Consider the following 115,343-nt stretch of genomic DNA (forward strand, 5'->3'; position numbering starts at 1 on the left):
GAACATAATATATTCTGATTGACAAGCCATAAGCAATTAAAGAATCGGACCATTTATGGAATATCATTTAGGAGAGATGGTAGTAGTATAAAATACATTCAATAGGTGAGGTTATAAATTATTCCATCCGCACCCGTTATTCCACGGGGATATTCTGCTTAAAGGCATTACAGGTAAGTACCAGAATTGATTAATTATTTGTCTTACTCCTTTATGCCGTAGATTCTTAACACTATAACCAACTTAGACAGGAAAGCCTTTTGCTGTGCTGCTTGATTATTTACTATTTTGTATAAAACCAATATAGGTGGTTTACGCAATTAAATGATGATAGGAGTCGTAGACAGGTAGCTTGTTGAAATAGCTGAATCTACTTTTTACAAGTTGTAATAGTTGTTTCGACCAACTCCAGAAGACCAATCGTATACTTTTAAGCGCATATCTTGTTTTGCAAAAGAATAAATTATTTAATCGAGATAAGGTTTGTATTCTATCCGTTGCAGCACATCGTTCTTAAAAGTAAGATATACATAGTCTACTCCTTCGCCAGCCACAATTTCGATTTTGTCGGGTAAATACGTCTGGTTTTTAAGCGACCGGAATATTTGTTTTACCTCTGCCTTGTGTTGCCCGATTTTTAACGGATATTGAAAAATAGGCATCGGATCTGTAATGGCGGCTTCCTTAAAAAAACATTTTGGTTCGGCGCTGACCGCATACAACGTAATGTGCGATTGGTTCTTCCGCAACGTAATTAAGGTATCGGTTTGGTTGGGTACAAAATGGTTGCGCGTGGGTTTTTTTGTTATCTGCACATTTTTACCCATCAGTTTTTGTACTTCTATAAACGAAACAGAGTCGAGCCGGAAAGGAGCATTGGCAAAATCATCTTCTACCCGCAATGTGTCCAGAACAGGTTTCTGAGCGGGTGCAACAGTGCGCTTGGAAACGGGATTTTGGTTGGCTACCGGCTCTTTGCGGGGCTCCGAACAGGCCACATTGGTTAGTATTCCAATACTTATAAGTACCAGATAAACAGATTTTCCGGGTAAAACGCTAGCGAACATACACAATCAGGCTGGTACCAAAACAGGTGAGTTATTATAACCTAGTATACGCAAAAAAGAGGAATATTTTTGTAATATTTTGAATAATTTATTGGAATATATTAATTATAATATAAAGGCCGAATAAGATGGAGCAAGAACATTCATTTTAAACTTACAATTTTTATCTTGGCGTTTACTATTAAATGATTTAGAAATAGGGTTTTTAGAAATCAGAATCCAATTGCCTGATTTAAATTCCTTTAAGGCAGGTTGCTAAAGAATGATCATCTGTTTTAATAAGAGAATTAAAACGATAAGTGATAATAATTTAGTAAATCTCGATCCGGTATTTCTTTATTTCTTTATCCAGGCCAACGGCATTGCCACTGATTTTATCTAGCAGCGCCCAAAACCGAGGACCGTGGTTTTTCTCGACGGTATGCGCCAACTCGTGCAGAATTACATAATCGCGCAGGTGCGCGGGTAACCGCATCAGGTGCAAGTTCAGGTTAATGTTGTTTTGGTAAGAACAACTGCCCCAGCGGGTGCCGGCCTTTTTAATAACCACTTTCTGGTAACTAAACCCAAATTGCCGGGCAAAATAATCTACCCGCGTAGGTAAATAATTTTTGGCTTCCAGCCGGTAAGTTTCGTCCAGCGCTTTCCGGATGAACTGCTGAATGTCATCATCGGTGGGGGCACGGTAGGCTGGGTAAAATACCTGAATTTGGGTTTGGGTTAAGCGCGCTTTTAAAGCTGCTTTGTCGTGGGGCAACAAGCAGAGCTGGTGCGAAAAGGTATGATAGTTTTCGTCGGGCCGGAATACCGTCAGGTGGTTTTCCTGCTTTTCTATTTTGGGCAAGTGGTGTTTAATCCAGTCTAATTTACTTTCCAGAAACCGTTGGGCCTCTTCGAAAGTAGCGCGGGGCGGTACCACTACCCGGATGCCCTTAAGTGGCTGCAGCCGGATGCTAATGCGTTTTGCTTTGAGGCTGCGCTGCAATAAAACCGGGCCAATGCCAGGTAGGTTTAATTGTAAAGACTGAAGTGAATAAGAAGATGCTGGGGACACAAATAAAAAGCTTTCGGGTCCCAAAATTAAGCAATCTTCTAAAATAAAAACGGCCGGATAACAAAAATAATCCGGCCGCCAGTAAATATTAGGTTGTACGTTTTACGTTACACAATTAACGGTAAGCAACTTGTATGCAGGCTGTAGGTATACCGAAATAATTTAGCGGTTATTCACCCCAAAGCTTTCTTCCCAAGTATTGGAAACGTAAAACGTACCACGTAAAACGAATTACGTTATACGTAACTACCGTACATTTCCGCCCGTGCGGCTGTCGTCGGAGTTAGAACTGGGAATACGGGTGCTGTCGGTGGTGGCGGCGCGTACATTGGGCTCACCGGAACCGGACGAAGTAGCCCGGATAGCAGCATCATCGGGCAGTTGTTCCGGCGCTAAGTCGTGGGCTGCAAAACCTTTTACCTCCGTTTTATTGGCCATATCGTTGCGGTTATTATTATCATTCGAAACATCTACCGGGGCATTAGCGGCGCTGGTGCCGGCCGTTGCATTAACCTCCGAAGGATCAGAGTTATTATTGGCCATAGAAGCACTATTGGCGGCTTGGTTCTGGTTGCCTCTTTCCCACACTTCAAATTTCTCCATCTCGTGTTTAATGCCGGTCATAAACCAAGCCAGTAAAGCTACATCGTCCAGTAATCCAATAACCGGGATGAAGTCTGGTACAAAATCAATGGGTGTTAAAAAGTAAAGCAGCACCGCAATGCCACCCACAATGGTACTGGTCGGGATGCCGGTATACTCGCCGGTGACCGCTGCTTTTATTAACCGGGTTAAGGTTTGCAGGCTTTCCCATACTTCGTGGGCCAGGGTACCTAAGTCTTTTTTCTCGCTGGCTTTTTTATAAGTATCATTTAACAGTTCTTTTACCCGCAAAGGTTTTTTGGCATAGTCTTCGGCCTTGCTCAGTATTTTCTTAAAAATGCCGGACTCTGCAACTTTTTGTCCGTTGTTAGCTTGGTTTTCCATAATAATATAATCGTATAAGTAGGTTAGCAGTATTCGGTAACTATCCGCAAAGATATTAAAGTTAATGTAAGATGTACGGTAGTACCCGCGAGCTTGAGGCTTCTTCTACTGCTATACTTTAAAGGCTTAAAATAGTTTTGGCCTAATGTTTAATCTTGCCGGCTAAATATTGGCCTTAACCCCAGGCACATAAAAAAGCCTGCTTTCCTAAGAAAGCAGGCTTCCAATAAGGGTCATGTTTAAGGTTAAATTACCCGGCCGGCGGCGTAAAAATTACGCTGGTAGTAATGTTCTTTTAACGAACTGATGATTACCCCACCATTGGTAGCCGAGTGAATAAATTTATCTTTTTTAAGGTAAATGCCTACGTGGTAAATGGGTTGGCCGGGCCCGCGCCGGAAGAAAACCAAATCGCCCTCTTTTACTTCAGATTTGCTGATGCGCTTTACATCGTGAAACATGGAGCGGGAACTGCGGCTCAGGTCAATGTCGTAAACTTCTTTGTAAATGCGGGTAACAAAACCCGAGCAATCGGTACCTTTTTTAGAAGCAGAACCACTGCGGTAAGGTGTGCCCAGCCAGTCGGTAACTGTTTCAATTAACTCTTTGTTTTCGTTGTATTCTAACTTAACGCCCAGGGTTTGCGAATAATAGTTATAAAAAAGGGAATCTTTATAAGAGGGAATTCTGGCGTCTGGATCGGCCAGTGTTTTGGGCGTATTATTTAAAGGTTCGGGCAGGAGAGAAGCGGTTTGCAGGATTGTTTTGGGTGTTTCTGCTGGTGTGGTGGATTCGATTGGTGCTCTTTCGAAGAAGAAAGATAAAGCTAACGATACGGCGGCTAAACTGCATAAAATACTATTCTTCATATGGTGTCTTTATGGTGCTTAACTTAAATTACCCGTTTATAAGTGCGAAAATTTAAGCAGGACGCGTGTTTGTTAAATAGTTTTTAGGTTCTAAATATTCTTTTTACAAGTTGATTAAAGCATTTATTGACTTTTTCAATGTTCCAAATTAACAACTGCTTTCTAAAGTACCAAATTTTAAAGGTTATAATTTTTAAATATTATTTTTAATATCCTTTAAAAATTATATTATTAGGTAATATTCAAAAGTGCGGTAAATTGGTTTTTAAAATGTAGTTGGCTGATGGTTAAGGCATTAGCTTTTTACAAGGGGATATTGGCTGCCGCAAATAAAGCGGTATAAAAAAAGATTGGTAGCTGAATCTTTTTTCGGTATCTAATGGAAAAATTAACCTAAATGCCTTTGTTTTCTGTGGGCCGGCCTTAACCTATTAGGTCGTAAGCAGTAAATTATAATGTTGGAGAGTACTTAAGCTTACCTGCGAAATGGAACATAAAATAGTGGAAAGATCCGTCTTGGCCCGGGTGGCCCGTCTGGTGTTAAAATCGCCGAATGTGGCCATGGTGGTGGGCCGCACCATTTATTTAAGCGGGGTAAAGAAAGAAGAATTTCTGCAAAATAAGCCCTGGGTAGCGCACGAACTTTGCCATATCCGGCAATTTCAGGAACATGGTTTCTGGCGATTTCTGTGGTTGTATTTGAAAGAATCGTTCCGGCACGGATACTACCACAACAAATACGAAGTAGAAGCCCGGCTGGCTGGCACCAAAGAAGCAATGGCCGCCAAACAGGTGAAGCAAACACCTTCGGCACCGGTATAAACCTTTGTTTAAAGCTACTCAATTTGCGCTACCTTTGCATTATAAAATAAAGGCTGAATATGAAAGACCAGGAATCTGCCGGTGAGCTGGTAAAAGTGCCGGAAAGTAAACTGTTTGTGCGTTTCCAGGACTGTGACCCGCTGGGGCATTTAAATAACGTGCGGTATTTCGATTACTTTCTGAATGCCCGCGAAGAGCACACGTACAAATATTATAACCTGAACCTGATGGAACTGGCCCGCCAGCACCGGGCAAACTGGTTGGTTACCAACCACCATATTGCTTATTTGCGGCCGGCCAATTTAGGCGCTATTATTCATATCCAAACCCGCATTATTCACTTCGATAACACCACCATTGTTATTGAAGGCATGATGCTGAACAAAGATAAAACCAAACTCAAATCGCTGCTCTGGACCACCATGCGCTACGTTAGCCTGGAAACCGGCAGGCCCACCGACCACCCCGATGATATTATGAACATGCTGGAATTGCTGGATGTAGATGAGGTCATGTACGATCCGGATGGCTTTCAGACGCGCATCAAGCAGGTGACCAAAGAATTAAAATCGCTGGAAGATTAAAAGCTTTTTCGGGCTGGAAGAATCGGTAACAGCCTAATATTTCAGAATGTTTGAAAATAAAAAAGGGAAGTATACTTCCCCTTTTTATGGCCATGGGTGGTGTTATTACCGCCCATTCTAAAGCTTCTGCCAAACTGCCTGCCGGCGAAAAATATCGCCAAGGCCTACTTGCCCAGCCAATTTATAAACTTACCTAAAGCCAATACCGACATAAACCTGGAAGGCGCCGTTCTTGATATCCTTGTTTACATTATTGGCAATACTCCGGTAAGTGTCCTGGTAAATTTGGTTCATACCTAAATTGTACCGGGCGCCCAGCCGGAATATTGAAAGCCGCGCTTCCACGCCGCCGGCCAGACCATAATCTACACTATTATAAGAATCTTCTTTGTTTATTTCGCGGTCATCGTCTTTTACGGTCATGAGCAAAGAAACCTGCGGCCCTACATGAAAGCTGACGTTATCGAGCGGATTAAACACCAGCAGCAAGGGTACATCAAAATAATCGAGGCGGCGGGCCACATTAGTAGAATCGTAGCCTTTGCGCGAATACAGTACTTCGGGCTGCAGCGAGAACCAGTCGGTAATGCTGAACTGCGCAAAAGCGCCTACGTGGTAACTGGTTTTGGGATCGAAGTTAATGCTACCATCGGTGTTGCGCACATCCGAATAATTTAAGCCGCCTTTTATACCAAAACCCGTATTTTCCGGTGCAGTAGAACCTTCGAGGTTATGGTTTATCGGGGCGGTAGTAGTAACTCTTTTTTGCGCGTAACCCGTTAAACTTAAAAGTATGGCCACTAAAATAAAAGAAAGCTTTTTCATAGTTAAAGGTGTAATTTGTTTCTCAGAGCAGGTAAAAATATAAATAAACGCAAGCAAGGGGGTAATTCTTTTGTCCCTATATACTACCGGATGCCGTTAAAGTTACAGGTAAATGGCCTTAGATGTTTTCATTAGACCTTGGCAGGCTGATAATTACTGCCAAAAAAGTAATTTTAATATGTTACCAATTTTTTTACCTTTGTAATACCGGGATGTTAGCTCAGCTGGTTTAGAGCGCTACCTTGACAGGGTAGAGGTCACTGGTTCGAACCCAGTACGTCTCACTGCTTAAACAGAACGCCCCAACGGGCGTTTTTTTATATTCCGGATCGCAAGTAAAATTTACCAGCAATTTTCATGGCCAGCACCGATAGCTCGAAGCATCCCAAAGGTTTGTACTACCTGTTTTTCTCGGAAATGTGGGAACGCTTCGGCTATTATCTGATGATTGGCATCTTTTTCCTGTACATGATAGATGCCCAGCGTGGCGGCCTGGCTTTAGATAAAGGGCTGGCTTCGGATATTTTCGGAACGTTTATCGCTTTTGTGTACCTGACTCCGTTTGTGGGTGGTTTGCTGGCCGACCGGGTTTTGGGCTACCGCTTATCTATAACCATTGGCGGTATTTTAATGGGAGTGGGTTATTGTGGATTGGCTTTGCCCGGCGATTTAGCTCTTTATATTTCGCTGGGGCTCATTATTTTGGGTAATGGCTTTTTTAAACCAAATATTTCTACGCTGCTGGGCAATATTTATTCAAAAGAGCCTTACCGACCCCTGAAAGATACCGGCTACAATATTTTTTACATGGGTATAAACGTAGGGGCCTTTATCTGCAATTTTGTGGCTGCCTATATGCGCAATAATTTTGGATGGGGCTATGCTTTTATTACAGCTGGTATTGGCATGTTTCTCGGGGTGGCTATTTTCTGGCTGGGCAACCCTCATTACCGCGAGGCCGATGTCCGGAAACCGATGCAGCCCAACGACATGCCCATTAGCCGTATTCTGGGCATTGTGCTGCTGCCCGCTTTATTGGCCGGTATGGCCGGCTGGCTATTAATTCCCGGCAATGTCTTTGGCTCTGATTCTACCGATGCGTTTATTTTTGGGGCCTTGCCCATTGTGTTGTACTATGTGTCGTTGTGGGTAAAAGCATCGGCTACCGATAAAAAACCAATTGCGGCGCTGCTGGCGATTTTTGCGGTAGTAGTAGTATTTTGGGCTATTTTTAAGCAAAACGGTACGGCCCTGACTACCTGGGCCGAATATTATACTGACCGGCAGTTGCCCGCCGCTGTAGAAAAACCGGCGCAGACCTTGGGCATGGTGCAGCAGGTAGGCACCGAAGAGAAAACCGTACCGGCCTACGACCCCATGTTCCGGACCCAGACCGATGCGGAAGGCAAAGTAATTACCAAACAAGGCGTAGAACCTTACCTGAATAACCTGGATCGCAACCAGTGGCCGGTAACCGGTCAGCAGCTTTCCTTAATTTCCACCGAGATTTTTCAATCTATTAACCCGTTTTTTGTAGTAATTCTAACGCCAGTGGTAGTGTCGTTTTTTGGATTTCTGCGGCGGCGCGGAAAAGAACCGTCTACGCCGGCTAAAATTGGCTGGGGCTTGTTTATTACCGCTTTATCTACGCTGGTAATGGTAGGGGCGGTGTACGCCGGCGATAATGGGGCCGAAAAAAGCTCGGGCTGGTGGCTGGTTGGTACGTACGCAGTGGTAACCGTTGGCGAACTGTTCCTGAGTCCTATGGGGTTATCGCTGGTTTCAAAATTAAGCCCACCCCGGCTGACGGCCCTGATGATGGGCGGCTGGTTTCTGGCTACTTCTATTGGTAACAAATTATCGGGTGTTTTGGCCAGTATGTGGGATACCTACGATCATAAGGCCAATTTCTTTTACGTAAATTGCGGCTTAACCCTGCTGGCGGCTCTGGCCATATTGCTGATGATGCGCTGGCTGCGGGAAATTGTACAGCAATACGCCGAAAAGTAGCAGGGCTGGTGCGCCTGACTTAAAGTTCGGTGGCTGCGGTCTGGTTCAGGATAAGCCATTCGATGGCTTTGGCCTCAGAGTCGAAAACAGCTATATAGATGTGCGGCGAGTAGTGGGCCAGTTTATTTAAATCTATTATTTCCCGAACGTGCAGCAAATGGCTGGGAGTGACCAGATAAGCAAAATACAAGGTAGTTGGGGTAATATTTTCGAGCTGCGGAAAAAAAATCTCCAGAATCCAGTTTTCATCTTCGGCCTGGGCCGGGCCGCGCCGCCGCAGGTCGAATAACCAAAAACGCGCTTCATACTCCTGGGCAATTTTCAAAGCATTTTCGTAACCGCTCCGCAGCAAGGCAGAAGCAGTGGGCTGAATAAACCGGCAAACCAAAATATTCAGGTCCGACCTGAAGGTAACAGACAAGTTGCCGGCTACATCAACCATACATTCTTATTTTGGGTAAATTTACAGATTTTGCCTATCGGTTTAAAAACTGTTACATAATTTAATTCTGCTTTAGAATATTAAAACCGACCAACTAAAAAAGCCACCGTAATCTGGTAGCAACGGCAGGAGGGGTAGCAGTTTACCCGGAAAGATACTTGTATAAAATCAGGTTTTAAGGAGATTAATAACTACCCTAAACGCAAATTCTCTATAAAATCACGGGCTGGTTTTTAGCGCCTAGCCAGGCTAGGGCACTTTGTTCTTCCCGGAAATAATGCAAGCTCAACAAATGACTTAAACTTTCCATGGTGCCGTTCGGCGATTCTTCTTTTAATTCCTGGTAATGCTGTGCACCAAGCAAGTAAGCCAGGTAAATGCCTTCTTTAAACTGTTGCATCAGGCGCGGGGCAAACTCCTGCATCATCCAGGTTTCATCGGCGTCAGTAGCCCGGCCGCGCTGTCTGATATCAATTAAAATGTGCTTTACCTGTAGGTGCTGCATGTGCCGGAACAACTGTTCGTACACCTCCTGAATAATTGCCGACGGTGCTTTCTTCTGCCAGGTTAACCACAAAATATTTGGTTTGGATAAAAGAATTAATGCTGCTGAATCGGATTGATACAGCGGCTGCACGGTTGGTTTTTCAGAAGACATAAATATAATTTAAAGAAGTAACGCTTAAGAATTATTAGTAGTAAATATAAAAGAAAGAAGGGTTGCTAAAGCAAATAAAGGCTGTAAATATTTAATTTATTTTAGTTTTACTACCGGTATCTTTCTTTCATTATTCTGAAAAGCAAATTTTGCAAAAGTTACTAATGAACGAGCGGAGTGGCAATCCTCTCAGAATGGTGCTCCCGAAAGGTTGCAGCCGCTTGGGTAATAATATTAATTTTTATTAAAATGGAAGCTTTACGCCATACACCGGAATTTTAGAGGTAAAATGTTGCTGCAGTTGGCTTAAAGTAGTTGCGTTAGCGCGGTTGATTATCTGGCGGCCGTCTATTTCGTGTACGGGCGTGAGTTCACCCATGGTGCCGGTGGTAAAAACTTCATCGGCATTATAGAACTCCGTCAGCGATAAATTTTTTTCGATGGCGGGTATCCCTAACTCCGCCGCCATTTCCAACACCAGTTTGCGGGTAATGCCGGGCAGGCAAGCATCCGCGTGGGGCGTAAACAACCGGCCGTCTTTAATCATAAACAAATTAGTGGCATTGGTTTCGGCTACAAAACCCAGCAAATCCAGCATTACCGCATCATCGGCGCCGGCTACGTTGGCTTCTATCTTGGCCAGAATATTATTTAACAGGTTGTTGTGGTGAATTTTGGAATCCAGGAACTGCGGATTGTTGCGGCGAATGGCACTGGTAATAAGCCGGATGCCCTGGGCATTATCGTAAACCGGGGGCTTGTGCTCGGCGAGTACAATTAAGGTACAGCCGGCCTGGTTCAGGCGTGGGTCCATGCCCGAGGTAACTTTTTCGCCGCGGGTAAGTGTAAGCCGAATGTGTGCATTATCGTGCATCTGGTTCGCTTCGAGGGTAGCAAAAACAGCCTGTTTAATTTCTTCGCGGCTCGGGATGTTGGCAAAGGCTAAGGCGTGCGCCGAATAATGCATCCGGTCGATGTGCTGCTCTAGCATGAAAGCGTACCCGTTATAAATCCGGATGCCTTCCCAAACCGCATCGCCGCCTTGTACCACACTATCAAAAACCGAAACTTTGGCTTCGTGACGGGCGCACAAACCATTTACCCAAACTTGAATGTCCGCGTTTTGCGGGTTGTATTTTTGCTGCATAATCAGGCGGTAATCGCTTTTTGTTTCAATATTTTATAATACGGCAGGGCGCTTTCGTACACGTCTTGCAAATGAGCCGGAACTTCGGCAGTATTTTCGGTAGGCGCCACAAACCCGGTAGATTGGTGTACATTATTATACCAGTATTTGGCCCAGATGCCATCCTCGGGGCGGGTACCGGCCGGCCACGTAAGCATGGCTTCGGTAAACGGAATCTCCAGCGCCTGGCACAAACGGGATAAAACAGCGGCCGGGTTTTGCCGGATATCGTCGCCGTCTACTACCAATGGCTGGCAGCCTTCCTTTTCCAGCCAGGAGAAGATTTCCTGCTGGTGCTTCAGGCCAATATCAGCGAGCGTCGGCGATTCGCGCACTTTGGCATAAGAAATCAGCATCTGGCCAGGCTCCCGGATTAAAAATATATTGCGGTAGCTTTTAATCAGATCAAAGTTAAACCCTTGCAAGTGGTGCCCCATGTTCTTTACAAATACCTGTTCTTTTTCCTGGCCGGCCTGTGCAATTAGCGCAAATATTTTAGCCGGGTCGGGTTCCAGGGTATTCATTATTTCGTCGCGGCCGGGGTGGTGCAAGCCGGTGTGCTGCAGGTAAAAACCGTAAAAAGGTTCGTCCAGCACCTGGGTGTCGGGTCGTTGGGCAAAGGAGTACATCAAAGCCGTAGAAATATTACGCGGCCCCGATATCAGGTGTATCACCATAAGAGTTTTGCTGGTGGTATTTTATAATAATTACTTAATTAGCGGCGCTAATATAACAGATTAGACTAAACCAGCGCTAAAATTGGCGGGAGGTGAACGCTGAAAAGTCTTAGTCCGATTTCAGTAATATTAGAAATAATATACCTTTATAATGTGCCTTGAATGCCTTTTTGTAATTTTAAACAGCGAGTTAATTGAAGAATGTACAGAAATTGAAACCGCTAATGTAAAGTAAATAGGCTTCTTTTTCCAGCCAGGCTTACAGTTTAGCGGTGGAAATAAACCCAATAAAAAAGGAGTAGCTAGAGAAGCAACTCCTTTTCTTCGATGATGCAGGAGATTAAAATATATTATTATTTTAATGTTATCTTTTGAACACTTGCTTCTGTGATGTTGTAATATTTAGCTACCTCACTATATTTTTTAAGATCTATATCAGGCTTACTGACCCTTCCATTTCTGAGTGTTCCAGGCAGAATTATTATTCTAAATCCTTGCTGATCTGTATAGTCTGCTACATTAGCTAAGGTAGTAAAATCAAAGGTTCCATTCATAAATACCCTTAATACTGTTCTGGTATAATAAAAATTATAGTGTATCAAACCTTCTTTTAAGAAGGTTGTTTCGGGCAATGGCATCCAAACCTCACTATTATCATCTTCATTACCTAAATAATGATAAACTAACATTACATCACCTTCATTTATAGTGATGTTGGTTTTTAAAGCAGTATTTATTGCCGAAATGTCAGCGTATAAGGCATAACCATTAGCAGCATTAAAGGTATAGCCGATTTCAAAAACATTCGCTGTAGCAGAAGCTCCGGCTGGTCCCGCCGGCCCTTGCGCTCCAGGTGTTCCTGGCGTTCCGGCTGGTCCCTGCGGACCGGGTTCACCTTGAGGGCCTTCAGGGCCTTCGCAAGCCAAGCCTAAACCAAGGACTAAAATCATTAAAAAGTGGAAGATTCTAAAATGTAGGATTCTTTTCATAGTGGAAGATGTTATAAAAATATAATGTATATTAAAGAATAAATCTGAAACAAAAAAGCGTTATTCCTAAAGTTTAACGCTTTTGTGCAAAGTTTTAAAGCTATATTAATTTAAGCGCAAGTAAGTGCTAATAAATTATTTAAAATAAGACGAGGCAGCACGAAGGCACAATATCAGAAAAAGCACCATGCTTCCTAAATACAACTGATGTTACGCCGTATTTTTAATCAAAAAGCTTTTAGTTTTAAAATAAGTTGCCCTATTCTCTAATACAGATAGAAATATCCTTCCCCAACCAAAGCACTTTTACCACCTACCTGCACCGAAGTTATTTTTTTGTTTTCCTGCCCGATGGTTATGTACAAAAGGCTGGGACGGCCCATTTCGTAACCTTGCTCACAAATAAGGTGCGACGGAGATTCTGATGGTACCACACCGTAATGTACCAGATAGCAGCCCAATGGGCCACAGGCGCTGCCGGTTGCCGGGTCTTCGGGAATGCCAAAAGCGGGTGCAAACATGCGGCCGTGCACCGCATGGGCCGGATTCTCGGTTTCGGTAGAGAACAGGAAAACACTTTCGGCGCCGAGGTGGCTTAACTGATTTTCCAGTACATCCTGCCGAAGTTTAGCTCTTTTTACGGCAGTTAAGGTTTTTAGCGGAATGTAAAAGAACGGCACGCCGCACGATACTACCTGGGCCGGATAATCCGTATCAATATCGGAAGGGTTTAGAGAAAGTAAATCGGCTAATATTTGGGTATTGGTAAACGTAGCGCCAAACTGGGGCAGCGGTTGCGCCATGGTAATCAAACCTAGCTTATCCGCCTTTTTCTCGAAATTTACGGTAATATCGCCTACGCCTTCTTCAAATATTAGCTGGTTGCCGGTTGGTTTTAAATAGCCTTGCTGCAGCAGCACGAAAGCAGTACCAATGGTTGGGTGGCCGGCCATGGGCAGTTCTTTGCCCGGCGTAAAAATGCGCAGTTTAATGTCGTTGGCCGGGTTGGTTGGGGGCAGCACAAAAGTGGTTTCGGAGAGGTTAAGCTCTTTCGCAATTTTCTGCATCAGGTGCTCCGGTACGTCTTGCCCCTCCGGGAAAACTGCTAATTGATTACCACCAAAAACTTCTTCGGTAAAAACATCGGCCAAGTAATAGTGTAATTTTTTCATAGTTTGGGTTTGGATAGTTTCTGGTTTGAAGAAATTAAATAAACACAAAGCCTGCTTCCCGGCTTCCGACTTAAAAAAAATACGGAAGAAAAGAAGCAGGCTTTGGGTTAGTTGTTTAGGCTGAAGCGGTCAGGGCTTGCTCAATATCCCCAATAATGTCGTTAATATTTTCCAGGCCAACGGAAATCCGGATGAGGCCATCAAATATTCCCACGGCGGCGCGTTCGTTCGGGGTAAGTTTAGAATGGGTCATAGAGGCCGGATGCGTAACCGTAGTACGGGTATCGCCGAGGTTAGCCGTTTTGGAAGCAATTTGCAACGCATCCATAAACTTCTGCGCCCGCTCGTAACCGCCCTTTACTACAAAGGTTACAATACCGCCGCCCTGCGTCATTTGCTTTTTAGCCAGTTCGTGCTGCGGGTGCGAAGGCAGCATCGGGTATAAAACCGATTCCATTTCGAGGTGGGTATCCAGGTGCTGGGCTAAAGCCAGCGCACTGCTGCAGTGGCGGTCCATGCGCACCGGCAGCGTTTCGAGGCTCTTCGATAATATCCAGGCATTAAACGGCGACAAAGCCGGGCCCGTGTGGCGCGAGAAAAACCGGATTTCGGAGATTAAATCTTTGCGGCCCACAATAACGCCCCCTAATACCCGGCCCTGGCCATCGATATATTTGGTGGCCGAATGGATAACCAAATCGGCACCGTACTGGATAGGCGTTTGCAGGTAAGGTGTGGCAAAACAATTATCAACGCTGAAAATAATATTATGCTTACGCGCCAGCTTGCCCAGCCATTCCAGGTCTATAAGCTCCAGTTGCGGGTTAGAAGGCGTTTCGATAAATATCATTTTGGTATTTTCCTGGATCAGGCTTTCCCATTCTTCGGGCCGGGCGGCATCGGCGTAAGTACTGGTAATACCCCACTTAGGCAGCACGCGGGTAAGTAACTGGTGCGAAGAACCAAATACCGACCGGGAAGCCAAAATGTGATCGCCGGCTTGCAACAGCGCGCCAAATCCGGTAAATACTGCTGCCATCCCCGAGGCAAAGGCAAAACCGTCTTCAGCACCTTCCAGCACGCACATTTTTTCGATAAACTCCGAAGTATTAGGATTAGAAAAACGGGAATAAATATTACCTTCCAGTTCGTCGGCAAACAGCGCGCGGCCTTGTTCCGCCGATTCAAAAGTAAAGCTGGAAGTTAAATAAAGCGGTACCGAATGCTCGCGGAATTCGGTACGGGCAGCCTGGGTACGAATGGTTTGGGTTTCTTTATTTTTATTTTTCAATTTTATTCTGGTTTTAAAGTGGCAAAAATAGGAGGAGCCTTCTCGAAATCCTACACTAATAGTTGTATAATTATTTAATAATCAATATTTAACCTTTAAAACTGTTTAAAATACCGAGGTGTAAATATTGCGCAGACTCAGAATGATTACAACCAATCCTACAATTATCATCATGGTTTTAACCGGCAGCCGGCGGGCAATAAGGGCAGCAAACGGCGCGGCTACGGTACCACCCAATACCAACCCCAATACCACCTGCCAGTGCGAAAAGCCAATCAGGGTAATAAACGTAACAGAGCTGGCAAACGACACAAAGAACTCGGTTAGGTTAACCGACCCAATGGTATACATGGGGTGCCGGCCGCTGGCAATGAGCGAAGAAGATACAATCGGGCCCCAGCCACCACCGCCCACCGAATCGAGGAAGCCGCCGGTTACGGCTAGTAAACCCATTTTGCGGATGCGTCTTTTCTTTATCGTTTGCCGGATGGCCTTGCGGATAATTATAAACCCAAGGGCCAGCGTGTAAATAGCTACTACCGGTTTTATAATATAGGCATACTCTTCGGCCGAAGTTAAAACATAAGCCCCCAGGATAGCGCCTAGTACGCCGGGCAGCAACAATGTTTTAAATAATTTGCTGTTTACGTTGCCAAAACGCAGGTGCATTAAGCCCGATACACCGCTGGTAAATATTTCGGAGGCGTGAACGCTGGCACTAACGGCCGCCGGCGGAATACCAAACGAGAGCAGAAAAGTAGTAGCGCTTACCCCATAAGCCATACCCAAGGCGCCATCGATCATTTGGGCAATGAAACCGGCCAGCATAAAGTACAGAATATCCGACTCGATGCTGTTAGCGGCCTGCAAAGCATACCCGCCGATGGTGCTAAGCGGCATGAAACTAAAAAGCAGATGCCCAAAAACCATTAAGGCTATGGCCGACAGTCCGATGAGCAGGCGGTAACGCCAACTATGTCGGATAAATGTTATCTTTTGGGTAGTAACCAGCGTTGGCTGTACCGGCGCCGGGGTTATAACAGATTCGGAAACGGCATCCGGCGCCAGCGAAGCAGTTACAGCGTTTAATTGCTTCACCTTTTCAGCAAAGTCGCCGGTTAAAGTAGTACGGATGCGTTCAATATTCTGGAGCAAACTATCCATTTCGGCCGGAAAGGTTTCGTTTAATACCTCTTTTACCCGTTTGGCCACGGTGGGCGATTTGCCGTTGGTCGAGATCGCAATTTTTAAATTCCCTTTCTGAACAATGGAACTCAGGTAAAAATCACATTCCTGCGGGGTATCGGCTACGTTGGCTAATATTTTGCGGGCTCTGGCCACCTGTTTTACGTAGGTGTTCACGCCTTTATCGTTGGTTGCTGCAATAACCAGGTCTTTCCCGTTTAAATCAGTTTCTTCGAAAGGCTTTTGAATTAATTTAAGTTTTGGGTACTGGTTTGCCAGATCTCTAATCTCAGTTCGGATTTCGGGTGCCACTAAGGTTATGGTGGCCTCCGGGCTGTTGCGTAAAACGGCCGTAAGTTTTTCTTCGCCTACGAAACCGCCGCCAACTATCAGGGTATGTAAATCATGTAATTTCAGAAAAACCGGAAATAAGTGGTTTTCTGCGGCGGAAGTTTTCTGCTCAGTTTCGGTTAACACGTATTTAGTTTTTGTTCCGCCCTTACCCTTCCTGGGTGAAGAAGGGTAGGTTTTAAAAGGGCAGGAAGATGATTTAGGGTAATCTGTATAAATATTATATTGCCTTTGGTATTAAAAGCTAGTGAATTTATTTGCTTGTTACGGTTATACAAGGTTTAACACCGGCGGCTTATCTTTTATCGTTTCCAACAACGACTGAATTAATGTATCAAGTTCCTTCGCTGTAAATTCATCGGGAATATTGCCTTGGCGATTAATTTTACTTCTGGCTCCCGAAATTAAAAGTTTAGCGTGCTCACCAATTCTTGCGCCTAAAGTATTCATAATAAGAATCAAGGCTTCATAAGCTTTTTCTCCTTGCCCCGAAGCAACAATTAAGGCTACCGGTTTACCGGAGAAAATGGTAGTTGATACGGTCCATTCCAATGCGTTTTTCAACACGCCGGGTAAGCTAAACACGTATTCGGGGGTGCAAATAATAATTCCATCCGCGGCTTCTATTGCCTCCCGAAATTCTCTGACACTAACCGGAAGGTTTTCAGTATCTAAGTCGGGGTTGAAGTGGGGTAGCTCGGCAATGCGGTTATAAAGCTGAATGTCCAGGCTTTCCTGGTAATGTTCAGCTAAATAGCTTAGAAGTAATTCGTTTACAGAATTACTTCTAAGACTACCTGAAACTGCTATTATTTTCTTTCGGATTATTGCCATTTAAATTGATTTAACGCTTTCTAAACCGAAATATATAAGGATTTATAAGCTTAAACGTTTACTTTAAGTATTTCGGTTAAGAGTTCGGGGCGTTTTACGGCGGCACCCCGGTAAGCGCTGGCAGCTTCCAGAAAACGGAAAGCATCAGCTAAATAAGAAGCCGCAAAATCAGCCGTCGGCTCATTCTGGTTAATCTGCATTACGTGCGTTCTGAAATCAGGCGCAAACGTAAAAGTGCCGTCCTTTACAAAATTGGCCTCAAAATCGTTAATGATGCCAATCTGGGTGTTGGCACTTACGCCTTTGTCTAAGAGCAGCGCTTTGGCTGTGCCCACAAATACACTGTAGCTGTAATAAATGGCATCCGCGTTAGCGCCTTGGCTTAAAGCTTCGGCAGCCCATTCGGCTTTTTCTTCGGCATCAAATAACAAAGTAGCTACCAAATCAATCATTACGCCGGCGCACTCACCTACGCCAATAGCGGTGGCAAATTGTTCTACGTGGCCCCAGTCTACGTAATCGCCGGGCTGCAGCTTGGTTAAATCGGCCAATGGCTTTAATAACTGGTAAAAATAATTTTTACCCTGCCGGTCGTAATATTCGTTAAAAAGCTCGCCTTCCTGACCATTTTTTTCAAAATCATCAAATAAAACCCGCAGAATATCCGGACCTTTTTTGGTAGGTACTTTTACTACCCGCTCGGCCAAACGGCCTTCGCCGTCGGCAACGGTACCACCGCCCAGCATTACCTGTAGCGCCGGAATAACGTGGGGCCCGTGCTTAATAGAACTGCCGTGGAAACCAATCTGGGCCAAACCATGCTGGCCGCAGGAGTTCATACAGCCGCTGATTTTTATATTGATATCGTTGTTGTAAATTAAATCCGGATACTCATCCAGCATCATTTTTTCCAGGACTTCGGCCAGGTTCATGCTGTTGGTAATACCCAGGTTACAGGTATCGGTACCGGGGCAGGTTGTAATATCGGTAGTGCTGTTAAAACCAGGTAAAGCAAAACCGAGCGTATTTAGCACGTGGAAAACGTAAGGCAAAGCCTCCTGACGGATATATTTAAACAGTAAGCCCTGATTAGGCGTAACGCGCACGTCGTCGGCGGCATATTCTTTTACCAGTTGGGCTAAAATACGGGCCTTGTCGGTTGGAATATCGCCTTTTAGTACCCGCACCCAAACCGCGTAAAAGCCTTTTTGTTTTTGCTCGGTTACGTTGGTTTTCAGCCAGTCGTTGTAGTGCTGCTGGTTCAAAATTTCCACCTTCGGTACTTCTTTTTCCGGGGCCGGTTCGGCCTGCGGTACACTGTTGCGGTCGAATACGTAAGATTTGGTTTTGTTTGCCGTGCGCTCCTGGGCAACCAGTTCCATAAAAGCATCAAACCCGATTTTTTGGATCAGATACTTCATACGCGCCTTGTTGCGGCTTACGCGTTCGCCGTGGCGGTCAAAAACCCGGATAACCGATTCGATAAACGGAATTACTTGGTCTTCGGGCAGAAACTCGTAAGCGGTGTAAGCCAACATCGGCTGAGCACCCAGGCCGCCACCTACTTTAACTTTAAAACCGCGTACTTCTTCGCCATTCTCCAACTGCACTTTGGGGATTAACCCAATATCATGGATATAAGAAAAAGCCGTGTCTTCGTCGCTGGAGGAGAACGCAATTTTAAACTTGCGGCCCATTTCCTGGCAAATAGGATTGCGCACGAAATATTTAAAGGTTTGGTGGGCGTACGATGATACGTCGAACGGTTCGTTTGGATCGATGCCGGCATTAGGCGAAGCGGTTACGTTCCGGACGGTGTTTCCGCAGGCTTCCCGCAAGGTAATATCGTCCTGGGCCAGCTTTTCCCATAGCTCCGGAGTACGATCCAGGCTCACAAAGTGAATCTGAATATCCTGCCGGGTTGTTAAATGCAGGTTTTTAGAAGCATATTCATCCGACACATCGCAGATGCGGTACCACTGCTTTACCGTTAAACGGCCGAATGGCAATTTAATCCGCACCATTTGTACGCCGGGCTGCCGCTGGCCGTAAATACCGCGGGTTAAGCGCAAACTCCGGAATTTTTCTTCGGGCATCTGGCCTCCCCGGAACTGCCGTATTTTTTTATCCAAATCGAGAATCTCTTTCTGAACAATCGGGTTTTCTAACTCGGAACGAAAACTAAGCATTGGTATATTTATTTATAATTTTTCTAGTATAAAACAATAAAGCCTTTCCGCTAAATCAGAAAGGCTTTGATAACAGTTGCTTTTAGAATTTAAAAGCCAAAACAAGCCCTTCTGCCGGATTATGGCAGCAACAACACATTGCCCGCTTGTTTATAATATTTGCCATTTAATTTTATTCAGCCATAAAAAAAGGCCTTCCCTGATTATATGAGGAAAGACCTTTTAAAGTTTTACAGTTTGTAGTATTTATACAACCTTTCCTCACGCAAGCGCCATACAACACATACAACATGCAGGGCAGTTGTAGCTGGGGGCAACGAAAGAAAAAGTGATTATGGTCATTGTTTTATTTAATTTCCTGTAAAGATAAAATGCCTATACGACTTTTCCGCCTGTTTGGCTAAAAAATTTTAATATTTAACGTACTTACTTACATATTATTTAATGTGTATATAAATAGTAAAATGGCTTAGGTAGTTTTCCGGCGGCCCATTCTTAATTTTGCAGCAGCTATTTTACTTCTGTAAAAAAATATCGGATGTGGGACTTTTGCGTTGTTGTTGCGTAAGCCTGAAGAAGCCCAAACGCCGAATTATTTTAATTTATGAATTACCAGCATTTAGAATACCAGAATACCTTAGACTTTGCCAGAGATTTAGATCGCCAGGATGCTTTACACCACTTCCGTGACCAGTTTTATATACCGTCGGTAAACAACAAAGATTCTATTTATTTATGCGGTAATTCGCTGGGGTTACAGCCTAAAACTGCCCGTATTGCCGCCGAGCAGGAGTTTTGGGACTGGCAGAATTTAGGGGTGGAAGGCCACTTTCATGGTACCAATCCGTGGGTGCATTACCACGAATATTTGCAGGAAAAAGAAGCCCGGGTGGTAGGGGCGCAACCCGACGAGGTAGTGGTAATGAATAACCTGACCACTAACCTGCACCTGATGCTGGTATCTTTTTACCGGCCCACGCCCTTTCGATATAAAATTATTACCGAAGCCGGTGCTTTCCCCTCAGACCAGTATGCCCTGGAAACCCAAGTAAGATACCATGGCCTGGATACCGACGAAGCGATTATTGAGCTGGCGCCCCGGCCCGGCGAACATACATTGCACACCGAAGATATTCTGGCGGCCATTCGGGAACACGCCGACGAACTGGCGCTGATTATGATGGGCGGCATTAATTACTATACCGGACAGGTTTTTGATATGGCGGCTATTACGCGCGCAGGCCACGAGGCCGGCGCGCAGGTGGGTTTCGATTTGGCCCATGCGGCCGGCAATATTTTACTAAACCTGCACGACTGGGATGTAGATTTTGCGGTGTGGTGCACTTATAAATATTTAAATTCCGGACCAGGTGGTGTTGGTGGCACCTTTGTGCACGCCAGACACGCCCACGCTTCGGGCATACCGCGGTTTGGTGGCTGGTGGGGACATAACAAAGAAGAACGATTTCAGATGCGGAAAGGCTTTAAACCCATGCCGGGTGCGGCCGGCTGGCAGTTAAGCAATGCTTCTATCTTCCCGATGGCTATTCATAAGGCCTCTTTGGATATTTTTGATGCAGCTACTATGCCGGCTTTACGGGCGAAAAGCGAAAAACTGACCGGTTATTTAGAATATTTGATTAACCACCTCGGCGCTACCCAGGAAATACTCGAAATTATAACGCCCGCCGATCCGGCCTGGCGCGGTTGCCAGTTATCGTTGCTGGTACATCAAAATGGGCGGCAGGTGTTCGAAAAGCTTACCCAGGCCGGGGTAATCCTGGATTGGCGCGAGCCCAACGTTATCCGCGTAGCGCCCACCCCGCTTTACAATACATTTGAAGATGTTTTTTGCTTTGCCGAAATATTGCGGCAGAGCCTGGCGGTAAAAGATTAGATAAAAGTATATTTTGCCTGCTTGTGGAGACAAATATCACCTAAGGAAGAAATATTGCTGCCTTAAACTAATAGTGAGCCAGGCTACCCAAACAAGGTTAACTGGTGGGTGCCGTTTATTTTACGTTCGTGGGCCAGCAGCCATTTCTTGCGCCATAAACCGCCGGCATAGCCTACCATTTGCCCGTCTGCGCCGATAACCCGGTGGCAGGGACGGATGAGTAATAATTTATTTTTGCCGTTGGCGCTGCCTACTGCCCGAATGGCGGCTAAGTTGCCTAATTGTACCGATAAATCGTAGTAAGACAAGGTGGTGCCGAAATCGATTTTTTCGAGTTGGTGCCATACCTGCTCCTGGAAGTTAGTGCCCGATGAAGCCAGGGGTAGCTGGAATGCTTTACGGGCACCGGCAAAATATTCGGCTAGTTGTTGTAAACAGTCGGTGAGGCAGGCTGGCAAATCAGGGGCATTAGGTTCTGCAGTTTCTTCCGTAAAGAGCACCGATACAATGGCCTCTTCCGTAGCGGTTATGGCTACTGTACCAATCGGAGAGGGGTAATAGGCCCGGAATAGTTTATCCATTGGTAAGCTGTTTTAAGGTAAGAAAGCGGCAAGATAGCGATCCAAATGAGAAATAAAAGAGAACCGGCCAGAAATGAAAACCAAATTAGCCTTACCCAATGCGGAAATATATTTTTGGCCGCAGTTTTTTAGCCCCAGACAAAGCAATTATTACCTAACCGAACTTACCCGCACGGTAGCCTGGCGGCAGGATAAAATAAGAATGTTCGGGAAAGAATTTTTGCTACCCCGTTTAACGGCCTGGTACGGCGATGCCGGTAAAAGCTACCAATATTCTGGTATTAGTATGAAGCCTTTGCCCTGGCTACCCGTTTTGCTACCACTGAAAGAAGTGGTGGAAGCGGCCGCAGGTCATAGGTTTAACAGTGTGCTGCTAAATTATTATCGCCACGGGCAAGACAGTATGGGCTGGCACAGCGACGATGAACCCGAATTAGGCCTAAACCCGGTTATTGCTTCCGTTTCGTTTGGGCAAGACAGGCGTTTCGATTTACGGCACCGGCAAGACAAAACGGTTCCGAAGCAATCGGTATGGCTGGAAGATGGTAGTCTGCTGCTCATGCAGGGCGCAACGCAACATTACTGGCAACACCAGCTACCAAAATCCGCCAAAGCCCCCGGTACCCGCCTGAATCTGACTTTTCGTACGATAAAATAAAGCTTTATGCGGCATATCTAAACCTAAGACCCTACTTTCCCGAATAAATGGGTTCTAAAATAAATAACCTGGTACCCAGAGCGGTTGTGCTGCATGAGGAGCAGGCACTGCAACCGATAATAAGCTATCTGTCGTATGTGCAGTTTTAAACAGATAAACCTGAAGTAGAAATATTGCCGTTAAGTTACCTGCTTCATTAGGGGCAGCTAACCCTAAACGGAAAAGAATAATCTGAACAAATATTAAACCTGCAGGAGCTTTAAGATAGCTAAAAAAGCAGCGTAGTACTTACTTAATGCTTTTTATATGAGACAAATCAGTCAATTTATGTTTGCCACCGGCATCGAGAATAGTTATCCGAATATAGTCTTGCCGGATGGTACCGTAAAACGGGTAGATGAAATGGAGAAAGCCAACCACTACGGGCGCTGGCGCGAAGATTTCAACCTGGTAAAGGAAATGGGAATTGAATTCCTGCGTTACGGGCCGCCGTTTTATTCGGTTTTCGAAGGGCCCGGCCGGTACAACTGGGATTTTACCGACGAGACTTTTAATGCCCTGAAGGAAATGAATATTGTGCCGATTGTGGACCTTTGCCACTTCGGTATGCCTGACTGGTTGGGTAACTTCCAGAACCCCGATTTCCCGGCTTACTTTGCTGAATACGCGCTGGCATTTGCCCGCCGTTATCCCTATTTACAATTTTATACGCCTATAAACGAAATATTTATTACGGCTATGTTCTCGGCCCAGTACGGCTGGTGGAACGAGTGCTTAGCCAGCGACCGGGCTTACGTAACGGCTTTAAAACATTTGTGTAAAGCCAATGTGCTGGCCATGGCGGCTATTATGCGGGTACAGCCCGAAGCCATTTTTATTCAGAGCGAATCTTCGGAATATTTCCACGCCGAAGACCCGAGCTGCTCTAAGCTGGCGCATTTCCTCAATCAAAAGCGTTTCCTGTCGCTCGATTTAACGTATGGGTACCCGATTTCGGCCGAAATGTTCCTGTACTTGCAAGATAATGGCATGACCCGGGAAGAGTACCAGTGGTTCCGCGAAAACCAGGTAAAAGCCCACTGTATTATGGGTAACGACTATTATTATACCAACGAGCACATGGTGCACCCCAACGGAACCACCAGTGCCTCCGGCGAAATATTTGGCTATTACGTTATTACCCACCAATATTACCGCCGCTACCGCCTGCCGGTAATGCACACCGAAACCAACATGATTGAGCCGAACTCAGTGGGGTGGTTACGGAAAGAATGGGCCAACGCCAAACGCCTCAAACGCGACGGTATTCCGCTGGTTGGCTTTACCTGGTACAGCCTCATCGACCAGGTTGACTGGGATTCGGCGCTGCGCAACGATGCCGGTAATATTAACGCGCTTGGGCTGTACGACATGGACCGGAATATCCGGGCCGTTGGCAAGGAGTACAAAAAAATAATCCGGCAATGGAAAGGCGTGCTGCAGGAAGAAAGCTACGGTCTGCACTTTAACCATTATTTATAAGATGTAGTTACCTCCTCCAATTCCTTCTAAAGGAGGAGAGCCCGGCTAATAGTTAAGCGCAGCCGGAAGATTATAGAATAGGCTTTGCTTAATATTTATACTACAATTAAATAGAGGATGGCAGCAACTGCGAAGCAGACTACAGCAGTTTGGGCGATGAGGGCCTTCTAAGGTTGTAGTGCTTTAGCATTCCGACATAGGAGGAAAGGAAAGATGAGCAGCCCGAATGACCAAACGGGCCCCCGCGGCCTGGAGCAAACTTAGGCTTGAAATATTAGTTAGCACTTCAGCCTTGAAAGATGAAATCTTTCAAAAGTAGAACGATAAGAAATATTCTTAAAAATACCCGACTCAAGTAAGCCGGGTATTTTTATTTATCCATTTTCATCAGCTTTCAGGTATATTTTAAATTTATACCTTTACCAGTAACAGAACTTACCAGTAACAAAAGCATCGGCTCATACCAAAGGCATGTCAAGAAGAGAACATATTACCGTAATGGGTGGCGGATTGGTTGGCTGCCTCATGAGTTTATACCTGGGGAAAAAAGGCTATAAAGTAGATTTATACGAGCGCAAACCAGACCTCCGGAAAGCCTACAAAGAATACGGCCGTTCTATCAACCTGGCGCTCAGCGACCGCGGCTGGAAAGCCCTGAACGGTATTGGCATTGGCGACGAAATCCGGAAAGTAGCTATTCCCATGTACGGCCGCATGATTCATGATTTGCAGGGTAAGCTAAGTTTTCAGCCTTACGGTAAAGAAGGGCAGGCAATATATTCAGTTTCACGGGGGGGGTTAAATATTGCCTTGCTGGATTTGGTAGAAGCCGAGCATAATATTACCCTGCACTTTAGCAAACAATGTGAACGGGTAGACCTGAAAACCAACGAGGTGCACTTGCGCGATACCGCCACCGGGGAAGAATCGGTTATTCATGCTGACCGCTTGTTTGGCGTAGATGGTGCTTATTCGATGGTGCGCTACTCCATGCAAAAAACCGAGCGGTTTGATTTCTCGCAGTGCTACCTAAATTACGGCTATAAAGAATTAACCATTAAACCAGGGCCCTTTGGGCGGTGGTTGCTGGAGAAAGAAGCCCTGCATATTTGGCCGCGCGGCAATTTTATGATGATTGCCTTGCCCAACCTGAACGGCAGCTTTACCTGTACCTTGTTTTACCCCTACGAAGGCCACGAATCGTTTGCCAACCTGAAAACCGAAAGCGATGTAAAGCGGTTTTTTAAAAAGCAATTTCCAGATGCGATGCCCCTGATGCCGAACCTGGTAGAAGAGTTTTTTAAAAATCCGGTCGGCGATTTGGTTACCATCCGGTGTTTCCCGTGGGCTTTTCAGGATAAGGTATTATTGCTGGGCGATGCCTCGCACGGCATTGTGCCTTTTTACGGGCAGGGCATGAACGCCGGCTTTGAAGATTGTACCGTCTTTAACGATTTGCTAAACGAGCATACCGGCGATTGGCATACTATTTTCGATAAGTTTCAGAAAATACGCAAACCCGATACCGATGCTATGGCCGATTTGGCTATCTACAACTTTATTGAAATGCGCGATAAAGTAGCTGATGCACGGTTTTTATTACAAAAAAAAATAGAAAGTAAAATAAGTAGTTTATATCCGGAACATTGGCTGCCGCTTTACTCCATGGTAACTTTTAGTGATATTTCTTACGCCCAGGCCAAAGCGACCGGCGAGCGGCAGGAGCAAATAATGGCCGAAATAATGCCGCACATTCAATCCGAAGCTGATTTTGACAAGCCGGAAGTTCAAAATTTAATCCGGCAGCAAATATTGGGCAACGATGATTTAGTTAAAAGCAGCACAAAGCCCTGATAGTGGGAAAGAATAATGCCTCCGCGCTACTAAATGCTATCAACAAAATAGCAGCGGTGCTGGTGCTTTTCTGTTCTTTGCTGCTTTTTCTGGATTATTTATTACCGGGTTCCTTGGAGGAAGTAGTTATTCAGGAGTATGATGTTTTTACTACCCGGGTTCGGGGTGGTTCGGCCACTACGTATAATATTATTACCGAAAAATATACCTTTCCTATTTCGGACGAATTTCTTTCTGCTTCGGAGGTGGGCGATACCATTAACGTAGAAGTATCCAGGATGTTGGAAATAATAGACGCGTATGGCCTGAGAAATCAGCGAGCATCCCATGTTTATTACACACGCTACTTAACCGGTATATTTTTCCCGCTAGCGCTTATACTGGTTTCTTTAATAGCTTTAAGATTACGCGAGCCTTCCGAAACAACCTTAAATATGCTGATTGGGTTGGAAGCAATGGCTTTGTTTATCTTCTTTATGACGCTCGTAAATATTTCGAACCTGTTCTGAGGAAACTAACCAATAAGTAACCAGATACCCAAGCCTACCAGAAAGCCCAACAGAAAACCGGTATAAACTTCGGCTGGGGTATGCGCCTGCAGGGCCAGCCTTGCCGACATAACGGCGCCTACAATTAGAACAGCAGCCACTATTACGTAAATTAGAAAATTTTCGGGTAAGTTGGTGTGCAAAAAAAACAGGATAGCCAACGCCCCACCTAAGCCTACACTATGGGCGCTAATTTTCCAGTGAAAAGAAATTAAATAAACCAGAAATACCGAAAGCGTAATCAGAAACATGATGTAAAAAAGCAGCCGGTCGAATATTTGCTCCTGGTAAAAAAGGTAACTGGTTACCGCAAAACAAACCGTGGTAAAGAAAAAAGGTAAATTTCTTTCGGGCCGGTTTTCTACGTGCATGCTGCTGATAAACCCGTTGCGGTACATAAAGTAGGTGCCCAAACCCGGTACCATAAACGTCGTGAAAAATATAATGGCCATAATTACCCAGCGGCTTTCGGCCGGAAAAGTAAGCATGGACTGCGGCAGCCCATAAAGCACCAACCCAAACAAGTAAGTCGGAATAAGCAGCGGGTGAAATACAACAGAAAGCGCCAGCGCCAGGGTGCGGTTCACGGAGAGCGTTATAAGTGAAGAGTTAAAAGTTAAGAGTTAAGAGTTAAAGGTTGTTGAATATGACAATTATATTTAAAACAACGAAAAAGAGTTTATTCTAAGTTTAACTGCCTTCCCATTAAAATTATGTATGATTAACTCATAACTTTTAACTCTTCACTTATTTATAATTCTTTTCGCAATCGGGCAACCGGAATATTGAGTTGCTCGCGGTATTTGGCTACAGTGCGGCGGGCAATATTATAACCTTTCTCGTTCAGCATTTTTTCCAGTTTATCATCCGATAAAGGCTTCTTCTTGTTTTCCTTGTCGATAATATCTTTCAGAATCTGCTTTACCTCGCGGCTACTCGCATCTTCGCCAGAATCGGTGGCAATCCCTTCGGAGAAGAAATATTTAAGCGGATAAACGCCAAACTCGGTTTGTACCCATTTGCTGTTGGCCACCCTCGATACCGTAGAAATATCCATATCAATTTCCTGGGCAATGTCTTTCAGAATCATAGGCCGCAGTTTGGTCTCGTCGCCGTCCAGGAAAAAGTCGTGCTGAAAGCGTACAATAGCATCCATGGTGCGCAGCAACGTATTCTGCCGCTGCTTAATGGCATCGATAAACCATTTAGCCGAATCCAGTTTCTGCTTTACAAAAGTTACGGCTTCTTTCAGCTTTTTGTCTTTCTTAGCGCCTTTGTCATAAGCATCAAACATTTCGGAGTAGGAGCGGCTTACGCGCAATTCCGGAGCGTTGCGGGCATTCAGGGTAATATTTAACTGGCCGTTATCATTGGTAATAATAAAATCCGGTACAATATATTGGGCTTTCGCCAAGCCCGCCGACGTGCCGCCGGGCTTCGGGTTTAGCTTCAGAATTATATTCAGGGCTTCTTTTAATTCATCATCCTCAATATCCAGCCTGGACTGAATTTTAGCATAATGCTTTTTGGTAAACTCATCGAAGCAATCCTGAATAATCTGCTCGGCTATCTCGGTTGTATAGTCTTGTTCGCGGCGCTCCAGTTGTAATAACAAGCATTCCTGTAAGTCGCGCGCAGCTATGCCGGGTGGGTCAAACGTCTGAATTTCGCGCAGCACAGCCTCCACTTCTTCCAAATCTACCTCAACATTCTGCGAAAATGCTAAATCGTTTACAATAGCGCTTAAATCGCGGCGGATGTAGCCATCGTTATCAATGCTGCCGATTAACTGCTCGCCAATGGCATGTTGTTTTTCATCCAGGTTCAGAAAATTAAGCTGATCCAGCAGTGCATCGGTTAGGGTAGAGGTGCCCGCAATAGGCATATCGCGGTCTTCTTCCTCGCCGGGGCCGTCGCCCTGCATCTTATAACCGGCTATTTCATCGTCGTGGATGTAATCGCCTAAATCAATATCGTCGTTGTCCTGCCGGTAGTCGTCTTCCAGGCCAGGACCATCATCGTCGCGGTTGTTATCAAAGTCCTCGTCCAGGCTATCGTCGCTGTCAAAATCATCGCCGCTATCGTTTTCTTCCTCAGAGCGCTCAAATTCATCTTCCGGGCCTTCTTCCAGTGCCGGATTTACCTCCATCTCTTCTTTGATGCGCATATCCAGCTCAGCCGTTGGTATCTGCAACAGCTTAATGAACTGAATCTGCTGGGGAGACAGTTTTTGCGATAAAAGTTGCTTTAAATCTAGTCGCTGCATACGGTTTTCATACCCAAGGCATGTATGAAATTTACATTCAAATTTAGCTTATTTTTACTGGGCTTTAATAAAAAAGGTTAAAATATCGTTACTTTGCGGTGTAAATAGTAGCAAGTACCACAAATCAGGTAGCAGAATTTTGCTTTTACCTGAGATAAGAACAACGACTTTAGCACCTGATATTTTTACTTTAAACCAAACCCAAGTCTTGATACTTGCTACCTGATACCTGATACTAAAAGAACATGAAACGAAGCAAAGTTGCAGCATTGTTAGCGGCTACGGAATTAAACCAGGAAGTACTGGTGAAAGGCTGGGTCCGGACTAAAAGAGGAAATAAATTTGTCAGTTTTATCGCCCTGAATGATGGGTCAACCATAAATAATATTCAGTTGGTGGCCGATGCCGAAAAGTTTAGTGAAGAAAGCTTACGGGAGGTAACAACCGGCGCTTGTATTGCCGCTACCGGTATATTGGTGGCATCACAGGGCAAAGGCCAGACTGTGGAAATCCAGGTTAATACTGTTGAAGTTTTGGGTGCTGCTGATCCCGAGAAATATCCATTGCAGAAAAAAGGCCACTCGCTGGAGTTTCTGCGCGAGATAGCCCACCTGCGCCCGCGCACCAATACCTTTGGGGCGGTATTGCGTATGCGTCACGCCATGGCTTTTGCCGTACATCAGTTCTTTAACGACCACGGCTTCTACTACGTGCATACGCCCATTATTACGGGTTCCGATGCCGAAGGCGCCGGCCAGATGTTCCGGGTTACCACCTTAGACCCGCTTAACCCGCCTAAAACCGAAACCGGTGAGGTAAATTATACCGACGACTTCTTTGGCAAACAAACCAACTTAACTGTATCGGGGCAGTTAGAAGGCGAAGTTACTGCCATGGCCCTGGGCCAGATTTATACCTTTGGACCAACTTTCCGGGCCGAGAATTCCAATACCACGCGCCACCTGGCCGAGTTCTGGATGATTGAACCCGAAATGGCTTTTGCGGACCTGACCGATAACATGGATTTGGCTGAGGAGTTTTTGAAGTTTCTGGTGATGTACGCCCTGAATAACTGCAAAGACGATCTGCAGTTCCTGAACGACATGTACGACAAAGAACTGCTGAACCGGCTAAACTTTGTGGTGCAGAACGATTTCCAGCGCCTGGAGTATACCGAAGCCGTTGAGATATTAAAATCAGCCAAGCAGAAATTTGAATTCCCGGTAGAATGGGGTACCGATTTGCAAAGCGAGCACGAACGCTACCTGGTAGAAAAGCATTTTAAAAAGCCGGTAATCCTGATAAACTACCCGAAGCACATCAAAGCGTTTTACATGAAGCAGAACGAAGATGGCAAAACCGTACGGGCTATGGATGTGCTGTTTCCGGGTATCGGCGAAATAATTGGCGGTTCGCAACGGGAGGAAAGTTACGATAAACTGGCGCAACGCATTCAGGAGATGGGTATTCACGAAGAAGAACTGTGGTGGTACCTGGAACTTCGTAAATACGGCACGGCTCCTCACGCTGGTTTTGGTTTAGGCTTTGAGCGCCTGATGCTGTTTGTAACCGGTATGGGTAATATTCGGGATGTTATTCCATTCCCGCGTTTCCCGAAGAGTGCTGAATTTTAATTTCCTGCGAAAACCTAAAAGAAAAGCCCGTACATTACTGTAGCGGGCTTTTTTTATGAATAAGCCCGCGGAATAATAAAATAATATAGTAGCAATTTTGTATTTTATCCAACGGACGGAACCGTTACCTTGCTTCATGTTGTCACCAGAGAGAATTCTGGCAGGAACCTTAGAATTAGTGGTGATAATACCACCAATGGTACCAAATTCAGTACAAAAAGAAAATACTAAACAGCTTCATCATCAAAGGTGCAAAATATCAGGTATAAAGAAGTTTATTTTTAGAAAAGTTAGGGATAATATTAAAATAGTAAATGATCAAACTTAAATATACCCTTTGTTTTATATTTTTGTTAACCAGTGGTAATTTATATGCTGCTGCGGATTATGGTGATGTAGGACTAGGTCTTATATACATATTCCTTTTGTTTATTTTCTTTATTTTTTTTACATCAATCTTAGTCTTTACCTCGACTCTAAGGTTTATTAAAGTAATAAATTGCAATAAGAAGTCTCCTCAATTTACTTTAATGGGAACCATATTTTATTTATGTGTACTACTTTTAGCAATCTATCCTTGGATTTTTATTTTTTCTAAAAGTGCTAAATTATTTGGAGGTATAGGATTAGCAGTATTTTTAGCAAATTCATTTTTTTACTTTCAATTTAAAAGGCAGAAGGAGCTATAAATCATAATATAGCTAAACCTCAAATGCCTATTGATTCAAGAAAAGTTACCACTCCTAACACCACTTAAAAAGCATTAAAACGCTTCTTAGCCGCGGTCCTGAATACACAGTATCTACCTATTTGCATGCAATGAAGCCTGTCTAAACTTATTCATAAAATTTAATAGCCAAGTCTTATGTACGAACACCTGCTCTACGAAAGTAATAACGGGATTGCCACCATTACTTTAAATCGCCCTGAGTTGTACAACGCCATTAACACCAAACTAACTCTTGAACTACAGGATGCTATTAAACAAGTAACCAAAGATGCGGAGGTACGGGTGGTGGTACTTACAGGGAGCGGAAAAGCGTTCTGCTCCGGTCAGGATTTAAATGAGGCCGCCGAATTGGGCAACCGGTCTTTGTCTGAATCGCTTCATAAGCGTTATAATCCAATCATCAGGGGGATGCGCCAACTGCCGAAGCCTATTATTTGTGCGCTGAATGGCGTGGCCGCCGGGGCCGGCTGTTCGCTGGCACTGGCTTGCGATGTTATCATTGCTTCTGCCGAAGCTAGTCTGACCGAAGCGTTTATTAATATTGGTTTGGTACCCGATTCGGGCTCCTCGTTTTTTTTGCCGCGAATAGTAGGCTCCCTGAAAGCTTTTGAATTAAGCACTTTGGGCACAAAACTAAAAGCCGAAGAGGCTCTGCAACTAGGCATGGTAAACCAGGTGGTGCCCGCCAATGACCTGGCCGAAACCGTGGCGGCTCTGGCTAACCGGTACGCGGTTGCTCCCACCAAAGCCATTGGTTTAATAAAAAAAATGCTGAATAAATCGTTTTCGGCTACTCTCGATCAAATGCTGGATTACGAAGCTTATCTTCAGGAAATAGCAGGTAAGTCAGCGGATTTTCGGGAGGGAGTACAGGCTTTCCGGGAAAAGCGCAAACCAGATTTTAAAGGCCATTAACCCGACAACTGAGCGACTCTGGTAATTCTTAAAATAATTAAACATTGGTTTTAGTGGTGCGTAAATATTTGGTATGAATTTAAAACTAATGAAACTATGAAAAAGCTGTTTATGAATGTTTTAGTAGCTGGTAGTTTACTGTTGGCTTATGGCTGTACTACTAAAACAACCGATAACAATGAAAAAAATACGGAAATACAGGACCCGGACAACCAGGCAACTGCTGAGAACAATGCCCAATCGGGCTACGGCAACGACCCTAATAATAACAGCAGTACTGCCACAACGGCGCAGCAATTTGATACTACCAGTTTTGCCGTAAATGCGGCCAGCGGCGGCCTGATGGAAGTAGCTTTGGGGAATATGGCGCAGCAGAAAGGCGCGAATGCTGACGTGAAAAAGTTTGGCCAGCAAATGGTAACCGACCATAGTAAAGCCAATACTGAACTAAAAACCATTGCCTCTTCTAAAAATATTCAGATTCCGACAACACCTTTGCCCAAACATCAGAAACACATCGATCACCTGAGTGGTTTAAGCGGAGCGGAATTTGATAAACACTATATGACGATGATGGTAGAAGATCATCAGGAGGACATAGGCTTGTTTCAGAAAACCGCAAACGACAATAGCCAGGATGCCGAGTTAAAAGCATTTGCGGAGAAAACTTTACCAGTTTTAAAAAGCCATTTGCAACTAGCCCAGCAAACCCAGTCAAAAGTTAAGTAAGAAGTTAAATTTTCGTCAATATACTCGAAGTGCTACCAGCTTTTAAAGAAGGCCCGAGCCATAGAAAGCACTAAGTTAAATTTGAAATTTACGGAATAAAAGGCTTAGCCTTAAATAAGAAATCCGGCCTGTTATGCAGCCGGATTTTTTATTTAAGAACCATATTATTGCGTTGCTTAATGCAGCAGCACGTTTATATTCCCATTTTCGAGAAAAGGAGTTGCTTCATCTGCGGTAATGAGTCGGTAAGTGGTGTTTAGCAAATGCGTTCTGGTGTTAAAGCGGGTAATCTCCAGTAAATATTCCTCCGAAACTGTTTTGTACAACGAGTAAGTAGGCGGTATAAACAAGGCATTCGGAGTATGTTCCTGGTTGTCAATAATGCCCAAGGCAACCTGATCCAGATAATCAATTACATATTGCTGGCCACACTCGGTTGTAATCAGGTTTAAATTATTTTTATCTGTCATACAAGCTCCATTCGTTCTGCAATCAAATTGCTTTAACGATACAATTTACTACCAGTTAGGTCTAACGCAAATAAATTTAAAACCTTTTAGTAAGCAAGCATAAAAAAAGCCGCTGGTAGCGGCTTTAAAAGATTAAATATTTTTTATTTCAGTAGGTAGAAGTATAATGTTTAACTACTGTTTCCGGAATCAGTTGGTAATTAATGGACGTGTGATTCATTGATGGATTATAGAAACTTTTCTTCTGAATAAACTCCTGTGTAGGCGCTTTGTAAATGGTATACGTATAATTTTCGTTCGAATTCAAACTGCCGTTTCCTATAACTTCCAGATTATTTAGCTCGAATTCCTTCCCACAATCTGTAACTATTCTTGAACTACTTGAATAATTCATTCCCTACAAACCCTCTGTAAATTTTACTAAAAGCTATTTTTAACTTTAGCTATACGTGATAGATAAATTAAGGTTATAATGTTTTTGAATTATTTTTTAACTTAATTTTTACAAGCCAGTTGTTATTTGCCAGCCAAAAACAGCTTTTAAAAAGTTAAAGGGGTGCCTACTGCAGCTTAAGCAGGCACATCCCGGTATTTACTTGTGGCTAACTCCTCCCGTAAAAAACGACTGGTGTAGCCTTTCTCAACCTTAGCAACTTCTTCCGGTGTGCCTTCGGCTACTATGATACCGCCGGCTTCGCCGCCTTCCGGTCCAATATCAATAATATGATCAGCTACCTTTATCATGTCCAGATTGTGTTCAATAATAAGTACGGTATTACCTTTATCCACTAACTTATGTATAACGTCTGAAAGGTGCCTGATATCTTCAAAATGCAGCCCGGTGGTTGGCTCATCCAGAATGTAAAAGGTTTTGCCGGTATCTTTTTTAGAAAGTTCGGTAGCCAGTTTTACCCGTTGGGCTTCGCCGCCCGAGAGTGTTGTTGCCTGCTGGCCCAAGGTTATATAGCCCAGCCCTACTTCGTTTAATATTTTTACCTTACGCAAAATCCGGGGCTGGCTTTCAAAAAAGTCTACTGCTTTCTCTACGGTCATATCCAGCACATCGGTAATAGATTTACCTTTAAACCGCACTTCTAAGGTTTCGCGGTTGTAACGTTTGCCTTTGCAGGTTTCACAGGGAACATTTACGTCCGGCAGGAAATTCATTTCAATTATGCGCATACCGGCACCTTCGCAGGTTTCGCAGCGGCCGCCTTTTACGTTAAACGAGAAACGACCAGCCGAATACCCGCGAATTTTCGCTTCGGGTAATTGGGCAAACAAAGCCCGAATATCGGTAAACATGCCGGTATAAGTTGCCGGATTAGAGCGGGGCGTCCGGCCAATCGGCGATTGGTCTACCTCAATTACTTTATCGATGTGCTCTAACCCTTCAATGCCTTTGTACGGCAGCGGCTCGCGTTTGGCATTAAAAAAGTGCCGGTTCAGAATCGGGAACAGCGTATCGTGGATGAGCGTGGATTTCCCGCTGCCCGAAACACCGGTTACAGCAATTAACTTACCCAACGGAAAGTTTGCCGTAACATTTTTTAAATTATGGCCGGTGGCACCGCGTAACGTTAATATTTTATCGTGACCAGTTCGCTTGGCAGTAGGTACTTCAATGTGCTTCTGGCCGCTTAAATATTGTGAGGTGAGGCTGCCGGACGAGAATATTTCCTGCGGCGAACCGGCGGCTACAATATGGCCTCCGTGGATGCCTGCCCCCGGGCCAATATCCAGCACGTGGTCGGCGTGCATAATCATGTCTTTGTCGTGTTCTACCACAATTACCGAGTTACCGATATCGCGCAGGTTTTTCAGAGCCGCAATTAGCTTTTCGTTGTCGCGCTGGTGCAGTCCAATGCTGGGCTCATCCATAATATACAACACACCTACTAACTGCGTACCTATTTGGGTTGCCAGCCGGATACGCTGCGATTCGCCGCCCGAAAGCGTACGCACGGAGCGGTGCAAATTCAGGTAATCCAACCCAACATCCAGCAAAAAGCCGATCCGCTTTCTAATTTCCTTTAATAATTCGCGGGCAATCAGGTTCTGGCGTTCGTTTAAACGGTCCTCCAGGTTATTAAACCAATCGGCTAGTTGCCCAATATTAAACTGCGACAACTCGCCAATATTTTTACCATCCAGTTTTATGTGCAGCGATTCTTTCTTCAGTCGCAACCCACGGCACTCGGGGCAGTTGCTGGTTTGGGTAAATTCTTTTATCCAGTTGCGGATGGCATCCGAATCTGAATCCATTTGTTTGCGCAAAAAGCTGATAATGCCTTCGAACTCGATGGTGTAGCTATGGCCTTTGGCTTTAACTTCCAGTTCTTCTTTTACGCCGTGCAGCAACTGGTTTAGTACCGGCTCGGGTAAATCCTGAATTGGCGTGGAAATATTTAGTTTATGTATCCGAAGCAACGCTTGTATCTGGTTAAATATCCAGATATCGCGGAATTCACCCAAAGGCGAAATACCGCCGCGACTGATGCTCAAAGTTTTATCCGGAATAATTGATTCTTCGGTAATTTCCTGTATTTCGCCTAAACCGTTACAGATAGGGCAGGCCCCATAAGGTGAGTTAAACGAAAAGGTATTTGGGGCCGGATCGTCGTAGGCAATACCGGTTTCGGGATCCATGAGGTGTTGCGAGAAAAAATGCACTTGGTTGGTATCGGGCTCCAGAATAGAGATGGTGCCTTTACCGTGCGTAAGCGCATTCTGCACCGAACTGGAAATCCGGTAGCGATCCTCGGTATTCACGATTATTTTATCCACCACAATCTCGATGTCGTGAATTTTGTAGCGATCAACCTGCATTTTGGGTACCAGTTCCAGCATTTCGCCGTCTACGCGCACCCGCACAAAACCCATCTTCCGGATTTGCTCGAATAATTCTCGATAATGCCCTTTACGGCCTTTTACCACCGGTGCCAGAATAATTAACTTTTTACCGTTAAAATTCTCCAGAATGTGCTGCACAATTTGCTCGTCGCTTTGCCGGATCATTTTTTTGCCGGTAACGTAGCTGAACGCTTCGCCGGTACGGGCAAAAAGCAAGCGCATAAAGTCGTAAATTTCGGTAATAGTACCTACCGTAGAGCGCGGGTTGCGGCTGGTAGTCTTCTGCTCAATGGAAATTACCGGGCTTAAACCTTCAATCTTATCTACATTAGGCCGTTCCAAGCCACCCAGAAAAGAGCGGGCATACGCCGAAAAGGTTTCCATGTAGCGGCGCTGGCCTTCAGCGTAAATGGTATCGAAAGCCAAAGACGATTTGCCGCTGCCACTAATACCGGTAAAAACCACCAGTTTATTGCGCGGGATGGAAAGGCTAATATTTTTAAGATTATGTTCCCGGGCGCCGTAAACTTCTATCAGTTGGGTTTCGGTAACTAAGTCCGGTTGAGTATTTATAGCAGGAGTTTCTTCTTTTGTCTGAGCCATTGCTGGTCTTAATTAATCTGCAAAGATACGCAAGTTGCCCGTCTTGTGCAGGTTAAGGTGAATCATTTCTTAACAGATTTGCCGGGGCTTTGGTTCTGTTAATATTTTGATAAACCAGTAATAAATATACAGAGGAGAAATTGCAATAGCAGCCGCCGTTCCAGTCGTCGGTGCTAAAGTGCTTTAGAAGAAAAGATTTAATATTTTTGGATGGAGATGCAAAAAATAGACTAACCTGTATCCAGAGAAAATATTCCCCAAAATAAGGCGAGCAATATTTAATCCGGAATATTTTATTTCAATAATAAACAGACGGTAAACTTAGTAGCTAAACTCTAAAGTAAGATGGTGTTACTACTGAATTTTTAATCCAGTAAGGGTACAATGTATTTGTGCTTAATAACCTTTGGGCTTCAAGTTAAAATCTTAAAGCAATTATAAAAGCTAAATGCCATTATACAATCAAAGCCAATAGTCGGGTTAATGAAACAATACTTTTTTCCCTTGCACACGCTTTTTAACCATCCATAAAAAATCCTTTACCAACAGGTAAAATGGCCGGCTATAGGCTAAGTTTTCTTCTACCAGCTGTTTTACTTCCGGAAAATTTAATTTTTGCTGCTGCAAGTAACCTAACATCCATCTTAAAAAACGTTTCCGGACGCGGTGGTAACCTCCGAAAGCATGCGATGATTGCACCAGCGAGCCTGGCCGCTGGCGGTACCGGTTATGGCAAGCTGAAGAAATATAAACTGGTTCGTTCAGAAATATTTTCATCATCAGCACCTGGTCGTCGTACATGCCCTTGAAAGCTTCGTCGAATAAACCATGCTTTTCTACTACCGATTTTTTTACCAGCATCCCGCAAATACAGGGCGAAGCGCCGTAATTTAACGGATATAATTCTAGCGCCAGTCGGGCCGGAAAATATAAACGTTCGGGAACTATACCTATTTGTACCACGGTATTTTCCTTATCTTGTTCCGTCCAATCGTACCAATATTCCGTAGCCTCACAGAGTAAGCTGGCCTGCGGATATTTTTGCTGTAAGCTTATCTGATGCGATAAAAACTGTGGTAAAAAAACATCATCACCGTCCAGGAAAGTTAAAAACTCGCCTTTGGCCAAACGGATAGCCACATTGCGGCTGGCACTGGCCCCTTTATTCTGATGGCCGGGATGATCGTGGTAAAATATTTTTGTTGGGAAATCGGCAGCATATTTTTGAGCAATGGCCGTGCTGTTGTCCGTAGAACCATCATCCACTAAAATTAACTCCCAGTTTAGATAATCCTGCGCCAACACGCTTTGGATCATTTCTGCCAGAAACTTTTCTACATTCAGAAAGCAGGTAATTATTGATACTAAAGGCTGTTGTTTGTAATGCATAAAAATATTAATATCCTTTCAGCCAACGGTTTAAGTGGTTTGTAAATTCGGCTTCCGGCCAATCATATACATGAAATCTGCCCATCTCAAAAGGGTTGGCGGCTTTATTAATCGCACTGTGAAAGGTAGTTACAGCGGTTTTAAAACCTGTTGTTTTTAAAATTTCCTGAGCCGACGGGTTATAGCTGCCATTCGGAAAAGAAAACAAGTCTATTTCACTGCCGGTTATTTCTTCGAGCGTGTTTTTGCTGCCGGTTATTTCCCGCTGCTGAACCTCGGGTGGTTGAAACCCTAAGGCTGTATGTGTTACGGTATGGGCCCCAACCCGAAATAACGGATGGTGCGCTAAATCTAAAAGCTGTTTCTCCGACATGCACTGGTATTCGGGGCGGGCTGCATCCGGCAAACCGGCCCAGGCCCGGAGTTCGGCCATCAACTGGCTTTGCCGCGCGGCCGTTTCCTGAACTATTTCCTGCCACAACAACATATAAACTTTGGTCCGGGTGGTAGGAGGCGGTACCGATTCCTGCCATTGCTGGTGTTGCTGGCAGAGGGCAGGCGTTAATTCGGTTTCGGGTTCCAGGCTAAACTCTTGTTGCTTACCAAGTAGTTGAATAGATAAGCGGGACGGTAGCACCGGCGTTTGCAAAATAATGCGCTCCAGTTCATCCCACCAGAACTCTTTGGCCTGACCTAAACTACCAGTTGGAATAAAAAAAGTAGCCGGCAACTGGTACTTCTCCAGCAAAGGTTTGGCGGCTAAATAATTATCTACATACCCATCGTCGAAGGTAAGCACAATGCTTTTGTGCCGGATAGTGCCCGTCTTTACTTGTTCAAGCAGGTTTGGCAGCGATACCACGTGGCCGGTTTGCTGCATTATTTGCAAATGGCTTTCAAAATTAGCCGGACTTACCGCCAGTCCCCAGGGGTCGCAGGCCGGACTGGCAATGCGGTGATACATGAGCACCACCGCGCGGTTACCCCAGAGGCCTTTTACCTTTTTTAGCCGGTTTTGCCACTTCTGGTTCAAGCAATTGCTGGTTTTGTACCTTTAACGGTAATAATAACCTGGTAATGCGGGTCGGTAAAGTCCATCTGCTCTTTTTTTATTTCGGGCAAGCCCATGCCATATAAAAGAGCAGTAGCTACGAAAACATTGCCAAAGTTCTGCACTTCTACATTGGTACCCGGAAAAATTTCGGTCATGGCTTTCTGCATCGATGGTCTGGTAAACGACCAAAACCAGCTTTCTTCCAGGTCGCCGTATTCTATTTGGCTGATGCCTGGTACGGTTAATAACAAAGTGCCACCCGGTTTTAAAATACGATAGCAGGTTTGCAAAGCGCCTTTAAAATCATAAATAAATTGCAACGTCTGCGTCAGAATAACGCAATCGTAGCTGTTATCGGGTACGTGAGGAGCGTTGCTTAAATCACCAATAACGGTAGCCTTGGGATTATCGGCGTTTACGTGAAAGATATCGCTTTTGCTTACCTTCTTGCCGCCATAACGCAGGGTATATTCGTTGTCACCTATTTCGAGTACGTTGCCTTTAATGCAGTCAGCCTGCTGCTGTAAAAAGTTTTCGATGTAATACCGGTCTACGGCGCCACCCCGATCAAAGCCATACCGGATGCTAAATGGCATCGTACGGTCAAAATCGCCTTTGTTTATGTGACGGGGCGCTTCGTAAAAATCTTTATAGATCCCGGCCTTATGCAACGAGCGCAATAAGAATTGGGGCGAATATTTTTTTATTAAAGTTTTAACCGGCTCTTTAGCCAGGTGTTTTATAAAGTCAACCATTAAACGAGGTGAATATTTTAATAAAAGCCGGATATCATTTTTTTCCAGGCGTTGTGCCGTTTTTACCCGTTGGTTAAAAAGACCTGAAATTATCTGGGGGCCATAGTTTTTCTGGTAATTCAGAATTCCTTTTTTCAGGGCTTCTTTTTCCGTTTCGGTGCGCAGATCTTTGCTGTGTTTTTCCAATACTTTTAAGGTATTGCGCAGCATTACCGGAATGTTAAAAGACATGCTGGTATCGTAGCGCCGGTAAACGGCCAATTTGTGCTGGTGGTGCATAACCGGGTGGTTACGGGCTATCGACAAATACAAATCGTAATCCTCACAAGCTCTTAAAGTAGTATCGTAGCGCCATTTGTTAAAAACCCAGCGCTGAAACATAACAGCCGCGTGCATACAGATGTAATTTCCGCTGAGCAGCCACAGAAAATGATCCTGGGTAACGGGATACGCGCCAATAATATTCCTTTTTTTATTTGCATCTACTTCGTCGAACCCGCCCGAAACAAACCCCAAATCGGGATTTTGTCGCAGGTAGTTTACATTTGTTTCAATCGCATCCAGGTATAGCCAGTCATCGGCATCTAAAAACACCAGGTACGCCCCCCTGCTGTGATCGATACCAGTATTGCGGGCAGCCGAAAGGCCTTGGTTTTGCTTGTAGATGTAGGTAACCTCCGGATACCGCTGGGCTATTTCTCTGGTATTATCTTTCGAACCATCATCTACCACAATTATTTCTATAGCCGGGTAAGTCTGGTTTAAAACGCTCTCAATGGCTTCGGGCAAAAAGTGCGCATGGTTATAACACGGAATAATAACCGAAACCAAGGGCTCGGTGAAGTTAGTACCCCCCTGGTAGTAGGGTGTAGGGCGATGCGTTACGCCAACGGAATTCTTGTAACCCACAATATCTTCGAAAGCACCAGAAAAATGAAACATGATTATTGCAACTAAAAAATTGAATTCCTTGCTTTACCAGCAGCAATGCTACTTTTTATTATTGCTCCTTACCATCTAGCAGCAAGTTGAAATTTATTTATATAAAGATAAATATATAAATCTTAATATATAAATAATTTATTAAAAAAATTTGTTGAAAATTTTAAATCGCTTCTTTTATTAATTCTGAATAGCTTCTTTGGGATATAATTTCTCCGTTTTTTAATTCGAATATTCTATTGCACTCCTTTAAAGAGGTATAGCGATGCGCAATAATTAAAATGGTAATATTGGTATCCGATAGTTTTTTTATGGCTTCGTTTACTTCTTTCTCCGTTGTATTGTCTAGGGCACTAGTAGCTTCGTCAAAAATCAGTACTTCGGTTTTCTTGTACAGGGCCCGCGCAATGCCTATCCGTTGGCGTTGGCCGCCCGATAATTTGGAGCCACGGTCTCCGATAGGGGTTTCTATGCCTTGGGGTAAAGTAGAAACAAACTCCCGCAGCGAAGCTTTTTCCAGGGCATCTTCCAGTCGTTTTTTATCTACCTGTTTATCGAATAGCGTAATATTATCTTTGATAGAGGCATTCATTAAAAAAGCGTCTTGCTTTACATAACCCACCAGCCGCCGCCAGGCTTTTAAATTTTTGTCTGATAATTTCACACCATCTACATAAATGCCACCGCTTCCTTCGGTGTAAAACCGCAGTAACAGGTTCATCAGGGTGGTTTTGCCGGCACCAGAGCTGCCAATAAAACCAACCTTTTCGCCTTTTTTTATTTGCAAAGAAACTTCTCTTAAAACCGGAATATCTTTGCCCGGAAAATTGAAGCCTACTTTATCTAAGGTTATCTGAGATTTAAAAGATAATGGTTCCTGTGGGGTAGGACCCTTCACGTATACATCATACTCATCAAACTCTTTAAGTAAGTCAATGGTGTACTGGTTCTTTTTAAGCTCTACCATGCCTACCATTAGCCGGTTTACCGATGGCATTAACCGGTAAGCAGCAGCCGTAAACAAACCCAGAATGGCCAGTAACTCTTTGGGGTTATCTACAAAAATCAAAGAATAAATAAAGATTGTTACCACGCCCAGAATGGTTACCATTTCAATAATCTTAATCGGAATCAGCGATAATAAATAGCCTTTGGCCTCTAAGGTTTGTAATTCCCGGATATAGCCTGATATAAGCGCTTGAAAGTCTTCTTCTTTTTCGGCCAGCTTAATTTCGACATGGCCCATGAGCGAATCTGCCGTTACGCTGGTAGCGATGGGCCTTATTTCGTTTGCCCGTTGCCCAATTCTGCTGCCCTTTTTTTTGAGCGCGTTATAAGTTAAAATAGTAGTAGGGCCCAGAATAACTAAAAGCAGAATTAACAGGGTGGGCTTAAACAATAGGATACCCGCTACAATAATGGTTAGAATAACAAACTCAGAAAAAATAACAAACAGGCCGCGGAAGATGCCACTTATAAACACAGACGGAATATCAATTATGTAATACATAATATTGATGTATCCCATATTATTAAACAGCCAGAAAGGTAAGCCGGTAAACTTGGTATACTGCCGGTGAATAATGGTATTGGCTACGTTGGCTGAAAATTTTACCTGCCGGTAATTTATCCAGGTAGAAAACAGGTTTTTAAGTAGAAAGAAAAAGAAGATAGCTACGACAAGGAATATCAGGAAAGCGCTTTCGGATGAAAAACCTAGTTTGGTAAACAGGAATGAAAAATATTTATTTTTTTGTATGTACCCCGTTTCGGAAGCGGCAATTATAACCGGCACCAAAGCTGCTAACCCTATTACATCTAATAAAGATGAAAATATGGATAAAAACAACATCGCAATCCCTTCGCGCTTTTGTGAAGAAGTCAAATAGGACTTAATGCAGTTTAATGACTTAAATAAAATTCCTGCATTCATTTAAAAAACAATATTGTACATACAAAATAAAAAACACCTTAAACCAACGACACTAAGCAATACAAAGATATTTATTTATATTTTAATATATATATTATTTTATTAATATTTATTTTTGGTATTATCGCTTTTAAAATGCTTCTGTGATATATTTATTACAAAACTATTCGCCAGAACGGATAGCTTATTTTAAAAAATATTATTCTAAACTTCTGCAGAAGATCTTTTAGAGATTAAAATAACTTAAAAATAACAAGAAAATTTTGTTATATACAAATTTATTTAGACCAAATCTGGTCCGGAAGGCATAGATGTAAACGAAAAAGGGTTTCTTTTACCTTTATTGGGCATTATTTTTTTAAAAAAAATTACTGATTTAATATATAGTCTTAAAATCATCGGAAAAGATATTTGATGAACCTGTTAGCTTAAGAGCCGGTCTATTAGAAGTTGGTAGACTCATTTGCAGGCGTGGGTATACTCATTTAAACCGAAATACGTACAAACGGCTATTTTATGGAATAATTGCTATTTTAAGCTCCTTTTAAAGGGTAGTAAGAATATAATTAAGCAAATTTGTAAGTGGTTTTTCGGCTTATTTACCCGGATGTTTTTGCAATTATCCAAGGGTTTACTTGTCCTGTTGTGATACCGATGCTGTTTGCCGGATATTATTACCCACAGCTTGCTGGTCAGAAGATGCAGCAAGAGCAGCTAGCGGCGTTCTTTGCCTAAGCTCAATTATCTCATCTGAGTTGCCCTGATTAGTGACAGCGGAAAGGGTATCATTTATTCCCGGGCGGTTTTAGCTGGGATTAACAGGGTGTAACGGGTGGTAGTATCGGTTACAGTAAGTTTGTAGGTGCGCAGCCAGGGGTTATGCAGTCGTAAAGTTTTGTAATTGGTACCCTGTTCCAAAGCAAAAGCCGGCAAATCCTCAATGGTGCTGGTTACCGTTAGCGGGCGGGTTGGTGTGGTGGCATAGGCGTCTGCGTCCATCATGCTGAACCCATAGCGTTGCGGATTTTCTAATACTTCTTTTAAAGCCAGAATCCGAAACAAATAGCGCGATGTTTCATCGTTCAGGTACAGGTCGTAGTACGAATCTACTTTCTGGGTCTTAAAAGCAGCTTCCAGGCCACCTACACCCCGATTATAAGAGGCAGCGGCGCTCGTCCAGGAACCAAAGCGCTTATACCCGTATTTAAGATGTTTACAGGCCGCTATCGTTGATTTCTCAAAATGGTACCGTTCGTCCACTTCATCATTTATTCTTAATTTCAGGGCTTTAGCCGTAGCAGGCATTAATTGCCAGATACCCACCGCACCTTTGGGTGAAGTAGCATTGCTCAGTAAGCTTTCGGCGAGCGCCAGATATTTAAAATCGGGATGCATGCCATTTTCGCGGAGCAGCCGATCTAATTCAGGTAAATGACGTTGCAGCCTTTTGAGCGCCAGCAGGGTATTTGAATGAAAGTAGGCCGTAGATTGTAATTCGCGATCCAGCCGTTCCGCCACATCAGGTAAGTCCAGCGGCACGGGTTCATCGGCAAAGGTTAACGTTTGGGGGAGCGGAAACGGACGATAAACGCCATTGTTCGGCATGCTGGGGATTACTTGCTGGCTGCACAAATTCACCACTCCCAGGAGGCAGGCCAGTAAAAACAAATATTTCCAGTAAGGCTGTAATTGCGTCATTAAAATGCACCCGTTGTTTTTTCCGTTTACGATTAAACGATTAATTACGGTTATGATTGTTTTTGTTGCGGAGAAAAGGCCGTTACCAGATTAAAACTTGGGTAGTTTCAAGGTAGAAGGGAAGGGTAAATAGGCGTATCTTCGTAGTTTATTCTACGTAGAGCCGCTTTTCATATTAATTTAATACCTGGGTGCTAAAGAACTAAGCCTGTTATTTAATTAACAAGTGACAATATTGTAACCCAAGCAATAGGAAATATAAACCCGATAGGCCTAATGAAAACCAGAGATGCTTAATTAAGAGTTAGGCGGTAGCATTTTTTTGAGCCTTTGTTTTACCGCGGAGCCATAGTAGCGGAAATAATAATGAACATGCCGGTAAAAAGGAGCCCATCTTAATTTTAATAATGCGGAAGCTGGTGGCCGGTAATAAGCATAAAAAGGCGAGTTCTGGTAGATTTTATCGGTATTAAACCCAACAGCGGCATGTTGGAGGCATTGCCGAAACAAGAACAACCCTAAAGTATAGCCTAAGGCGGCGGGCTGGAAGAAGTTGCTTTTCTGATTTATCTCCAGTAGTTGGGTAAACCAGTTGATGGCCCGGTTAAAAAATAAGGGGTTGGGCTCCCAGGGCTGGTACCAGACACGGTTATGAAAGCTAAACTCCCCCGGCGTAAGCTCGTGCCCCAGCAAGCGGAATACTGCAGACCGGGTTTTGCCGGCATTTGTTATTTGTTGCGAATGATGTTGTTTAGATACCTGTGTCCCGGAGTCACGGTAAAGCAGCAATGGCTCGGCCAGGTTAGCGCCTTTCGTAACCAGCAGCATATCAAACCATAGCTTATAGTCCTCGGCGGCCTTGTATTCCGGGTGGTAGGTTAACTTGTTATCCAACAATACCTGGCGCCGCAGCATTACGGCAGGGTGGGCAAAAGGCGTATCAAAAATTAGAAAACTTTTAATTTGCTCGTGCGCCAGCGGGAACGTTTCGGTGTATATTATTTCCTTGTTTTTGAAATGCTGAATCGCAGAGCCCACCAAACCTACCTCCGGATGAGTCTCCATAAACCTGACCTGTTTTTCCAGTCGGGTATTTTGGCTGATATCGTCGGCATCCATCCGGGCAATGTATTGTCCGGTAGCCAGGGCAAGTCCTATATTTAATTGGGCAATTAAGCCAATATTCTCCGGCGAATGAATAACCCGGATGCGGTGGTCGTGGTAACAGTTAATAATTTCGGTACTGGCATCGGTCGAGCCGTCATTCAGAATCAGAAATTCTAAATGCGGGTAAGTCTGGTTTAAAATGCTTTCTATTGCTTCAGCCAGATATTTTTCAGCATTATAAACCGGCATCAGCACCGATACCAGGGGAGAAATATTCATAAACCAGTCAGGATACGCCAAACGTAAATACCAAGCTATTAAATTTTAACATACCCAGCCAAATATTTTTGAAATCTAATAAACAAGTTGCGGCTTGAGCTGGACTCAGGTTGGATGAAGCCAGTAACAAAATAGTGCTGGAGAATAAATTGAGAATTGGTGTTCAAAGATTAATACTGCAGCGTTTTAAGTAAAGAGTAAGCATATTTTAAGAAAATTAAACGCTAAGCCTATTCTTCTCTGCCCCTGATTATAGCATAATACTTAACCCATTGCTTTGCTCTACATTGCTGGGTAAAAGTGTGTTTGTTTGCACCAGGTTTGATCTTGAAAATGGAAAGCTAAACTGCTGTATATCAGATTAAATATTATCTATATAGTAGGGTTATTTATTAGCAAATATTTAAAAACGGGGAACTATAATTACTAAAAAAGTAAATTTTGGTAATATCCTATTCTGCCATCAATAAATCCAAATTTTTTAGCTAAATTTTACAATCTAATCTAACCTATTCACCCAGAAAACATGTTAAAAAAAATGCAATCTCCGCATAGTTGGCAGATGAAAATTTGCGGACTGGTTTTAGCAGGAGTTTTGACAGCCAATCCGTTAACAGGTACAACGGCTGCTGCAAATGCTAAAACTGCTCCAGTCGTTTCATTTGCCAGAAACTTAAAAGCCGGGAAGTTTATTCTCTGGCCGATTACAGGTAAGGTAACTTCGCCAACCGGCGAACCAATTCCTGGGGTTACGGTGCTGCTGAAGGGAACCAGTACTGGTGCTACCACTAGTCCAGATGGTACTTATAGCTTAAATGTGCCGGAAACAGCGGGAACCTTGGTTTTCTCTTTTATTGGCTTTACTACCCTGGAGAAGAGCTTTTCTGGTCCGGGGACGGTAAATGCGATGCTTTCGGAAGATGCCAAGGCCTTGCAGGAAATTGTAGTAACCGGTTATACCACCCAATCTAAAAAAGATATTACCGGAGCGGTAGCTACTATTGATGCCAAACAATTATTATCTACGCCGGCGACCAACCTGGGGCAGGCCATGCAGGGTAAAGTAGCCGGCGTTACAGTTGGTAACGAAAACAGCCCCGGCGGTGGGGTTATGGTCCGGATCCGGGGTTTTGGTACCATCAACGATAACTCGCCCTTGTACGTGGTAGATGGCGTGCCCACCAAAGGCAACCTGAATACCCTTAACCTGAACGACATTGAGTCGATGCAGATTCTGAAAGATGCCTCGGCAGCTTCCATCTACGGATCGCGGGCAGGTAATGGGGTGGTTATTATTACCACCAAAAAAGGCAAAGCCGGTAAGCCCATGTTTACTTACGATGCTTATTACGGCACCCAGCGGCCCGGCAAGTTTCTCGACTTGCTGAACAGCCAGGAATACGCGCAATTGATTTGGGAATCGCGGAAAAATGCCGGTGCGGTAGGCACCAATGGTAATCCTGCGCATGCCCAGTTTGGTAACGGGCCGGAGCCGGTACTGCCAGATTATATTTTCCCGGCCGGTGCCAAAGAAGGCGACCCGCGTGTAGCCCAGGATGCCAACGGCAATTACACTAACTACAGCAATAATATTGATGCCGCCGATTTTAACCGGACCAAATGGATGATTACCAAGACCAATAAAGCGGGTACCGATTGGCTCGATGAAATTTTTGATCCGGCGCCTATTCAAAACCACCAGATTGGCGTGTCGGGCGGTAACGAAAGCGGCCGGTATGCTATGTCGGTAAATTATTTTAACCAGGAAGGAATCATGATTTATACCGGGTTTAAAAGGTATTCACTGCGGGCCAATACCGAATTTAACGTGAATAAACGCATTCGGGTGGGCGAGAATTTTCAGGCAGCAGTAAGTTCTAGAGTTATGCAGCCGGGTTCCAACGGTTTCGAAAATAACCCCACCTCCTTCGCCTACCGTATTCAGCCTATTATTCCGGTATACGATGTGGCCGGTAATTTTGCCGGTACCCGCGGTACCGACCTCGACAATTCCAACAATCCTTATAGCATGTTGTACCGCAACAAGGATAATGATCAAAGAGAAATACGGTTGTTTGGTAATGCTTATGCCGAAGTAGATATACTCAAAAATTTAACGGCTAAAACCAGCTTTGGCGTTGATTATAACTTGTTTAACTACCGTAATTACACCTTCCGCGATATTGAATCGGCCGAAGCCAGGGGTTCTAACAGTTTGCAGACCACCAATAACTACGAGTGGACCTGGACCTGGTTTAACACTTTAAACTATAATGCCACCTTTGGCGAAAAACACCGGTTAAATTTCCTGATTGGTACTGAGTCTATTAAAGACTATTATGAGTTTTTCGATGCTTCCCGGACCAATTTTGCCTCCGACGATATTGAAAACCGCTATTTAAGTGGGGGTACGGGTGTGCAAACGAATAATGGCGGCGGTTATAACTGGGCCCTGGCTTCGGAATTTGCCAAAGCCAATTATGTATTTGCCGACAAATATTTACTCGAAGGTACGCTGCGCCGCGACCGGTCTTCGCGGTTTGCACCCCAGTTCCGGACCGCTTATTTTCCAGCCGCCAGTGCCGGTTGGGTTATATCCGAAGAAAGCTTTGCCAAAGGTTTAACCACCTGGCTTAATCATGCTAAGCTAAGAGTGGGCTGGGGCCAAACCGGTAACCAGGAAATTGGTAACTACAATTCCATTACGCAATATTCAACCAATCCGGCAACTTCTTTCTATGACCTGGGCGGTACGCGCACCTCGGCCATACCCGGTTACGAGTTAACCCAGTTTGGTAACCCAAATGCCAAGTGGGAAACCACCACGGCTACCAATATTGGGTTAGATGCTACTTTGTTTAACGATCACATTGATGCTTCTTTTGACTGGTATACCCGCCTTACTTCGGATATGTTGTTCCCGGTTCAGGTACCGCTTACCGGCGGCGTGGCCGTTAACCCTTTCCAGAATATTGGGTCTATGCGCAACCGGGGCGTTGATCTGGCTCTTACCTACAATGGCAAGGCTGCTGATAACCAGCTTACTTACAGTATAGGCGGCAATCTTAGCACCTATCGTAATGAGGTAACCCAAACCACCGGCGACCCCAATACCCAATATTTTGGCCTGAACGATGAGCGTATTCAGAACTTTGTGGTAACCCAGCAAGGTTACCCCATATCTTCTTTCTTTGGGTATACCATTGATGGCATTTTCCAGACGGACGATGAAGCAGCCACCGCTCCTAAAAACAACTTGGGCGTTAATCAGAATAAAGCCGGCCGGTTCCGTTTTGTGGATGTGAATGGTGATAATGTTATCGATTCCAAAGATTTATCTATTATAGGCAGCCCACACCCCGATTATACCTATGGCATTAACGTGAGTGTTAATTACAAAAATTTCGGCTTAACTCTTTTTGGCCAGGGCGTACAAGGCAACGAAATCTTTAACATGGTGAAGTATTTCACGGATTTCCCAACCTTTGGCGGTAACCGGAGCAAGCGCATGCTGTACGATTCCTGGCGGCCCGGTAAAACCGATGCTATTTTGCCCCAGTTAACTTCCAGCGACCAGGTAAGTATCCTGCCTTCTACTTATTACCTCGAAAACGGGTCTTATTTCCGGATGCGCAATATTCAGTTAACCTATAATTTGCCGGCCACCTTAATCTCCAGGGCCAGTCTGAGTTCGGTTAGAGTTTATTTGCAAACCCAAAACCTGTTTACCATTACCAAATATTCCGGTATGGATCCCGAGATTAACCTCCGCAATTTTACTGCCGGCAACGACCGTCAGATTGGGGTAGATGGTGGCGCTTACCCGATTGCCAAACAGTTTATTATTGGTTTAAATGTGGGCTTTTAAGCAGGTTTAATTCCGGCCCAAATTATTAATTCTAATTTCTGGACAAATGAAAAAACATATAATATTAGCGGGTAGCTTGTTCCTAAGTATATTAAGTTCTTGCTCCGATTCTTTCCTGGATGTAAATCCAAAAGCAGCACTTACGGGTACCGCTTTACAAAACAATAAGGGGGTAAATTCCTTACTAGTGGCCGCCTATTCTTTGTTGGATGGCTGGGCTACTGCCGAGGGGGCTTATCGTTCTTACCAATCTTCGGCGGATAATTGGGTGTATGGCAGTGTGGCTTCGGATGATGCTTACAAGGGCACCGTTGCCGGCGATCAGCCTCCCATCTCTTTAATCGAGCAGCATAATATATCTTCGGATAATATTTATTTCCGGGGCAAGTGGCGGGGTATGTACGATGGTATTGCCCGGGCCAACGATGTGCTGCTGAATTTAGCGAAGGCTACGGATGTAAATGAGGCCGACCGGCAGCAAATTACCGCCGAAGCTCGTTTTCTGCGGGGGCATTTTCATTTTGAGCTGAAAAAGATGTTTAACAACGTGCCTTATATTGATGAGACCATTTATGATCCCAACAACCTGGAAAGCACAAAGCAGCCGAACACCGCCGATATCTGGCCCAAGATTGTAGAAGACCTGACTTTTGCATATAACACGCTGCCTGCTAAGCAATCCCAACCCGGAAGAGCTACTAAATGGGCAGCCGGTGCTACTTTGGCCAAAGCCTATTTATTTCAGAAAAAATATGCCGAAGCCAAACCTTTGCTGCTGGCAATTGTAAATAGCGGCCAGTTCCGGCTGGTAGACCGCTACCACGATAATTTCCGGGCTGCTACCAACAATAATCCCGAATCTGTTTTTGAAATACAACACTCGGTTAACGACGGCGCCCCTGGCGGGGAAAATGGTAATATTGGCGCTACACTTAATTATCCTTACGGTGGTGGCGGAGTAACTACTTGCTGCGGCTTCTTCCAGCCATCGCAGAATCTGGTAAATGCCTTTAAAACCGATGCCAACGGCTTGCCTTTATTAGATACTTTTAACCAAAACGATGTAAAAAGCGACCAGGGTATAGAAGCTACCCAATCCTTTACACCCGAAGAAGGCACCCTCGATCCACGCCTGGACTGGACAGTTGGTCGCCGGGGTATTCCGTTTCTGGATTGGGGTGTACATCCGGGCAAAACCTACGTGCGTGACCAGGCTTACGGCGGGCCTTACTCCCCTAAAAAGCACGTAATGTATCGTTCCGATGTGGGTACCAATACCTTTGCCAGCAACCCGCGTTTAAACGCCAATAATTACCGCATCATCCGGTATTCGCACGTGCTGCTGTGGTTAGCCGAAATTGAAACCGAACAGGGCAACTTGGAAGCCGCCCGTGGCTACGTAAACCAAATCAGGAGAAGAGCGGCCAATCCCGATGGCTTCGTGAAAAAAGCCGACGGCACGCCAGCCGCTAACTACGTAATTAAGGAATATTCAACCTCCTGGACCGACCAGGTCATGGCCCGGAAAGCGGTGCAATTTGAGCAGCGGCTGGAGTTTGGCATGGAAGGCCATCGCCGGTTTGATTTGGTGCGCTGGGGAATTGCCGACCAGGTTTTAAATGCTTATTACGCCGTTGAAGGCAACAAGCGGCCGTATTTAAAGGGTGTGCAGTTTGTAAAAGGCAAGCACGAATATTTCCCGATTCCAATACAAGAAATACTAAACAGTACCGTAGCGGGTAAGCCTACCTTAATCCAGAACCCCAATTATTAAATAATTAGGATAATATTTTGCCAGAAAGCTCCCGGGTAACCAGGAGCTTTTTCATTTCCGGTTATTTCAATCCCAAAACCTGCCGCGGCTTTTACCTTTTTCCCGCTTCTCATTGTGCTTATCTCTTTTCCATTCCTTCTCCTGCGCTTTCCGCTCTTTCTTTTTAGGTTTAAATACATTAAAAAGCTTGTCCAGAAAAGAAGCCTGTTTAATAACTGGTTCCGGGTGTTCAGCCAGAAAAGAAGGGCAGTCCAGTTGTTGCTGCAGGTCGGGTGGTAATTGCGGAAACTGGCTTTGGCGCCAGTCGCTGAATTCCCGGTCGCGCACCAGGCGGGCCATAAACTCACCCCAAATGGGTAAAGCGGTATTAGAACCCTGGCCCAGGCTTAAGGTCCGGAAGCGGACCGCTGGATTCTCGGCACCGACCCATACGCCGGTAACCAGTTGCGGTGTAATGCCAATAAACCAGCCATCGGCGTGGTCTTGGGAGGTGCCGGTTTTTCCCGCAATGTCCAGGGTTAAATTAAATTCGGAACGCAGGCGGTTGGCCGAGCCTTCTTCTACTACCCCTTTTAGCAGTTCCAGCATAATGGCGGCATGTTCGGGAGCCAGTGCTTTGGCTACACCCGTGCCGGGCCGGTGCTGCCGCAGCACGCTGCCGTTACGGTCGGTTATTTTAGCAATATAAACTGGTTTTACCCGGTAGCCTTTGTTCGCAAGGGTTGTATAAGCTGTTACCAGTTCCAGCAACGATAGGTCGGCGGTGCCCAGGGCCAGCGAGGGTACTTTGGGTAAAGCACTTTGGATGCCTAAGCGCCGGGCTAGCGCTATAGTAGGTTCCAGGCCGGTTTCCGTTAATATCTGCGCCGAAATGGTGTTAACCGAGTGCGCCAGCGCGCCCCGCATCGAATATTCGCCGCCGTATTTATTATCGGCATTGTGGGGTGTCCAGGTATCGTTATTATTAGCGGTATAGGTCTGGAGCTGATTCGGGAAATACGTGCAGGGTGTCAGGCCGCGTTCCAGGGCGGCGGTGTATACTATGGGCTTAAAGGTAGAACCAGCCTGCCGGCGGGAGCGCACATGATCGTATTTAAACGTATGGTGGTCGATGCCGCCCACCCAGGCTCGGACGTAACCGGTGCCGGGTTCTACCGCCAGCAACCCGGTATTTAGAAACCGTTCGTAGTAGCGCAATGAATCGTTGGGTGTCATGGTCCGTTTTAAAGAACCACGCCAGCTAAATAAATTCATTTCTTTGGGTTGCCGGAATCTTTCCTGAATGGCCGCTTCGGTCAAGCCTGCCGCTTTCAGTTTCTGGTAATGTTTAGAGCGCCGCATGGCCGCTCGAATTACTTCGGGATTATTTCCCCACGGGGCCCGGTTTTTCCAATGCGCATCAAACTGACTTTGCAGGCGGGCCATTCGTTTGCGCATTGACCGTTCGGCGTGGGTTTGCATGCCGGCGTGCAGCGTGGTGTAAATTTTCAGGCCGTCGGTGTATAAATTGTAAGGCTTGCCATCTTCTTTTAATTGGGTCGCACACCATTTTACCAGCTCCAGTCGTAACTGTTCCCGAAAATAAGGGGCTAGTCCGTCGTTGTGGGTTTCGTAGCGGTATTGCAGTTTCAGAGGCAGGTTCTTTAGCGAATCGGCTTCTGTTGGAGAAAGGTAGCCGTATTTAGCCATCTGGTTCAGTACCACATTCCGGCGCTGTCGCGATCTTTCCAGGTTCAGCCGTGGGTTATAAGAGGTAGTGGCTTTCAGCATACCAATTAAAACGGCGGCTTCTTCGGTTTTAACGGAATCGGCAGAGGTGTTAAAAAAGCGCCTGGCTGCCCGTTCAATACCAAATAAATCTCCGCCCATGGGCACGGTATTTAAATAAAGCTCCAGAATTTCGGTTTTGGAATAAATACCTTCGAGCCGGCGGGCAATTATCATTTCGCGCAGCTTGTTAATGGGCGTACTCAAAATTAAATATTGCCGGCGGGGGTATAAATTTTTAGCTAATTGCTGACTAATGGTACTGCCGCCACCCGATTTTTCTTCCTGCAGTAACATGGTTTTAAATAATACCCGCAGCAAACTTCTAAAATCTACGCCGCTGTGGTTGTAAAAACGGGCATCTTCGGTGGCAATTAAAGCTTTTACCGCCGCCGGCGAAATATTATCAAAACTAACGTTGGTGCGGTCCTGGATATAGTAGCGGCCCAGTAAAACATTATCCGACGAATAAACTTCCGAAGCGGTGTGGTTCTGGCGGGCTTTAAGAATGGCCCGCGAAGGCACGGGCCCCAGCAAGCCTACGTAAATAACCAGGTACAAGCCAACCCAGAATAGCAGAACCAGCAAAATTAAACGGTATATGCCTTTAAAAACAGGCTTAAAATGCACCGGCTGCAGCCGGCGCCAGCTAAAATTCTGAAACTGATGCTTTTTCTGCTGCCAGTAAAAGGCCTTGAGTTTGGATTGGTGGCGGGCACTAAAAGCAATAATTCCCTGGCGAAGATAGGTTAGAGCCGGCCGGAGCAAATACCGATTGCTAAACGACCCCAATGCCCGTAAGGTAAGCCAAATACGTGTTATGATTTTATGCAACAGTTTACTTTAATTATCTTACTCTTACTTTTCTTAAACCACAAAGGTACGGGCCTTCGATTCAAAATATTAACTTAGATTTAATAAACGGTTTTTTTGTTCTTTTACTGCATCGCTACTGCTTTTGGTATTTAAAATCAGCTGAAACCAGCAGGTTAAACCTGTTTTGGCATAGTAAAGTAAAACTGGGCTCCATTAGCCCTATTGGCATTTTTTATGATATTTATTTAAATATTACAACAAATTCTTGTTTTTTGCTTAGTTTATTGCCAGATTTAACATAATTTAAAGCTGGCTATTAGTAAAATATTTCTAAAGTAGCCAGATTACGAAGCCGACTTTGTTCGTCGGGAAGTAATCTTTGAATCCTGAGCTTTTCGCCTGCATAATTAACCAACTGCTTACTGTTTCCTATTATTTTTTAGCTAAACCATCGAAATAGCCAATTTTCTTTTCTCGGCTATTTAAGCTGATGGTTTTGCATGTGATAAATGGCAGCCTTGGCGGCAAAATATTTCTGCCGGCCTTGTAGAAGAATCATCACGTTACTGCAAAATATTTATTTGAGCCCGGATTGGTAATCAGGTTTAAATCTGAGACCGGTTTGGCCGGCATCTGCAGTTCTTCCGTTTAGCTTGGCTTTTTTCTTTTTTACACTCACTTTCCAGCACCCATGAAACAGTTCTATTCTCTTTCATTATTTCCGGTCCGCTCTTTGGTAGGGCAGGTAATATTTGCGCGTTATTTATTCTGGCTGGTTTTGCTGGTAAGTTATTTTCAGGTGCCCTACCAGGCTTTAGCCCAAAGAACTTTACTTGACGATGTTATCCCAATGGTAGAATGCGTAGAATACCAAACCAATGGGAAGTTTAAAGTATGGTTTGGTTACAACAACAATAACAAGGTTGAAACAGCCGGCCAGAATTATTTAGAAATAGTTAATGGAACGGTAAGTACAGAATACACCGGAATAATACCGGAAAATACGCCTCCCACCTTATTTAAACCAGGCCGGCAAAAGAATGTGTTTTACGTTGAATTTGATATTAGTAGTAAAGTAATATGGAAAATAACTTTATCTAATGGTAAATTCAAAGACGTAACGGCCAGCAGTCTTTCTCCCTTGTGTAATGCTCCTGGCAATATATTCTCTCCGGGCAATATAAATCCGCAGGTTTTGAAAACCGGCGATATTATTGGCCCTGAATTAACTTTCTTAAAAGAAGAATACGACCCGACCAATCCGATAAAGCCTTCAAAAAATATTTTTCAAATACAAGCCGGATACGTTTTAATTGAAGTAACAGCAAAACAAGGGAAATATCAGGAATTATTAAACAAACTTACCGATAAAGATGCCGATCCGGTAGCCTATGGCATGGTAGGCATAATTCCGAACGGACTTAATCCTCTTTTAATATCGGGGTACTTACTTATTACCAATCTCGAAAAACTGAATAACACAACCATATTCGGCACCCTAATTAATAAAGTTCAGCCGGTTTATGCCCCTGTTTTCAATGCCGGTAGCGTAACCAGTGCCGGCGATTTAGCCCAGCGTTCGGGGTTGGCCCGCTCGGCCTTTAAGGTAGCAGGAGAAGGTGTTAAGGTGGGTATATTGTCTGATAGTTATAATGCTAAGGGCGGAGCTGAACAAGATGTAAATACCGGCGACGTGCCGGTTGTAGAAATACTAAAAGATTTGCCGCCTAATACTAATATAGGTACCGACGAAGGAAGAGCCATGGCCCAAACTTTATTCGATAGTGCCCCCAAGGTAGCACTTGCCTTCCGGACCGGATTTTTAAGTGCCGGAGATCTGGCCCAGGGAATTATACAACTAAAAGAGGAAGCTAACTGCAATATTATTGTAGATGATATTAATTATATAACAGAGCCTTTTTTTCAGGATGGCGTAGTTGCCCAGGCAGTAGACAGAGTTGTTAGGCAAGGCGTAACCTACTTTTCGTCGGCGGGTAATTACGGCAGTAAATCTTACGCAACAGCCTTTAATCCGGCTGCTACTGCTAATAGTTTAGGCGTGCCGCATAACTATGGCGGCGGCGATGTGCTGCAGAAAATAACCCTTACCCCAGGTGACTATACTTTAGTTTTACAATGGGATGATCCTTTTTATTCGCTGAGCCAAAGTGCCGGGGCTGCTACCGACTTGGATGTTTATTTGGCCACCGACACCGGAACGCCAATTTTTGGGATGAACCGGTTTAATATTGGCCGGGATCCCGTGGAGATAATGCCTTTTACCGTTAGCGGCGGCAATGCTACTACCAACATAATGGTGGTAAATGCCGGCGGGCCAGCCCCCAAGTTTAAATATATGGTTTTCCAGGGCGAATTAGCTATGCTGGAGTACAACAATACAGGTAATGCTACTATTGTCGGCCAGGCCAATGCGGCCGGTGCTATAGCAGTGGGCGCAGTACTTTACAAAAATACGCCAGCTTTTGGGGTTAATACGCCAACTCCGGCTTCCTTTTCTTCTGTAGGAGGTACTCCCATTTTGCGCAATAGCAGTGGCAATTCTATACCCCAGGTGATAAGGCAAAAACCAGATATAATGGCTCCTAATGGTGGTAATTTAACCACTAACTTACCAATGGGAGGCGAGGATATAGAAAACGACGGTTTACCAAACTTTTTCGGCACTTCCGCCGCCGCCCCGCACGCTGCTGGAGTGGCCGCTTTAATATTGAGCGCCAAGCAAAAATTTTATGGCACCGCCGAAACGCCCGCTACCCTTAGCCCCGCCGAAATAAAAACGCTTTTAACGAGCACGGCAATCGACATGGAAACCTCCGGGTTTGATTATAAAACCGGGTTTGGTTTTATCCGGGCCGATGCCGCCATAAGCACTTTTGCAAACCCGGCGGCAGTTCTTACGGCTTTAGAAGGAGTGCCTACTATTCTAAATCCAACGTCTGGTGCGGCTATTCCTTTTAATATTACCGTTAAGGGAGAATATTTAAAAGGCCCCTTTAAATTAAAGGTAATGCTGAACGATGTTCTTTTAAAAGAGGTAAATATTACATCAGGTACCTTATTAGAAGTGGTGGTGCCGATACCTGCTTATTTGAGCGGTAACCCTTATGTGCAAGTCGAAAAGCCGGCTACAGTGCCAAATGGGAACGATGGTGGTCTTTCAAACAAGTTATACTTCTTCCCTAAACCGGTTATCACCATTACCGCCAATAATAAAGTGAAATATTATGGTCAGGCTTTCCCCGCGTTTACGGCCGAAGTAAAAAAACAGGATGGCACTGTTGTTGGGCCCCTTGAACGGGTTGCCCTTGGCTTAACCGATGCTGCTATTACGTTTACGACTAACACCAATAGTAGTGAAAGCGGTAGAAATGCTGATGTTGGAAAGTACCAGATTATTCCTTCGAAAACCGATTTGCTGCAAACTAATGTTTATGATTATGTTTTTGTAAACGGATTTTTAGACGTTAACCCTGTGCCTATTACCATTACCCCAAACGATTTAACCGGCGACAAGGCAGTTGTGTTCGGAGATAAAATAGACGGCATCACCTTTAATTATACCATAAACGATATAGTAGTAAATGGTAATACAATTCTCCTAAGCAGTAGCGATAAAGATTGGCTGATTAATAAAGCAAAAACTGATCATGAAGCGGCGCTTGCTTATGCCAAAAACCTGCATGCCATTGCAATTGGAGATGGTACGGCTCCTTCATCGGAAATATTAGCTAACCGAAGCTTTATGGTAGATGGTTCGGTATTCGTGGACGGTTCGGTATTCGTAGACGGTTCCGTTTTCGTGGATGGTTCCGTATTCGTAGACGGTTCGGTGTTTGTGGATGGTTCTGTATTTGTGGATGGTTCTGTGTTTGTGGATGGTTCGGTTTTCGTGGATGGCTCTGTGTTTGTGGATGGGTCCATTTTTGTGGATGGGTCTGTGTTTGTAGATACTAGTCCGCAAGTGAATGGCACCGAAATGCTAGTAAACAGCGATGTAATTAATACGGATAATAATGCGAATACCACCATTATATATCACAGCGGCGATAAGCTGGTTTCTGAATTATATTCTATTAATCTGGTATCGGGTATAACTGCTAATGCTGAAAATGAATACCATTATATATTTCCGGGAACGCTGTTGTCTAATAATTTTAAGGTTAAATATGGGCAGGGAAAGCTGAAAATAAACAAAAAGAATATTACTGGAAAAGCCGGTGATTATACTACTACGTATGGCGTTTTAGTACCTGACCCTGGTGTAACGCCAAACCCGTATACGTATAGCCTTAGTGGAATCGCTTATAACACACCGCCCGCAGCAATATATGCCGGTACCGTAAGGTATACCATACCAGGTTATGCTGCCCCGGGCAAAATGGCCGCCGGTAATTATCCTATTATACCCAGTGGCGTAACGCTACTTTCCCCTAATTATAACCTGGTTAATACAGCAGGTAAGTTAACTGTTGGGGCAGCGCCTATCACGGTTAAAGCTAATGATTTGGCAATTGATTATGGTTCTGCTTTACCGCCGCAATCGGCCTTTTCCTCTGATTTAGTAGTGCCAGGTACCGGTAGCTTTGTATATGGCGAAGGAATTGCCAATCTGAGTATAACTTATTCCGTGCCGGCTTATACCCCCACCTCCAGCCCAGGGCCGTATGCGATTAAGCAAGCCTCCGGAAATACCAATTACACCATAACCTTTATTGATGGGGTTTTATATGTAAATCCTTTTGGCACAGGAACCAAAGCCGTTAAACCCATTCTTAACTGTGTAGAAGATTTAGGCGGTACTAATCCGGCTACCCGGTATCGCGCCTGGTTTGGCTACGACAATCCAAATACTGGCGTTGTGGGTATTCCTTTAGGAGAAAATAATAAACTGGTTTATGAAGGAACTCAGCCTATTGCAGTGGCACAGGGTAGCATGCCTGTCCGTTTTGAACCCGGTGTTCATAATCGCGTTTTTGCCGTTTATTTTGGTGGTAGTAAATTAAACTACATACTCATTAGCAATAATGGTACCCGCAAAACCCCAGTAGGTTCAGTCGCCAGTTCAACCTCATCCCGGTGCAAATCAACATCTTTATCGGTTGCTAATACTAATTGGGATAATGACCTACTGGATGCAGTCAGCCAGGTTACCGTATCTCCAAACCCGGTTACCGACAAGTTAACCGTGAATCTGGGCAGTTACCGGAATGCCGAAGTTAAATTAACCATTTACGATATCCTCGGCCGGGTTTGTACGCCCGTTCAAACGGTAAATAAGAAACCTAGTGCCGACATTAACATGAGCGCTTTAAAAGCAGGGGTGTATCTGCTGCGCCTGGAAAATAATGGTACTTACCGGCAATTACGGATAGTAAAAGAATAAAGATTACTTGCCATAATAACCTTTAATAAGTATTACCCAGGCTAAGGTAGTAATTTCGCTGCTTTAGTCTGTGTGCTTTTTAGCCTAACGAAAGTTTGCCTCCGGAATAATTTGCAAAAATTATAGTAGAATTGCTTTTACCCAAAATATTTTGTAAGTTATGGATTATCAAACCATTAGGTGTTGACTGGGATTTGGTGCGGGAGGTAGTACAAAAGCTTTAAACGTATGAAAAAACGAATACTCTTCCTCTTTATATTTCTGATTCATATTAGCGCTCTTGCCCAAAAAACCAAGCTCGATAGCATGGAGGCGCAGTTGACTACGGTAAAAGATACCATAAAAGTTAATTTGCTGCTCGATATAAGCAAAGCTTATGTGGGTAAAGACAAGGCCAAGGTAATCAGCTACGCCTGGCAAGCTAAAAAAATAGCCGATGCGCATAATTTCCCGAAAGGAGCTGCTTATGCCCTGAAGAATATTGGTATGGCCTATTACCCCGAAGGCAACTATAAAGAAGTGCTGAAATATTGGCAACGGTCTTTGTCTATTTTTACGGTCATCGAGGATAAAGTTGGCATGGGCAACCTGGAAGGAAATATAGGCGGCGTATATTTTAACCAGGGGGCAGATGCCAAAGCTATTGAGCATTACCTGAACGCTTTAAAGTTAGCCGAAGAAGTCGGTGATAAATTTCGGCTGGCTACTATACTCAGCAACATTGGGGCGGTGTATGCCAATAATCTTTCCAATGCCCCCAGCCGGCAAAAAGCCTTGGATTATTATTATAAAGCACTGGAAATAAGTGAAGACAATGATTATCAAACCCGCATAGGGCGCATCACGGCTAATATTGGTGAAATATTGTTAGCCAACGGAGATGATGAGAAATCATTGGTATATTTAGAAAGGTCAATCAAAGAATCGGAGAAATCTGATAATAAAGAAATAGTGGCTTTTGCCCTGCACCATATGGGCAATGTGTATACCCGCCGGGGAGAATATGCAAAAGCTTTAGCTTATCAGAATAAATCCTATGCTACGGCGGCGGCCGTTTCTTACAAACTAGAGATGTTGCAGGCACTTAACGGAGCCGGTAAAATTTATAATTTACAAGGCCGGCCAGACCAGGCGTTACAAGCCTATAATCAGGCTAAAGAAATAGCTTTAGAATTAGGGGCTAACAAAGAATTAACAGATGCTTACGAAGGATTAAGCCAGGCCTACGCAGCTGTTCCGGATTATAAGAAGGCATACGACCATCGCTTATTGCTGTCGGCTGTTAAAGATTCGATATTTAATACCGAAACAAATAGAAAAATTGTAAACCTGCAGGCCGATTACGAAAACGAAAAAAATCAGGCCCAGATAAAGTTACTAACCAAAGATAAAGCCTTGCAGCAAATGGCTTTGCAGCGGCAAAAAATTATCCGCAATGCTTTACTGGCCGGGTTGGGATTATTCCTGATTCTGGCCTTTATGTTATATTTTAATTACCGGAACAAAGTAAAAGCCAACTGGCAGCTAACCCGCAAAAATGTAGAAATAAACCAGCAAAAAGAAGAACTTGCTTCCCAGCGCGACCGCCAGGAACATATGTATAATAATTTAATCAGCGCCCAGGCCCAACTGATTCAGGCGGAGAAAATGGCTTCGTTAGGCCAGCTAACAGCCGGCGTAGCCCACGAAATAAACAACCCAATCAATTTTGTTTCGGCCGGTATCGATTCGCTGCGGCATAATTTTGCCGAAATTATGGAGGTGGTAGAAGGTTACCTGGCTTTAAACCCCGAAGCCGATAATCAGCAGCAACTCCGGAAACTGCATCAGCAAAAAAAACAAGCCGACCTGGAAGAACTTATCGAAGAATCGGAGCAACTGTTGCGCAGCATTAAAAACGGAGCCACCCGCACCAAAGAAATAGTAAAAAGTCTCAAAAACTTTACCCGCCTCGACGAAAACAGCCTGAAAAAAGCTGATTTGCACGAAGGGCTGGATTCTACGCTGGTAATCCTGAATAACCAGATAAAGGAAAGAATAAAAATAATCAAGAACTACGGCAACCTGAAACCCATTAATTGCTATCCGGGCCAGTTAAACCAGGTATTTATGAATATTTTGAGTAATGCCATTCAGGCGATAAAAGGAGAAGGAACCATTGCTATTAAAACCTACACCGACGATGATTATGCTGTTATCCGAATTAAGGATTCGGGCAGCGGCATGACCGAAGAAGTGAAGACCCACATTTTTGAACCCTTTTTTACAACCAAAGATGTAGGCGAAGGTACCGGATTGGGTTTATCTATTTCGTACGGCATTATCGAAAAGCACAAAGGCAGAATAGAAGTAGACAGTCAAGTGGGCGTAGGTACCGAATTCATTATCCGGATTCCCCTCATTTTATCGGAGACTTCTAAACCAATGGAAGTAGCAGCGGTTTAGACCAGAATTGTTAGAGTTAGCGCAAATTTTAGTTCTGTTACCTGTTAATGTTACGCGTAAAATGGAAAATTTAACCTTAGAACAACCAGTTTTAACTTCTTTGGATAATTCTGATAAGCCTGAAATTCTGTACATCGATGATGAAGAAGATAATCTGCTGGTTTTTAAATCAGCTTTCCGGCGGCATTATAAGGTGCACACTGCCATATCCGGCGAGGAGGGATTAGCCATTCTGCAAGAAAAAGATGTATCGCTGGTAATAACCGACCAGCGGATGCCCCGCATGACCGGTGTACAATTTTTACAGAACCTACCCGAGGAAAAAGATTTAATCCGGATGATACTGACCGGCTACAGCGATATGGAGTCTATTATAGAGGCCATTAATACCGGCAAGGTTTACCGCTACATTGTTAAGCCCTGGGACAAAGAAGAACTTAAAATTACCATGGACAACGCTATTGAGGCTTTCCGGCTGCGGCGGGCGAATAAACAACTGATTCAGGAGTTAAAAGACGCCAACGAAGACCTGGAGCAGAAAGTAGTAGACCGCACCCTGGAAGTAAACCTGCAGAAAATAGAGGTAGAAAAGTTGTTGCTGAATATTTTGCCCGCTGAAGTCGCCCACGAACTAAAAGAAAAAGGCGTGGCTACACCCCGGTATTACGAGAGCGTTTCGGTGCTTTTTACCGATTTTATAGGCTTTACTAAAATTGCCGAAGGCCTATCGCCCCAGAAACTGGTTGCCGAACTAAACGATTGTTTTATGGCCTTTGATGCCATTATTGAAAAACACAACCTCGAAAAAATTAAAACCATTGGCGATGCGTACATGTGTGCGGGTGGTATTCCGGTGCCCAGCCAATCGCACGCGGTAGATGCTATCCTGGCTGGTCTGGAAATTCAGGCTTACATCCGGGATCTGAACGAAAACCGCTTAGCCAACGGGCAGGCCCCCTGGGATTTACGCATTGGCATTCATACGGGGCCAGTGGTAGCGGGCGTGGTAGGCCGCAAAAAGTTTGCTTACGATATTTGGGGCGATACCGTAAATATTGCCAGCCGCATGGAGTCGAGTGGCGAGAGCGGCCGGGTAAATATTTCGGATGCTACCTTTGCGATGGTAAAGGATTGGTTTCAGTGCCTGTACCGCGGCAAAGTATCGGCCAAAAATAAAGGCGATGTAGATATGTATTTTGTTGATAAAGAGTTTGTTTCCTAAATAATAAATTTATACCTTAGCTAACGCTAGGTAACCAAAAGAAGCCTTAGGCAAAAAAGTCGGTCGTCCCGTAAGACGACCGACTTTTTTGTATCCGACAAAATAAGCTGCCAGCTTAAAAGTTTGGTGATAGTAAATATTTACTGTAAAATTCATCAATTACTTTAACGGCTTCGGTAGGGGTATCCACAATATTCACCAGCTTCAGATCTTCGGGGTTAATATTGCTTTCCTGGGTCAGCATGACGCTTTCTATCCAATCCAGGAGGCCTTGCCAGTAGGCTTTGCCCACCAGAATAATCGGGAAACGGCCAATTTTGCGCGTCTGAATCAGCGTAATGGCTTCGAATAATTCATCCAGCGTACCAAAACCGCCGGGCATTACTACAAAGCCTTGCGCGTATTTAATAAACATCACCTTCCGGACAAAGAAGTAATCGAAATTAATCAGCTTGTCCGAATCGATGTAAATATTATGGAATTGCTCAAACGGCAGCTCAATATTTAAACCCACCGATTTGCCTCCTTCGGAATGAGCGCCTTTATTACCGGCTTCCATGATGCCGGGGCCACCGCCGGTAATAACGCCGTAACCGTGGCGTACCAGTTTAGCGGCTATTTCTTCGGCCATAATGTAATAGGGGTTGTCGGGCTTGGTGCGGGCCGAACCAAAAATAGAAACGCAGGGCCCAATGCGCGATAGCTTTTCGAAGCCATCTACAAATTCGGCCATTACTTTAAATATCTGCCACGAATCGGCAATTTTTATCTCATTCCAGTCTTTATCAACAAAGGCTTTCCGGATTTTCTGGTCTTCTTCAGAAATCTGCAGGTTTTCCTCGCGGGCCATTTGCCGGGCTTTCTTAATTGATTTTACCTTATTGGCGTTGGCTTCGGGCTGAATAATGGTTTTGCCGCTGCCAATGTTGGCGTTTTCTTCTTGAAGTTTGGTTTTACTCGTTTTTCTAAGTTTAGTCATATGCTGATGCGTAAAGATCGGTAAAGCCGGCTAATAAGTTAAAGCTTAACCGCTTGTGTTACCGGCACCCGTTTACTTGTGTTAAAAATAAAAAGTTGCCGGGTGGTAGTTACTGTTCTGTTATCAAATCTTCTCCTTAAATACCCGCCGTGCAGTAATATATAAAACTTAATATATTATTGCTATAATATTATAATTAAAATAAAGCTATTCCGGCCTGAACAGGAATATTAATCAGTGATTACTTTTCTGCACAGAATATTTCTTACCGGCAAACTAAAAAAGAGTTGCAAATATTGTGCATTAAAACAGCGGAGTAGGATAGGAGAAGTTATTAAAGTTAAGTTAGAAGATCCTGGTGCCTGTTTACTTGGAGCGAATGGCAATTACGGGATCTAAGTTAGAGGCTAGTATCGCCGGAATAATACCTGACAATACCCCAATGACTACCGATACGCCCAGTCCCAGGGTAATATTACCCACCGAAAGCAATATTTCCATGGTATCCTGTGGAATGAGCGTGAGCAGGAAAACGAGCAGAATGCCAATGCCACCCCCGATTAAGCTCAGAAACACCGACTCGAACAAAAACTGGAAAAGCACAAAATAATTTTTAGCGCCCAACGATTTCTGAATACCAATAATATTGGTACGTTCTTTTACCGATACAAACATAATATTGGCAATACCAAAGCCACCCACCAAAATAGAAAAGCCGCCAATCACCCAGCCGGCCAGACCAATTACCTGGAACATACTCGAAATCTGGTTGGCTACCAATTCGGGTCGGTTCAGGGCAAAATTATCTTCGTCGCGCGGCTTCAGGCCCCGGATATTGCGCATCACACCTCTTATTTCGTATTCCAGTTCCAGCAGCCCAATATCAGTCTCGCGGCCTTTTATAGCAATTACCGGCTCCAACCCTTGCTGCCCGATTGAGAATAATTTGTTAAAGGCGCCGTAGGGTAAAAAAGCATTTTTATCGTTGGTGGGCATGCCTAAGAAACTATCGCCCTGTTTTTCCATTACCCCAATAACAGTAAACTTTAGTCCTTTTATTTTAATGGTTTTGCCCAAGGGTTCCTGGTCGCGGAAAAGATTATGGGCAATCTGGTAACCTAAAATAATTACATTGCGGCCGGCATCTACATCGGCCACTGTAAAATAGCGGCCCTGCTCTACCGGCACATCCGATACCCGGTTAAACTGATACGACACACCCTGCAGGTTTACGTCCGACATGCTGTTGTTGCGATATTTCAGGGTATTGCCGCCCCGGACCCAGAAAATAGCTACACCCTCGTCGTTTTCCAGTTTGCGGTCGAGCAGCCGGAACTCGCGGATGTTACCACTGGGCCGTTTGAAATATTTCCACCAGGGGTAATCGCCGCCAAACGCCCAGGGAAATTTTTGGATATAAATAACGTTATTTCCTAAGAAGTTAACACTGTTGCGGATATTACGTTCTAGGGAATCGACAATGGTAAAAACCGAGATAATGGCAAATATTCCGATGGTAACGCCCAGCAACGATAAGATGGTGCGCATTAAATTAGCTTTAAGCGCTTGCCAGGCAAACCGGAAACTTTCAAATATCAGCCGGAAGTATATCACAACTTTGTTTTCAAAACTAATTTTTATAAAAATAGGCAAAAATCCCGTAAGAATAACTAAATTTGCGCCTCAATTTCGGAATAGGTTTGATAACAAAGTCTAAACTTCTTTTTATTCACCGGGCCTGCACCACACCCTGAATACCCTGTTCTTCTATTGCTTTTTACACACAAGTTAAATACCGTAATATTTAAAAATGAAACTTTCTGAATTCAGATTTGACCTGCCTGCTAATTTAATGGCCACTCACCCTCCTAAAATCCGCGACGAAGCGCGAATGATGGTGGTGCACCGGAGTACCGGTAAAATAGAACACAAAGTATTTAAGGATATCCTGGAATATTTTGACGACGGTGATGTAATGGTGATTAACGACACCAAAGTGTTTCCGGCCCGCTTGTACGGCAACAAAGAAAAAACCGGTGCTAAAATAGAAGTTTTTCTGCTGCGCGAACTAAACAAAGAAAACCACCTGTGGGATGTGCTGGTTGACCCGGCGCGTAAAATACGGGTAGGCAATAAATTGTATTTCGGCGACAGCGACCTGGTAGCCGAAGTAATTGACAATACTACCTCGCGCGGCCGTACCATTAAATTTCTGTACGATGGCTCCGACGAAGATTTTTATAAAACCATTAATGACCTCGGCGAAACGCCGCTACCTAAATATTTAAAGCGGGCCGCTGAGCCCGAAGACCGGGATCGTTACCAAACCGTTTATGCCAAGCACGTAGGTGCGGTGGCGGCTCCAACCGCCGGTCTGCACTTTACCCGCGAGGTGCTGAAGCGTCTGGAACTGAATGGCGTAGATGTGGTGCCGGTTACGCTGCACGTGGGCTTGGGTACTTTCCGGCCCGTAGACGTAGAAGACCTGACGAAGCACAAGATGGACTCGGAGCACTTTATTATTCCAGAAGAAACCGCGCAGGTGGTAAACCGCGCCCTGGAAAATAAAAAGCGGGTTTGCGCGGTGGGTACTACCACCATGCGGGGTATGGAATCGTCGGTATCGGCCAATGCCCGCCTGAAACCTACCGAAGGCTGGACCGATAAATTTATTTTCCCGCCGCACGATTTTAAAATCCCTAATTCTTTAATTACCAACTTCCACATGCCCGAATCGACGCTGTTGATGATGACCTGTGCATTTGGTGGTTACGACCTGATTATGGATGCTTATAAAGTAGCGGTTAAAGAAAAATATAATTTCTTCAGCTACGGCGATGTGATGCTGATTCTTTAGTTTCTGGACGTTAGTAGCAGGAATTTGGTAGCAGATAAGAATAATTTTTACCTAACTGCTAAGCTTACTGTCCAGAATAATATTTAAACAAAAACCCGTTTGGCAATAATGCCGGGCGGGTTTTGTTTTTACATTTGTAAGCAAATTAACGCGTGCGGTTATTGAATGAGGTGATTTTACACAAATATTAAAAAGGGAGGCAGATTAATCTAACGCTGTCATTCAGGAGGAAACTTGTTAGCAGATCACAAACAAGTTTCCTCCTGAATGACAGCGTTGAGATTCTTAGGCTTATCTCATGTTTACAAGGAAAGATTGGGTAACATCAGTTAAAATAAGTAACGTGACAAGTCAAATTATATGTTTCAACCTATACAGAAAACGTCCTCTAAAAATAGAAGGGCAGTAAATTTATAGGTAAGATGCTGATATAAATATTTTTATCCTTTCATTTATGAGTGTAGCAAACTCTAAAATATGGCAGTAGTTCTTCCGGAGGCAGCAATTATAGTGGCGGGTGGTTCGGGTACGCGCATGCAAAGCCAGGTGCCCAAGCAGTTTATTGCCATTGGCGGCCAACCCATTCTCATGCATACCATCCGGCGCTTTTACGAGTATAATCCGGCCTTGCAGTTAGTAGTAGTGCTGCCCCAAAACCAAATTGCCAAATGGCAGACGCTGTGTTTTACCCACGTGTTCGAGATTAAGCACGCAGTAGTAGCTGGCGGCATTACCCGCTTCGGTTCCGTTAAGAATGGTTTAGCCGCTATTACCGCGCCTGATGGCGTCGTAGCCGTGCACGACGGCGTGCGTCCGTTTGTGCCGGTAGCTGTCATTCGTGAGGCGTTTGCCGTAGCCGCCGAGAAAGGCAACGCAGTGGTAGCCGTGCCCTTAAAAGAATCTATCCGGCAAATATTCAAAACCAAAAATAAAGCTTTAGACCGCAGCCAATACCAGTTGGTGCAAACGCCCCAGTGTTTCCGGTTGCCCTTGCTCCGCCGCGCCTACGCCTTACCCGAAGAACCCACCTTCACCGATGATGCTTCGGTGGTAGAACGCTTTGGTCAGAAAATTAACCTGGTAACCGGTAGTTACGAAAATATTAAAATAACTACCCCCGAAGATTTATTATGGGCCGAAGTTTTCTTAAAAGCAACGAAGACTAAAGATTCCTGACAATGTAGGAAAGTCAATAAGGTCGGCTTTATCTTCGTCTGATACCAAATTGCATAGGGAGGCTTGTGTTGGATAAAAAAAACTGTTTATGCACACACGAACTTTTATTATTGCGCTCCTCCTTTGGTTTGTGAGGACACCAACCAAGGAGCGGGTGGAAATTAACCCTTCCGCCCTCCGGGCACCTTCCCTAAATTAGGGAAGGAGTTTCCAGAGAGCCCAGGCTAATCGAACTTTTCGCTGCTTATTCAAATTAGAATTTAAAGGCTAGCATCCGCTATGGCTTACCTTTCCAGATAAACGCTGGCTACTGGGACTCACCTCCTTGGATAAGGAGGGGTAGGGGTGGTTTGATATTATCACCAGAAAAATAAACTAACCTTAAGAAAGAACGACCGCGACTACAGGCAAACTACATCAGTTTGGGCGATGAGGGCCTTCTGGAAGATGCTCTTCTGGGTTTCCGGTGCGCAGCATTGCGAGGTACGAGCAAAGGGAAGATGGGCAGCCCGAATGACCAAACGGGTCCCACCGGGCAGGAGGCAACTTAGGTAATGGCTAACAATTAGCGCCTGGACATTGAAAGATATAATCCTTCAAAAGGTAAACTAATGATAAACCAGAGAAAAATAATTAAGCCTACTTGCAGGTTATAAGACGCAGTAAGGGCGAACGTAGTAGCGTTTTCGTGTGCTTAACTATAAAAGTACTCGTGGAAAGTCTCCAAAATCAATATAAAACAAAAAAGGGAAGCTGTTAAAGCTTCCCTTTTCTATATCTGATTAAAAACAGAATTACGCTTCAGCTGGAGCCTCAACAGGCAGCACAGATACGTAAGAACGGTTTTTAGCACCTTTTTTAAATTCAACAACGCCATCAGCTAAGGCAAATAAAGTATGGTCTTTTCCTAAACCTACATTTTTGCCAGGGTGGTGTGCGGTACCCCGCTGACGAACAATAATATTACCAGCAATGATGGCCTGGCCACCATAAATTTTTACACCCAGTCGTTTGCTATGCGATTCACGACCGTTGTTCGAACTACCTGCTCCTTTTTTGTGTGCCATCTCTTTATAAAATTAAAACGGTAAAGCGTCAATTAATACTTTGGTAAATTGTTGGCGGTGACCATTTTTCTTTTTGTAACCTTTGCGACGTTTCTTTTTGAAAACGATCACTTTGTCACCTTTTACATGGCCAAGTATTTTACCGGTTACTTTAAAGTTATCAACAAGCGGAGCGCCTACAGTTACCGTTCCGTTGTTGTCGGTTAATAATACATTGGCGAACTCTACGGCGTCACCTTCATTGCCGGAAAGCTTATTGGTATAGACGAATTTACCGCCTTCTACCTTGGTCTGACGACCAGCGATGTCTACGATTGCGTACATGTTGCTTTCTTTTTGTTTTGATAATTAGGGTGCAAAATTAACAGGAATTTCAGAAAGGGCCAAACAACCAGTAGTTTATTTTGTTAGAAACGGAAATATAGCCCAACTTATATGTGCGGTTTGGGGATAACTAAGTGACTGTTACGGATAAACTTGTGGATAAATACTTACTTAATCAACATTAACCGCTGTATAACTTGTGGAGAAATAAACCTTTTTTAGGGCGGTATAAAAAGGGGTTGTTCCGTATATTTGACTCAACGATTCGCTTAAATACCCCCGGTATATCCCGGAATATTTAATACAATACAGAGGTAATTAGAAGTGAATCAAAGGGTTAAATATTAATCTTTCTAAAATTAACTGATAAATTAAAGAGCAAAGCATGGAGCCAATCTTAGAAGAAAACCCGAATAGGTTCGTCCTGTTCCCGATTCAGCACGACAATGTGTGGCAGATGTATAAAAAGGCGGAAGCAAGTTTCTGGACGGCCGAAGAGATTGATCTTTCGCAGGACCAGAAAGACTGGGAACGCCTGAACGACGGTGAGAGACATTTTATCTCGCACGTGTTAGCTTTCTTTGCCGCATCGGATGGTATTGTAAACGAGAACCTGGCCATTAATTTCATGCAGGAGGTTCAGATTCCGGAAGCCCGTTGTTTTTACGGGTTCCAGATTATGATGGAAAATATTCACTCCGAAACCTACTCTTTATTAATAGATACTTATATAAAAGATCCGGTAGAAAAAGACCGCCTCTTTAACGCGCTCGAAACGGTGGATTGCGTGAAGAAAAAAGGCGAGTGGGCGTTGAAGTGGATTAACTCCGAAAACTTTACCGAGCGCCTTATTGCCTTTGCCGCCGTAGAAGGTATTTTCTTTTCCGGTTCTTTCTGCTCTATTTTCTGGCTGAAGAAGCGCGGATTAATGCCTGGCTTAACTTTCTCGAACGAATTGATTTCCAGGGACGAAGGATTGCACTGCGATTTTGCCTGTTTGCTGTACTCGATGCTGCAAAACAAGTTAACAGAAGAGCGCGTACAAACCATTATCCGCGACGCTGTTAGCATTGAGCAGGAATTTGTAACCGATGCGTTGCCCGTTGACCTGATAGGTATGAATGCCAAATTAATGAGCCAATATATCGAGTTTGTAGCGGATCGCCTCCTCGTAGCCTTGGGCTGCTCTAAAATCTACAATGCTACTAATCCATTCGATTTTATGGAAATGATCTCGCTGCAAGGTAAGACCAATTTCTTTGAGAAGCGTGTGGGCGAGTACCAGAAAGCGGGCGTTATGAGTGACCGGACGGATAACATGTTCTCGCTCGACGAGGACTTTTAACCTAACCTTTGAAAGATGAGGAACCTGAAAAAAAGAAATTTAAACCTTCTGCCCCTTTCAGGTTCCCCCGTCTACTTTCATCTACCACAATATTTATCTATCAATGTACTGTTACACCGGTTTTTGCCGGGTGCAGGGAATGTTTTGCTTTGCCTGTTCCACAACCTTTTAATTCCTCTATTTGCCTATGTTAGTTATAAAAAGAGACGGCCGACGCGAATCGGTTAAATTTGATAAAATTACCGCCCGGATAGAAAAGTTGTGCTACGGGCTGCACATGGATTTTGTGAGTCCGATTGAGGTGGCCAAAAAGGTGATTGATGGTATTTACGATGGCGTAACCACCGTAGAACTCGATAACCTGGCTGCGGAAATTGCCGCATCCATGACTACCAAACACCCGGATTACGCCATTCTGGCCGCCCGGATTGCCATTTCTAACCTGCACAAAGTAACGGCTAAGTCGTTTAGCAGCACCATGAAACGGCTGTATACCTACGAAGACCCAAAAACTGGCGAAAACGCCTCTTTGCTGGCCAAAGATGTGTACGAGGTAATACGTAAACACGCCGCTTTGCTCGATTCCAGCATTATTTACGACCGCGACTACAACTACGATTATTTTGGTTATAAAACTTTGGAGCGCTCTTATTTGCTGCGCCTCGATGGTAAAATTGTAGAGCGTCCGCAGCACATGCTCATGCGGGTAGCCATTGGCATTCATAAAAACGACATTGAGCAGGCCATCGAAACCTACAATTTAATGTCGGAGAAATGGTTTACGCACGCTACGCCTACTTTATTTAACGCCGGCTCGCCCAAGCCGCAGTTATCGAGCTGCTTTCTGCTGACCATGAAAGACGACAGCATTGCCGGTATTTACGATACGCTTAAAAACTGTGCGCTTATTTCGCAGAGTGCCGGCGGTATTGGCTTAAGCATCCACGGCGTACGCGCAACGGGTTCTTATATTAAAGGTACCAACGGTACTTCTAACGGTTTGGTGCCGATGCTGAAAGTGTTTAACGACACGGCCCGCTACGTAGACCAGGGCGGCGGTAAACGCAAAGGTGCTTTTGCTATTTATTTAGAGCCGTGGCACGCCGATATTTTCGAATTCCTGGATTTGCGAAAGAACCACGGGAAAGAAGAAATGCGCGCCCGGGATTTATTCTTCGCCCTCTGGACGCCGGATTTGTTTATGAAGCGCGTAGAAGAAAACGGCGACTGGAGCCTTTTCTGCCCGAACGAAGCGCCTGGTTTAGACGAGTGCTGGGGCAAAGAGTTTGAAATGCTCTACGCCAAATACGAACGCGAAGGCCGTGCCCGCAAAACCATAAAAGCGCAGGAACTGTGGTTTGCCATTCTGGAAGCCCAGACCGAAACCGGTACGCCGTACATGCTGTTTAAAGACCACGCCAACAGCAAGTCTAACCAGCAGAATTTAGGTACCATTAAGTCTAGTAACTTGTGTACCGAAATCATGGAGTATACGTCCGCCGACGAAATTGCGGTTTGTAACCTGGCCTCGCTGGCGTTGCCGCGTTACGTAACCGGCGAAGGCGACCACAAGCGTTTCGACCACCAGAAATTGTATGACGTAACCTACCAGGTAACCAAAAACCTGAACAAGGTTATCGATATAAATTATTACCCGGTACCGGAAGCCAAAAAATCAAATATGCGCCACCGGCCAATTGGTTTAGGTATTCAAGGTTTAGCCGATACGTTTATTCACTTGCGCATGCCATTCGAAAGCGAAGAGGCGCAGCAACTGAACAAAGAAATATTCGAAACCATTTATTTCGCGGCCATGACGGCTTCGAAAGATTTAGCGAAAAAAGACGGCCCGTACGCGACCTTCGAAGGTTCGCCGCTGAGCCGGGGTATTTTCCAGTTCGATATGTGGGGTGTAAAACCCGAGTCGGGCCGTTGGGATTGGGAAGCTCTGCGCAACGAGGTAGTAGAACACGGCGTGCGGAACTCTTTATTAGTAGCGCCAATGCCAACCGCTTCTACCGCGCAAATATTGGGTAACAACGAAAGCTTCGAGCCTTATACTTCTAATATTTATGTGCGACGCGTACTGAGCGGCGAGTTTATGGTGGTTAACAAGCATTTGCTGAAAGACCTGATTAAACTCGGCATCTGGAACGATAACCTGAAAAATCAGATTATTGCGGCCAACGGTTCGGTACAAAATATCCCAAATATTCCGCAGAATATTAAAGACCTGTACAAAACCGTATGGGAAATTAAGCAGAAAACCATTATCGATATGAGTGCCGACCGCGGCGCGTACATTTGCCAGAGCCAGAGCCTGAACCTGCACGTGCAGAACCCGAACTTCGGTAAACTCACCTCGATGCACTTCCACGCCTGGAAACGCGGCCTGAAAACCGGTATGTACTACCTCCGTACCAAAGCCGCCGTGGATGCCATCAAGTTTACGGTGGAAAAACAAGCCGCCGAAACGCTTCAGCCGGTCTACAACAACAGCAGCGTCGACCAAAACAAAAGCGACATGGCCTGCTCCCTGGATAACCCGGATGCATGCGAGGCTTGTGGTAGTTAACTTGTTACTCTGAGTAAATAGAAGCTAAGGTCATGTGAATCAATGGTATATGATAAGTTGTTTGTCCATGTTGATAAAAATAATTAAACTATGGATAAACAACTTATCACTATTCTCGTTAGATTTGAAAGGAATAATTCCCCCAAAATCTACTGCCATGTACTACTCACATACCATAGAAGATAACAAAATTGGTTTATTTACTTCTTTTGTTAAATCTTTGATTGAAGGAAGACAAGAGTATAAGCCAGTTGTGAATAATGTAATAGAAGAAGCGCATGCTTTAGCCTTAGGTAATAAGACCCTATTTAATATAGACAGAGATAGCTATCCTATAGTTGTACTACTTGAGGAAAATGATCCTGACTTTTTTAAGACTGTTGATTCAAATAAGGCTGATGAAGGTGTATACCAAAAAGTTTTAAATATTCTCACGGAGCAGAAAAGTATCAGTTATTATTAATGGATGTAAAACTATTAGAACTAAATTTTGCTCAACTATCAAGAGCGTGGAATAAATCTAAATTTAATAATTATTCAGATAATCGGAAGCAAGCTTATAGAGATAGGCTTGCTTCTTTATTTAATAAATTACAAGCTGAAGACTTCTCGAATTTAAGTCCTACACAGGTTAAAGATAGGTCCTACATAATTGATTTCTTTTTTACAAGCCTTCAATTTCTGGATAGTAGTACATTGAATCTTATTCCTTTTGAAATAGTGGAATGCTTAGGTGAATCATTGAAAGAATGGATTGACCCTCATCAAGATTTTATTATTGTAACTTCTCTTGTCAATGAACCTTTGGGGTTTAGCTTTAATCCGAATCTTGCTTTTAACAACTTCTTATATACTAACATAAAGACTGTATATAATGAAGAGTTTCCTCAAAGGCTAATTCAAATAACTCTACCCAGATTCTTAGTTCGTGATTATTTAGCTAATGTAGTACTTTATCATGAATTAGGTCATTTTATAGATGTTAAGTATAATATAGCTTCTGCTATTCATAACTACTTATGTAACCATTATTTTAATAATGCTCTTAATCCACAAGATAAAGCAGATGTTCAAAAGTACTTTCCTTATATAGAAAATTATCGAACATACTTCTTGCAAAAGCAGTTGCCTCCAACAATTTTTTATCATTTAAGAGAGTATTTTAGTGATATTTTCGCTAGCCAGTATATTGGAGAATGTTCAAACTATTATCTAGATTACATAACGAAGAAACAGGCTCAACATGGGGAGGAACATCCCTCTACAATTAATAGAGTAGATATAGTAAATAAATTCTTAAAATCAGACACATCAAGCTATACTTTAAATTTGATTCTAAGTGCTACTCAACAAATAACCAATAGGGATTTAAGTATTAGGTACAGCAGGATAACAAATAATGAGTTCTATAATTTACTTCCTTGTGTAATTTCAAATGAGCAACAATTGCATAGTCTATTTATATTAGGTTGGGAAACTTGGTTAGATGATTGGAATAAGATTAGTGCTATTAATAATATGCAATTCCAAATTGATGCAAATCAGGTTTACAATATAATAAACAATCTAATAGAGAAATCTATAAATAGTTTTATAGTTACAAAAAGTTGGGAGAAAGCTAATGCTATTGCTGAAGAATCAAATTAATGAACTTATCTCAAAAGGTGATTTGGTTATAAGGCCACTTTTGGATGAAAGTCAGATTAATGAAATTACAGTTGATTTTAGATTAGGACATGATTTTCTTGTTTCAGTTCAGAGCAGGGAACCATTTATTGATGCATCATTAAAAGAAAAGCATCAAAAGCCAATAAGTAGCTTTTTCCAAGAAACTAGAAGAAGATTAGGTGAGACTTTTATGTTGTATCCCAACCAAACTGTACTGGCCACTAGTCTTGAATATGTGAAACTGCCCAATAATGTTTATATTGATTTAAACATGAGGAGCTCGTATACTAGATTAGGTATTACTATTTCAACAATTGTTCAGCCTGGTTATTGTGGCTGTGTTTCATTAGAACTGACTAATACTAATAAAAACCCAATAAATTTGACGGTTGGTGCTAGAGTTTTTCAAGCGCGCTTTTTTAAACTGTCTGAACCTTCAAATTATTTTAGTCAATCAAGAAAATATATTTGCCAAGTAAGACCAGAGGCTTCCGCGGTTAATCAAGATAAAGATTTAGGAGTATTGAATAAGCTTCGAGAAGAATATGAGTAACCTTCACGTTAATCATTCCCCAGTTATGCGTAGAACGTTCCTGTTGTGCGTAGAGTTAGCGTAGCGCTCTACGCATTTTATGGATAGCCAATCTCCCGATTGGCGTATTCGCTAATAAAATATATAAGAAATGGCAGCCCGGCCAAACTGCTGCCTTGATTTTTAGCTACGAAAGCGTCTGTTCTATCAGCAAATAAGTTAGCAGGGCAATCACTTTTTTGGGTTCCGCCAATCAGAGATTGGCTTTCCGGACAATGCGTAGAGTGCTGCTAACTCTACGCATAACCTAAGTGGTATAAATTATGGAATTGTAGGTATGGAAGCTATCGGGTACGAAAAATGGCTTGATGGCTGCCTGAACTTATTAAAACAAAAAGGCGGGTTTTCCCGCCTTTCTGTTACTCAACTCTGTTGTGCGTAGCGCCCTACGCACAGCTAAGAGATTTCTGCTTTGAACATTACCCAAAGAGCCGTACCCGAACACCCGTTCTATTGCCCTCTTCTACCGGATAATTTCTACCCAGCCTTTCCAGATTTGGCCTTTGGTGCTGGTTAGCTGGTAGTAGTAAATGCCATCGGAGAGGCCGGTGCCGCCCCAATTGTTCTGGTAATTTTTCTGCTCGTATACTTGCTTGCCCCAACGGTTAAATATTTTCAGGTCGGTGGGCAAGCAGGTAACGCGGGGCACAAAAGTGTCGTTCAGGCCGTCGTTGTTCGGTGTAAATACGTTGGGTACCATTTGCTTTTTTTCTACCTGCACCGCGGCAATGGGCCGCTTTAAACTACAGTTGTTGCCAAAGTAAACCGTGAGCGTGACATCGTAAGATCCTTCGCTGGTGTATTGGTGCGTCGGAACGGCTTCGGCAGAGGTGCTGCCGTCGCCAAAATCCCAGAGGTAGCCCGTAGCACCGGTGGTAGTATTCGTAAAGCTGGCGGTAAAAGGGGCAAAGCCCTGGAGCTGGGTTTCGGTGCCGCACTCAGTTGGCACGGCCGATGCCCGTACCTCCGGCAAAGCACTTACCGTTACGTTTTTGGTGCTGATACCGCTGCAGGCGCCCACGGTAACAAAATACGTAAGCGCTTGCGGCCCGTTCATGCCCGATGCGGGCGTAAAAATACCATCGGGGCTTACGCCCGTACCCGACCACGTGCCACCCGGCGGAATAATATCGGTAATAGCAAAAGCGGCCGCGCCGGGGCATAGGGCTAAATCGGGGCCCTGAGTAAACTTAACGGTGGGGTCTATTACCACGGTTTTGGTTTTGGCCACGGTGCAACTGCCACTGGTAACGGTATACGTAAGCAGATGGGTACCCACCAGCGCTTCGCTGGGCTTGAACAGGCCATTCGGGCTTACCCCTGTACCCGACCACGTGCCACCGGCCGGCGAAAAGCCACTCAGCAGGAGCGGAAAAGAGCCGGAACAAATGCGCTCATCGGGCCCGGCGGTTACCGCCGGCATTTCCGAAATAACAACCTGCTGACTAATGGTTACGGTGCAGCCCGCTGGGTCAGCGAAACGGTAAGTAATGGTGTGGGTACCGGCGCCGGCAGTGGCCGGGGTAAAAATATTGCCGCTCATGCCGGGACCGGTAAAAGTACCGCCCGCCGGTGTGCCTACGAGCGTAAAGGCGGTTATGGGCAAACACATTGATGGCGGCAAACCGGTAATCGCCACAGTGGGCAAAGGCAGCACGTTTATGGTTTTGGTACTGGTACTGGTACAACTGCCGTTGGCTACGGTGTAGGTAAGGGTTTGGAGGCCTGTTAAATTTGCGTTGGGCGTAAACGTACCATTAGTCGACACACCAGGCCCCGACCAGGTACCGCCGGTAGCCGGACTGAAACCACTAAGCTGGAAAGGGGCGGCGTTGGCGCATATTTCCTGGTCGGGTCCGGCTTCGGCCAATACAATATTAAAATCAAATTTAAAGGAGCCGTTATTACAGTTATCAGCATTATTGGTCCTGGACCAGGCGCCGGGCGTCGTGGGGAAAGCCTGACTGGCGCGGCACCCGGCACAAACGGCCTGGTACACAAAGCCGCGCTTATCGAACCGGCTGGTGCCGCCGTCTACGTGTTCACCGGAGGTAGTTGCTTGTACGCCACCAAAAAAAGTAGCGTACTCCAGGGCTTTGGCATCCCGGGACAGCAGCATTAAATAAAAGTCGTTGCCATCGGTGGTGCGCTGGTGGCCATCGTTGCTAGTCGGTAAGCCCATGGTAGTGCCGTTGCTGTAAGGCGGATTGGCATTGGCACCGCCTCCCCAGCCGGCCACGTAAATGCGGTTGCAGTTATCTACCAGAAAAGCCGTAGGCGAGATGTTCAGCTGCGGGCTATTGGCTGTGCCAAAGGTTGTAGAAAGCAGGCTACCCGTTAAATCGTTGTTTAGTTTATGAATAAACTGCCGGCCGCCACTAACCGAATATACCCCTGCCGAAACCGGGTAATTGCCCAAGGTCTGCCCCAGCAGGTACACATTGTTTTCGCCGTCGAGTTGCACAAAATAGGTTTGGTCGTAAGCCGAAGTACCAATATAAGAAACCCGCTGCAGCGCCGAACCATTGTTATTTATTTTGGCCACAAACCCATCGGCTTGCCCGCCGCGAGAGCCCGACAGGAAAGCACCGTTGGTACCCGGTAAATCGGCACTGGTGGTACCGCCACAAATAAAAATATTATTACTTGCATCCAGTTGCACCGAATAAGCCGCATCGGCCCCGCCGCCACCCATAAAACTGCTCCATTGCACGGTCAGGGCGGGCGTAAGTTTGGCTACCACGCCATCGTTGCTGCCGCCGCCAAAGGTACTTTGAAACCCATTAGCCACCGGGAAATTAGGAGAGCGGGTAGATGAAACAATATACACCTGGTCGGCGGCATCGGTAAAAATATCGCCCCGGAACTGGTCGCCGTAATTTCTATCCAGCGGGTGGCGAGCGGTGGCATCCGACAAAATACCATCGTCGGCGGTGCCGCCCAAGAAAGTAGAGGCCAGCAAAGCTGAACCATCGGACCGGAGCCGGCTAATAAATAAATCGGTACCCCGATTGAATTGAATACCATTTAAAGGCATAATACTAGGGCTGCCCCCGTTAAAGCTTCGGTCGTGGGCACCGGCAGTGGTGGGGTAATTATCAGAGCCTGTAACGCCTAATATTAATAACTCGTCTTTGCTGTTTACCACCAGGCTATTGGGTACATCGCTGCGGCTGCCACCCAGGTAGGTAGCGTACAGCAGCGAAGCAGCCCCGCTGGCATTGGTTTTATATTTTAAGATGCCAATATCCCAGCCGGTACCGGAGCCCCCGTCCGGGTTGCTGCCCCAGTCAACATCGTAAGCGCCAATGGTAGCCGGAAAGCCAAAACCCGCCACAATGCCGCCGGAATACATGTTACCTTCTTCGTCGTAGGTAGCCGTAAAGCCCCAGTTATCGGCTTGCGAGCCGGAGTACGACGAGAAAACCAGTACCGGATCGATTACTAGCGGTTTGTTACGGTCGTAGCCGGCCGGAAATTCAAATGTAACCACCTCGCCGTCGAGCTTAAAAAAGCAGGGTACTTCAACGGGCTGGTTGTTATAAAGCTGATACGCATACGGTTTTTGCTCTACTACTTCGGTTACCGAGGTTTTGATATGCAGTTCATTGTTCTGAATAAACAGCTTGTCGGCGCCCTGGTAACGCAGCCGGATTTGTGCCGGGTCGGCTTGGGGCTGGAGTAAAAATTCGTACTTCAGGTGGGCCGCTTTCTCGAACAGGTGCATGGTAATACCGGGGTATAAGGCTTCGTAAGTTACTTCGGCAAATGCTTTTACGCCCGTGGCCCACCGGCTGGGATCTTTACCGATGTAATAATTGCGCAGGGCTTCGCTGGCCTGCTGGCCGGTAATGGCTGCGCTGGCGGTGCCGGCTCCCTCAAAAGTCACTTTGTAAGCATGGGCCTTTATTTTATCAATAGTATTTCCGGTGTTAGCTGCCTTGGGCGTAGCGTGGGCATGGGCCAGTGTACTTTCGTCGAAAAAAGTATATACCAAACTTTTATCTTGCAGAAACAAGCGGCCACCCGGCAGCGGTGCCACAAATGCTACCGATTTGTCCCATTGGTTTTTATTCTGAATAAATTGCAAGCTCTTTTCCGGGTGCGGCTGGTTAAGGGCGGCTGGAGCTATTTTGGCAGTGGGCTGGGTAATCTGGGCAAAATTCTGCTGACCAAAAGAAATAAAAATAAGAATTAATAAATATAACCGGGTAAAATTGTAATGCATATATAATAAATCTGAATTATAAAGATAAAGAAGTTTTTGGTGCAGGGTTTCTTTTTTAAAAACACATTTATTACTGCCTCCCAACTGCTACTTACAAGAGTCCTGCGAACCCTGTTTAGGTTGCCTGCCTTGGTTAAAGAGGTAAATAAAATCAGGCTTATTGCTAATTCTTTTGCCTTGTAAGTGAAATACTTATAGAAAAAAGTTTATACCGAAGCAACGTGCCGGCTTACAATGGCATTCCTATCTTTGAGAACGGTTGTAAACCCCAAATTAAGATTTGAAAGGAGAAAAATTAATAAAGCTGTGTCAGCAAGGCGATGCCCGGGCCCAGAAATGCCTGTACGATGCTTATGCCACGCCCATGTTCCGGCTTTGTCTCCGTTACATCCGCAACCAGGGTGAAGCCGAAGATACTTTCATAAAGGGGTTTCATAAAGTGCTGGCCAATATTAACCAGTTGCTTTACCGCGACGACAAAAGTCTGGATGGCTGGATTAAAAAGATAATGGTAAACGAGTGCCTGATGGTTTTACGGAAGTCGAACAACTTTCATTTAACCTCTATTTCGAATGATTTGGAATTGCCGGCGGACTTTTCGCTGGACAGTAATTTATCAGCCGAAGCTATTTATGCCCTGGTACTGGAGTTGCCCACGGGTTACCGGACGGTGTTTAACCTGTATGTACTGGAAGGTTACAGCCACAAAGAAATAGCTACGCAATTAGAGATTAGCGAATTAACCTCCCGCTCGCAGTTAAGTAAAGCCAAAGCCATGCTGCGGGAGTTACTCACCAAAAACAACCTGAAATATGCCATCTGATAACCTGGAAAAATATATTAAAGAAAAGATGGCGGCGGTAGAGCACACCCCGCCGCCCGGCACCACCTGGAACCCGGAAGCTGCCTGGCTCAAACTGCAGCAACAACCGGTGCGTACCCGCCAAAAAAGAAATAATTGGTTCTCTTACGCAGCGGCTGTTTTAGTATTGGCTTTGTTAGTGGGTTTAATAGGGCTATACTTGGTTTCTACACCACCAGATGACGAAGTAACGGCGGCAACCACCCCCGCTACCGAAATATTAATCCCTGCTGAGCCAACTGAAATTACGGCTGAAAAACTGACTAAACACCAGGCTAATAATATTTCTCCAAAAGAGAAAGCTGTTGAACTTCCGCCTCAGCTTGCTTTGGTTAAAGCAATTAAACGTTCTACGAAATCACCGTTTCTTTCCGTTACCAGCACTAGAAAGGAATCTACTTCAGTTACGGTTCCGGCCAGCGATCCGAATGCACAATCAGCTGAAGCGGCGGTCGGAAGTGAGGTAATAGCGACAACTGAAGAAGTGAAAGTGGCCGAAACGCCCGCGCAGCCTTTAAAAATTACGGTGGTGTTAGGCAAAAATTCTACGGCTAAAATGCTAAACCATACAGCGGATAATTTACCGGCTGCTAAAAGAAAAACACGTCTGCGCCTGAATATTCCAGGTCCGGAAAGTACCGATAAAAGCCACTTAGCCTTAACCGACAGCGCTTACCAGCCCCTGAAACTACAAGCCCAAATAGACCTATAATTTAACCCTTAATTTATAATCAAATGAATAACCGACATTTTATCTCGGCAGGAATTTTTATGCTCTTTTTTTACTGTCCCGCTGCTTTGGCGCAAACCCAAATTCGGCACAATACGCAAGCCAAACAAGATTCGGTAGTGATTGAGTTGCCCAATAATATTAAGCTGCTGTTAATAACCGATGATGTAACCAAACTACAGCAATTGGAGAAAATGAGCCTCGACTCGGTAGTAAGAGATTTGAACCGGCAAGTGCAGGAGGCTACCGGTAAAACACCCGCAACACCCCCCGATACGACGAATAAAGAGAAAAATAAGCCTGATTTGCGCTACGATGTAAGTTATAAACGCAAGAACGACCAGTTAGCCTTAACGCTGGGTGCCGGAGCCGGGTTAATCCGGAGCCAGTTGGTACCCAAGTTATCGCCAACTATTGCGCTTAAACGCAAGCGCATGGAATATTCTATCACTTACGATATGAACTATTTTTTTGAACGACAGGAAAACCGGCAATATAAATTATACCTGAATACCTTCCTGGATTTTGGCATAGGTACCAAGCTTTTTAACCGCCCCAACGATGTTGATGTTTATCAGAAACTTACCATTGGCTATTTAATTCACAGCAAAGGCGATTATTTTGGTAAAAACACCTTTAAACTGTCTTACTCTTACCCCATTACTAATAAATCTATAAGACTGATGCCCGAATTATATATTACAAATAATTTCAAATCTATTTTCCCAGGTATCAGTATTAATTTTTAACCGGCTTAACTAAAAATAAAGGCGCTCCCGGAGCGCCTTTATACCTATAATTTAGGTGCAGCTAACTTACTTGGGGCTTTTCGATTTTTTCTGTTGCTGGTCGATGCTAATGGTTTGACCAGGCTTACCATTCTCCCCGGACTGATTATTTAGCTGCGCGTTGTTAGCGGAGGCGTTTTGCCCCTGTTCTACCCGGGTTTGGGTAGTTCCTTCTTTAATCTGTATTTGATGTTTTTGCGTTTTTTGTCTGTCTTTCGGTACGGTTAACCGCAATATGCCATCCTGAAACTCGGCGCTGATGGCATTCGGATCAATATTATTGGGTAACTGGAAAGACCGGGAGAAAGAACCGTACTGCGATTCAACTATCTGATAACGCTTGTTGGTATTTTCGTTCCGGAACTTTCTTTCGCCCGAAACAGTCAGACGACCTTCCTGCAACTCAATATTAATTTCTTCTTTTTTAAGTCCAGGTAAGGTTAATTCTATTTCGTAGCCGTTTTCGGTTTCGCAGGCATCTACCTGCGGATTAAAATCGGCCATGCGCCGGCGCTGGTTAACCGAATCCTGAAAGAAACGGTCGATCATGGAGCTGAAGGTGGGCGGAACAAAATCATCCATTAAACCACCAAATTTCTGAATTGCCATAGTAACCTCCTTCATTAATAGTTAAACAATTCTGAAAAACCACTAAATATAAAGTATACTAAAAGCTGTAAATAACTATTTATTTTACAAGCATAAATACTGAGGAGAAAAGAAAAATGTTGCAGCTAAAAGCCAGAATTATAAAGGCTTATAACCATTTTAGAGAAAGCAGCATACCTTAAAAACCGCCACTACCGCAGCTCTCTTGCTGTTTTATTTACGGCCTTCTGATTACTTTAATCGTAACCGGAACGACACCACTTTGCACCATATCCAGGCGCCGGGCGGCAGCCAGCGATAAATCCAGTATCCGGTTCCTGCTGTGCGGACCCCGGTCGGTAATTTTAACTTTCACGGTTCGGCCGTTTTCCTGGTTTTTTACCTTTACTTTCGTGCCAAATGGCAAGGTATTGTGCGCGGCCGTAAGTTTTCTTTTCCGATAAGGCTGACCGTTCGCCATTTTCTTCCCCTGAAATTTATTGCTGTAAAAAGAGGCATTACCAGTTTGGGTAAAGGCCCGGCTGCCGGTGCAGCTTGCCATTACCAGTAATATCAACCCCAGAAACAACCATCTGAATTTTAAAACGCTCATACCCCAAAAACAAGCATATTATATGGCCCGGCTAAAAACCCAGCCATAAACCAGGCGTAAAATTAATCTAAAATATTTTGGATTGTTGTTAAATTACTAAATATGGGTTTAAACCCGGCTTTAGAAGCCAAATTAGCCAAACCTCAAACGGCTTCTGCCCGGATAGATGATAATTTCCGGGGTAAAGATATTACGTTTATCACCGATAAAGCCGGACAGGCTATAACCCTGTTTATTGGCAAACGCAACCCCGATGGCAGTATTACGGGCGAACGCTATGTCCGGCACCTGCAATATGCCCCCGACGGCGTAACCGTTATAAAAAGCCACTGGGATAATAAAGGCAAAGTAACCCGGGCCTGAGTTAAAAAAACGGATTAGAAATTATTACAATAACCTGTAAAATCTGCTGTCAAAAGAAAAACCTCACAGGTGTTAAAACCTGTGAGGTTAACTTATAGCAGGCATTCCCGACTATCAGGTATTAATCCCGGGCTATCTATTCTTTTCTCTCATAATTATAAAGCTCTACGGCCTGGGTTATTTTGTCTTTTTTAAATAAACCCGAAATCCACGGAATACTGATAACGGCGGCACCCACATACACCGTAGGGGCTACGCTGCCACCCTGGCCGTTTTGGTAGCTCTTAAACGTTTGCGACATGCCATACAATAAGATTGCCGCCCCGGCAATAGACATACCGGTTTCTACGTATTTGCCTTTCCGGTACTGGTTTAAAAGTGCCATGCTACCCGGGTTATCGGATAGGGCCTCGCGTAAGTTCTCATAATTATAGCTTTGCAGCGGGCCATCGTCTTTGGTAAAGAAATAAATATTGCGCGAAGACGGCATTCCGTAACCATAACCGCCAAAACCGCCGTAGCCATACCGGCCATAGCCCCCGTAAGGGCTGTACATATTGTTGTAAAAGGTTTTAGAAACGTAAAATTTAGAGATGCGGCCGCTGATGGTACGTTTGGCAAAATCATCGCGGTCGTAGGGGTCTGAGATGCGCAGGAAAAAACCATTGTCGTTCTGGTAATATCTGACGCTGCTCATCGGAAAGCGCAACGAATCGTCGAGCAGAAAATAACTGTCTTTCAGAAAAGGATTTTTTAGCTGTACCCGCTTGGCGTAAACCTTCTGGCCATTCGCCAACCCCACAAAGTGGGTGCGCGGATCGTCATCACTACCTACCTGGGCCATGGTGAATAAAGGCAGGCAGAAGAAAAGCATCAAAAGCAATCGGTATTTCATAAATAATTAGGGTATAGAATTATAAGGTAAGAATAAATAATAAAGCTGTAGCAACTACAGCGCAATTTAATTAACGATAAATCTGAATAAATCTTGTTCTGCCCAAGTGTAACAAAAACGAACATTATTTTGTCCGGAAACGAACAGCAAAATGGCCTTTATTTTAATCTAAAGCCAACTTTAAAAAAAAATATAATATTATTTCCATTTTTTTTGTAACCGCTAATCTACTATCCGGCCAGCTTTGTGCCGGTATTTTCACCGGAATGCTGAACCCCGATTAATACATTTCAACCTGCTAAAACTGCTATTCACCGCACTTATCTTGCTATTCGCACCATTCGGTTTTGGGCTTTGTGTTGGGTGTGTAATATTTGTATCGTTGGTAGCCGACCAACAAGTAGCCGATAAGCTTACCGGAATTAAAAACAGATAAAATGGCACCGCACTTATGGCACAGGTCTTGATTTAAAATAAAGCAGTTACCGGCTGTAACTTTTAAAAACAAGGTGAGTGTGTGTGTTAGAAGCAGTTATAAAATATTTTAAATAAAAATACCGGGCAGGCAACCAGAAAGTGAGCAGATGCATCTTAGTTACAAAAGCAGGAGACCGGGTTAAAAGCCAAGAATTTTAAAGCTTAAGAAAATAAAAATACACCATAAAAAAATTAAAACTTAATACTATGAAAAAGTTGATCTTCACCCTCGCCCTTTTAATCCAAACTGCACTTGTATTTGCGGCCGGCCCCGCCCAAACGGCTTCTGTTAGCTACGATAATGTGAAAATGTACCGCCAGGCCGGCACTTCCACCGAGGTATTAAGAGCCCTGAAAAGCACCGATCAGTTAGCTGTAATCCGGAAACATAATGCCAACTGGACCATTGTTACCGTTAACGGCCAGGTTGGTTATGTGCTATCATCGGAACTGACTATGAATAAGAATGTAAGAAATATTGCGATGAATAAACCCGCTCGCAAAAACACTTTCTAAGAAATTAAAATTTTGTTTGTTTGTTTGTTGGAAAGGGGGATATATCTTATATCCCTTTTTTTACCCTTCTCATTCTTTTTCTACTAGCCCGTCTTTTGCCGGTTTGTGCCAAAGTGAACTTCTTTAATCGGTACGAAACATCTTCTGGTTCTTTTAACTAATATTTATTGCAGCATTTTTAATTATAGATTCTTCTGTAGCGCTGGCCTTATGAATAAATTACCCATTGGGTACAGCAGGCGCTGAAAGTTTCAACCTTTACTGAGTAGCGCTAAAATCTTGTTTTCAAGACAGGACTTATACCTTATTGACTCTCCGGTAGAAGCCTATGGCTTCGATAAATGCAAGTACAGCTTTAACCATATTTTTAACTTTATTCAACGATTCCTTAATTAACCTGAGTTTAACACCATTTATTTTTAACTAAAACAATAATGCTTTAACCCGCTTGCCCCAACGCCTTAATAAAAAACCATTTTTAACCTGATAATTAAATCCATAAAATCTAAAACTATGAAAAAGTTAATTTTCACCCTCGCCTTAATAATGCAGACTGCCTTGCTTTTTGCCAGCAATGACAAGAAGATAGTAGCCCAGGCCCGTCAGGATAATGTAAAAATGTACCAGCAACCCGGTACCTGCACCCATATTCTAAAGTCTTTGTCTACGCAAGATAAAATTGAGATAGTCCGGAAATACAATGAAAATTGGACCATTGTAGTGGTTGATGGCCAGGTAGGTTACGTGCTGCATTCTGAGATAGGAAAACCAGCTAAAAACCTCGAAATAAAAACCCTGGCCTCTGCTAAAACCAGCCGGAAATAAGCACTGCTGGTATTTAAATAAGCTCCTGTTGCAGAAAGGTATGCCCGAAGGTATACCTTTTTTGTTTTGTAAGCGGTTGTGTAGATGCTGTAATATTCTTTGCCTTATTACACGCATTGTTAAAGGTATAGCTCAAGAATAAATTAAGCTTTGGCATAATCTAGTAGCCACAATGGTGCTGATAAACAGTTGAATAGGTTACAGAGAAATCTAATCTTATTATTTTGCTCCGTATTATTACAGAAAAGTCTGTTTTGCCTGCTCCGTATTAGAACCTAATTTAAGCTAAAGCAAAACAGAAAGTGCCGCCATAGGGTAAACAACTTTAATCTCTTACTTGTAGCGCGCTTAAATTATGGTTTTTATTATTTCAATAGCAGTAATTATTTCTTTTATAATAGGGTACTTTATCATAAAAAAAATGCCGCGCCAGCCCGGCGAACCGGCCAATAGCAACCACAACCTACATCCGGTGCCGCCACCTGATTTGGTTGAAGAGAACAAACCTCGTCGGCCTAAATATTAAATCAATGCGGCGCAGATGGGTTAAATAAATAGCCGGGAGAGAGCAGGTACTACAACAATACCTGCTCTTTTCTGTTATATACCTGACCTAACTAATGGAATTAATTTACCCTTATATTTGGTTCTGTTAGTATACAAAGCTATTCCGGATTAATATGAAACGCCTCTATTCTTTTCTGCTCCTGAGCTTAGTGCTTTTATCTTATGCCTGTACCGACGCCAGTTCGCGGCAGGCCCAGAACGCACCGGCTACCCTGCCAAGTGAAACCGAATTAAAGGCGGCAGGGCTCGCAACGGCTACTTTTGCCAGCGGCTGTTTCTGGTGTACCGAAGCTATTTTTGAACGGGTACAAGGCGTTGACAAAGTGATTTCGGGTTATAGCGGCGGCAAAGAAAAAAAGCCGACTTACGAGCAGGTAAGTTATGGTAAAACCGGCCACGCCGAGGCCGTGCAGGTGTATTACAACCCTAAAGTAATTACGTACCCCGAACTGGTAGAAATATTTTTTGCTACCCACGACCCTACTACTTTAAACCGGCAGGGACCGGATGTCGGTCGCCAGTACCGCTCGGCCATTTTTTACCGCACCGAAACCGAAAAGCAGCAAGCAGAAGAACAGGTAAAAAAACTGGAAGCCGCGCGTAAATACAAAAACCGCATTGTTACCGAAATACAGCCTTATACTGCTTTCTGGCCCGCCGAAGGGTACCACCAGGATTATTACCAGCATCACCCGGACGATTCTTACATTGTAAATGTATCAGCGCCCAAGGTCCATAAATTCGAAAAGGAGTTTAAACACAAGCTAAAGCACCAGTACCAGAAAACAGGTTCTTAAACCTGTCTGAGCAAATATTTGTATCGCGCGAGCCTTCTGCTCGCGCTTTTTATTTTAACCTGGCCCATTTAACTTATTTTCCGGTCTAAATATTAGCAAAACTGTAATTAGCGCCGGAAAGCGGAAAAAAATTACGGAAGGAGCATACCTAATACCACCTAATAAATATTTTATTCCATAGCAGCCTGGCATCTGACCTTCCCCATCAGTTATTCTGCAGAATTCGCATAATTCCAAAATGAATCTTCTGCATGGGTTAGAATACAGGTAACAAACCTAGACTAATATTTGCCTGTAACGCCCTCCAGGCAGAAGATTCCTTCGGAATGACTGGTAAGTAGGGATTAATTTATTTTTTATTATGGAAGCTCCTTTATGCTAACTACTATAATTGGTTATTAAATAATTAGGCGTATATCGCCGCCAATCGGGTAACCTACACATGTCAGGATTAAACCTTGGTTAAGTTCTTTTTCGGTAAGTACTTCGTTATAACTGTGCCACACCTGGCCGGCGGTGCAACGGGCCACACAATTGCCGCACTTTCCGGCTTCGCAACTGTAAGGCAAAGAAATGCCGGCTTTTTTAGCTGCCTGCAAAATGGTAGTGGGGTATTGCACGGGCAGTTGGTACAAGCGTTGGCGATAATCCAAAGTAACCATATGCTGGTCCGTATCCGGCGGTAGGGGCGGAGCAGTTGGTTTATCGGTACTGAAATTTTCTTTCCGGATATTGGCGGCTGGTAAGGCTGCCTCGCGCAACGCATAGGTACACATGCGCATATAATTAAGCGGGCCGCACACGTAGCACAATAATTCTGCGGGAGCAGCCTGGCTGTATTGAGCCAGGAAGCTTTTGAGCAAATCTTTGTGTAAATGGGCGCGGGCCAGATCCGGGGCATTGCTGTACAAAAACTCGATGCGGAATTGTGCCGGAAAAGCTTGCGCCAGTTGAATTAGGTTTTCCCGGAAAGCGGTAGTAGCCGGTGAATGGTTGCTATAAATTAATACTACCGAGATAGCCGGGTAAAGCTGCAGCACGGTTTTGAGGAGCGAATAAATTGGCGTGATGCCGCTCCCGGCCGCCAGAAAGAATATTTGTTTATAGGTACTGATATCTGCCGGCAGAATAAAAAAGCCGCCGGCACCAGTAGTTAATATCTGGTCGCCGGGTTGCGCTTTATCTACCAGGTACCTCGACATCAGGCCATTTTGAATACGCTTTACCCCAATGGTTAAAGGTTCGCCAAGGGCTGGTGCAGAAGTTATAGAATAAGAACGCCGGATTTCCTGGTTTCGTTTTTTGAGCACCAACGTTAAATATTGCCCGGGTGCGTAAGCTATTGCATTTCCGGCATCCTGAATAAAAGTAAAGGTTTTAAAACCTGCTACCTCTTCTTGTATTTTGCTAATCGTTAAAACTTTATACAAAGGATTCATGCAGTAAAATCTATGCAGTAGTAAGTGTTAAACTACTATAATTTGTCTTAGCCCTTACTGCCAGCATACAGCAAAGCATAACGGAATTTTGCTTACTCTATTAATTCGTATATAGTTACTTCTACTGATTAGCCTTACCATTTAGCTAACCGGCGAATATTTTAGCTACCGTTTAAGGCAGTACCTGAAATAACTAAAATTATAATAATCTTAACTACCCTATTTGTACTATAGCCAAACAAAAGCAACCTGGTAAGACAAGCCGGCTACCACTAGTTTATAACCTATTAGCTTTAAACAGCAAAATCGACTACGGGCTAAAGTGTTTTTTCTAAAAAATTGGTATATTTTATAGGTAGATTTAGTCTTAAAAACTTTTATAATCCATTCAGATTTTTGAAGTATATTGTTTTGTTTATTGTAAGGATTATATGAATATGCGATAATTAACAATTAATATGATTAATTATTTAAATAATCTAATAAATACTTTAACTTTTTGTTGTATATAAAAGAAAAATTAAACTAAATTGTACGACCTACAACAGGTTGGTGCTGTGGGGCTAATATGTAAAGATTTTTAACCTTTAACTATATACAGCCTATGAGAAATTTAATTCGTTACACCGGATTACTGACCAAAACCTGCTTGTTGGCAGGATTAACGTTAGTTAGTATTTCTTGCTCCCAGCAGGAAAAAGATCTTGTTAAACCTACCACATCCAGTACATCAGAAGAATTAGCCAAAGCCGATAAAACTACCACGTTTTATGGCCCAGCCGTTCCTTTAGGAAAAGGGGTAGCCAGAGCTTGGGTAATGGTGGATGTCAATAAACAACCTATCTCTATTGGTGTTGATTTATCGGCTAAAGCAGTACTGGATATGGGGCATGAACCCGTAGAATATACCTTACAATTGCCAAAACAAGTGGCCGTACCACCCTACGACCATATTGACTTTGGCTGGAACCCCGAAGGTCACGAACCGGAAGAATTTTACGGTGTACCCCATTTTGATATGCATTTTTATATGATAACGGAGGCACTTCAGGCCACCATTCCATTTTTGGCGCCACCAGCTTTTGACTTAGCGCCTGCCACTAAATACCTGCCTGCTGGTTATGTACTGGGGCCAGGCTTAGTACCTAACATGGGGGCTCATTGGGTAGATGTATTATCCGCTGAATTTAATGGCGGTAAATTCACGAAAACCTTCATTTATGGCTCTTATAATGGCAACGTAACTTTTTTAGAGCCGATGTTCACGTTGGCTTATCTGCAAAATTTAGCGGCACTGGGAACTTCTACCCCAATACGGCAGCCAGCGGCTTATCAGCGAGCCGGTTATTATCCAACCAGTTACACCATCAGCTACGACAGTTCGCCTAAAAGTTACCGTATTTCACTTAATAATTTAGTATATCGTCCGGCAAGCTAAGGCTTGGTTTTAAGTTATAAAAAAGAAGCAGGAATAGGTGTACTCTATTCCTGCTTCTTTTTAGGGGTTCAGGTTTATCGAAAATAATATATAATTATGCTCCGGCAACTTACGGGAGCAACCTTCCGGATGCAATATTTTACTGTAAAGCACTTTATAATAGCTGTCCTTTCTTCCGCAAAATGCAGATTGTACCGGAACCGAACGATGCCGTCCGCTTTCGAACAATATCCGGTCTTGTCTTTTCTCCAAAATATACTCTCAGAGTTTGTTTTAGGCCTTTTTGGAATTGGCATACTGGTTGTAATTAATCTACCAGAAGCTATTCACCGCGAATAGCATTTAAATCAGGTTTAGCCGGCAGTCAGAATAAAACTATCTAAAACGAAAACAGAAAACCGAAAACACCCTAAAACTATGAAAAAAGTATTTTTTACCCTCGCCCTTTTAGTACAGGTAGGTTTTGCCATGGCCACCGAAAAAAATAAAATTACCGCCCAGGTACGCCACCAAAACGTAAAAATGTATCAGCAGGCTGGTACGGCTTCTCAATTATTAAAAGAGTTGTCTACCGCCGATCAAATAGAAGTTGTGCGTCGCCTGAATGACCAATGGACCCTTGTAATAGTAGATGGTGTAGCCGGATATGTCCTGCACACCGAGCTGGTTAAACCTATAGCCAGCCGGACTTTGGCCGTCGCGGCGGTAAAGCGGTAAGCTGCCTGAAAAATAAAGGTTTTTCTTTTTGTGAAAAGGCGTGCTCCAAGTGCGCCTTTTGCTTTTAATACGGCAACAGGAACAGCCAATATTTGCCTGTAGCATTGTTAGCAGTAATCTGGCTTTTGCCGGAGCAGGGCAAGTGCCCGGCGCTCGTGCTCCTGTAATTGCTGCAGTGTTTCTTCATCCAGCGTCGAGCCGGCTTCTAAGAACAACATATTCTGGTTGGGCACGTGCGTGTTAAAAAGCAAGGCTGCCCGTTGCATATGAAAATCGGATGTTATTACCACCACCTGCCGGGGTTTAAACCGGTCCAGAACGGGCTGCGCCAGGGTAGCATCTTCCAGGGTATGGCGACTAAGTACATAAGGCAGAATATCCGTTTCCGGCACCCCTTGCGCAATTAAATATTGCGCGGCGTAGTGGGCGTGGGGCTGATGGGCGGTGTTAAAATGGGGGCCAAAACCACCGGTGCACAAAAACTTAAAGTCTTGGTTATGCCGGTAAAACCGGATAGCTGTCTGCAACCGGTCCAGGGCCACCTGGCTGAGTTGCCCCTGCGCATCGTTCGGCGCGCCCAATACAATAATTATTCCTTTCAACGCTAGATAAGAACATCCGGATTATGCCCCGCCTGTTCTTTGTTCAAGTTAAGGATAAATAGTTTATTTGCACCAGAACAAAATAACAGTTGTTATGGCTAAATTCCAGTACATCTTCTCGGCCTTGTTTATTTTACGACTTGGTTTAGGTATAAATATGCTGATGCACGGGCTGGTGCGCTTGCCCAAACTCGATGCCTTTGCTACCAAGATGGCTGCTGGTTTCGAAAATTACTGGTTGCCCACCGCGGTTGCCAAACCATTTTTAATGTTTTTACCTATTCTGGAATTTTTGGCGGGTCTGCTGATACTGGTGGGCGGCAAATGGGGCCGCTATGGGTTTGTTCTGTGCGGCCTGATACTGGCCGCTTTACTCTTTGGCACCACCCTGAAAGAAGATTGGGGTACCGCCGGCACGCAGCTTATTTATGTATTGGCTACAGCATATGGCTTATCTTTGTACGAGCGGCAGGAGAGAACTTTAACTTAACAACTCCAGACAGCCATTTCAAATTAATTAATGAAACGAATAACCAATTAACATGAACGGTCAAAACCGAAAAGATATTTACCCGGGCCTGGCGGTAGCCATTATCCTGAAAAAAGACCAGCGCAGCGGCCACTTAACGTACGGCGTTGTAAAAGATATTCTAACGAGTTCACCTTTCCACTCGCGGGGCATTAAAGTACGCCTGCAGGACGGCCAGATAGGCCGGGTGGCAGAAATTACCAACCCAACCGTAGATAATTAACCATTTATGCTTCTCTGATGCCGGTAAATTGCCTCGGTTTCTGCGCGGCGGGCATTATTTAGCGGTAACCCCGTTCCAGTTGGTCAATCCGTCGTTCGTTGTTGTAATTATCTACCATATCGCTTAACCGGAAGGCATCTACCAGCCAGCCAATGCCAAATAACTGAAAGGTGACCAGGTATAAAAGGCCGGAACCTACTTTGCCCAGGTAAAACCGATGCATAGAGATAAACCCCAGAAAAAACCATAACACATAAGCTACTAATTTCGATTTCATAATTTTAACAGTTTAAGGTTAGAGCCGGCGTGCAGCGACCGTAGGTTTACGGCGCGGGAGCAGTATGCTGCTGTTAAAACCACCCGAACAGAACAGCAGAAATAAAGCCACGCCCGGTTTTACCACGTATACGGATAAAGTGGCAGATGAAGGCCGGATAATGTTATAAATTGCACCATCTGTCCGGTAAAATTTATTCCGGCCGCAATACCTTGGCGCTGGAGTCAGGTACAAGTTTTTTAAACGAAATATTTAATTTATGGCGTCGAGAGAAAGATCTTTATTATACGGCATCATTAACGTTAAATGCCCCCGGTGCCGCGAAGGGAATATGTTTCCGCCCGGCACTTTATACACCCGGCGTTTTGCCGACATGTACGCTAACTGCGCTTGCTGCGGGCAAACCTTTGAGCCGGAACCCGGCTATTATTACGGAGCCATGTACGTAAGCTTTGCTTTTAGTACCGGCATATTTTTAACGGTACTGTTTATACTGAGCTTATTTGTAAAAGAAGTAACCACTATCATGGTAGCTATTACGGTGCTGGTAGTGGTGGTAGGGCTGCTGCCGGTGGTATTCCGGTTATCGCGGGCACTCTGGATTAATATTTTTATCCGGTACGAAGGCCCGTGCAATCTGATCCCTAAAAAGTAAAACCAAGAGGAGTTAAGTAATAATTTCCTTGCCAGTGGTAGTTTCTTGTTACAACCGGGCGCCTACCCGCATATGCAGGGCATTCATATTTTTATTAATGGTGTTGTCGTTTTTCAGGGTTACGTTAAAGAAATTATAGGCCAGCCCCAGATTAATGCGTTTAATGTAAATACCTGTTCCAATGGAACCAATCTTGCCTAATCCCTGGTGGTTGATGTCGTCGGTATAACCCCGGTTCAGGACCAAATAAGAACCGGCTGCCCCTATTCCTAATAGCCCCTGCACATAAGGCTTTATACTTTCACCAAAGGTTGGAAATGTATAATGCAGCCCCACCTGGCCCGTTAATACAATATCGGTAGCCGAGCTTCCATTCCGGGTCCAGCGATTGATGGTGGTATTAACCTGATAGATAGGTTTCCAGGCCGATTTCCATTTTATAAAGTTTATCCGGTTTTCCACGCCAATTCCCCAGCCCCGGTTCTGCACCTTATCCCGATAACTGCCAACCGGTACCTGAAAAATAGCATAAACGGTACCGGTGTAAAGATAAGGATCTTCGCGGTACAGCTTAAGTGCCTCCCGGAAGTTGTTTTTCTGACCCGCATTCAAAGACTGGCTAAAAGCAAAACTAAAATTCAGAAGGATAAAAGAAAGTGTAAAAATTAATTTCATGTAAACGAAAGTATGTTGTGGTGAAATAAACTACCCTACATACGTATATAGAAAAAATTGAATAAAAGAATGGGGGTATTTTTTTAAAATTTTCTTTTGTTCATCAAAAGCTTCTCCAACAAAACAGGTTTGCGGCAACTTTGCATTGGGTGCTGAATAGAGGCTTGGCACAGCCAATTCTATAAAGAATATTTGCGCCCAATATTACCTGGTAATTTGGCAGTCAAATTTAATGCGACCCGATCAGGGGGTTAATCTTGTAGGAAAATGCAGTACTCTCTTTTTTCAGGCAGAAAGGCCACCGCGAGGAAGCATCCATCTGATAGCAGTTTGGGCGATGAGGGTCCCTGGAAGAGCCTCTTCTGGCTTTCCGGTGTGTGCAATGGAAGAACGATAAGGCACCCTGGTGGACAAACGGGTGGGAGGTTACTTAGGCTTATGCATTTTATCAGCACCTGGTTATTGAAAGATGTAATTTTTAAAAGAACACGATCATTTTTCCTGAAAAATTAGTTAGGGTGAGGAGAGGGCATTCGTCATTGTTCATTTTCGAACGCAAAACGTTCGGTAATAGAACAGTTTAATGAGGTATATTCGCTAAAACAGGCCTTTTTAGGGCTATTTAGGTCTTTTTCAGAGTTGGCACAGCGGTTGCAAACCATAATAATGTAACCAATTATAACCGGTTAATAAAATTAAAGGCAACCGATAAAATTTAGATAAGACTATGAAAAAGACTCTTTTTACCCTCGCCCTGTTAGTACAAGTAGGTTTTGCCATGGCCCACAACAAAACTACCATAGAAGCCCAGGCCCGCCACGAAAACGTGCAGATGTTTCAGCAGGCTGCTACTTCTACTACCGTGCTCGGAACCCTGAATGCCACTGACCGAATTCAGTTTGTCCGCAAACACAATGCGCAGTGGGGCATTATTACCGTAAACGGCAAAACCGGCTATGTGCTGCTCAGCGAGTTGTCGGGTTTAAAGAAAGTAAAATCTGAGGCCAGATAATCCATTCCAAACAACCTGCCCTTCTTCTCGGCTAAAAGTGCGCCCGTAAGCCCACTCACCAGAAGCTGAAAAGTTCATCAGGCGGCTGAAGGAAGCTGTAACTTCCTAATAGCAAAGTGTTATAGCCCTGTACGAATAATGAACCCGTAAAATAGTAAACCCGTAAGTTTCCCTTAAAAGATGGTGAGCCCGTAAGCTCACTTTTTCTTTTGTATTTATCTCCAGCTAACTATCTTCTAACTAATTCATTTTAAGGGTAATTGAAAATATTTCGCTACCGCTACTCTAACAAACCAACTTGAAATACCTTTATATTGGCAGGGAACCACACTGAAATTTTTTCAGCGCTTGCCTGAAATATTGAACCAGTTTTCTGACAATATTTCAGAAATATTAATTGGCAAGCTGCTTGTAGTAAGATAGTTAGCTTTTAAAGCTAAAAGTTTAATCTGATAACTAACTTAAAAGAGGAGGTTGTTATGGGAACTATAGTGAAAAATAACCGGAGTTTATTTCCAACCATCCCTTCCTTTTTTGATGACATGTTAACAAGGGATTGGTTGAACTGGCCGTTAGGCCATGGTTCTAATAATGGGTCGGTACCAGCCGTAAACATCAAAGAAACCAACGATGCTTACGAACTGGAAGTAGCTGCCCCCGGCATGAGCAAAGAAGACTTCAGCGTGGAGTTAGATAACAACATGCTCGTGATTTCTGCCGAAAAGGAACATAATAACGAAGAGCAGAATGAGCAGGGTGACTATGCTCGCCGAGAGTTCAGTTACCAGTCTTTTACCCGGACCTTCAGCTTGCCTGAAAGAATGGTAAAAGGCGACCAGATTGCTGCCAGGTATAAAGATGGCATCCTGCATATATCTGTTCCGAAAACAGATGAAGCCAAGGTTAAGCCGGCTAAGCAAATTCAGATTGAGTAGTAAGAGAGGCGGGAAAACCCGCCTTTTGTGTTTTCATTATCTACTGTTTAGGTGCTGTAGTACAGAAGACTTTCCAGGATAATAATAATTATTAGTAATCATTTTATGGGTAATAGGCTAAGCGATTCTTACTCCTGTCTGGTTAAATGTCTCCAAACCGGTATGCTTTATCACCACTTTTTTCTATACTGAAGCATGTATGTTATTCCCGCAATTATTCTCCGCAAATGGCAGAAGGTTATACCATAGCGGTGTCGGTTAGATGTAAAAATGGTTTATAACTAGAAGTGATAATTTACAAGCGGCCAGGATGGGAAACCTGAACGGTACTAAGACTTAAAAATTGGCCCCAAGACCTGCATAATAAATAATATCCTGGATGCTTTTGTTTATTTTTTGAAATGCAGCGATAATAATCCAGGCTGTTTTGGGCTCTTTGGATAAGCGGTATAAGCTATTGCAACCATTGGTGGGGAGAACCAATATATTTGAAGACATATTTTATAGCCAAAATTAAACCCTTGTGGAAAAGTGAGTTCAACCTTTTTGTACCTTAGCAAAACACCGGTGGCCGACACCCAATAAAGTATATTATAACAGGTCTTAGTGCAGTTACAAGTGGGAAAAAGGAATTATAGCCGGCAAAGCTAAAAAAGTTTATTTACTTGGCTTGCCCATAGTTAATAATTAGCCTGGCAGCATCCACAAAGGCTACAAAGTATTTTAGTGCATAGTAGTCAAGCCGTTAACAACAAGTGTTTAGCAAAGCCAACCTGCGGGCTTAAAATTTTACGAAAATGACAACAGAAATCATCTCCACCACACCAGACTGCGAAATTGTAAGTTCGAGAATATTTAATGCCAGCAGAGAACTTGTTTTTGCGGCCTGGACCGACCCGAATCATTTAAAGAACTGGTGGGGACCAGCAGGCTTCACGAATACTTTTAACGAGTTTGACCTGCGACCGGGTGGTAGATGGCGTTTTATTATGCACGGGCCCGACAAAGGAAATTATCTGAATGATTGTGAATTCATAAAAATAGAGAAGCCAGCACTAATTGCCTGGAAACGCCATTCCAAACCTCTATTTCAGGTAGTTGCCACATTTGAAGAAGTTTCCGGAGACAAAACAAAGATTATTTTTAAAATGCTTTTTAATTCAGCCGAAGAGTGCCGGAAAGTAAAAGCATTTGCCGTTGATAAAAACGAAGAAAATTTTGACAAATTAGAAAACGAATTAATTAAAATGACTAACTGAATATATCCTAAATGCATAATGGGCACTTGCGTTTCTGCAGAAAATTCAGATAATACTACACCTCAGACACCTCTTTAACAACGATTATATAAAGCTATGAACAATAGGAACAGCCTTACCAGTGAGTTAACATCAGCCCAACGGGAAGAACTCCTTGGTGCATTGAAAACCCGTTTTGAGAAGAACAAGAACCGCCATCCGGGGCTTGCGTGGGCAGATGTACAAGCCAGGCTGGAAGCCAATCCGGAAAAACTGTGGTCGCTCTCCCAAATGGAAATAACCGGCGGCGAACCGGATGTGGTGGGGCTGGATAAAAAGACGGGTGAATACATTTTTTATGATTGTGCGGCGGAAAGTCCAAAAGGGCGCCGAAGTGTTTGTTACGACCGCGAAGGGCTGGAGTCGAGGAAAGAACACAAACCCAAAAATAATGCGGTTGATATGGCAGTTGCCATGGGCATCGAACTTTTAACAGAAGGAAAATACCGGGAATTGCAACAACTGGGAAATTTCGATGCGAAAACATCGAGCTGGCTGAAAACCCCGGCTGCGATTAGAGAACTCGGGGGTGCCATCTTTGCTGATTTTCGCTACGGTCAGGTTTTTGTGTATCACAACGGAGCGCAATCTTACTATGCTGCCCGGGCGTTCCGCGGCGCGCTAAGAGTCTGAAGGTGGTGCTGGGTGCTGAATTTGGATATACAACCAATGCCCCCAGTTACTAACAAAATACGCTAATCAATGCAAATGCGGCCGGTACAGTCTTAATAGAACAATAGTTTTGTTTCATCGGCAGAGCAGGGTTAGGCAGCACCAAAATGTTCATGATTAAATATTTATATCTCCTGATATTTAGCTTGGGGCTTTTAGCCTGCAATACCGGAACACCTACCGCTAAAAGCCAACATTATCAATCAGCAGCGTTGGAAATCCAAAAAGTTACCGACCATGTTTACCGGCACACTTCGTTTCTGAATTCGGAGCGTTTTGGTAGTGTGTCGTGTAATGGCATGGTGGTTTTTAACAAAGGCGAAGCCGTAATATTTGATGCCCCAACGGATGATAGTGCGGCTGCAGAATTGATTAACTGGGTTGAAGATAAGCTCCATTGTAAAGTAAAAGCTATTATTCCAACGCATTTCCACTCTGATTGCTTAGGCGGCTTAAGGGCTTTTCACCAACGGCAAATTCCATCTTATGCGCATGGGTTAACCATTGAGAAAGCCCGGTTTAATAAGGAGGCGGTACCCCAGAATGGGTTCGATACTTTACTTACCCTGCCGGTTGGAGACAAAGAGGTTTATGCCCATTTCCTGGGCGAAGGCCATACCAAAGATAATATAGTGGGATATTTTCCGGCCGGAAGGGTTCTGTTTGGCGGTTGTTTAATTAAGGAGCTTGGGGCGAAGAGAGGAAATTTAGTAGATGCCAATGTGCAGGCCTGGCCCATGACGGTTTCCAGATTAAAAGAAAAGTACCCGGCTATAAAAATAGTTGTTCCGGGGCATGGTAAACCAGGCGGAACCGAATTATTAGACTATACCATTAAGCTATTTGCGCAAAATGAATAAACGGCCCGGGGTAAAGCTTTACCCCAACGGCTTTAGGTTGTTTGCAGATAAAAGCTTGGGAAAAATCAAATTTTTATGGGATCTAAGGTAGTTCTCTATATTACTTATCTGGCCAGTTACCACAGCTAAACCTTCATAAATGCTAAGCACATGCCGGGCAATGCCCGGAGATAAACCCGTTGAAATTGGCGGGACGATAACCAGCCGGAAGTTTTAATTCTATCTCATTCGGCAAGCATTCTACTTTGCCGCAATTCAAGCATCGGAAATGCAGATGATTGTGCCGGTGTTCTTTCCCCTGACATTTTAAACAAGCTGCAAAATATTGCTTGCCGTCGTCGCCGGTAATTCTATGGGCAATGCCTTCCTCGCAAAAGCGGTTTAATACCCGGTATATAGTAGCCCGGTCCACGCTTTCTCCTAATTCGGCCTGAATTTTTTCGTGGCTAACCGCTTGCTTGGAATTCTTTAAAGTTTCCAGAATCAGCGATTTGCTCTTCGTATTTCTTACGTGCATGTTAAAATATATTATTGCGATTATATCGCATTAATAAAAAATAGTTTTACTTTTAATCAAATTTAAGGGCAGTACCTTCCCCTAGCTTCTGGTCACTGAAAGAGGAAGGTATTTATGGCCTTAATGATTCCGGGTGTATAATATTTGTTTATAAAAGTAGTAATTATATGAAAGACGATAAGGATTTTGAGGTAATCATTGTGGGAGGCAGTTATGCCGGCTTATCTGCCGCCATGGCTTTGGGGCGGGCCTTGCGGAAAGTGCTGGTAATTGACAGTGGCCAACCCTGTAACCGGCAAACCCCGCACTCGCATAATTTTTTAACGCAGGATGGTAAAACACCAGCCGAAATTGCCGGGCTGGCAAAAAAACAAGTGGAAGCTTATAAAACGGTACAATTCCGGTTTGACCGGGCAGTTAGTGCAAAAAAAACAGCAACCGGTTTTGAGATTAATACCCAAACCGGCAGCACGTATAGCGCCAGAAAATTAATATTAGCCACCGGCATTTACGATATCATGCCCAATATACCGGGCTTTGCCGAATGCTGGGGCATCTCGGTTATTCATTGCCCTTACTGCCACGGGTACGAAGTGAGAAATGAAAAGACCGGCATACTCGCCAACGGCGATAACGGTTTTGAACTGGCGAAACTTATTAATAACTGGACAAAAGACTTAACCTTATTTACCAACGGAAAATCGACGCTGACGGGAGAGCAGGCGGCAAAACTGGAGGAACATCACATAAAGGTAGTAGAAACCGAAATCAGCTATTTTTACCATAACGCCGGTCAAATCCAGCACCTTGTATTTCAAGACAAATCAAAAATGGCTATGAGGGCGGTTTATGCCCGGTTACCGTTTAAGCTGCACTCCGATATTCCGGTTGCTTTGGGTTGTGAACTGACCGAGCAAGGTTATATTAAGGTAGATATATTGCAACGGACAACCATTCCGGGAGTGGCGGCCTGCGGCGACCATACCATTTTGATGCGGTCGGTGGCCAACGCAGTTGCTTCGGGCGCTATGGCCGGTGCAGGTATAAACAAAGAATTAATAGAAGAAGAATTTTAAATTCTATTACCGGAAGACTAACGGAAAGAGAGGCTAAAATTGCCTGATGTAACCAGATTGTTGGGGCAGAATTATTAAATTGCTTTCTGGTAAGTACTGGAAACGATGAAAGAGCCAAATTACAATGGAGCCGAAACACACCCTTTATTTCCGAGTGGCGATTGGGAAGGCTTTTATACCTATGCCATGGGGCCGCAGGCCGATAAGCACCCCATGCAATTTATGCTTAATTTTAAAGCCAATGTAGTAGACGGCAGTGGCGCCGATGATGTAGGCGGTTTTGTCTGGAAAGGCCGCTACAATACGGGCCAATTGGAATGTACCATGACGAAATATTATAGCACGCACCAGGTACACTACCAGGGGCAGGTAGACGAAAATGGTATTTGGGGCTTATGGGAAATGGATTGGCTGAAAGGCGGTTTTCATATCTGGCCCAAAGCCAGTGCAGAAAACAAAGAAGCCGCCGCTATTGAAGCAAAAGAAGCTGTTATGGTTGAGAAAGTACCGGTGCTTGTGCCCAAAGAGCGTAAATTCTAAAGCTACAGAAGCCCAAGTTTAAATATTGCGCTCATAGCAATAAAATACATAAGCTGGTTGAAGCAATTGCTTAAACCAGCTTATGTATTTTGAGGATTGCAACTTTATTTAATTGTTTTTTCAAATCCTGAACGTTACTAATTTTAAATATATAATAACATGAATAAATACGGCTTGCACGGCAAATTAACGGCTACTACAGGAAACGGCGATAAACTAGCTACCATCTTATTGCAGGCTGCAGAACTGGTATCTACCGCGCCAGGCTGTCGTTTATATCTGGTTAGCAAGGACCAGCATGATGCGGAATCGGTTTGGGTAACGGAAGTCTGGGACAGCCAAGCAGACCACGATAATTCTTTAAATGTAGCCGGCGTAAAGGAATTAATATCGCAGGCCATGCCCCTGCTAAACGGAAGACCCGAGAAAGGCCAGGAACTCCAGGTGTTGGGTGGCGCTGGTATTAGGTAGTCTGAAAACAAAAGGGGCAGAAGTTTAGGCGCTGCTTTTGTCTGCCAAATAATTTATATATCCTGAGATTTAAAGTTACAGAAGTATTCACGGGATAATTTATCTACTTTATGGCGGCGGCTGTATATGGTAAATTCCAGCTGCTAGGCAGGTAACTAAAAAAGGGGGGGGCTGCTCGGCAAAATTGGTTCGATAGTTATAAATGCCCGACTATTGTTAATTCTGAAGAATAGAGAAAATGAAACCGGGGCAGCAACCAAATATCTGTAAGATAAAGTGGGCGGTTGCCGGGTATAATGCAGTTGCCAACGTGGTTTGGTCTGTACTTAATTTAACGCCGGCTTTTATTTTCTGCTACCGGTTTGTGCCGGCAACTTTGCTGTTAATTTTCTTAGCCACAAGCCTGCTTACCGCATTTCTGCCTAATTCATTTTTTTACCGGATGCAGCTAAGCAAAACAAAGAACATCTACCAAAAACTGGGAGTAGGATTTGTGAACAAATTCACCCAAAACGGCGAGATTATCAATAAATTAATCAGAAGAAGATTTCCGGAGTACAAAGTAGTTTCTACGGGCAAAAGATCTGTAAAAAAAGCACTGGGGCAAACATTTATGTTCGAGAAATTTCACTTTATATTATTCATGCTCTTTAGTTGCCTAACGGTTTATGCCTCTCTCAAAAATTATTATCTCTGGGCTTTTATCTTGCTTATCACGAACTTGCTATATAATATTTATCCTTGTTTGTTGCAGCAATATATCCGGCTGAGATTACTGGCGGCGGTAAAAAGGCATCACCTTGTATGATAGCAGCCAACAGCCGCATTTAAATTATACCTGATAATATATTAAGTAGCAGAATAGCATTACATATAACCTCGGCTTGTTCCGATAACTTAAAAATTAAAAAGTTATAAATGTATAACTTATCACTTATCACCTACTTAGCAGCGTATGGAATGGCAAAACGAAATAACCCGGCTTCTGAAAATAACTTACCCCGTAGTACAGGCGCCGATGCTGGGTACCACCACTCCTGAAATGGTAGCGGCTGTTTCTAACCAGGGCGGGCTGGGTTCGTTGCCGGTGGGTGGTTTAGCGCCGGCGCAAACTGCCGAACTGATTCGCCAGACAAAAGCCCTGGCAGAGCAGCCATTTGGCGTTAACTTGTTTGCCCACGCTATCCCGGATTTGGATCTGCCACAATTCGCGGCAATGCAGAATTTTCTAGCGAAACTTTGCGCCGATAACCAGATACCTTACCAAGAGGTGAATGTGCAGGCCTTGCGGTTTAATACTTACCACGAGCAGGTGCAGGTGCTGCTGGATGAAAATATTCCGGTGGTTAGTTTTACGTTTGGCGTTCTGGACGATGCAATTATTAAAGCGTTTAAAGATAAAGGAGTGGTACTGATTGGTACGGCTACTACCTTGCCCGAAGCCCTGTTACTGGAAGAAAAAGGAATAGACATTATTACGGTGCAGGGAATGGAAGCCGGCGGACACCGGGGTACTTTCCTGGAATACAATACATTGCCGCTTATTGGGCTACTATCTTTGGTACCACGAGTGGCCCAAGCTGTACGCCAACCTGTTTTGGCTGCCGGTGGCATTTATAACGGCAAAACCATAAAAGCTGCGTTGGTGCTGGGAGCCAAAGGGGTGCAGGTTGGTACGGCATTTATCTCCAGTCACGAGAGCAAAGCCATGTCGGCTTACAAAAAAGCACTCCAAACAGCCACCGATACCCAGAGTATCTTAACCAAATCATTATCCGGACGGTGGGCGCGGGGCCTCCGGAATAAACTGATTACCGAAATTGAAAAGGCAGGCATAAATATTCCGTCGTTTCCTTTTCAGACCAGCCTGACGGCCGGTATAAGAGCAGAGGCCCAAAAACAGAACAATAAAGAATTTACGGCTCTGTGGGCCGGGCAGTCCGCCGCCGCCGCCGAAGCCAAACCGGCGGCCGAAATATTTACGCAGCTTATTAAACAAACCGAAGAACTAAGCTGAAAATTGCGGAAAATTATTAGGTAAAAAGATTAATTCGGGATTAGATAACCATATTTAGAAGCAGTACCCCCAGCAAGCCCATTATCGAAACAATAGTTTCCATGATAGACCAGGTAGCGATGGTATCGGGAATACTCAGATTAAAATATTCTTTAAATATCCAGAAGCCGGGGTCGTTTACGTGCGAAAACATGAGGCTGCCGGCACCGGTGGCTAGTACCATTAGTTCGGGGCTGGCACCGGTGCTGGAAATAACGGGCAACGCAATACCGGCTGTGGTAATTGCCGCCACAGTGGCCGAGCCCAGGCAAATCCGCAGCAAAGCGGCAATACCCCAGGCCAATATTAACGGCGAAAGCGTCATGTCGCTGACCAGAGCGGTAATATAACTGCCTACCCCGCTGTCCACTAATATCTGTTTCAGGGCGCCACCACCGCCAATAATCAGTAATATCATGGCAATGCTACCAATAGAGCCCGATACGATGCTCATAATAGCATCCATTTTCATGCCCCGGTTCAGGCCCAAACTAAAAATTGCCAGCAGCACCGACAAAAGCAGGGCAATGGCCGGATCGCCGATAAAATCAAAGCCGCGGCGCAAAGGCGAGGTTTCGGGTAAGGTTAAACTGATGATGGTAGAAGCCGCCATGAGCAATACCGGAAACAAAGCTGTAAACACACTGTTGGCATAACCCGGCATTTCGGCTTCGGTAAAAACGCGGGGCGTGGCAAGGCCTGGGGGCGGCGAGGCTTTATATTTTTTAGTAAACCGGCTGAAAAACGGCCCCGCCACAATTATGGCCGGAATGGCAATGATAATGCCGTAGACCAAGGTCAGGCCAATATCGGCTTTATACAAAATGGCAATAGAAGTGGGGCCGGGGTGCGGCGGCAAATAACCGTGGGTAACCGAAAGTGCCGCCGCCATGGGCAAACCCACGTACAGCAACGGCAAACCCGTAGAAGCCGCAATACTAAATACCAGCGGAATTAAGAGCACGAAACCGGCATTATAAAACATGGGCAAGCCTACCAAAAAGCCCGTTAGCACTACCGCCCACTGAATATATTTAATCCCGAACTTTTTCATCAGGCTGTAGGTAATGCGCTGGGCAGCCCCACTCTCCGAAATTAAATTACCCAGCATCGCTCCAAAACCTAGAATCAGTGCCAGCGAACCCAGGGTGTCGCCTACGCCTTTCTGCACCGAAAGAATGGCGGCTTTGGCTGTCATACCCTCGGCTAAACCTAAACCCAGGGCCACCATAATCAGCGCCAGGAAAGCGTTAAGCCGGAAAACAATCATTAACAGCAATAACGTGAGTACAGCGGCAGCAACGAGTATCAGCGGCATAGGCTTTGTTTTTTGTTATAAATTGGTTAGGCCCGGGTAATTCCCGACTGTTTAATTTTTCCGATTTTTTACTAAGTATATTAATCAGCTCCTGGCTCCCTACTAAAAAGGAAACCAAAATAGATGGTGTGCGTCAGGCAACATATTTACAAAATCAATTTGAAAAACTGTGCTTAGGACTTAAGTGCTTACCGGCAAACTATCATTCTTTCGGCAAATTACCAATAGCGGCCAGTTGGTCTTTCAGCAAGGGATAGAGCTTTTCAAATATAGAAAAGTTCTGCATATACACCGCATGGTGGTCTGGGTTTGGTAAATATTCCTGCTGATGGGCACTGGGGTCTGGTAACTGCGTGGCAGCCGGAGTTAGGTGTAAGGCCTGTAAGCCCATAATGGCGGCTCCCCAGGCCGAGCTTTCGAAGGTATCGGCCAAAATTACTTTTTTATTAAAAATATCGGCTACCAACTGCACCCAAAACGGCGAACGGGCAAAGCCGCCGCTGGCGTAAATTACTTCTATGGAGCCGGTCGTTTCGGTGAGGGCCTGCCCCACCTGGTAAATACCAAACAGAATGCCTTCGAAAACGGCGCGCAGAAAATGAGCCCTGGTGTGGGTAATACTAACCCCGAAAAAAACACCACGGGCCTGCGCATCCCAAATGGGTGCCCGCTCACCGAGCAGGTAGGGTAAAAAAAGCAGACCCTCGCAGCCGGCTGGTACGGTGGCGGCCTCTTTGCTCAGAATATCATAGGGGTCTACCCCCAATTTCGCTGCTTCGGCTTTTTCAGCTTCGGCAAAGTTATCGCGGAACCACCGCAAAATAATGCCGCCATTGTTTACCGGTCCGCCTACTATGTATTGGTTGGGTGCTAAAATATAACTGAATAAACGTTGGTGCGGATCGGCAGCCGGTTGGGGAGCAGTTACCCGGATAGCGCCGCTGGTACCAATGGTTAAAGCCGCCTGACCCGGTGCAATGGCGCCCGTACCCAAATTAGCCAGGCAGCCATCGCTGGCCCCTATAATAAAAGGTACGTTCGGCGACAAACCAGTAAGTGTAGCATATTCCGGGGGCAAACCAGCCACCTGGTAAAAAGGGTTTACTGGCTCTGATAATTGGGTTGCGCTAATACCGGCAGCAGCCAGGGCCGGTTTGTACCAGGTTTGGGTATAAATATCGAACAAGCCGGTAGCCGAAGCAATGGAATAATCTATCTTAAACTGCCCGAAAAATTTAAACCACACATATTCTTTAATCGAAATAAATTTATGGGTCTGCTGAAGCAGTTCGGGTTGGTGCTGCCGGAACCAGAGGAGTTTACACAGCGGCGACATCGGGTGAATGGGCGTGCCGGTATGGTGGTAAATATTCAAGCCGGTGGGCGTCGCCCGTAAAGCATCGGCTTCCACCTGGCTGCGGTTATCGGCCCAAATCAGGCAATTGGTTAGAGGCTTGCCCTGCGCATCAATGGCAATAAGGCTGTGCATGGCGCTGCTAAAACTAATACCCGCCGGGGTGGCTCCGTTAAGCTGACTGGTGCTTTTCTGTAAAGTAAGCAGTACGGCCCGGAAAACCTCATCTGGGTCCTGCTCGCTGTAATTTGGCTCTGGGTTCAGAATAGCATAGCCCTGGTAAGCCGAAGAAAGTACTTTGCCCTGCTCATCGAAAGCAATGGCCTTGGTGCTGGAGGTGCCAATATCTAACCCGATAATTACCGGCATATAAAGTTCGTGTGAGATTAGAAGAAAACTAAACCGGGGAAATTTAAGGAATTATCGGCGATAAAAAATAACTACGGCTTTTTGTTGGCGCGGTAAAATATTTTAGATTGTAGGCTGAATATTCCTTCGCCTATGAAAACCCGCATTCGTTTGCAGCTTTCGGTTATGATGTTCCTGGAGTTTTTTATCTGGGGCGCCTGGTTTGTAACCTTGGGTACTTTTTTGCTCAACAACCTTAAAACCAGCGCTACGCAGGTAGGGGTAGCTTTTTTAACCCAATCCATCGGGGCCATTCTGGCGCCGTTTATTATTGGCCTGATTGCCGACCGGTTTTTCTCGGCGCAATACATCCTGGGCATTCTGCACCTGATTGGGGCGGCGTTGCTCTGGAGTGCCTCCTCTGTTACAGATTTCGATAGCTTTTACCCGCTTATTCTGGTTTACATGATTTTGTATATGCCCACGCTGGCGCTGGTTAATTCGGTATCGTTCCGGCAAATGCAGGAGCCGGGCAAAGAATTTCCGCCAATCAGGGTACTGGGCACCATTGGCTGGATTGTGGCGGGCTTTACCATTGGCTGGCTAAACTGGGAACAGAACGGCTCTTTGGACCTTACATTTAAAATGGCTGCTATTGCCTCGGCGGTGCTGGGCGTGTTCAGTTTTACCTTGCCGGCCACCCCGCCGGTAAAAAAAGGCGGCAAAGCTTCTTTGTCGGATATTTTAGGGTTAGATGCCCTGGGCCTGTTAAAAAACCGGTCTTACTTGTTGTTTTTCTTGTCGTCGGTGGCTATTTGTATTCCGCTAGCTTTTTATTACAACTTTACCAATCCGTTTTTAAACGAATTGGGCATGAGCTCGGCGGCAGCCAAGCAATCTTTTGGGCAAGTATCGGAGTTGCTGTTTATGTTGCTGATGCCGGCCTTTTTTGCGCGGTTAGGCGTTAAAAAAATGCTGGCGTTGGGCATGTTTGCCTGGGTACTGCGCTATATATTATTTGCTTTCGGCGATACCGCCGGCAACTACTGGATGCTGATTATAGGAATTGTGCTGCACGGCATTTGCTACGACTTTTTCTTTGTAACCGGGCAGATTTATACCGATAAGCTGGCCGGCGAGCGGTTTAAAAGTGCGGCCCAAGGCTTAATTACGTTGGCTACTTACGGCGTAGGTATGCTAATCGGCTCACTTATTTCGGGCGTTATAGTAGATAAATGGCAATTGCCGGCGGGCGGACACAACTGGCAAATCATCTGGCTCATTCCGGCGGCTATAGCGGCTGTGGTAGTAGTGCTCTTTCTGCTGCTTTTCCAGGATAAGAACAAACACCAGCCGGCAACAGCGGTTAACGCTTGATTTTTAAGAACCAGAAAGGAATATTTCCCGGCTGCTCATTATTCATTTTTATTACCGGATATTTTGTTGGAAAAATTAACTCCGGCCGGTTGTTTGTTTATGGTTTCAGAAGTTGTAAAGCCGTGCTGTTTGGTTATTAACGAGGGCATCAGGTAGGTATTTACCTAAATAAAAAGCAGGTTTCTGCTCCTTCGGTTGAAATTTTGTAAAAGCCTTAAAAAAGCGACTCAGAAGGGTTGTAAACTTTTTGCGTGTACGGGCACACAGTTCTTAAAATTTTAATTTGTATATTATTTAATTCTGATTAAGTTTGAAAAGGTATGCCGCCGGCTTATAAAATTGCCAGGAAATTAGTCTGGTTCTTTGCTTTAATATTGCAGGCTGCGGGGCTACCCTTAAAATCAAAAGCTTTCATTATCCTTAAAATCACCTGCATCACATGACAAAAGTTTCTGCATCAAAATCTGCAGCCCCGGTTACGGCAGTGGCCAGTAGTAGTTCCAATAAGCCCATCTTTATTATTGGCGCGCTGTTTTTCGTTTTTGGTTTTGTAACCTGGCTTAACTCTGTACTCATTCCTTATCTCAAAATTGCGTGCGAATTAAATAATTTTGAGTCTTACCTGGTAGCATTTGCTTTTTACATAGCCTACCTGGTAATGGCTATTCCGTCGGCCTGGGTGTTAAAAGCCACGGGTTTTAAAAGGGGAATGTCGGTGGGACTGCTGGTAATGGGTGTGGGCGCATTGGTTTTTATTCCGGCTGCCATGACCCGGACGTATGGCTTATTTTTATTAGGCCTCTTTATTCAGGGAACCGGCTTAGCGGTGCTGCAAACGGCCGCTAACCCGTACATCACCATCCTGGGGCCCCGCGAAAGCGCCGCCAAACGCATTAGTGTAATGGGTATTTGTAATAAAGTGGCTGGCGCCATTGCTCCTATCGTTCTGGGAGCCATTGCGCTGAAAGATGCTGATGCCTTGGTGGAAAGATTGAGTACCATGAGCTTGGTGCAGAAAGCGGCCGAGTTAGATTTACTGGCTTCCCGCGTTATTACGCCATATATTATTATGATTGTGGTGTTGGTAATACTCGCAATGATTGTTTATAAATCTTCTTTACCCGAGATAGATACCGACCAGGAAGATGAAACCGTAGCCGCCGCTAACACAAATAAAAAGAGCATTCTGCAGTTTCCGCACCTGATTATGGGAACCGTGGCTATGTTTTTTTATGTGGGCGTAGAGGTAATGGCCGGCGATACCGTTATTAGTTATGGCGCCTCGCAAGGCATCGAATTATCTACGGCTAAATTCTTTACCACCTGTACCCTGGTGGCTATGATTGTGGGTTACTTTATTGGCATTATTACCATTCCGAAGTTTATTACCCAAGAGAAAGCACTAAAAATATCAGCTATATTGGGCATTATAATGGCCTTGGCTGCCATTTTTACTGATGGCTTTGTATCTGTGTTATTCATTTCTCTACTAGGACTGGCCAATTCCTTGGTTTTCCCGGCTATCTGGCCCTTAGCTATTGCCGATTTGGGAAGGTTTACTAAAATAGGATCCTCTTTCTTAATTATGGCTATTGCGGGTGGTGCGGTTATACCGTTGCTGTATGGCTATCTGGCCGATAAAATTAATCCGCAGCAGGCTTACTGGATTATGGTGCCTTGTTATTTATTTATCTGGTACTATGCTGTAGCCGGCCACAAAATGCGGAGCAAAGCGGCTTAAAAAATTATTTTGTAAAAGTTATACAAACCCGGGTTAGTTTCACCCGGGTTTGCTGTTTTTACGCTATACACTTTTGGTAGTATATAATTTCTGAAAGTATAAACATGAAAAAGTTAGTAGTAATAGCAGCCGTGTTGCTGGTTATTTGGGGTCAGGTAGCCTTTAACCAGGCTCAATCACCCACCGAATCCACTATTGGGGCTGGTAAACAGCCCGATGTTTGTGTAGATACTAAAGGTCAGATTAAAATTGTTTTTGGCCAGGCCGATAACTTGTATTATGTGACTTCCGCGGATAATGGAAAATCTTTTACTCAGCCGGTAAAAATAGCCACGTTGCCTAAGCTGGCGAGTGCCAGCAGCCGGGGAGCCAAGATTGCTGTTACCCCTAATTATACGGTAATCGCGGCAGCTACCTTTGCTGGCAATATTTATGCCCTTCGTATGCCCCATAAAACGGGTAAATGGAGTGCTCCTGCCAAAATAAACGATGTAGATACCGTGGCCAAAGAAGGTTTTGTGGGACTGGCGGCCGGTAAAGAAGACCGGGTTTATACTGTATGGCTCGATTTACGGAACGACCGCAAGAATAAAATTTATGGTGCTGCTTCGGAAAACGGTGGTCAAAGCTGGACGGCAAATAAATTATTATATCGTTCGCCGGATAAATCGGTTTGTGAGTGCTGCCGGCCAACCATTGTCGCCGATGTAAAAGGCAATGTGCATGTAATGTTCCGGAACTGGCTTAATGGTTCACGGGATATGTACTTGCTAAGTTCTGCTGATAATGGCCGGAACTTTAAAAAAGTACAGAAATTAGGCATAGGAACCTGGCCACTGAATGCCTGCCCCATGGACGGCGGCGACCTGGCCGTGGATGCCAATGGTAAAATAAATACGGTTTGGCGGCGCGATAAGGAAATATTTACGGCGCTGCCGGGTTTACCAGAAAAAAAGTTAAGTGAAGGCAGAACTCCGGTATTAATAGAAACAGTGCAAGGTCCAGCGGTAGCCTGGCAGCAAAACGGCGAAATATTATTGCAGCGTTCCGGCAGTTTATCGGTGCAAAATATAGGCAAAGGCGCTTACCCGGCCTTGGCAGCCTTACCGGGCGGTAAAAGTGCCGTATGCGCCTGGGAACGCGATGGGCAGGTACTGGTTAAAGTAGTGCCACTTTAACCAATATACCAACAGAAGGTATGTTAAATTTTATCTGTATACCCCCGCTATTACAGCCGGGGTATACGAATGTTCTTGTCCAGGAGAGTTAAGCCACCCGTACCAGTACCCGCTCTACATCTTGTTTAAAATGACGGCCGATGGGTAGTTCTTTACCGGCTACATCTACGTGGGTCGGCGAAAACGAATCTATTTTATCGAGGGCTACAATAAAAGAACGGTGAATCCGCAGAAAGCCGTCTTCGGGCAACATTTCTTCTAAAGAAGTGATGGTTTGTTTGGAGATAATTTGTTTGCTGGCGGTAACAATGCGCACGTAATCTTTTAGGCTTTCAATGTAGTGAATATCGTCGACCATTACTTTAACCATTTTACGGTCTACCCGGAAGTATAAAAACCGGTCGGAAACAGTTTGGTTACTCGGCACGGGCGGCAGACTATTAATGAGGGGCACCTCGGGACGGCAAACCTTTTGTACGGCCCGCATAAACCGCTCAAGCGAAATAGGTTTAAGCAAATAATCAACGGCATCCAGTTCAAAGCCGTCCAGGGCGTATTCGCGGTAAGCCGTGGTAAATATTATTTTGGGCGGATTGCGGAGGGTTCTGACAAAATCGGTCCCCAACATTTGCGGCATTCGGATATCCAGAAACATCAGGTCTATGGGCTGGCTCTGCAATATTTCGAAAGCCTGCATGGCGTTGTGGCATTGAGCGGCTACCTCCAGCATGGGTACATGGGCAATATGAGATCGTAAAACAGTCAGGGCTGGTGGTTCATCGTCAACGAGCAGGCAGCGGATCTTCATGGTATTCTAAGCAGTTAATTCAGTAGCAGGTTTTACTAAAATTTTGGGTGACATAACGGAAGTGGCAGGTTCTACCAGCGAACCAACAGCATCGAGGTCCATGCTTAAAGACACCAGGTAAGTTTCTGCTTCCATTATAGTTTTTAATTCGTAACGGCCCGGATAAAGCAGTTCGAGGCGTTTACGAACATTCTCGAGGCCAATGCCATGGGCGACCAGTTCCGGCTCGCTGATAAATAGCGGCGAAGGAGGTACGGCGTTAATTAATTTAAATTTGAGTTTGTTTTCCTGAATCGATAAATCCAGGCTAATCCAGGCTTGGTCCAGCTCTTCGCTGGCGCCGTGTTTAAAGCTGTTTTCGAGGAAGGGCAGCAGAATAAGCGGCGCAATAATTTTACCTTCCAGGCAGCCTTTAATATTTACCGATAAATCCAAACGTTCGCCGTACCGCAGTTCTTCCAACTGAATATAATCCTGAATAAGCTTTATTTCTTTTACCAACGGTACTTTCTGCACATCGCACTCATAAAGCATGTAACGCAGCAAGCCGGCCAGTTTTAGCACTACTTCGGGGGCCTGCCCCGATTTAGTAAGCGTAAGCGAATATAAATTATTTAGGGTATTAAATAAAAAGTGCGGATGCACCTGGGCTTTGAGTAATTTTAATTCGGCTTTCAGTTTTTCGCGTTCCAGGGATTGCGCCATTTGGTTTTTCAGGTACCAGTGCTTACCCAGTTTTATAAAGCCAGCAAAGCCCGCTACCGTAGAACCGCCTCGTAAACCCGCCAACATGGCTGAATAAAATTGGCTGCTGGGCGTAGGCAGGTCTAGCGAAACCCGGAAAGGCACTACCACAGTAACCGTAACCAGGTAAGAAACCAGCGCTTCTAAAAACAGCGACCCCGCCAGAATAGCCAGGAAAGCCAGGTATTTTTCTTTAAACAGAAAGCGCGGAATTAGACCATACATAATAATATAACTCAGCAGCATGTGGCCGGGCAAAAAAGCAATTGCCTCGAAAAACGACAAAGCATAAGAGTTAATTAAAATGAGATTACCGTTGGCATCGGTTGCAGCCGGCCGGCTACCATAAATTAGCGTAAAGAAAATTACGCATACTGACCAGAACAAAATGTGCCGGCTCAGACGATATCGGCGTTCGTCTGAAAAGATGAAGTTGTACCGGGTAAAGGGCGACATGCAGCAGGGGATTGGTTTTATAAATATGCGTAATTTACAAAATTAAGGTCTAATAATCCAATATATAATTCTTTTGTAGACAAACTACCGAATTTAATACCTAAACGGAAAAATTCCTATATAGAAGCTGTTTAGTTGCCTCAATGTGTTGATTGACCGGAGCAAATGCACGTTCGGCGAATATAAGCGCATACGCTTTTTAAAAAGGTTATATTTAGTTATAAGCACCGGCCTTAAATATACCTGACTATGAAAAACATCTTAAAAATAATATGGCTGACCCTGGTACTCGGGGTTTGCGTTATAACCGGTACTTTTGCGCAGCAGCCTGCCGGGCAAAACTACTGGGTAGTAGAAACCAATCTAAAGCAGCGCGACTACTCTATTGTGCGGTTTTATAACCGCCATAACGAATTAATTTACGAAGAAAAACTGAACAATATTTACCTGAATATTTCGCGGCCCCGGCACGTAAAAAAATTAAACCTGGCACTTGGTCAAGTAGCCGGAAAGCAATTTGCAGCGGTAAGTTCGCAAAAAATAGTTTCGGGTTATTACCGGCGGTAACGGGTAAATAAAGACTTATTCATTTTAAAAGCGGCGGATTTAAGTCTTCCGCTTTTTTATGCCAGCCTAAATATTGCCTGGTTTCTGGCGTTCGGTTTGGGTATTCGGCAAAGGTTTAGGATATTACCCCGGTATTCTAAACCAGATTGTTTATGCAGGAAATCCGTTGGGGCATTATTGGTTGCGGCGATGTAACAGAAAAGAAAAGCGGCCCCGCTTTCTCAAAAATCCCCCAATCCAGGTTAGTGGCAGTTATGCGGCGCGATGCCGCCAAAGCCGCCGACTACGCTCGCCGCCACCAGGTACCCCGCTGGTACGCCAACGCCGATGAGTTAATTAATGACCCCGAAGTAAACGCCGTATATATTGCCACCCCACCGGGCTCCCACCTGGAATATACTTTAAAAGTAGCCGCCGCCGGCAAACCGGTTTACGTAGAAAAACCCATGGCCCTGAATTATGACCAGTGCCGGCAAATGATAGATGCTTGTGCGCAGGTCCGGGTACCGCTTTTTGTGGCTTATTACCGCCGGGGGCAGGCTATATTCCGGAAGGTGAAAGAACTGGTAACTACCGGCGCTATTGGGGCAGTACGCCTGGTAAATATTAGGTTATACCACCCGCCCAAACCCGATTTAGATGCGAATGAATTGCCTTGGCGCGTACAACCCGAAATATCGGGCGGCGGCCTCTTTTTTGATTTGGCTTCGCACCAGCTCGATTTAATGGATTTTTTCTTTGGGCCGATAACCCAGGTACAGGGCCTCAAAGCGAATCAGGCAGGTTTATACCCCGCCGAAGATATTGTAACCGCCAACTTCTCTTTTGCCTCCGGAGTACAAGGTAGTGGGCTGTGGTGTTTTACCGTTGCCGAAAGTGCCCGCACCGACCAGACCGAAATAATTGGCAGTACCGGCCGTATTACCTATTCTACCTTCGATTCCGATATTATTACCCTAGAAACCGCAGCCGGAAAACAGGAAATGCAGATACCATACCCTGAGCACGTGCAGCAGCCATTAATTCAGGAGATGGTTGCGGAATTATTAGGGCAAGGTACGTGCCCGAGCACCGGCGAATCGGCGGCCCGCACTGCGCAGGTAATGGATAAAATAACAGCAACCCGCGAAAAGCATTAAACTTAATCTTTATAGGAATGGAAGCCTCCGAAAGAAACCAAACGCCTGCTGCTGTACCTTTGCCCAAGGAGTTTTACAGTTATGCCACCGGCGAGCCGTTCGATACCTGTGTTATCTGCAACACTTATTTGCTTTTACCCGGTACGCAGTACATGATCGAGAAAGCCATTATCCGGTACCCCAATACCCAAGTTACCGATGTGGCCTTTGAATATGCCATGTGCTTGCCTTGTTCCGAAAAAATGCGCCAAAGTATGTCTAAAGAATCGCTGGCCCGCATCGAAAGCTATTTTATGGCGCACGCCGATTTAACCCACCGGCAGGAATTATTAGCTCGCCCCGGAGAGCCGGACCCCCTGGAATATATTAGCACCTGCCTGCTGAAAAATACCGCTATTGCCGACGAAACCGAATACCAGCTAATCGCCCACTGCGACGGGACCAATATGGTCGTTGGCCTGGCGCCTTACATGATTAGCGGCCGCGCTGCCGATGAACTATCGGAGCTTTTATCGGCCCAAACCAAAGAAGTACTGGATGATTTTATAGACGAGCATTTTGGTTTGCCTCCCGAGCTAAAAGCTT

97 protein-coding genes, 1 tRNA gene and 1 pseudogene (1 of these 99 running past the window's edge) are annotated in these 115,343 nt (G+C 44.5%); 52 read left to right on the forward strand and 47 right to left on the reverse strand.

The window, feature by feature from the left end; translation table 11 throughout:
* Positions 1–467: 467 nt before the first annotated feature.
* From AAE02nite_RS16280 to AAE02nite_RS16295, 4 genes are all read right to left on the reverse strand, one after another.
* The gene (locus AAE02nite_RS16280; protein WP_146899816.1) at positions 468–1,067 is read right to left on the reverse strand and encodes a hypothetical protein; all 600 of its coding nucleotides are present in this window, start codon (positions 1,065–1,067) and stop codon (positions 468–470) included.
* A gap of 310 nt (positions 1,068–1,377) precedes the next feature.
* Positions 1,378–2,121 (reverse strand): M48 family metallopeptidase, encoded by a 744-nt coding sequence (locus AAE02nite_RS16285; protein ID WP_146899820.1) that lies wholly within the window; start codon positions 2,119–2,121, stop codon positions 1,378–1,380.
* Positions 2,122–2,367: 246 nt separating this feature from the next.
* Entirely contained in the window at positions 2,368–3,108 is a 741-nt protein-coding gene (locus AAE02nite_RS16290) for a YkvA family protein (RefSeq protein ID WP_146899824.1), read from the reverse strand.
* Positions 3,109–3,353: 245 nt separating this feature from the next.
* The gene (locus tag AAE02nite_RS16295; RefSeq protein WP_146899828.1) at positions 3,354–3,977 is read right to left on the reverse strand and encodes a C40 family peptidase; all 624 of its coding nucleotides are present in this window, start codon (positions 3,975–3,977) and stop codon (positions 3,354–3,356) included.
* Between the two features lie 486 nt (positions 3,978–4,463).
* Between AAE02nite_RS16295 and AAE02nite_RS16300 the strand changes: the two genes are divergently transcribed.
* Both AAE02nite_RS16300 and AAE02nite_RS16305 read left to right on the forward strand, forming a co-directional pair.
* The gene (locus tag AAE02nite_RS16300) at positions 4,464–4,799 is read left to right on the forward strand and encodes a hypothetical protein (protein ID WP_146899831.1); all 336 of its coding nucleotides are present in this window, start codon (positions 4,464–4,466) and stop codon (positions 4,797–4,799) included.
* A gap of 59 nt (positions 4,800–4,858) precedes the next feature.
* Positions 4,859–5,383, forward strand: a complete 525-nt coding sequence (locus AAE02nite_RS16305) for an acyl-CoA thioesterase (RefSeq protein WP_146899834.1) — start codon at positions 4,859–4,861, stop codon at positions 5,381–5,383.
* Positions 5,384–5,572: 189 nt separating this feature from the next.
* Here AAE02nite_RS16305 and AAE02nite_RS16310 read toward each other — a convergent pair whose 3' ends face one another.
* A complete protein-coding gene (locus AAE02nite_RS16310; RefSeq protein WP_146899837.1) occupies positions 5,573–6,208 on the reverse strand; it encodes a porin family protein in 636 nt (211 codons plus the stop codon).
* A 209-nt stretch (positions 6,209–6,417) separates the two neighbouring features.
* Between AAE02nite_RS16310 and AAE02nite_RS16315 the strand changes: the two genes are divergently transcribed.
* Positions 6,418–6,492 (forward strand) — tRNA-Val (locus tag AAE02nite_RS16315).
* Positions 6,493–6,565: 73 nt separating this feature from the next.
* The gene (locus AAE02nite_RS16320; protein ID WP_146899841.1) at positions 6,566–8,218 is read left to right on the forward strand and encodes a peptide MFS transporter; all 1,653 of its coding nucleotides are present in this window, start codon (positions 6,566–6,568) and stop codon (positions 8,216–8,218) included.
* A 19-nt stretch (positions 8,219–8,237) separates the two neighbouring features.
* Here the strand turns inward: AAE02nite_RS16320 and AAE02nite_RS16325 are convergent, their stop codons facing one another.
* The 11 genes and pseudogenes from AAE02nite_RS16325 to AAE02nite_RS16370 form a co-directional block, all read right to left on the reverse strand.
* Complete coding sequence (locus AAE02nite_RS16325) at positions 8,238–8,660, reverse strand: hypothetical protein (RefSeq protein ID WP_146899844.1); 423 nt, start codon at positions 8,658–8,660, stop codon at positions 8,238–8,240.
* A 211-nt stretch (positions 8,661–8,871) separates the two neighbouring features.
* Positions 8,872–9,318, reverse strand: coding sequence for a hypothetical protein (locus AAE02nite_RS16330; protein ID WP_146899848.1), 447 nt, complete (start codon positions 9,316–9,318; stop codon positions 8,872–8,874).
* 244 nt (positions 9,319–9,562) lie between these two features.
* Positions 9,563–10,465, reverse strand: coding sequence for an aminotransferase class IV (locus AAE02nite_RS16335; protein WP_146899852.1), 903 nt, complete (start codon positions 10,463–10,465; stop codon positions 9,563–9,565).
* Between the two features lie 2 nt (positions 10,466–10,467).
* Positions 10,468–11,181, reverse strand: a complete 714-nt coding sequence (locus AAE02nite_RS16340) for a sulfotransferase-like domain-containing protein (protein WP_146899856.1) — start codon at positions 11,179–11,181, stop codon at positions 10,468–10,470.
* Positions 11,182–11,534: 353 nt separating this feature from the next.
* Positions 11,535–12,170: a collagen-like triple helix repeat-containing protein gene (locus AAE02nite_RS26860; RefSeq protein WP_146899859.1), complete on the reverse strand. Its 636-nt coding sequence runs from the start codon at positions 12,168–12,170 to the stop codon at positions 11,535–11,537.
* Positions 12,171–12,436: 266 nt separating this feature from the next.
* A complete protein-coding gene (locus tag AAE02nite_RS16350; RefSeq protein ID WP_146899862.1) occupies positions 12,437–13,342 on the reverse strand; it encodes a PhzF family phenazine biosynthesis protein in 906 nt (301 codons plus the stop codon).
* Positions 13,343–13,457: 115 nt separating this feature from the next.
* The gene (locus AAE02nite_RS16355; RefSeq protein ID WP_146899865.1) at positions 13,458–14,633 is read right to left on the reverse strand and encodes an O-succinylhomoserine sulfhydrylase; all 1,176 of its coding nucleotides are present in this window, start codon (positions 14,631–14,633) and stop codon (positions 13,458–13,460) included.
* Between the two features lie 105 nt (positions 14,634–14,738).
* Positions 14,739–15,563: a sulfite exporter TauE/SafE family protein gene (locus tag AAE02nite_RS16360; protein WP_307725551.1), complete on the reverse strand. Its 825-nt coding sequence runs from the start codon at positions 15,561–15,563 to the stop codon at positions 14,739–14,741.
* Between the two features lie 135 nt (positions 15,564–15,698).
* A pseudogene (locus tag AAE02nite_RS26730) lies at positions 15,699–16,295 on the reverse strand (precorrin-2 dehydrogenase/sirohydrochlorin ferrochelatase family protein); the annotation flags it as partial.
* A gap of 144 nt (positions 16,296–16,439) precedes the next feature.
* A complete protein-coding gene (locus tag AAE02nite_RS16365; protein WP_146899871.1) occupies positions 16,440–17,003 on the reverse strand; it encodes an NADPH-dependent FMN reductase in 564 nt (187 codons plus the stop codon).
* 50 nt (positions 17,004–17,053) lie between these two features.
* The gene (locus tag AAE02nite_RS16370) at positions 17,054–19,192 is read right to left on the reverse strand and encodes a nitrite/sulfite reductase (protein ID WP_146899875.1); all 2,139 of its coding nucleotides are present in this window, start codon (positions 19,190–19,192) and stop codon (positions 17,054–17,056) included.
* A 604-nt stretch (positions 19,193–19,796) separates the two neighbouring features.
* On the opposite strand from AAE02nite_RS16370, the gene kynU reads away from it, so the two are divergent.
* Positions 19,797–21,089: a kynureninase gene (gene kynU / locus AAE02nite_RS16375; RefSeq protein ID WP_146899879.1), complete on the forward strand. Its 1,293-nt coding sequence runs from the start codon at positions 19,797–19,799 to the stop codon at positions 21,087–21,089.
* 83 nt (positions 21,090–21,172) lie between these two features.
* On the opposite strand, the gene AAE02nite_RS16380 is transcribed toward kynU, so the two are convergent.
* Positions 21,173–21,670: a methylated-DNA--[protein]-cysteine S-methyltransferase gene (locus AAE02nite_RS16380; RefSeq protein ID WP_146899883.1), complete on the reverse strand. Its 498-nt coding sequence runs from the start codon at positions 21,668–21,670 to the stop codon at positions 21,173–21,175.
* 73 nt (positions 21,671–21,743) lie between these two features.
* On the opposite strand from AAE02nite_RS16380, the gene AAE02nite_RS16385 reads away from it, so the two are divergent.
* The 4 genes from AAE02nite_RS16385 to AAE02nite_RS16400 all read left to right on the forward strand — a co-directional run bounded on the left by AAE02nite_RS16385 (position 21,744) and on the right by AAE02nite_RS16400 (position 26,212).
* Entirely contained in the window at positions 21,744–22,328 is a 585-nt protein-coding gene (locus tag AAE02nite_RS16385) for an alpha-ketoglutarate-dependent dioxygenase AlkB family protein (protein ID WP_146899886.1), read from the forward strand.
* Positions 22,329–22,634: 306 nt separating this feature from the next.
* The gene (locus tag AAE02nite_RS16390) at positions 22,635–23,849 is read left to right on the forward strand and encodes a family 1 glycosylhydrolase (RefSeq protein ID WP_218033511.1); all 1,215 of its coding nucleotides are present in this window, start codon (positions 22,635–22,637) and stop codon (positions 23,847–23,849) included.
* 471 nt (positions 23,850–24,320) lie between these two features.
* Positions 24,321–25,703: an FAD-dependent oxidoreductase gene (locus AAE02nite_RS16395; protein ID WP_146899889.1), complete on the forward strand. Its 1,383-nt coding sequence runs from the start codon at positions 24,321–24,323 to the stop codon at positions 25,701–25,703.
* A gap of 2 nt (positions 25,704–25,705) precedes the next feature.
* Complete coding sequence (locus AAE02nite_RS16400; RefSeq protein WP_146899893.1) at positions 25,706–26,212, forward strand: hypothetical protein; 507 nt, start codon at positions 25,706–25,708, stop codon at positions 26,210–26,212.
* Positions 26,213–26,217: 5 nt separating this feature from the next.
* On the opposite strand, the gene AAE02nite_RS16405 is transcribed toward AAE02nite_RS16400, so the two are convergent.
* Both AAE02nite_RS16405 and rpoN read right to left on the reverse strand, forming a co-directional pair.
* A complete protein-coding gene (locus AAE02nite_RS16405) occupies positions 26,218–26,838 on the reverse strand; it encodes a hypothetical protein (protein ID WP_146899896.1) in 621 nt (206 codons plus the stop codon).
* Positions 26,839–27,002: 164 nt separating this feature from the next.
* On the reverse strand, positions 27,003–28,517 hold the full coding sequence (gene rpoN / locus AAE02nite_RS16410) for an RNA polymerase factor sigma-54 (protein ID WP_146899899.1): 1,515 nt from the start codon (positions 28,515–28,517) through the stop codon (positions 27,003–27,005).
* Positions 28,518–28,762: 245 nt separating this feature from the next.
* Here rpoN and asnS point away from each other — a divergent pair, with 245 nt between their 5' ends.
* From asnS to AAE02nite_RS16425, 3 genes are all read left to right on the forward strand, one after another.
* Positions 28,763–30,151, forward strand: coding sequence for an asparagine--tRNA ligase (asnS, locus tag AAE02nite_RS16415; RefSeq protein ID WP_146899902.1), 1,389 nt, complete (start codon positions 28,763–28,765; stop codon positions 30,149–30,151).
* An 865-nt stretch (positions 30,152–31,016) separates the two neighbouring features.
* Entirely contained in the window at positions 31,017–31,796 is a 780-nt protein-coding gene (locus AAE02nite_RS16420) for an enoyl-CoA hydratase-related protein (protein WP_146899905.1), read from the forward strand.
* 96 nt (positions 31,797–31,892) lie between these two features.
* Positions 31,893–32,525 carry a DUF4142 domain-containing protein gene (locus tag AAE02nite_RS16425; RefSeq protein WP_146899908.1) on the forward strand — a complete coding sequence of 211 codons (633 nt, stop codon included), beginning with the start codon at positions 31,893–31,895 and terminating at the stop codon, positions 32,523–32,525.
* Positions 32,526–32,701: 176 nt separating this feature from the next.
* Here the strand turns inward: AAE02nite_RS16425 and AAE02nite_RS16430 are convergent, their stop codons facing one another.
* The 9 genes from AAE02nite_RS16430 to AAE02nite_RS16465 form a co-directional block, all read right to left on the reverse strand.
* Positions 32,702–32,995 carry a hypothetical protein gene (locus tag AAE02nite_RS16430; RefSeq protein ID WP_146899912.1) on the reverse strand — a complete coding sequence of 98 codons (294 nt, stop codon included), beginning with the start codon at positions 32,993–32,995 and terminating at the stop codon, positions 32,702–32,704.
* A 148-nt stretch (positions 32,996–33,143) separates the two neighbouring features.
* A complete protein-coding gene (locus tag AAE02nite_RS26325) occupies positions 33,144–33,302 on the reverse strand; it encodes a hypothetical protein (protein WP_170252625.1) in 159 nt (52 codons plus the stop codon).
* A 263-nt stretch (positions 33,303–33,565) separates the two neighbouring features.
* Positions 33,566–36,451 (reverse strand): excinuclease ABC subunit UvrA, encoded by a 2,886-nt coding sequence (gene uvrA / locus AAE02nite_RS16435; protein WP_146899916.1) that lies wholly within the window; start codon positions 36,449–36,451, stop codon positions 33,566–33,568.
* A 480-nt stretch (positions 36,452–36,931) separates the two neighbouring features.
* Positions 36,932–37,840, reverse strand: coding sequence for a glycosyltransferase family A protein (locus tag AAE02nite_RS16440; RefSeq protein ID WP_146899918.1), 909 nt, complete (start codon positions 37,838–37,840; stop codon positions 36,932–36,934).
* A gap of 7 nt (positions 37,841–37,847) precedes the next feature.
* Positions 37,848–38,873, reverse strand: coding sequence for a polysaccharide deacetylase family protein (locus tag AAE02nite_RS16445; protein ID WP_146899921.1), 1,026 nt, complete (start codon positions 38,871–38,873; stop codon positions 37,848–37,850).
* Complete coding sequence (locus tag AAE02nite_RS16450) at positions 38,870–40,591, reverse strand: glycosyltransferase (RefSeq protein ID WP_146899924.1); 1,722 nt, start codon at positions 40,589–40,591, stop codon at positions 38,870–38,872. The genes AAE02nite_RS16445 and AAE02nite_RS16450 overlap by 4 nt, the downstream gene beginning before the upstream one ends.
* A 163-nt stretch (positions 40,592–40,754) precedes the next feature.
* A complete protein-coding gene (locus AAE02nite_RS16455; RefSeq protein WP_170252626.1) occupies positions 40,755–42,476 on the reverse strand; it encodes an ABC transporter ATP-binding protein in 1,722 nt (573 codons plus the stop codon).
* A gap of 837 nt (positions 42,477–43,313) precedes the next feature.
* Positions 43,314–44,222, reverse strand: coding sequence for a lytic transglycosylase domain-containing protein (locus AAE02nite_RS16460; protein ID WP_146899930.1), 909 nt, complete (start codon positions 44,220–44,222; stop codon positions 43,314–43,316).
* 297 nt (positions 44,223–44,519) lie between these two features.
* Positions 44,520–45,608, reverse strand: a complete 1,089-nt coding sequence (locus AAE02nite_RS16465; RefSeq protein ID WP_146899933.1) for a glycosyltransferase — start codon at positions 45,606–45,608, stop codon at positions 44,520–44,522.
* Positions 45,609–46,134: 526 nt separating this feature from the next.
* Between AAE02nite_RS16465 and AAE02nite_RS16470 the strand changes: the two genes are divergently transcribed.
* A complete protein-coding gene (locus tag AAE02nite_RS16470) occupies positions 46,135–49,476 on the forward strand; it encodes a SusC/RagA family TonB-linked outer membrane protein (RefSeq protein WP_246151098.1) in 3,342 nt (1,113 codons plus the stop codon).
* A gap of 46 nt (positions 49,477–49,522) precedes the next feature.
* The gene (locus AAE02nite_RS16475) at positions 49,523–51,250 is read left to right on the forward strand and encodes a RagB/SusD family nutrient uptake outer membrane protein (protein ID WP_146899936.1); all 1,728 of its coding nucleotides are present in this window, start codon (positions 49,523–49,525) and stop codon (positions 51,248–51,250) included.
* A gap of 66 nt (positions 51,251–51,316) precedes the next feature.
* Here the strand turns inward: AAE02nite_RS16475 and AAE02nite_RS16480 are convergent, their stop codons facing one another.
* Positions 51,317–53,851 carry a penicillin-binding protein 1A gene (locus AAE02nite_RS16480; RefSeq protein ID WP_246151100.1) on the reverse strand — a complete coding sequence of 845 codons (2,535 nt, stop codon included), beginning with the start codon at positions 53,849–53,851 and terminating at the stop codon, positions 51,317–51,319.
* Between the two features lie 673 nt (positions 53,852–54,524).
* Here AAE02nite_RS16480 and AAE02nite_RS16485 point away from each other — a divergent pair.
* The 3 genes from AAE02nite_RS16485 (at position 54,525) to AAE02nite_RS16495 (ending at position 62,904) form a co-directional block, all read left to right on the forward strand.
* Positions 54,525–59,237, forward strand: a complete 4,713-nt coding sequence (locus tag AAE02nite_RS16485; protein WP_146899939.1) for a S8 family serine peptidase — start codon at positions 54,525–54,527, stop codon at positions 59,235–59,237.
* A gap of 228 nt (positions 59,238–59,465) precedes the next feature.
* The gene (locus AAE02nite_RS16490) at positions 59,466–61,682 is read left to right on the forward strand and encodes a tetratricopeptide repeat-containing sensor histidine kinase (RefSeq protein ID WP_146899942.1); all 2,217 of its coding nucleotides are present in this window, start codon (positions 59,466–59,468) and stop codon (positions 61,680–61,682) included.
* A 61-nt stretch (positions 61,683–61,743) separates the two neighbouring features.
* Complete coding sequence (locus tag AAE02nite_RS16495) at positions 61,744–62,904, forward strand: adenylate/guanylate cyclase domain-containing protein (RefSeq protein ID WP_146899946.1); 1,161 nt, start codon at positions 61,744–61,746, stop codon at positions 62,902–62,904.
* Between the two features lie 115 nt (positions 62,905–63,019).
* Here the strand turns inward: AAE02nite_RS16495 and AAE02nite_RS16500 are convergent, their stop codons facing one another.
* Both AAE02nite_RS16500 and AAE02nite_RS16505 read right to left on the reverse strand, forming a co-directional pair.
* Entirely contained in the window at positions 63,020–63,754 is a 735-nt protein-coding gene (locus AAE02nite_RS16500; protein WP_146900128.1) for an LOG family protein, read from the reverse strand.
* A 495-nt stretch (positions 63,755–64,249) separates the two neighbouring features.
* Entirely contained in the window at positions 64,250–65,497 is a 1,248-nt protein-coding gene (locus AAE02nite_RS16505) for an ABC transporter permease (protein ID WP_246151102.1), read from the reverse strand.
* Positions 65,498–65,693: 196 nt separating this feature from the next.
* On the opposite strand from AAE02nite_RS16505, the gene queA reads away from it, so the two are divergent.
* Entirely contained in the window at positions 65,694–66,740 is a 1,047-nt protein-coding gene (gene queA / locus AAE02nite_RS16510) for a tRNA preQ1(34) S-adenosylmethionine ribosyltransferase-isomerase QueA (protein ID WP_146899949.1), read from the forward strand.
* Positions 66,741–67,217: 477 nt separating this feature from the next.
* A complete protein-coding gene (locus tag AAE02nite_RS16515) occupies positions 67,218–67,916 on the forward strand; it encodes a 2-C-methyl-D-erythritol 4-phosphate cytidylyltransferase (protein ID WP_146899952.1) in 699 nt (232 codons plus the stop codon).
* 794 nt (positions 67,917–68,710) lie between these two features.
* On the opposite strand, the gene rpmA is transcribed toward AAE02nite_RS16515, so the two are convergent.
* Both rpmA and rplU read right to left on the reverse strand, forming a co-directional pair.
* Positions 68,711–68,983: a 50S ribosomal protein L27 gene (gene rpmA / locus AAE02nite_RS16520; RefSeq protein ID WP_146899955.1), complete on the reverse strand. Its 273-nt coding sequence runs from the start codon at positions 68,981–68,983 to the stop codon at positions 68,711–68,713.
* Between the two features lie 12 nt (positions 68,984–68,995).
* Positions 68,996–69,307 carry a 50S ribosomal protein L21 gene (rplU, locus tag AAE02nite_RS16525; protein WP_146899958.1) on the reverse strand — a complete coding sequence of 104 codons (312 nt, stop codon included), beginning with the start codon at positions 69,305–69,307 and terminating at the stop codon, positions 68,996–68,998.
* A 385-nt stretch (positions 69,308–69,692) separates the two neighbouring features.
* Between rplU and AAE02nite_RS16530 the strand changes: the two genes are divergently transcribed.
* From AAE02nite_RS16530 to dcd, 5 genes are all read left to right on the forward strand, one after another.
* Complete coding sequence (locus tag AAE02nite_RS16530) at positions 69,693–70,652, forward strand: ribonucleoside-diphosphate reductase small subunit (protein ID WP_146899961.1); 960 nt, start codon at positions 69,693–69,695, stop codon at positions 70,650–70,652.
* A gap of 187 nt (positions 70,653–70,839) precedes the next feature.
* Positions 70,840–73,227, forward strand: coding sequence for a ribonucleoside-diphosphate reductase subunit alpha (locus tag AAE02nite_RS16535; RefSeq protein WP_146899964.1), 2,388 nt, complete (start codon positions 70,840–70,842; stop codon positions 73,225–73,227).
* A gap of 124 nt (positions 73,228–73,351) precedes the next feature.
* A complete protein-coding gene (locus AAE02nite_RS16540) occupies positions 73,352–73,690 on the forward strand; it encodes a hypothetical protein (protein WP_146899968.1) in 339 nt (112 codons plus the stop codon).
* Entirely contained in the window at positions 73,690–74,874 is a 1,185-nt protein-coding gene (locus AAE02nite_RS16545) for a hypothetical protein (protein WP_146899972.1), read from the forward strand. The genes AAE02nite_RS16540 and AAE02nite_RS16545 overlap by 1 nt, the downstream gene beginning before the upstream one ends.
* A complete protein-coding gene (dcd, locus tag AAE02nite_RS16550) occupies positions 74,849–75,448 on the forward strand; it encodes a dCTP deaminase (RefSeq protein ID WP_146899975.1) in 600 nt (199 codons plus the stop codon). The genes AAE02nite_RS16545 and dcd overlap by 26 nt, the downstream gene beginning before the upstream one ends.
* Positions 75,449–75,950: 502 nt before the next feature.
* On the opposite strand, the gene AAE02nite_RS16555 is transcribed toward dcd, so the two are convergent.
* On the reverse strand, positions 75,951–79,715 hold the full coding sequence (locus tag AAE02nite_RS16555) for a DUF7948 domain-containing protein (protein ID WP_146899978.1): 3,765 nt from the start codon (positions 79,713–79,715) through the stop codon (positions 75,951–75,953).
* 280 nt (positions 79,716–79,995) lie between these two features.
* Here AAE02nite_RS16555 and AAE02nite_RS16560 point away from each other — a divergent pair, with 280 nt between their 5' ends.
* The 3 genes from AAE02nite_RS16560 to AAE02nite_RS16570 are packed head-to-tail and all read left to right on the forward strand — an operon-like array spanning position 79,996 to position 82,056.
* Positions 79,996–80,538 carry an RNA polymerase sigma factor gene (locus AAE02nite_RS16560; RefSeq protein ID WP_246151104.1) on the forward strand — a complete coding sequence of 181 codons (543 nt, stop codon included), beginning with the start codon at positions 79,996–79,998 and terminating at the stop codon, positions 80,536–80,538.
* Positions 80,528–81,289, forward strand: a complete 762-nt coding sequence (locus AAE02nite_RS16565; RefSeq protein ID WP_146899981.1) for a hypothetical protein — start codon at positions 80,528–80,530, stop codon at positions 81,287–81,289. Before AAE02nite_RS16560 ends, AAE02nite_RS16565 begins: the two co-directional genes overlap by 11 nt.
* A gap of 23 nt (positions 81,290–81,312) precedes the next feature.
* On the forward strand, positions 81,313–82,056 hold the full coding sequence (locus AAE02nite_RS16570; RefSeq protein WP_146899984.1) for a hypothetical protein: 744 nt from the start codon (positions 81,313–81,315) through the stop codon (positions 82,054–82,056).
* Positions 82,057–82,122: 66 nt separating this feature from the next.
* Here the strand turns inward: AAE02nite_RS16570 and AAE02nite_RS16575 are convergent, their stop codons facing one another.
* The gene (locus tag AAE02nite_RS16575; RefSeq protein WP_246151105.1) at positions 82,123–82,719 is read right to left on the reverse strand and encodes an Hsp20/alpha crystallin family protein; all 597 of its coding nucleotides are present in this window, start codon (positions 82,717–82,719) and stop codon (positions 82,123–82,125) included.
* Positions 82,720–82,921: 202 nt separating this feature from the next.
* Positions 82,922–83,296 carry a septal ring lytic transglycosylase RlpA family protein gene (locus AAE02nite_RS16580; protein WP_146899987.1) on the reverse strand — a complete coding sequence of 125 codons (375 nt, stop codon included), beginning with the start codon at positions 83,294–83,296 and terminating at the stop codon, positions 82,922–82,924.
* 102 nt (positions 83,297–83,398) lie between these two features.
* Between AAE02nite_RS16580 and AAE02nite_RS16585 the strand changes: the two genes are divergently transcribed.
* A complete protein-coding gene (locus tag AAE02nite_RS16585; protein WP_146899990.1) occupies positions 83,399–83,659 on the forward strand; it encodes a hypothetical protein in 261 nt (86 codons plus the stop codon).
* Between the two features lie 136 nt (positions 83,660–83,795).
* Here AAE02nite_RS16585 and AAE02nite_RS16590 read toward each other — a convergent pair whose 3' ends face one another.
* Positions 83,796–84,554: a hypothetical protein gene (locus AAE02nite_RS16590; protein ID WP_146899995.1), complete on the reverse strand. Its 759-nt coding sequence runs from the start codon at positions 84,552–84,554 to the stop codon at positions 83,796–83,798.
* A 684-nt stretch (positions 84,555–85,238) separates the two neighbouring features.
* Here AAE02nite_RS16590 and AAE02nite_RS16595 point away from each other — a divergent pair.
* From AAE02nite_RS16595 to msrA, 3 genes are all read left to right on the forward strand, one after another.
* The gene (locus AAE02nite_RS16595; protein WP_146899998.1) at positions 85,239–85,547 is read left to right on the forward strand and encodes an SH3 domain-containing protein; all 309 of its coding nucleotides are present in this window, start codon (positions 85,239–85,241) and stop codon (positions 85,545–85,547) included.
* 513 nt (positions 85,548–86,060) lie between these two features.
* Positions 86,061–86,372, forward strand: a complete 312-nt coding sequence (locus AAE02nite_RS16600) for an SH3 domain-containing protein (protein WP_146900001.1) — start codon at positions 86,061–86,063, stop codon at positions 86,370–86,372.
* Between the two features lie 680 nt (positions 86,373–87,052).
* Positions 87,053–87,736, forward strand: a complete 684-nt coding sequence (gene msrA, locus AAE02nite_RS16605; protein WP_146900004.1) for a peptide-methionine (S)-S-oxide reductase MsrA — start codon at positions 87,053–87,055, stop codon at positions 87,734–87,736.
* A 398-nt stretch (positions 87,737–88,134) separates the two neighbouring features.
* On the opposite strand, the gene AAE02nite_RS16610 is transcribed toward msrA, so the two are convergent.
* Entirely contained in the window at positions 88,135–89,175 is a 1,041-nt protein-coding gene (locus AAE02nite_RS16610) for an iron-sulfur cluster-binding domain-containing protein (protein ID WP_146900007.1), read from the reverse strand.
* A gap of 604 nt (positions 89,176–89,779) precedes the next feature.
* On the opposite strand from AAE02nite_RS16610, the gene AAE02nite_RS16615 reads away from it, so the two are divergent.
* Positions 89,780–90,613, forward strand: a complete 834-nt coding sequence (locus AAE02nite_RS16615; protein ID WP_146900011.1) for a hypothetical protein — start codon at positions 89,780–89,782, stop codon at positions 90,611–90,613.
* Between the two features lie 60 nt (positions 90,614–90,673).
* On the opposite strand, the gene AAE02nite_RS16620 is transcribed toward AAE02nite_RS16615, so the two are convergent.
* Complete coding sequence (locus tag AAE02nite_RS16620) at positions 90,674–90,865, reverse strand: hypothetical protein (protein ID WP_146900014.1); 192 nt, start codon at positions 90,863–90,865, stop codon at positions 90,674–90,676.
* Positions 90,866–91,030: 165 nt separating this feature from the next.
* On the opposite strand from AAE02nite_RS16620, the gene AAE02nite_RS16625 reads away from it, so the two are divergent.
* Positions 91,031–91,330 carry a hypothetical protein gene (locus AAE02nite_RS16625; protein ID WP_146900017.1) on the forward strand — a complete coding sequence of 100 codons (300 nt, stop codon included), beginning with the start codon at positions 91,031–91,033 and terminating at the stop codon, positions 91,328–91,330.
* A 107-nt stretch (positions 91,331–91,437) separates the two neighbouring features.
* Here AAE02nite_RS16625 and AAE02nite_RS16630 read toward each other — a convergent pair whose 3' ends face one another.
* Complete coding sequence (locus tag AAE02nite_RS16630) at positions 91,438–91,932, reverse strand: YdcF family protein (protein WP_146900020.1); 495 nt, start codon at positions 91,930–91,932, stop codon at positions 91,438–91,440.
* 94 nt (positions 91,933–92,026) lie between these two features.
* Here AAE02nite_RS16630 and AAE02nite_RS16635 point away from each other — a divergent pair, with 94 nt between their 5' ends.
* Positions 92,027–92,422 carry a DoxX family protein gene (locus AAE02nite_RS16635; RefSeq protein WP_146900023.1) on the forward strand — a complete coding sequence of 132 codons (396 nt, stop codon included), beginning with the start codon at positions 92,027–92,029 and terminating at the stop codon, positions 92,420–92,422.
* Between the two features lie 52 nt (positions 92,423–92,474).
* Positions 92,475–92,684 (forward strand): YwbE family protein, encoded by a 210-nt coding sequence (locus tag AAE02nite_RS16640; RefSeq protein ID WP_146900026.1) that lies wholly within the window; start codon positions 92,475–92,477, stop codon positions 92,682–92,684.
* A gap of 58 nt (positions 92,685–92,742) precedes the next feature.
* Here AAE02nite_RS16640 and AAE02nite_RS16645 read toward each other — a convergent pair whose 3' ends face one another.
* Entirely contained in the window at positions 92,743–92,961 is a 219-nt protein-coding gene (locus AAE02nite_RS16645; RefSeq protein WP_146900029.1) for a TM2 domain-containing protein, read from the reverse strand.
* Between the two features lie 259 nt (positions 92,962–93,220).
* On the opposite strand from AAE02nite_RS16645, the gene AAE02nite_RS16650 reads away from it, so the two are divergent.
* Positions 93,221–93,616, forward strand: a complete 396-nt coding sequence (locus tag AAE02nite_RS16650; RefSeq protein WP_246151108.1) for a DUF983 domain-containing protein — start codon at positions 93,221–93,223, stop codon at positions 93,614–93,616.
* Between the two features lie 48 nt (positions 93,617–93,664).
* Here AAE02nite_RS16650 and AAE02nite_RS16655 read toward each other — a convergent pair whose 3' ends face one another.
* Positions 93,665–94,291, reverse strand: a complete 627-nt coding sequence (locus AAE02nite_RS16655; RefSeq protein ID WP_146900032.1) for a hypothetical protein — start codon at positions 94,289–94,291, stop codon at positions 93,665–93,667.
* Positions 94,292–95,018: 727 nt separating this feature from the next.
* Between AAE02nite_RS16655 and AAE02nite_RS16660 the strand changes: the two genes are divergently transcribed.
* The 5 genes from AAE02nite_RS16660 to bla all read left to right on the forward strand — a co-directional run bounded on the left by AAE02nite_RS16660 (position 95,019) and on the right by bla (position 99,068).
* Positions 95,019–95,303, forward strand: coding sequence for an SH3 domain-containing protein (locus AAE02nite_RS16660; RefSeq protein ID WP_146900035.1), 285 nt, complete (start codon positions 95,019–95,021; stop codon positions 95,301–95,303).
* Positions 95,304–95,782: 479 nt separating this feature from the next.
* A complete protein-coding gene (locus AAE02nite_RS16665; protein WP_146900038.1) occupies positions 95,783–96,238 on the forward strand; it encodes an Hsp20/alpha crystallin family protein in 456 nt (151 codons plus the stop codon).
* Positions 96,239–97,035: 797 nt separating this feature from the next.
* Positions 97,036–97,497 carry an SRPBCC family protein gene (locus AAE02nite_RS16670; RefSeq protein ID WP_146900041.1) on the forward strand — a complete coding sequence of 154 codons (462 nt, stop codon included), beginning with the start codon at positions 97,036–97,038 and terminating at the stop codon, positions 97,495–97,497.
* A gap of 96 nt (positions 97,498–97,593) precedes the next feature.
* Positions 97,594–98,169 carry a DUF4256 domain-containing protein gene (locus AAE02nite_RS16675; RefSeq protein WP_146900044.1) on the forward strand — a complete coding sequence of 192 codons (576 nt, stop codon included), beginning with the start codon at positions 97,594–97,596 and terminating at the stop codon, positions 98,167–98,169.
* Positions 98,170–98,321: 152 nt separating this feature from the next.
* Positions 98,322–99,068: a subclass B1 metallo-beta-lactamase gene (bla, locus tag AAE02nite_RS16680; RefSeq protein WP_146900047.1), complete on the forward strand. Its 747-nt coding sequence runs from the start codon at positions 98,322–98,324 to the stop codon at positions 99,066–99,068.
* Between the two features lie 142 nt (positions 99,069–99,210).
* Here the strand turns inward: bla and AAE02nite_RS16685 are convergent, their stop codons facing one another.
* Positions 99,211–99,585: a Fur family transcriptional regulator gene (locus AAE02nite_RS16685; RefSeq protein ID WP_146900050.1), complete on the reverse strand. Its 375-nt coding sequence runs from the start codon at positions 99,583–99,585 to the stop codon at positions 99,211–99,213.
* Between the two features lie 167 nt (positions 99,586–99,752).
* On the opposite strand from AAE02nite_RS16685, the gene AAE02nite_RS16690 reads away from it, so the two are divergent.
* The 5 genes from AAE02nite_RS16690 (at position 99,753) to AAE02nite_RS16710 (ending at position 103,689) form a co-directional block, all read left to right on the forward strand.
* On the forward strand, positions 99,753–100,661 hold the full coding sequence (locus tag AAE02nite_RS16690; RefSeq protein WP_146900053.1) for an NAD(P)/FAD-dependent oxidoreductase: 909 nt from the start codon (positions 99,753–99,755) through the stop codon (positions 100,659–100,661).
* Between the two features lie 105 nt (positions 100,662–100,766).
* Positions 100,767–101,201, forward strand: coding sequence for a hypothetical protein (locus AAE02nite_RS16695; protein ID WP_174761963.1), 435 nt, complete (start codon positions 100,767–100,769; stop codon positions 101,199–101,201).
* A 159-nt stretch (positions 101,202–101,360) separates the two neighbouring features.
* The gene (locus AAE02nite_RS16700) at positions 101,361–101,672 is read left to right on the forward strand and encodes a putative quinol monooxygenase (RefSeq protein WP_146900056.1); all 312 of its coding nucleotides are present in this window, start codon (positions 101,361–101,363) and stop codon (positions 101,670–101,672) included.
* A 238-nt stretch (positions 101,673–101,910) separates the two neighbouring features.
* Entirely contained in the window at positions 101,911–102,480 is a 570-nt protein-coding gene (locus AAE02nite_RS16705) for a glycosyl-4,4'-diaponeurosporenoate acyltransferase CrtO family protein (RefSeq protein WP_146900059.1), read from the forward strand.
* A 147-nt stretch (positions 102,481–102,627) separates the two neighbouring features.
* Positions 102,628–103,689, forward strand: coding sequence for an NAD(P)H-dependent flavin oxidoreductase (locus tag AAE02nite_RS16710; RefSeq protein WP_146900062.1), 1,062 nt, complete (start codon positions 102,628–102,630; stop codon positions 103,687–103,689).
* 40 nt (positions 103,690–103,729) lie between these two features.
* On the opposite strand, the gene AAE02nite_RS16715 is transcribed toward AAE02nite_RS16710, so the two are convergent.
* Positions 103,730–105,046 carry a gluconate:H+ symporter gene (locus AAE02nite_RS16715; RefSeq protein ID WP_146900065.1) on the reverse strand — a complete coding sequence of 439 codons (1,317 nt, stop codon included), beginning with the start codon at positions 105,044–105,046 and terminating at the stop codon, positions 103,730–103,732.
* Positions 105,047–105,248: 202 nt separating this feature from the next.
* A complete protein-coding gene (locus AAE02nite_RS16720) occupies positions 105,249–106,769 on the reverse strand; it encodes a gluconokinase (RefSeq protein WP_146900069.1) in 1,521 nt (506 codons plus the stop codon).
* 132 nt (positions 106,770–106,901) lie between these two features.
* Between AAE02nite_RS16720 and AAE02nite_RS16725 the strand changes: the two genes are divergently transcribed.
* The 3 genes from AAE02nite_RS16725 (at position 106,902) to AAE02nite_RS16735 (ending at position 111,044) form a co-directional block, all read left to right on the forward strand.
* Entirely contained in the window at positions 106,902–108,125 is a 1,224-nt protein-coding gene (locus AAE02nite_RS16725) for a nucleoside permease (RefSeq protein WP_146900076.1), read from the forward strand.
* Between the two features lie 439 nt (positions 108,126–108,564).
* Positions 108,565–109,866 carry a sugar MFS transporter gene (locus AAE02nite_RS16730; protein WP_146900079.1) on the forward strand — a complete coding sequence of 434 codons (1,302 nt, stop codon included), beginning with the start codon at positions 108,565–108,567 and terminating at the stop codon, positions 109,864–109,866.
* A gap of 104 nt (positions 109,867–109,970) precedes the next feature.
* Positions 109,971–111,044 carry a sialidase family protein gene (locus AAE02nite_RS16735; RefSeq protein ID WP_146900082.1) on the forward strand — a complete coding sequence of 358 codons (1,074 nt, stop codon included), beginning with the start codon at positions 109,971–109,973 and terminating at the stop codon, positions 111,042–111,044.
* Positions 111,045–111,132: 88 nt separating this feature from the next.
* Here AAE02nite_RS16735 and AAE02nite_RS16740 read toward each other — a convergent pair whose 3' ends face one another.
* Both AAE02nite_RS16740 and AAE02nite_RS16745 read right to left on the reverse strand, forming a co-directional pair.
* Positions 111,133–111,852, reverse strand: coding sequence for a LytR/AlgR family response regulator transcription factor (locus AAE02nite_RS16740; protein ID WP_146900087.1), 720 nt, complete (start codon positions 111,850–111,852; stop codon positions 111,133–111,135).
* A gap of 6 nt (positions 111,853–111,858) precedes the next feature.
* Entirely contained in the window at positions 111,859–113,052 is a 1,194-nt protein-coding gene (locus AAE02nite_RS16745; RefSeq protein WP_146900090.1) for a sensor histidine kinase, read from the reverse strand.
* Positions 113,053–113,301: 249 nt separating this feature from the next.
* Here AAE02nite_RS16745 and AAE02nite_RS16750 point away from each other — a divergent pair, with 249 nt between their 5' ends.
* The 3 genes from AAE02nite_RS16750 to AAE02nite_RS16760 all read left to right on the forward strand — a co-directional run.
* Positions 113,302–113,619 (forward strand): hypothetical protein, encoded by a 318-nt coding sequence (locus tag AAE02nite_RS16750; protein WP_146900093.1) that lies wholly within the window; start codon positions 113,302–113,304, stop codon positions 113,617–113,619.
* A gap of 152 nt (positions 113,620–113,771) precedes the next feature.
* Entirely contained in the window at positions 113,772–114,758 is a 987-nt protein-coding gene (locus AAE02nite_RS16755; protein ID WP_146900097.1) for a Gfo/Idh/MocA family protein, read from the forward strand.
* A gap of 17 nt (positions 114,759–114,775) precedes the next feature.
* Positions 114,776–115,343, forward strand: the 5' portion of a protein-coding gene (locus AAE02nite_RS16760) for a hypothetical protein (protein WP_146900100.1). Its footprint extends 32 nt past the window's final position; the window shows 568 of its 600 coding nt (coding positions 1–568); the start codon lies at positions 114,776–114,778; its stop codon lies off the right edge, out of view.

This window comes from Adhaeribacter aerolatus, assembly GCF_007991635.1.
GTDB classification, from domain to species: Bacteria; Bacteroidota; Bacteroidia; order Cytophagales; family Hymenobacteraceae; genus Adhaeribacter; species Adhaeribacter aerolatus.

Bases quoted from the DNA above. Each gene is read 5' to 3' on its own strand.
- AAE02nite_RS16695 (WP_174761963.1), top strand. From the start codon at position 100,767: ATGAAAGAGCCAAATTACAATGGAGCCGAAACACACCCTTTATTTCCG.
- AAE02nite_RS16710 (WP_146900062.1), top strand. From the start codon at position 102,628: ATGGAATGGCAAAACGAAATAACCCGGCTTCTGAAAATAACTTACCCC.
- AAE02nite_RS16470 (WP_246151098.1), top strand. From the start codon at position 46,135: ATGTTAAAAAAAATGCAATCTCCGCATAGTTGGCAGATGAAAATTTGC.
- AAE02nite_RS16380 (WP_146899883.1), bottom strand. From the start codon at position 21,670: ATGGATAAACTATTCCGGGCCTATTACCCCTCTCCGATTGGTACAGTA.
- AAE02nite_RS16320 (WP_146899841.1), top strand. From the start codon at position 6,566: ATGGCCAGCACCGATAGCTCGAAGCATCCCAAAGGTTTGTACTACCTG.
- AAE02nite_RS16660 (WP_146900035.1), top strand. From the start codon at position 95,019: ATGAAAAAGACTCTTTTTACCCTCGCCCTGTTAGTACAAGTAGGTTTT.
- AAE02nite_RS16300 (WP_146899831.1), top strand. From the start codon at position 4,464: ATGGAACATAAAATAGTGGAAAGATCCGTCTTGGCCCGGGTGGCCCGT.
- AAE02nite_RS16595 (WP_146899998.1), top strand. From the start codon at position 85,239: ATGAAAAAGTTGATCTTCACCCTCGCCCTTTTAATCCAAACTGCACTT.
- AAE02nite_RS16360 (WP_307725551.1), bottom strand. From the start codon at position 15,563: ATGGTTTTTGGGCATCTGCTTTTTAGTTTCATGCCGCTTAGCACCATC.
- AAE02nite_RS16645 (WP_146900029.1), bottom strand. From the start codon at position 92,961: ATGAAATCGAAATTAGTAGCTTATGTGTTATGGTTTTTTCTGGGGTTT.
- AAE02nite_RS16495 (WP_146899946.1), top strand. From the start codon at position 61,744: ATGGAAAATTTAACCTTAGAACAACCAGTTTTAACTTCTTTGGATAAT.
- AAE02nite_RS16685 (WP_146900050.1), bottom strand. From the start codon at position 99,585: ATGCACGTAAGAAATACGAAGAGCAAATCGCTGATTCTGGAAACTTTA.
- kynU (WP_146899879.1), top strand. From the start codon at position 19,797: ATGAATTACCAGCATTTAGAATACCAGAATACCTTAGACTTTGCCAGA.
- AAE02nite_RS16705 (WP_146900059.1), top strand. From the start codon at position 101,911: ATGAAACCGGGGCAGCAACCAAATATCTGTAAGATAAAGTGGGCGGTT.
- AAE02nite_RS16305 (WP_146899834.1), top strand. From the start codon at position 4,859: ATGAAAGACCAGGAATCTGCCGGTGAGCTGGTAAAAGTGCCGGAAAGT.
- AAE02nite_RS16665 (WP_146900038.1), top strand. From the start codon at position 95,783: ATGGGAACTATAGTGAAAAATAACCGGAGTTTATTTCCAACCATCCCT.
- rplU (WP_146899958.1), bottom strand. From the start codon at position 69,307: ATGTACGCAATCGTAGACATCGCTGGTCGTCAGACCAAGGTAGAAGGC.
- AAE02nite_RS16715 (WP_146900065.1), bottom strand. From the start codon at position 105,046: ATGCCGCTGATACTCGTTGCTGCCGCTGTACTCACGTTATTGCTGTTA.
- AAE02nite_RS16335 (WP_146899852.1), bottom strand. From the start codon at position 10,465: ATGCAGCAAAAATACAACCCGCAAAACGCGGACATTCAAGTTTGGGTA.
- AAE02nite_RS16440 (WP_146899918.1), bottom strand. From the start codon at position 37,840: ATGCATTACAAACAACAGCCTTTAGTATCAATAATTACCTGCTTTCTG.
- AAE02nite_RS16530 (WP_146899961.1), top strand. From the start codon at position 69,693: ATGGAGCCAATCTTAGAAGAAAACCCGAATAGGTTCGTCCTGTTCCCG.
- AAE02nite_RS16610 (WP_146900007.1), bottom strand. From the start codon at position 89,175: ATGAATCCTTTGTATAAAGTTTTAACGATTAGCAAAATACAAGAAGAG.
- AAE02nite_RS16365 (WP_146899871.1), bottom strand. From the start codon at position 17,003: ATGGCAATAATCCGAAAGAAAATAATAGCAGTTTCAGGTAGTCTTAGA.
- AAE02nite_RS16570 (WP_146899984.1), top strand. From the start codon at position 81,313: ATGAATAACCGACATTTTATCTCGGCAGGAATTTTTATGCTCTTTTTT.
- AAE02nite_RS16720 (WP_146900069.1), bottom strand. From the start codon at position 106,769: ATGCCGGTAATTATCGGGTTAGATATTGGCACCTCCAGCACCAAGGCC.
- AAE02nite_RS16295 (WP_146899828.1), bottom strand. From the start codon at position 3,977: ATGAAGAATAGTATTTTATGCAGTTTAGCCGCCGTATCGTTAGCTTTA.
- AAE02nite_RS16485 (WP_146899939.1), top strand. From the start codon at position 54,525: ATGAAACAGTTCTATTCTCTTTCATTATTTCCGGTCCGCTCTTTGGTA.
- AAE02nite_RS16670 (WP_146900041.1), top strand. From the start codon at position 97,036: ATGACAACAGAAATCATCTCCACCACACCAGACTGCGAAATTGTAAGT.
- asnS (WP_146899902.1), top strand. From the start codon at position 28,763: ATGAAACGAAGCAAAGTTGCAGCATTGTTAGCGGCTACGGAATTAAAC.
- AAE02nite_RS16515 (WP_146899952.1), top strand. From the start codon at position 67,218: ATGGCAGTAGTTCTTCCGGAGGCAGCAATTATAGTGGCGGGTGGTTCG.
- AAE02nite_RS16635 (WP_146900023.1), top strand. From the start codon at position 92,027: ATGGCTAAATTCCAGTACATCTTCTCGGCCTTGTTTATTTTACGACTT.
- AAE02nite_RS16600 (WP_146900001.1), top strand. From the start codon at position 86,061: ATGAAAAAGTTAATTTTCACCCTCGCCTTAATAATGCAGACTGCCTTG.
- AAE02nite_RS16625 (WP_146900017.1), top strand. From the start codon at position 91,031: ATGAAAAAAGTATTTTTTACCCTCGCCCTTTTAGTACAGGTAGGTTTT.
- AAE02nite_RS16755 (WP_146900097.1), top strand. From the start codon at position 113,772: ATGCAGGAAATCCGTTGGGGCATTATTGGTTGCGGCGATGTAACAGAA.
- AAE02nite_RS16475 (WP_146899936.1), top strand. From the start codon at position 49,523: ATGAAAAAACATATAATATTAGCGGGTAGCTTGTTCCTAAGTATATTA.
- AAE02nite_RS16730 (WP_146900079.1), top strand. From the start codon at position 108,565: ATGACAAAAGTTTCTGCATCAAAATCTGCAGCCCCGGTTACGGCAGTG.
- AAE02nite_RS16545 (WP_146899972.1), top strand. From the start codon at position 73,690: ATGGATGTAAAACTATTAGAACTAAATTTTGCTCAACTATCAAGAGCG.
- AAE02nite_RS16690 (WP_146900053.1), top strand. From the start codon at position 99,753: ATGAAAGACGATAAGGATTTTGAGGTAATCATTGTGGGAGGCAGTTAT.
- bla (WP_146900047.1), top strand. From the start codon at position 98,322: ATGATTAAATATTTATATCTCCTGATATTTAGCTTGGGGCTTTTAGCC.
- AAE02nite_RS16745 (WP_146900090.1), bottom strand. From the start codon at position 113,052: ATGTCGCCCTTTACCCGGTACAACTTCATCTTTTCAGACGAACGCCGA.
- AAE02nite_RS16460 (WP_146899930.1), bottom strand. From the start codon at position 44,222: ATGACGCAATTACAGCCTTACTGGAAATATTTGTTTTTACTGGCCTGC.
- rpmA (WP_146899955.1), bottom strand. From the start codon at position 68,983: ATGGCACACAAAAAAGGAGCAGGTAGTTCGAACAACGGTCGTGAATCG.
- AAE02nite_RS16425 (WP_146899908.1), top strand. From the start codon at position 31,893: ATGAAAAAGCTGTTTATGAATGTTTTAGTAGCTGGTAGTTTACTGTTG.
- AAE02nite_RS16640 (WP_146900026.1), top strand. From the start codon at position 92,475: ATGAACGGTCAAAACCGAAAAGATATTTACCCGGGCCTGGCGGTAGCC.
- AAE02nite_RS16675 (WP_146900044.1), top strand. From the start codon at position 97,594: ATGAACAATAGGAACAGCCTTACCAGTGAGTTAACATCAGCCCAACGG.
- AAE02nite_RS16500 (WP_146900128.1), bottom strand. From the start codon at position 63,754: ATGGCCCGCGAGGAAAACCTGCAGATTTCTGAAGAAGACCAGAAAATC.
- AAE02nite_RS16310 (WP_146899837.1), bottom strand. From the start codon at position 6,208: ATGAAAAAGCTTTCTTTTATTTTAGTGGCCATACTTTTAAGTTTAACG.
- dcd (WP_146899975.1), top strand. From the start codon at position 74,849: ATGCTATTGCTGAAGAATCAAATTAATGAACTTATCTCAAAAGGTGAT.
- AAE02nite_RS16350 (WP_146899862.1), bottom strand. From the start codon at position 13,342: ATGAAAAAATTACACTATTACTTGGCCGATGTTTTTACCGAAGAAGTT.
- AAE02nite_RS16740 (WP_146900087.1), bottom strand. From the start codon at position 111,852: ATGAAGATCCGCTGCCTGCTCGTTGACGATGAACCACCAGCCCTGACT.
- AAE02nite_RS16370 (WP_146899875.1), bottom strand. From the start codon at position 19,192: ATGCTTAGTTTTCGTTCCGAGTTAGAAAACCCGATTGTTCAGAAAGAG.
- AAE02nite_RS16280 (WP_146899816.1), bottom strand. From the start codon at position 1,067: ATGTTCGCTAGCGTTTTACCCGGAAAATCTGTTTATCTGGTACTTATA.
- queA (WP_146899949.1), top strand. From the start codon at position 65,694: ATGAAACTTTCTGAATTCAGATTTGACCTGCCTGCTAATTTAATGGCC.
- AAE02nite_RS16585 (WP_146899990.1), top strand. From the start codon at position 83,399: ATGGGTTTAAACCCGGCTTTAGAAGCCAAATTAGCCAAACCTCAAACG.
- uvrA (WP_146899916.1), bottom strand. From the start codon at position 36,451: ATGGCTCAGACAAAAGAAGAAACTCCTGCTATAAATACTCAACCGGAC.
- AAE02nite_RS16575 (WP_246151105.1), bottom strand. From the start codon at position 82,719: ATGAAGGAGGTTACTATGGCAATTCAGAAATTTGGTGGTTTAATGGAT.
- AAE02nite_RS16325 (WP_146899844.1), bottom strand. From the start codon at position 8,660: ATGGTTGATGTAGCCGGCAACTTGTCTGTTACCTTCAGGTCGGACCTG.
- AAE02nite_RS16385 (WP_146899886.1), top strand. From the start codon at position 21,744: ATGAAAACCAAATTAGCCTTACCCAATGCGGAAATATATTTTTGGCCG.
- AAE02nite_RS16420 (WP_146899905.1), top strand. From the start codon at position 31,017: ATGTACGAACACCTGCTCTACGAAAGTAATAACGGGATTGCCACCATT.
- AAE02nite_RS16450 (WP_146899924.1), bottom strand. From the start codon at position 40,591: ATGTTTCATTTTTCTGGTGCTTTCGAAGATATTGTGGGTTACAAGAAT.
- AAE02nite_RS16580 (WP_146899987.1), bottom strand. From the start codon at position 83,296: ATGAGCGTTTTAAAATTCAGATGGTTGTTTCTGGGGTTGATATTACTG.
- AAE02nite_RS16555 (WP_146899978.1), bottom strand. From the start codon at position 79,715: ATGCATTACAATTTTACCCGGTTATATTTATTAATTCTTATTTTTATT.
- AAE02nite_RS16535 (WP_146899964.1), top strand. From the start codon at position 70,840: ATGTTAGTTATAAAAAGAGACGGCCGACGCGAATCGGTTAAATTTGAT.
- AAE02nite_RS16565 (WP_146899981.1), top strand. From the start codon at position 80,528: ATGCCATCTGATAACCTGGAAAAATATATTAAAGAAAAGATGGCGGCG.
- AAE02nite_RS26860 (WP_146899859.1), bottom strand. From the start codon at position 12,170: ATGAAAAGAATCCTACATTTTAGAATCTTCCACTTTTTAATGATTTTA.
- AAE02nite_RS16655 (WP_146900032.1), bottom strand. From the start codon at position 94,291: ATGAAATTAATTTTTACACTTTCTTTTATCCTTCTGAATTTTAGTTTT.
- AAE02nite_RS16290 (WP_146899824.1), bottom strand. From the start codon at position 3,108: ATGGAAAACCAAGCTAACAACGGACAAAAAGTTGCAGAGTCCGGCATT.
- msrA (WP_146900004.1), top strand. From the start codon at position 87,053: ATGAAACGCCTCTATTCTTTTCTGCTCCTGAGCTTAGTGCTTTTATCT.
- AAE02nite_RS16430 (WP_146899912.1), bottom strand. From the start codon at position 32,995: ATGACAGATAAAAATAATTTAAACCTGATTACAACCGAGTGTGGCCAG.
- AAE02nite_RS16390 (WP_218033511.1), top strand. From the start codon at position 22,635: ATGAGACAAATCAGTCAATTTATGTTTGCCACCGGCATCGAGAATAGT.
- AAE02nite_RS16725 (WP_146900076.1), top strand. From the start codon at position 106,902: ATGAAAACCCGCATTCGTTTGCAGCTTTCGGTTATGATGTTCCTGGAG.
- AAE02nite_RS16340 (WP_146899856.1), bottom strand. From the start codon at position 11,181: ATGGTGATACACCTGATATCGGGGCCGCGTAATATTTCTACGGCTTTG.
- AAE02nite_RS16490 (WP_146899942.1), top strand. From the start codon at position 59,466: ATGAAAAAACGAATACTCTTCCTCTTTATATTTCTGATTCATATTAGC.
- AAE02nite_RS16750 (WP_146900093.1), top strand. From the start codon at position 113,302: ATGAAAAACATCTTAAAAATAATATGGCTGACCCTGGTACTCGGGGTT.
- AAE02nite_RS16735 (WP_146900082.1), top strand. From the start codon at position 109,971: ATGAAAAAGTTAGTAGTAATAGCAGCCGTGTTGCTGGTTATTTGGGGT.
- AAE02nite_RS16700 (WP_146900056.1), top strand. From the start codon at position 101,361: ATGAATAAATACGGCTTGCACGGCAAATTAACGGCTACTACAGGAAAC.
- AAE02nite_RS16590 (WP_146899995.1), bottom strand. From the start codon at position 84,554: ATGAAATACCGATTGCTTTTGATGCTTTTCTTCTGCCTGCCTTTATTC.
- rpoN (WP_146899899.1), bottom strand. From the start codon at position 28,517: ATGCAGCGACTAGATTTAAAGCAACTTTTATCGCAAAAACTGTCTCCC.
- AAE02nite_RS16395 (WP_146899889.1), top strand. From the start codon at position 24,321: ATGTCAAGAAGAGAACATATTACCGTAATGGGTGGCGGATTGGTTGGC.
- AAE02nite_RS16330 (WP_146899848.1), bottom strand. From the start codon at position 9,318: ATGTCTTCTGAAAAACCAACCGTGCAGCCGCTGTATCAATCCGATTCA.
- AAE02nite_RS16465 (WP_146899933.1), bottom strand. From the start codon at position 45,608: ATGAATATTTCTCCCCTGGTATCGGTGCTGATGCCGGTTTATAATGCT.
- AAE02nite_RS16650 (WP_246151108.1), top strand. From the start codon at position 93,221: ATGGCGTCGAGAGAAAGATCTTTATTATACGGCATCATTAACGTTAAA.
- AAE02nite_RS16615 (WP_146900011.1), top strand. From the start codon at position 89,780: ATGAGAAATTTAATTCGTTACACCGGATTACTGACCAAAACCTGCTTG.